The 113,283-nt window shown below is 63.7% G+C and carries 105 protein-coding genes, 1 tRNA gene, 3 pseudogenes and 1 other annotated feature (1 of these 110 only partly in view); of the genes and pseudogenes, 56 read left to right on the forward strand and 53 right to left on the reverse strand.

The window, feature by feature from the left end; all coding sequences use genetic code 11:
* Positions 1 to 85: 85 nt before the first annotated feature.
* A pseudogene (locus NAV27_RS12585) lies at positions 86 to 552 on the reverse strand (transposase); the annotation flags it as partial.
* Positions 146 to 277 (reverse strand) — a sequence feature (AL1L pseudoknot). (Overlaps the previous pseudogene by 132 nt.)
* Positions 553 to 661: 109 nt before the next feature.
* On the reverse strand, positions 662 to 1,018 hold the full coding sequence (queD, locus tag NAV27_RS12590) for a 6-carboxytetrahydropterin synthase QueD (RefSeq protein ID WP_102828657.1): 357 nt from the start codon (positions 1,016 to 1,018) through the stop codon (positions 662 to 664).
* Positions 1,019 to 1,227: 209 nt separating this feature from the next.
* On the opposite strand from queD, the gene NAV27_RS12595 reads away from it, so the two are divergent.
* Both NAV27_RS12595 and NAV27_RS12600 read left to right on the forward strand, forming a co-directional pair.
* Positions 1,228 to 2,544, forward strand: coding sequence for a Na+/H+ antiporter family protein (locus NAV27_RS12595; RefSeq protein WP_102828656.1), 1,317 nt, complete (start codon positions 1,228 to 1,230; stop codon positions 2,542 to 2,544).
* A gap of 127 nt (positions 2,545 to 2,671) precedes the next feature.
* Positions 2,672 to 3,742 (forward strand): AI-2E family transporter, encoded by a 1,071-nt coding sequence (locus NAV27_RS12600; protein ID WP_102828655.1) that lies wholly within the window; start codon positions 2,672 to 2,674, stop codon positions 3,740 to 3,742.
* Positions 3,743 to 3,799: 57 nt separating this feature from the next.
* On the opposite strand, the gene NAV27_RS12605 is transcribed toward NAV27_RS12600, so the two are convergent.
* The 11 genes from NAV27_RS12605 to NAV27_RS12655 all read right to left on the reverse strand — a co-directional run bounded on the left by NAV27_RS12605 (position 3,800) and on the right by NAV27_RS12655 (position 17,319).
* Complete coding sequence (locus tag NAV27_RS12605; protein WP_102828654.1) at positions 3,800 to 5,794, reverse strand: PhoX family protein; 1,995 nt, start codon at positions 5,792 to 5,794, stop codon at positions 3,800 to 3,802.
* Positions 5,795 to 5,968: 174 nt separating this feature from the next.
* Positions 5,969 to 7,564, reverse strand: a complete 1,596-nt coding sequence (locus tag NAV27_RS12610; protein WP_102828653.1) for an isocitrate lyase — start codon at positions 7,562 to 7,564, stop codon at positions 5,969 to 5,971.
* Between the two features lie 484 nt (positions 7,565 to 8,048).
* Positions 8,049 to 8,858, reverse strand: coding sequence for a secretin N-terminal domain-containing protein (locus NAV27_RS12615; protein WP_102828652.1), 810 nt, complete (start codon positions 8,856 to 8,858; stop codon positions 8,049 to 8,051).
* Positions 8,855 to 9,484, reverse strand: a complete 630-nt coding sequence (locus NAV27_RS12620) for a DUF7931 domain-containing protein (protein ID WP_102828651.1) — start codon at positions 9,482 to 9,484, stop codon at positions 8,855 to 8,857. The genes NAV27_RS12615 and NAV27_RS12620 overlap by 4 nt, the downstream gene beginning before the upstream one ends.
* A gap of 8 nt (positions 9,485 to 9,492) precedes the next feature.
* Positions 9,493 to 9,918 (reverse strand): GNAT family N-acetyltransferase, encoded by a 426-nt coding sequence (locus NAV27_RS12625; RefSeq protein ID WP_102828650.1) that lies wholly within the window; start codon positions 9,916 to 9,918, stop codon positions 9,493 to 9,495.
* Positions 9,911 to 11,077, reverse strand: a complete 1,167-nt coding sequence (locus tag NAV27_RS12630; protein WP_102828649.1) for a ribosomal protein uL16 3-hydroxylase — start codon at positions 11,075 to 11,077, stop codon at positions 9,911 to 9,913. The genes NAV27_RS12625 and NAV27_RS12630 overlap by 8 nt, the downstream gene beginning before the upstream one ends.
* A gap of 77 nt (positions 11,078 to 11,154) precedes the next feature.
* Entirely contained in the window at positions 11,155 to 12,525 is a 1,371-nt protein-coding gene (gene purB / locus NAV27_RS12635; protein WP_102828648.1) for an adenylosuccinate lyase, read from the reverse strand.
* Positions 12,526 to 12,688: 163 nt separating this feature from the next.
* Entirely contained in the window at positions 12,689 to 13,324 is a 636-nt protein-coding gene (gene hflD, locus NAV27_RS12640; protein WP_102828647.1) for a high frequency lysogenization protein HflD, read from the reverse strand.
* The gene (mnmA, locus tag NAV27_RS12645; RefSeq protein WP_146029395.1) at positions 13,321 to 14,451 is read right to left on the reverse strand and encodes a tRNA 2-thiouridine(34) synthase MnmA; all 1,131 of its coding nucleotides are present in this window, start codon (positions 14,449 to 14,451) and stop codon (positions 13,321 to 13,323) included. The genes hflD and mnmA overlap by 4 nt, the downstream gene beginning before the upstream one ends.
* A 72-nt stretch (positions 14,452 to 14,523) precedes the next feature.
* Complete coding sequence (locus NAV27_RS12650; RefSeq protein ID WP_102828646.1) at positions 14,524 to 14,964, reverse strand: NUDIX hydrolase; 441 nt, start codon at positions 14,962 to 14,964, stop codon at positions 14,524 to 14,526.
* Between the two features lie 129 nt (positions 14,965 to 15,093).
* On the reverse strand, positions 15,094 to 17,319 hold the full coding sequence (locus NAV27_RS12655) for an NADP-dependent isocitrate dehydrogenase (protein WP_102828645.1): 2,226 nt from the start codon (positions 17,317 to 17,319) through the stop codon (positions 15,094 to 15,096).
* A 360-nt stretch (positions 17,320 to 17,679) separates the two neighbouring features.
* Between NAV27_RS12655 and icd the strand changes: the two genes are divergently transcribed.
* Entirely contained in the window at positions 17,680 to 18,936 is a 1,257-nt protein-coding gene (icd, locus tag NAV27_RS12660) for an NADP-dependent isocitrate dehydrogenase (RefSeq protein ID WP_043299078.1), read from the forward strand.
* Positions 18,937 to 19,062: 126 nt separating this feature from the next.
* Here the strand turns inward: icd and cspD are convergent, their stop codons facing one another.
* Positions 19,063 to 19,323 carry a cold shock domain-containing protein CspD gene (gene cspD / locus NAV27_RS12665; RefSeq protein WP_008570789.1) on the reverse strand — a complete coding sequence of 87 codons (261 nt, stop codon included), beginning with the start codon at positions 19,321 to 19,323 and terminating at the stop codon, positions 19,063 to 19,065.
* 214 nt (positions 19,324 to 19,537) lie between these two features.
* On the opposite strand from cspD, the gene clpS reads away from it, so the two are divergent.
* Positions 19,538 to 19,897 carry an ATP-dependent Clp protease adapter ClpS gene (gene clpS, locus NAV27_RS12670; RefSeq protein WP_102828644.1) on the forward strand — a complete coding sequence of 120 codons (360 nt, stop codon included), beginning with the start codon at positions 19,538 to 19,540 and terminating at the stop codon, positions 19,895 to 19,897.
* Between the two features lie 28 nt (positions 19,898 to 19,925).
* The gene (clpA, locus tag NAV27_RS12675; RefSeq protein ID WP_102828643.1) at positions 19,926 to 22,196 is read left to right on the forward strand and encodes an ATP-dependent Clp protease ATP-binding subunit ClpA; all 2,271 of its coding nucleotides are present in this window, start codon (positions 19,926 to 19,928) and stop codon (positions 22,194 to 22,196) included.
* A gap of 114 nt (positions 22,197 to 22,310) precedes the next feature.
* Here clpA and infA read toward each other — a convergent pair whose 3' ends face one another.
* From infA to trxB, 4 genes are all read right to left on the reverse strand, one after another.
* On the reverse strand, positions 22,311 to 22,529 hold the full coding sequence (gene infA / locus NAV27_RS12680; RefSeq protein WP_002553999.1) for a translation initiation factor IF-1: 219 nt from the start codon (positions 22,527 to 22,529) through the stop codon (positions 22,311 to 22,313).
* Positions 22,530 to 22,628: 99 nt separating this feature from the next.
* Positions 22,629 to 23,336, reverse strand: a complete 708-nt coding sequence (locus NAV27_RS12685) for an arginyltransferase (protein ID WP_102828642.1) — start codon at positions 23,334 to 23,336, stop codon at positions 22,629 to 22,631.
* A 52-nt stretch (positions 23,337 to 23,388) separates the two neighbouring features.
* Complete coding sequence (aat, locus tag NAV27_RS12690; protein WP_102828641.1) at positions 23,389 to 24,069, reverse strand: leucyl/phenylalanyl-tRNA--protein transferase; 681 nt, start codon at positions 24,067 to 24,069, stop codon at positions 23,389 to 23,391.
* Between the two features lie 36 nt (positions 24,070 to 24,105).
* On the reverse strand, positions 24,106 to 25,053 hold the full coding sequence (gene trxB, locus NAV27_RS12695) for a thioredoxin-disulfide reductase (protein ID WP_008570798.1): 948 nt from the start codon (positions 25,051 to 25,053) through the stop codon (positions 24,106 to 24,108).
* A 161-nt stretch (positions 25,054 to 25,214) separates the two neighbouring features.
* On the opposite strand from trxB, the gene ftsK reads away from it, so the two are divergent.
* The 6 genes from ftsK (at position 25,215) to cysG (ending at position 32,956) form a co-directional block, all read left to right on the forward strand.
* Complete coding sequence (gene ftsK, locus NAV27_RS12700) at positions 25,215 to 27,671, forward strand: DNA translocase FtsK (RefSeq protein WP_177313849.1); 2,457 nt, start codon at positions 25,215 to 25,217, stop codon at positions 27,669 to 27,671.
* Between the two features lie 17 nt (positions 27,672 to 27,688).
* Positions 27,689 to 28,315 (forward strand): outer membrane lipoprotein periplasmic chaperone LolA, encoded by a 627-nt coding sequence (lolA, locus tag NAV27_RS12705; protein WP_102828640.1) that lies wholly within the window; start codon positions 27,689 to 27,691, stop codon positions 28,313 to 28,315.
* 59 nt (positions 28,316 to 28,374) lie between these two features.
* Positions 28,375 to 29,700 (forward strand): replication-associated recombination protein A, encoded by a 1,326-nt coding sequence (locus NAV27_RS12710; protein ID WP_102828639.1) that lies wholly within the window; start codon positions 28,375 to 28,377, stop codon positions 29,698 to 29,700.
* The gene (gene crcB / locus NAV27_RS12715) at positions 29,697 to 30,071 is read left to right on the forward strand and encodes a fluoride efflux transporter CrcB (RefSeq protein ID WP_102828638.1); all 375 of its coding nucleotides are present in this window, start codon (positions 29,697 to 29,699) and stop codon (positions 30,069 to 30,071) included. Before NAV27_RS12710 ends, crcB begins: the two co-directional genes overlap by 4 nt.
* A gap of 71 nt (positions 30,072 to 30,142) precedes the next feature.
* A complete protein-coding gene (gene serS / locus NAV27_RS12720; protein WP_008570803.1) occupies positions 30,143 to 31,423 on the forward strand; it encodes a serine--tRNA ligase in 1,281 nt (426 codons plus the stop codon).
* Positions 31,424 to 31,567: 144 nt separating this feature from the next.
* Positions 31,568 to 32,956 carry a siroheme synthase CysG gene (cysG, locus tag NAV27_RS12725; RefSeq protein ID WP_102828637.1) on the forward strand — a complete coding sequence of 463 codons (1,389 nt, stop codon included), beginning with the start codon at positions 31,568 to 31,570 and terminating at the stop codon, positions 32,954 to 32,956.
* Between the two features lie 54 nt (positions 32,957 to 33,010).
* Here cysG and NAV27_RS12730 read toward each other — a convergent pair.
* Positions 33,011 to 33,100, reverse strand: a tRNA-Ser gene (locus NAV27_RS12730).
* 119 nt (positions 33,101 to 33,219) lie between these two features.
* Here NAV27_RS12730 and NAV27_RS12735 point away from each other — a divergent pair.
* The 15 genes from NAV27_RS12735 (at position 33,220) to NAV27_RS12805 (ending at position 45,872) form a co-directional block, all read left to right on the forward strand.
* Positions 33,220 to 33,888 (forward strand): Bax inhibitor-1/YccA family protein, encoded by a 669-nt coding sequence (locus tag NAV27_RS12735; RefSeq protein WP_008570805.1) that lies wholly within the window; start codon positions 33,220 to 33,222, stop codon positions 33,886 to 33,888.
* A 91-nt stretch (positions 33,889 to 33,979) separates the two neighbouring features.
* Complete coding sequence (gene tusD, locus NAV27_RS12740; protein ID WP_102828636.1) at positions 33,980 to 34,372, forward strand: sulfurtransferase complex subunit TusD; 393 nt, start codon at positions 33,980 to 33,982, stop codon at positions 34,370 to 34,372.
* Entirely contained in the window at positions 34,372 to 34,731 is a 360-nt protein-coding gene (gene tusC, locus NAV27_RS12745) for a sulfurtransferase complex subunit TusC (RefSeq protein ID WP_054094845.1), read from the forward strand. Before tusD ends, tusC begins: the two co-directional genes overlap by 1 nt.
* On the forward strand, positions 34,731 to 35,033 hold the full coding sequence (gene tusB, locus NAV27_RS12750) for a sulfurtransferase complex subunit TusB (protein ID WP_003290026.1): 303 nt from the start codon (positions 34,731 to 34,733) through the stop codon (positions 35,031 to 35,033). Before tusC ends, tusB begins: the two co-directional genes overlap by 1 nt.
* Entirely contained in the window at positions 35,030 to 35,365 is a 336-nt protein-coding gene (locus NAV27_RS12755; RefSeq protein WP_102828635.1) for a TusE/DsrC/DsvC family sulfur relay protein, read from the forward strand. Before tusB ends, NAV27_RS12755 begins: the two co-directional genes overlap by 4 nt.
* Complete coding sequence (locus NAV27_RS12760) at positions 35,362 to 36,345, forward strand: glycosyl transferase family protein (RefSeq protein ID WP_102828634.1); 984 nt, start codon at positions 35,362 to 35,364, stop codon at positions 36,343 to 36,345. The genes NAV27_RS12755 and NAV27_RS12760 overlap by 4 nt, the downstream gene beginning before the upstream one ends.
* A gap of 85 nt (positions 36,346 to 36,430) precedes the next feature.
* Entirely contained in the window at positions 36,431 to 37,447 is a 1,017-nt protein-coding gene (locus NAV27_RS12765) for a glutathione S-transferase family protein (RefSeq protein WP_102828633.1), read from the forward strand.
* Positions 37,448 to 37,569: 122 nt separating this feature from the next.
* A complete protein-coding gene (locus NAV27_RS12770) occupies positions 37,570 to 38,007 on the forward strand; it encodes a YqaA family protein (protein WP_008570812.1) in 438 nt (145 codons plus the stop codon).
* 73 nt (positions 38,008 to 38,080) lie between these two features.
* A complete protein-coding gene (locus tag NAV27_RS12775; protein WP_102828632.1) occupies positions 38,081 to 39,136 on the forward strand; it encodes an AraC family transcriptional regulator in 1,056 nt (351 codons plus the stop codon).
* Between the two features lie 159 nt (positions 39,137 to 39,295).
* Positions 39,296 to 40,063: an SDR family NAD(P)-dependent oxidoreductase gene (locus NAV27_RS12780; protein WP_102828631.1), complete on the forward strand. Its 768-nt coding sequence runs from the start codon at positions 39,296 to 39,298 to the stop codon at positions 40,061 to 40,063.
* Positions 40,064 to 40,076: 13 nt separating this feature from the next.
* Positions 40,077 to 41,261, forward strand: a complete 1,185-nt coding sequence (locus NAV27_RS12785) for an acetyl-CoA C-acyltransferase (protein ID WP_102828630.1) — start codon at positions 40,077 to 40,079, stop codon at positions 41,259 to 41,261.
* Between the two features lie 10 nt (positions 41,262 to 41,271).
* Positions 41,272 to 42,405: an acyl-CoA dehydrogenase gene (locus tag NAV27_RS12790; RefSeq protein WP_102828629.1), complete on the forward strand. Its 1,134-nt coding sequence runs from the start codon at positions 41,272 to 41,274 to the stop codon at positions 42,403 to 42,405.
* Positions 42,406 to 42,511: 106 nt separating this feature from the next.
* Positions 42,512 to 44,131 carry a long-chain fatty acid--CoA ligase gene (locus tag NAV27_RS12795; protein WP_102828628.1) on the forward strand — a complete coding sequence of 540 codons (1,620 nt, stop codon included), beginning with the start codon at positions 42,512 to 42,514 and terminating at the stop codon, positions 44,129 to 44,131.
* A gap of 66 nt (positions 44,132 to 44,197) precedes the next feature.
* On the forward strand, positions 44,198 to 45,283 hold the full coding sequence (locus NAV27_RS12800) for a CaiB/BaiF CoA transferase family protein (protein WP_102828627.1): 1,086 nt from the start codon (positions 44,198 to 44,200) through the stop codon (positions 45,281 to 45,283).
* 370 nt (positions 45,284 to 45,653) lie between these two features.
* On the forward strand, positions 45,654 to 45,872 hold the full coding sequence (locus NAV27_RS12805; RefSeq protein WP_008570819.1) for a hypothetical protein: 219 nt from the start codon (positions 45,654 to 45,656) through the stop codon (positions 45,870 to 45,872).
* Positions 45,873 to 46,607: 735 nt separating this feature from the next.
* Here the strand turns inward: NAV27_RS12805 and NAV27_RS12810 are convergent.
* On the reverse strand, positions 46,608 to 48,641 hold the full coding sequence (locus NAV27_RS12810; protein ID WP_102828626.1) for a S9 family peptidase: 2,034 nt from the start codon (positions 48,639 to 48,641) through the stop codon (positions 46,608 to 46,610).
* Positions 48,642 to 49,066: 425 nt separating this feature from the next.
* On the opposite strand from NAV27_RS12810, the gene fadB reads away from it, so the two are divergent.
* From fadB to NAV27_RS12835, 5 genes are all read left to right on the forward strand, one after another.
* Complete coding sequence (gene fadB, locus NAV27_RS12815; protein WP_102828625.1) at positions 49,067 to 51,214, forward strand: fatty acid oxidation complex subunit alpha FadB; 2,148 nt, start codon at positions 49,067 to 49,069, stop codon at positions 51,212 to 51,214.
* Between the two features lie 18 nt (positions 51,215 to 51,232).
* Positions 51,233 to 52,408 carry an acetyl-CoA C-acyltransferase FadA gene (gene fadA / locus NAV27_RS12820; RefSeq protein ID WP_008570822.1) on the forward strand — a complete coding sequence of 392 codons (1,176 nt, stop codon included), beginning with the start codon at positions 51,233 to 51,235 and terminating at the stop codon, positions 52,406 to 52,408.
* A 129-nt stretch (positions 52,409 to 52,537) separates the two neighbouring features.
* Complete coding sequence (locus NAV27_RS12825; protein ID WP_003290002.1) at positions 52,538 to 52,765, forward strand: DUF1653 domain-containing protein; 228 nt, start codon at positions 52,538 to 52,540, stop codon at positions 52,763 to 52,765.
* Positions 52,766 to 53,011: 246 nt separating this feature from the next.
* Positions 53,012 to 55,612 (forward strand): type I DNA topoisomerase, encoded by a 2,601-nt coding sequence (topA, locus tag NAV27_RS12830; RefSeq protein WP_102828624.1) that lies wholly within the window; start codon positions 53,012 to 53,014, stop codon positions 55,610 to 55,612.
* 140 nt (positions 55,613 to 55,752) lie between these two features.
* Positions 55,753 to 56,271 (forward strand): DUF6586 family protein, encoded by a 519-nt coding sequence (locus NAV27_RS12835; RefSeq protein ID WP_102828623.1) that lies wholly within the window; start codon positions 55,753 to 55,755, stop codon positions 56,269 to 56,271.
* Positions 56,272 to 56,285: 14 nt separating this feature from the next.
* On the opposite strand, the gene NAV27_RS12840 is transcribed toward NAV27_RS12835, so the two are convergent.
* On the reverse strand, positions 56,286 to 57,131 hold the full coding sequence (locus NAV27_RS12840; RefSeq protein WP_102828622.1) for a DMT family transporter: 846 nt from the start codon (positions 57,129 to 57,131) through the stop codon (positions 56,286 to 56,288).
* Between the two features lie 171 nt (positions 57,132 to 57,302).
* On the opposite strand from NAV27_RS12840, the gene NAV27_RS12845 reads away from it, so the two are divergent.
* Positions 57,303 to 57,542: a hypothetical protein gene (locus tag NAV27_RS12845; protein ID WP_008570830.1), complete on the forward strand. Its 240-nt coding sequence runs from the start codon at positions 57,303 to 57,305 to the stop codon at positions 57,540 to 57,542.
* Positions 57,543 to 57,599: 57 nt separating this feature from the next.
* Here the strand turns inward: NAV27_RS12845 and sulA are convergent, their stop codons facing one another.
* Together sulA and lexA are read right to left on the reverse strand one after the other, a co-directional pair.
* Entirely contained in the window at positions 57,600 to 58,067 is a 468-nt protein-coding gene (gene sulA, locus NAV27_RS12850; RefSeq protein ID WP_102828621.1) for an SOS-induced cell division inhibitor SulA, read from the reverse strand.
* 10 nt (positions 58,068 to 58,077) lie between these two features.
* A complete protein-coding gene (gene lexA, locus NAV27_RS12855) occupies positions 58,078 to 58,686 on the reverse strand; it encodes a transcriptional repressor LexA (RefSeq protein WP_102828620.1) in 609 nt (202 codons plus the stop codon).
* A gap of 192 nt (positions 58,687 to 58,878) precedes the next feature.
* On the opposite strand from lexA, the gene NAV27_RS12860 reads away from it, so the two are divergent.
* From NAV27_RS12860 to NAV27_RS12895, 8 genes are all read left to right on the forward strand, one after another.
* Positions 58,879 to 59,586 (forward strand): TetR/AcrR family transcriptional regulator, encoded by a 708-nt coding sequence (locus NAV27_RS12860; RefSeq protein ID WP_102828619.1) that lies wholly within the window; start codon positions 58,879 to 58,881, stop codon positions 59,584 to 59,586.
* Positions 59,587 to 59,626: 40 nt separating this feature from the next.
* Positions 59,627 to 60,163: a L,D-transpeptidase gene (locus tag NAV27_RS12865; RefSeq protein WP_102828618.1), complete on the forward strand. Its 537-nt coding sequence runs from the start codon at positions 59,627 to 59,629 to the stop codon at positions 60,161 to 60,163.
* A 3-nt stretch (positions 60,164 to 60,166) separates the two neighbouring features.
* Positions 60,167 to 61,165, forward strand: a complete 999-nt coding sequence (gene nagZ / locus NAV27_RS12870; RefSeq protein ID WP_102828617.1) for a beta-N-acetylhexosaminidase — start codon at positions 60,167 to 60,169, stop codon at positions 61,163 to 61,165.
* A gap of 28 nt (positions 61,166 to 61,193) precedes the next feature.
* Entirely contained in the window at positions 61,194 to 61,928 is a 735-nt protein-coding gene (locus tag NAV27_RS12875) for an S-methyl-5'-thioinosine phosphorylase (protein ID WP_102828616.1), read from the forward strand.
* 136 nt (positions 61,929 to 62,064) lie between these two features.
* Entirely contained in the window at positions 62,065 to 62,562 is a 498-nt protein-coding gene (locus tag NAV27_RS12880; protein WP_008570838.1) for an LEA/WHy family protein, read from the forward strand.
* A 10-nt stretch (positions 62,563 to 62,572) separates the two neighbouring features.
* Positions 62,573 to 62,770 (forward strand): SEC-C metal-binding domain-containing protein, encoded by a 198-nt coding sequence (locus tag NAV27_RS12885; protein ID WP_003289983.1) that lies wholly within the window; start codon positions 62,573 to 62,575, stop codon positions 62,768 to 62,770.
* Positions 62,771 to 62,776: 6 nt separating this feature from the next.
* Positions 62,777 to 63,241 (forward strand): DUF2489 domain-containing protein, encoded by a 465-nt coding sequence (locus NAV27_RS12890; protein ID WP_102828615.1) that lies wholly within the window; start codon positions 62,777 to 62,779, stop codon positions 63,239 to 63,241.
* Positions 63,242 to 63,317: 76 nt separating this feature from the next.
* Positions 63,318 to 65,852, forward strand: a complete 2,535-nt coding sequence (locus NAV27_RS12895) for a penicillin acylase family protein (protein WP_102828614.1) — start codon at positions 63,318 to 63,320, stop codon at positions 65,850 to 65,852.
* A gap of 27 nt (positions 65,853 to 65,879) precedes the next feature.
* Here the strand turns inward: NAV27_RS12895 and tsaA are convergent, their stop codons facing one another.
* The 6 genes from tsaA to NAV27_RS12925 all read right to left on the reverse strand — a co-directional run bounded on the left by tsaA (position 65,880) and on the right by NAV27_RS12925 (position 70,726).
* Positions 65,880 to 66,572, reverse strand: a complete 693-nt coding sequence (tsaA, locus tag NAV27_RS12900; RefSeq protein ID WP_102828613.1) for a tRNA (N6-threonylcarbamoyladenosine(37)-N6)-methyltransferase TrmO — start codon at positions 66,570 to 66,572, stop codon at positions 65,880 to 65,882.
* Between the two features lie 92 nt (positions 66,573 to 66,664).
* Complete coding sequence (gene trpB / locus NAV27_RS12905) at positions 66,665 to 67,873, reverse strand: tryptophan synthase subunit beta (RefSeq protein WP_102828674.1); 1,209 nt, start codon at positions 67,871 to 67,873, stop codon at positions 66,665 to 66,667.
* Positions 67,874 to 68,383: 510 nt separating this feature from the next.
* The gene (locus NAV27_RS12910) at positions 68,384 to 68,683 is read right to left on the reverse strand and encodes a MerR family DNA-binding protein (protein WP_102828612.1); all 300 of its coding nucleotides are present in this window, start codon (positions 68,681 to 68,683) and stop codon (positions 68,384 to 68,386) included.
* Between the two features lie 209 nt (positions 68,684 to 68,892).
* Entirely contained in the window at positions 68,893 to 69,408 is a 516-nt protein-coding gene (locus tag NAV27_RS12915; protein WP_146029394.1) for a hypothetical protein, read from the reverse strand.
* Between the two features lie 406 nt (positions 69,409 to 69,814).
* The gene (locus NAV27_RS12920; RefSeq protein ID WP_369522493.1) at positions 69,815 to 70,159 is read right to left on the reverse strand and encodes a DUF6864 domain-containing function; all 345 of its coding nucleotides are present in this window, start codon (positions 70,157 to 70,159) and stop codon (positions 69,815 to 69,817) included.
* Between the two features lie 306 nt (positions 70,160 to 70,465).
* A complete protein-coding gene (locus tag NAV27_RS12925; RefSeq protein ID WP_146029392.1) occupies positions 70,466 to 70,726 on the reverse strand; it encodes a hypothetical protein in 261 nt (86 codons plus the stop codon).
* Positions 70,727 to 70,874: 148 nt separating this feature from the next.
* Between NAV27_RS12925 and NAV27_RS19240 the strand changes: the two are divergent.
* Positions 70,875 to 71,126, forward strand: a pseudogene (locus tag NAV27_RS19240) (phage integrase N-terminal SAM-like domain-containing protein); the annotation flags it as partial.
* A 51-nt stretch (positions 71,127 to 71,177) separates the two neighbouring features.
* Positions 71,178 to 71,306, forward strand: a pseudogene (locus NAV27_RS19245) (tyrosine-type recombinase/integrase); the annotation flags it as partial.
* 42 nt (positions 71,307 to 71,348) lie between these two features.
* Here the strand turns inward: NAV27_RS19245 and rimO are convergent.
* The 9 genes from rimO to NAV27_RS12975 all read right to left on the reverse strand — a co-directional run bounded on the left by rimO (position 71,349) and on the right by NAV27_RS12975 (position 84,424).
* The gene (rimO, locus tag NAV27_RS12935; RefSeq protein ID WP_102828610.1) at positions 71,349 to 72,674 is read right to left on the reverse strand and encodes a 30S ribosomal protein S12 methylthiotransferase RimO; all 1,326 of its coding nucleotides are present in this window, start codon (positions 72,672 to 72,674) and stop codon (positions 71,349 to 71,351) included.
* Positions 72,675 to 72,818: 144 nt separating this feature from the next.
* Positions 72,819 to 73,934, reverse strand: coding sequence for a glycine cleavage system aminomethyltransferase GcvT (gene gcvT, locus NAV27_RS12940; RefSeq protein WP_008567596.1), 1,116 nt, complete (start codon positions 73,932 to 73,934; stop codon positions 72,819 to 72,821).
* 104 nt (positions 73,935 to 74,038) lie between these two features.
* Positions 74,039 to 75,415, reverse strand: a complete 1,377-nt coding sequence (locus tag NAV27_RS12945; protein WP_102828609.1) for an L-serine ammonia-lyase — start codon at positions 75,413 to 75,415, stop codon at positions 74,039 to 74,041.
* Between the two features lie 58 nt (positions 75,416 to 75,473).
* Positions 75,474 to 76,727: a serine hydroxymethyltransferase gene (gene glyA, locus NAV27_RS12950; RefSeq protein ID WP_102828608.1), complete on the reverse strand. Its 1,254-nt coding sequence runs from the start codon at positions 76,725 to 76,727 to the stop codon at positions 75,474 to 75,476.
* Between the two features lie 65 nt (positions 76,728 to 76,792).
* Positions 76,793 to 78,166: an alanine/glycine:cation symporter family protein gene (locus NAV27_RS12955; protein ID WP_102828607.1), complete on the reverse strand. Its 1,374-nt coding sequence runs from the start codon at positions 78,164 to 78,166 to the stop codon at positions 76,793 to 76,795.
* A gap of 175 nt (positions 78,167 to 78,341) precedes the next feature.
* Positions 78,342 to 81,200 (reverse strand): aminomethyl-transferring glycine dehydrogenase, encoded by a 2,859-nt coding sequence (gene gcvP, locus NAV27_RS12960; RefSeq protein ID WP_102828606.1) that lies wholly within the window; start codon positions 81,198 to 81,200, stop codon positions 78,342 to 78,344.
* A gap of 9 nt (positions 81,201 to 81,209) precedes the next feature.
* Entirely contained in the window at positions 81,210 to 81,593 is a 384-nt protein-coding gene (gene gcvH / locus NAV27_RS12965; RefSeq protein ID WP_102828605.1) for a glycine cleavage system protein GcvH, read from the reverse strand.
* Between the two features lie 328 nt (positions 81,594 to 81,921).
* The gene (gene gcsR, locus NAV27_RS12970; RefSeq protein ID WP_043298998.1) at positions 81,922 to 83,451 is read right to left on the reverse strand and encodes a transcriptional regulator GcsR; all 1,530 of its coding nucleotides are present in this window, start codon (positions 83,449 to 83,451) and stop codon (positions 81,922 to 81,924) included.
* Positions 83,452 to 83,527: 76 nt separating this feature from the next.
* On the reverse strand, positions 83,528 to 84,424 hold the full coding sequence (locus tag NAV27_RS12975) for a helix-turn-helix domain-containing protein (RefSeq protein WP_369805834.1): 897 nt from the start codon (positions 84,422 to 84,424) through the stop codon (positions 83,528 to 83,530).
* Positions 84,425 to 84,733: 309 nt separating this feature from the next.
* On the opposite strand from NAV27_RS12975, the gene NAV27_RS12980 reads away from it, so the two are divergent.
* Genes NAV27_RS12980 through NAV27_RS13045 form a run of 14 tightly spaced genes read left to right on the forward strand, consistent with a single transcriptional unit; the run spans position 84,734 to position 97,417 of the window.
* Positions 84,734 to 84,928, forward strand: coding sequence for a Flp family type IVb pilin (locus tag NAV27_RS12980; RefSeq protein ID WP_102828603.1), 195 nt, complete (start codon positions 84,734 to 84,736; stop codon positions 84,926 to 84,928).
* Positions 84,929 to 84,946: 18 nt separating this feature from the next.
* Positions 84,947 to 85,462 (forward strand): A24 family peptidase, encoded by a 516-nt coding sequence (locus tag NAV27_RS12985; protein WP_102828602.1) that lies wholly within the window; start codon positions 84,947 to 84,949, stop codon positions 85,460 to 85,462.
* A gap of 14 nt (positions 85,463 to 85,476) precedes the next feature.
* Positions 85,477 to 86,796 carry a DUF8689 domain-containing protein gene (locus NAV27_RS12990; protein WP_102828601.1) on the forward strand — a complete coding sequence of 440 codons (1,320 nt, stop codon included), beginning with the start codon at positions 85,477 to 85,479 and terminating at the stop codon, positions 86,794 to 86,796.
* 12 nt (positions 86,797 to 86,808) lie between these two features.
* Positions 86,809 to 87,603: a Flp pilus assembly protein CpaB gene (gene cpaB, locus NAV27_RS12995; RefSeq protein ID WP_102828600.1), complete on the forward strand. Its 795-nt coding sequence runs from the start codon at positions 86,809 to 86,811 to the stop codon at positions 87,601 to 87,603.
* Between the two features lie 55 nt (positions 87,604 to 87,658).
* Entirely contained in the window at positions 87,659 to 89,161 is a 1,503-nt protein-coding gene (locus tag NAV27_RS13000) for a type II and III secretion system protein family protein (RefSeq protein WP_102828599.1), read from the forward strand.
* Positions 89,162 to 89,174: 13 nt separating this feature from the next.
* Positions 89,175 to 89,444 carry a hypothetical protein gene (locus NAV27_RS13005; protein ID WP_043298987.1) on the forward strand — a complete coding sequence of 90 codons (270 nt, stop codon included), beginning with the start codon at positions 89,175 to 89,177 and terminating at the stop codon, positions 89,442 to 89,444.
* Between the two features lie 10 nt (positions 89,445 to 89,454).
* Positions 89,455 to 90,783, forward strand: a complete 1,329-nt coding sequence (locus tag NAV27_RS13010; protein ID WP_102828598.1) for a Tad domain-containing protein — start codon at positions 89,455 to 89,457, stop codon at positions 90,781 to 90,783.
* A gap of 10 nt (positions 90,784 to 90,793) precedes the next feature.
* On the forward strand, positions 90,794 to 91,261 hold the full coding sequence (locus tag NAV27_RS13015) for a TadE/TadG family type IV pilus assembly protein (RefSeq protein WP_102828597.1): 468 nt from the start codon (positions 90,794 to 90,796) through the stop codon (positions 91,259 to 91,261).
* The gene (locus NAV27_RS13020) at positions 91,261 to 91,758 is read left to right on the forward strand and encodes a TadE/TadG family type IV pilus assembly protein (protein WP_054094880.1); all 498 of its coding nucleotides are present in this window, start codon (positions 91,261 to 91,263) and stop codon (positions 91,756 to 91,758) included. The genes NAV27_RS13015 and NAV27_RS13020 overlap by 1 nt, the downstream gene beginning before the upstream one ends.
* The gene (locus NAV27_RS13025) at positions 91,752 to 92,969 is read left to right on the forward strand and encodes an AAA family ATPase (RefSeq protein ID WP_102828596.1); all 1,218 of its coding nucleotides are present in this window, start codon (positions 91,752 to 91,754) and stop codon (positions 92,967 to 92,969) included. Before NAV27_RS13020 ends, NAV27_RS13025 begins: the two co-directional genes overlap by 7 nt.
* Before the next feature lie 2 nt (positions 92,970 to 92,971).
* On the forward strand, positions 92,972 to 94,405 hold the full coding sequence (locus NAV27_RS13030) for a TadA family conjugal transfer-associated ATPase (RefSeq protein WP_102828595.1): 1,434 nt from the start codon (positions 92,972 to 92,974) through the stop codon (positions 94,403 to 94,405).
* The gene (locus NAV27_RS13035; protein ID WP_043298981.1) at positions 94,402 to 95,388 is read left to right on the forward strand and encodes a type II secretion system F family protein; all 987 of its coding nucleotides are present in this window, start codon (positions 94,402 to 94,404) and stop codon (positions 95,386 to 95,388) included. Before NAV27_RS13030 ends, NAV27_RS13035 begins: the two co-directional genes overlap by 4 nt.
* Positions 95,389 to 95,403: 15 nt before the next feature.
* A complete protein-coding gene (locus tag NAV27_RS13040; RefSeq protein ID WP_102828594.1) occupies positions 95,404 to 96,378 on the forward strand; it encodes a type II secretion system F family protein in 975 nt (324 codons plus the stop codon).
* A 1-nt stretch (position 96,379) separates the two neighbouring features.
* Positions 96,380 to 97,417, forward strand: a complete 1,038-nt coding sequence (locus NAV27_RS13045; protein WP_043298979.1) for a tetratricopeptide repeat protein — start codon at positions 96,380 to 96,382, stop codon at positions 97,415 to 97,417.
* Here the strand turns inward: NAV27_RS13045 and NAV27_RS13050 are convergent.
* The 15 genes from NAV27_RS13050 to NAV27_RS13120 all read right to left on the reverse strand — a co-directional run.
* Entirely contained in the window at positions 97,395 to 98,483 is a 1,089-nt protein-coding gene (locus tag NAV27_RS13050; protein WP_102828593.1) for an acyltransferase family protein, read from the reverse strand. The two genes, NAV27_RS13045 and NAV27_RS13050, sit on opposite strands and share 23 nt — an antisense overlap.
* Positions 98,484 to 98,508: 25 nt before the next feature.
* Entirely contained in the window at positions 98,509 to 99,507 is a 999-nt protein-coding gene (locus tag NAV27_RS13055) for a glycosyltransferase (RefSeq protein ID WP_054094886.1), read from the reverse strand.
* A 23-nt stretch (positions 99,508 to 99,530) separates the two neighbouring features.
* A complete protein-coding gene (locus NAV27_RS13060) occupies positions 99,531 to 99,740 on the reverse strand; it encodes a hypothetical protein (RefSeq protein WP_043298976.1) in 210 nt (69 codons plus the stop codon).
* 37 nt (positions 99,741 to 99,777) lie between these two features.
* A complete protein-coding gene (locus tag NAV27_RS13065; RefSeq protein WP_102828592.1) occupies positions 99,778 to 100,071 on the reverse strand; it encodes a hypothetical protein in 294 nt (97 codons plus the stop codon).
* Between the two features lie 33 nt (positions 100,072 to 100,104).
* Positions 100,105 to 101,295, reverse strand: coding sequence for a glycosyltransferase family 4 protein (locus NAV27_RS13070; protein WP_043298974.1), 1,191 nt, complete (start codon positions 101,293 to 101,295; stop codon positions 100,105 to 100,107).
* A gap of 68 nt (positions 101,296 to 101,363) precedes the next feature.
* Entirely contained in the window at positions 101,364 to 102,470 is a 1,107-nt protein-coding gene (locus NAV27_RS13075; protein WP_102828591.1) for a glycosyltransferase family 4 protein, read from the reverse strand.
* 57 nt (positions 102,471 to 102,527) lie between these two features.
* Positions 102,528 to 103,835: a hypothetical protein gene (locus tag NAV27_RS13080; protein WP_102828590.1), complete on the reverse strand. Its 1,308-nt coding sequence runs from the start codon at positions 103,833 to 103,835 to the stop codon at positions 102,528 to 102,530.
* 17 nt (positions 103,836 to 103,852) lie between these two features.
* Positions 103,853 to 105,151, reverse strand: a complete 1,299-nt coding sequence (locus NAV27_RS13085) for a hypothetical protein (protein ID WP_102828589.1) — start codon at positions 105,149 to 105,151, stop codon at positions 103,853 to 103,855.
* Positions 105,090 to 106,355 (reverse strand): glycosyltransferase family 4 protein, encoded by a 1,266-nt coding sequence (locus tag NAV27_RS13090; protein WP_102828588.1) that lies wholly within the window; start codon positions 106,353 to 106,355, stop codon positions 105,090 to 105,092. Before NAV27_RS13090 ends, NAV27_RS13085 begins: the two co-directional genes overlap by 62 nt.
* Before the next feature lie 37 nt (positions 106,356 to 106,392).
* Entirely contained in the window at positions 106,393 to 106,893 is a 501-nt protein-coding gene (gene rfaH, locus NAV27_RS13095; protein WP_102828587.1) for a transcription/translation regulatory transformer protein RfaH, read from the reverse strand.
* A gap of 47 nt (positions 106,894 to 106,940) precedes the next feature.
* The gene (locus NAV27_RS13100; protein ID WP_102828586.1) at positions 106,941 to 107,687 is read right to left on the reverse strand and encodes a WbqC family protein; all 747 of its coding nucleotides are present in this window, start codon (positions 107,685 to 107,687) and stop codon (positions 106,941 to 106,943) included.
* Positions 107,688 to 107,708: 21 nt separating this feature from the next.
* Positions 107,709 to 109,919 (reverse strand): polysaccharide biosynthesis tyrosine autokinase, encoded by a 2,211-nt coding sequence (locus tag NAV27_RS13105; protein WP_102828585.1) that lies wholly within the window; start codon positions 109,917 to 109,919, stop codon positions 107,709 to 107,711.
* A 43-nt stretch (positions 109,920 to 109,962) separates the two neighbouring features.
* Positions 109,963 to 110,895 carry a glycosyltransferase family 2 protein gene (locus NAV27_RS13110; RefSeq protein ID WP_054094897.1) on the reverse strand — a complete coding sequence of 311 codons (933 nt, stop codon included), beginning with the start codon at positions 110,893 to 110,895 and terminating at the stop codon, positions 109,963 to 109,965.
* A 1-nt stretch (position 110,896) separates the two neighbouring features.
* Entirely contained in the window at positions 110,897 to 112,426 is a 1,530-nt protein-coding gene (locus tag NAV27_RS13115) for a lipopolysaccharide biosynthesis protein (RefSeq protein ID WP_102828584.1), read from the reverse strand.
* Positions 112,427 to 112,449: 23 nt separating this feature from the next.
* On the reverse strand, positions 112,450 to 113,283 hold the 3' portion of the coding sequence (locus NAV27_RS13120; RefSeq protein WP_102828583.1) for a DegT/DnrJ/EryC1/StrS family aminotransferase. The gene runs 342 nt beyond the window's last position; only the last 834 of its 1,176 coding nucleotides appear in the window; the start codon falls outside the window, past its right edge; it ends in the stop codon at positions 112,450 to 112,452.

Consider the following 113,283-nt stretch of genomic DNA (forward strand, 5'->3'; position numbering starts at 1 on the left):
TGCGAAAGAAATGCTGCGTGACTATTTCGAGCCGCGCGCCGCGATGCGGGTCAGGTTTACGAGGGCACCAATGTGTCGTCGCGCCGGCACGGCAGGAGCGCAGAGCAGGGTTACGAAGTTGGGCCGCGTGCCTGCGGTAACCGGACGGGGCGGTTTGCAAGACACGGCAGATCGGCTCGCCCCCGAGACGGTCACGATGCTGATCGACAAATGCCCTCAGGACTTGGTGCAGCGCAGGAAAGCCTGCCCGTCGGGCTCCGCCTGGGCAAAATACGCACTGGCCAGGCACAGAATCTCGTTGGCTTTGCGCAGCTCGCGATTTTCGCGTTCCAAGGCTTTGATGCGTTCACGCTCTTCACTGGTCGGCCCAGGACGTTGGCTGGCGTCGGTCTGTTGGCGACGAATCCAGCCATGCAGGGGTTGCGCTGCACAGCCAATCTTCGGGGCAACGGCTCGATGGCCGCCCACTCGGGCGGGAGTCGTTCAGGTGCTCAGAACCATGCGCACGGCACGTTCACGGACTTCAGGGGAGTAGGTCGTAGCCTTTCTCATGGCCTCTCATCTTCTCAAGAGTTGAGGCCTCCACGAAACCCGGGGCGATTCAGTATCTACGAAACTAGGGGCGATTCAATGCTACGAACATAAGGATCCCTGCAAGAGATCACTCACCGCTATATTCGCAGCCACTGGTGCAGGTTTCGTGGATACGTATGCGCGAGAGCTCTGGAAGGAGCGGTTTTAGTTCGTTCCAGATCCATTTAGCGAGATTTTCGCTGGTTGGATTTTCGAGGCCCGCAATGTCGTTGAGATAGTTGTGATCGAGCCGCTCATAGATGGGGCGAAAGATCGCTTTGAGCTCGCTGAAATCCCGAATCCAGCCGGTAAATGGGTCTACTTCGCCAGCAATATAGATGGCCACACGAAAAGAATGTCCATGGAGGCGTCCGCATTTGTGACCGGTGGGCACATTCGGAAGCCGATGAGCAGATTCGAAAGTGAACTCTTTGAAAATTTCCACAAGAAACTCGCTAAATGATGAGCCGACAATCTGATGATTTTACTGCCTTTACTGGGGGCCGTCGCGAATAGCCGACCAGCTTGGTCCAAAGTGCTAAGGAGCTTGACGGGTAGGGCTGGCGCTCAAATGTGCGAGCTGGACACGGATAATGCGTTATTGCAGAGTACGCCCCTTTCTCTCAAGTCTGGCTCGCGTAACGGTGAAGTTTGATGAATGCAGTGGTGGTTGCGGTCGGCGTCATGCTGATCTTGAGTTTGTGCCGAGTGCACGTTGTGGTTGCGTTAATCGCCGGTGCGCTGTGCGGTGGGCTTCTTGGTGGATTGGGCATCGAGTCCACGCTTGCCGCATTCAATAAAGGACTTGGAGGGGGCGCAACGGTTGCGCTGTCGTACGCGCTGTTGGGAGCATTCGCCGTGGCCATCGGCAAGAGCGGTCTCGCTCATGCGTTGGCTGACAAGGCGCTGATGATGGTCGGAAACCGGACGGCCCATACTGGGCAGTCCGTCAAATGGATAGTGATTGCCTTGTTGCTGGTGGTTGCGATCTCTTCCCAGAATATTTTGCCTATTCACATCGCTTTCATCCCGCTGCTGGTTCCGCCCTTATTGTCTGTGATGTCCAGTTTGCGCATCGACCGTCGTTTGATCGCATGTGTGCTGGCTTTTGGGTTGATCACGCCTTACATGTTTTTACCGGTTGGTTTTGGCAACATTTTCCTCAACGAGATACTGCTCGCCAACGTTGCGAAAGGTGGCGTGGACGTATCTGGTGTAAAGGTGACGGAGGCGATGCTGATCCCGGCGCTTGGGATGGTCGCTGGGCTGATCATCGCCTTCTTCAGTTATCGCAAGCCGCGTGATTACGATCTGAGCCGAATAGACGCGGTGGAGCGGGTCAATGCAACCTACAGCCCCGTCACACTGCTCGTAGCGGCAATTGCCATTGGTGCTGCGTTCATTGTGCAGCTGTGGCTGGATTCGATGATTATCGGTGCGCTTGCCGGGTTCGTGATCTTCTCCGCCTCCGGTGTGGTGCGTTGGCGTGAGGCGGACGACCTCTTCACCGAGGGTATGAAGATGATGGCCATGATCGGCTTCATCATGATTGCTGCGGCGGGGTTCGCCGAGGTCATGCGAGAGACCGGTCAGGTGAAATCGCTGGTAGACGCCTCCGCCGCGTGGATTGGCGACAGCAAGGCTGTGGCTGCGCTGCTGATGCTATTGGTTGGCCTTTTAGTAACCATGGGTATCGGTTCGTCGTTCTCGACGGTACCGATTATTGCGGCGATCTTCGTGCCGCTAGGGGTGGAGCTGGGTTTCAGCCCGCTTGCGATCGTGAGCCTGGTGGGCACGGCGGGCGCATTGGGCGACGGTGGCTCTCCCGCGTCGGATTCGACCCTGGGGCCGACCGCTGGCCTCAACGTCGACGGCCAGCACAACCATATCTGGGACACTGTGGTTCCAACGTTTCTCCACTACAACTTGCCGCTGCTCGCCTTTGGCTGGGTGGCGGCAATGATCCTGTGATTCGATAGGATCGAACGAAGAGGGCAGGGTAATTCCTGCCTTTCTTTTTTGCTCGAATAGAAAAGCTGCGCACTCGCCAATCCGTATGTTGACTAACTGGATAGCACAACGAATTTCTGGGTGAGGCATGATCAAATCGACGCTCGAGCAGAAGACATTCCTCGTATTACTGGTGCTGGTTTCCCTGGCATTCGGATGGATCCTCCTGCCGTTCTATGGCGCGGTGTTCTGGGCAGCGGTGCTTGCCATACTCTTCTCGCCATTGCAGCGCCGACTGCAGCAGCGCTTCGTAGGGCGCCCGAATGTCGCCGCATTGCTGACTTTACTGATATGTCTGTTGGTGGCGGTTATTCCGGTAATCGTTATTGCCGGAATGCTAGTGCAAGAAGGTGCTGCGCTATACCAGCGCATCGAGACCGGCGAGCTGGATGTCGGTAGTTACCTGGCACAGCTGAAGTCAATGATGCCGGATGGTCTGCAAGCACAGCTCCAGCGATTCGGCTTCGGCGATCTCGACAGCCTGCGGGAAAAACTTTCCAGCGGTGCGTTGGAAGGCAGTCAGTTTCTAGCGACGAAAGCATTTAGCTTTGGGCAGGGTACGTTTCAGTTTCTGGTGAGCTTCTGCGTGATGCTCTACCTGCTGTTCTTCTTCATTCGCGACGGGCGTGAGCTGGTGTTGCGGATTCGGCAGGCGCTGCCGCTAAGCGATACCCAGAAACGACGCTTATTCAATAAGTTCACCCGAGTGGTGCGTGCCACTGTGAAGGGCAATGTCATTGTCGCGATCACACAGGGCGCGCTCGGCGGAGTGATCTTCGCGGTGCTCGGCATATCCGGTGCCCTGCTCTGGGCAGTATTGATGGCGTTCCTGTCACTGCTTCCCGCCGTAGGTGCCGGGTTGATCTGGACGCCCGTCGCGATCTACTTCCTATTCAGCGGCGCAGTCTGGCAGGGGGTGGTTCTGATCCTGTATGGGGTAATGGTCATCGGCTTGGTGGATAACATCCTTCGTCCGATCCTGGTGGGCAAGGACACCAAGATGCCGGATTACCTTGTCCTGATTTCCACCCTCGGCGGGCTCGCTCTGTTTGGGCTGAATGGCTTCGTGATCGGGCCACTTATCGCAGCGTTGTTCATCTCATCGTGGGGGCTATTTACCAATGGCGATCGGCCTCGAGGTTCAGCCGATACGCGCTAATGAGCGCCGAGCTGTTCAATCAAGGACCGGCGGAGCCGGCCTTGATCTGGGTGCGCCTTACATCAGTCGTTTACCGTCCTTGCGGCTGATGATGACCGTTGCAGAACGCGGCCGCAGGCCCGGGCCATCAGGCCAGCTGCTGCTGTAATTACCCGGTGTAGAACCCTCACCTGGATGCTGGATGTTCACGAACAGCGTGCGGAAATCGGGCGTTGCGGTGATGCCGGTCACCTCCGCGCCTAGCGGCCCGACCAGGAAGCGCTTGGTTTCCCCGGTTCTGGGATCGGATACCAGCATCTGATTGTTACCGAACGGGCCCGATTTCAGCTGGCTGCCGCTCATGTCGGTCTGGATCCAGAGCCGGCCTTCGTCATCGAACCACAGCCCATCCGGACTGGCCAGGATGTTGCTGTCGTCCAGAGTTCGGCCCTTCGGCGTTCTGCTGTCGCCCTGTGGGCCGGCCATCAGGTAGATGTTCCAGCGAAAGCGGGTTCCCGCGTAGTCGCGGCTTTCTTCCGACCAGCGAATGATATGACCGTAAGGATTGGGAGCGCGCGGATTGGCCGCATCGGCCTCGCTACGCGCGCTGTTGTTGGTGAGGGTGAAATAGACATCACCGTTATCCGGATGAACGGCACCCCATTCCGGGCGATCCATTCGCGTGGCGCCGGCGATGTCGGCAGCCAGACGGGTGTTGATCAGTACTTCGCCCTGATCGGCAAAGCTCACGCCGGCCGCTGCGCAGGCCTGCTGAAATGCCGGGTCGTCAATGTCCAACGCCAGCCAGTCGCCGCTGCCATCTGCATTGAAGCGCGCTACGTAGAGCGTTCCCGCATCCAGCAGACGACCATCGCTACGCAGCGGGCGGTAGCGGTCACGGCTGACATACTTGTAAATGTATTCGTTCTGCGAGTCGTCACCGGAGTAGCACACCAGCGGGCGACCCGGTTTGACAGGCGCAAACACCAGCCCTTCGTGCGCAAAGCGGCCGAGCGCGGTGCGTTTTACCGGCATGGCGTCCGGATCGAACGGATCAATCTCCACGATCCAGCCGAAGGTGTTCGGCTCGTTGCGATAGTCGGACTGCGTATCGGTGCCGCGGCGTGTCGCATCGAAACGCTGAAACTCATCGCCAGCGATGGTCTCCCAGGCATAGCGGCTGGTATCACGTACGCCGTAACGGCTGAGTTCACGCGGTAGCTCACTGTCCTGGCTGGCAAAGTAACCGGCCCAGTTCTCTTCGCAGGTCAAATAGGTGCCCCACGGGGTAAAGCCGTTCGCGCAGTTGTTCAGTGTGCCGCGGGTCGAGGTGCCGCTCGGGCTGTAGCGGGTTCGCAGCAAGGCATGCCCCTTGGCGGGGCCTTCAATCCGCATGGGGGTGGCGCCGGTGATGCGGCGATTGCGGGCAGATGGCAGTACGGACCAATCGCCGCGTACGCCGCGACGGATCTCCACTACGGATACCCCGTGCGCATTGATTTCCTTACGGACTTCGTCGACTACGGTGCGCTTGCCGTCGACCACGGTCGGCCCGTTAGGGTGCAGCAGCGGCGCATCGATGTACTCGTGATTCACCACCAGCAATCCGTGATCGCTCTGGTGCCCGCCGTATTTGGCGTTGATTGGGAAGAAATGCATGCCATCGTGATGCATGCCGGTCTGGTGTGCCTGGTCCTCGGCGCTGTTGCTGGCGTCCTCCAGATAGGCCGGATAGCGCCCGCTGATAGGTGTGCCCCATGGGATGAACGTCGTTGCGGTGTATCCCGGCGGGACGCTGATGCCATCGTGGCGAGTAACTGGAACCGCTGAAAATGGAAGCCGATTGCGGCGTTTCAGCGGAAAATCCTTGAGCCGCTCTGCCGATTGGCCGGCGGCCTGGACTGCGCCCGGAAGTGTCGCCCCCAAGAAGGCCAGCGCGCCTAGCGAGGCGCCACCCGCCAGCACTTGGCGGCGGCCGAGGTTGATCACATCCTGAATATGGGTGTTCCCGGAACGGTTGCTGGGTAGCTCATCGCCGTTACCGAAAAGAATATTGTCGTTGTCAGTGCTCACGTCGCGTTCCCTGAGTCGATTGACGGAATCCTGACTCTAGTTTCGTCGTGAGACAGCTATATGACACCGCTCCCGTAGGGCGACGAACAACATGAACGCCCGAAACGCAAAGGCCCCGGCTATATGCCGGGGCCTTTGCTACACCGCAGCCTGTTGCCAGGCTGAAACCGTTCCTTAGTGGAACTGGTTCATGGTGTTGTCTTTACCGCTCGCCTTCAGAGCTGCTTCGCCAGCGAAGTACTCTTTGTGGTTGTCGCCGATGTCCGAACCAGCCATGTTCTGGTGCTTGACGCAGGCGATGCCCTGACGCAGTTCTTCACGCTGAACGCCCTTCACGTAGGCCAGCATACCCTGGTCGGCGAAGTAGCCCTTGGCCAGGTTGTCGGTGGACAGCGCGGCGGTGTGGTAGGTCGGCAGCGTGATCAGGTGGTGGAAGATACCGGCGTTAGCGGAGCCGTCCTTCTGGAAGGTACGGATCTTCTCGTCTGCAATCTTAGCCAGCTCGGTTTCGTCGTACTCGACGCTCATCAGCTTGGCGCGATCATAGGCAGAAACGTCCTTGCCTTCGGCAACGAATGCATCGAACACCTGCTGACGGAAGTTCAGAGTCCAGTTGAACGACGGGCTGTTGTTGTAGACCAGCTTGGCGTTCGGAATCACTTCGCGGATGCGGTCAACCATGCCCTTGATCTGGCCAACGTGCGGCTTCTCGGTTTCGATCCACAGCAGGTCGGCGCCGTTCTGCAGGCTGGTGATGCAGTCCAGGACGCAGCGATCTTCGCCGGTGCCCTTGCGGAACTGGAACAGGTTGGACGGCAGACGCTTCGGACGCAGCAGCTTGCCGCCACGGTTGATGACGACGTCGCCGTTGCCCAGGTCGGAGGCAGCAACTTCTTCGCAGTCCAGGAACGAGTTGTACAGGTCGCCCAGGTCGCCCGGCTCTTTGGTCACGGCGATCTGCTTGGTCAGGCCGGCACCCAGGGAGTCGGTACGAGCAACGATCACGCCGTTGTCGATACCCAGCTCAAGGAAGGCGTAGCGGACGGCAGCGATCTTGGCGAGGAAGTCGGCATGCGGAACGGTCACTTTGCCGTCCTGGTGGCCGCACTGCTTCTCGTCGGAAACCTGGTTCTCGATCTGGATGCAGCAAGCACCGGCTTCGATCATGCGCTTGGCCAGCAGGTAGGTAGCTTCCGGGTTACCGAAGCCAGCGTCGATGTCGGCGATGATCGGGACGATGTGGGTTTCGTAGTTGTCGATCTGGTTCTGGATTTCAGCAGCCTTGGCGCTGTCACCGGCTTCGCGAGCGGCGTCCAGGGCGGTGAACAGCAGGTCCAGTTCGCGGCTATCGGCCTGACGCAGGAAGGTATACAGCTCTTCGATCAGGTTGGAGACTGCGGTCTTCTCGTGCATCGACTGGTCCGGCAGCGGGCCAAACTCGGAGCGCAGAGCGGCAACCATCCAGCCGGACAGGTAGAGGTAGCGCTTGTTGGTGGTCTTCAGGTGCTTCTTGATGGAGATCAGCTTCTGCTGACCGATGAAGCCATGCCAGCAGCCCAGCGACTGGGTGTAGACGGACGAGTCGGCATCGTACTCGGCCATGTCCTTGCGCATGATGTCGGCGGTGTACTGAGCGATTTCCAGACCGGTCTTGAAGCGGTTCTGGGCGCGCATGCGGGCCACGGATTCCGGGTTGATAGCGCTCCAGCTGCTGCCGAACTTCTCTTTCAGGGCGGCAACTGCCTTGATGTCGTCTTGATATGCGGACATGGTCAATCCTTCATAGATGTGAATTTGGTTGAGCACCGACTTTCCCACCAAAAACTGCGTGCTAACGGATCAATGCGAGCAACACGCGGCAGAGCGTCGAACTGCGACCAGGACGAGGATTGAAACCGAGGAGGAGGGCATGGACACGATCACCGGGCTGGCTCTTGGTTGCGAAGCTCCCGGTTGGCGTGGCTGCCGTGGGGCTCGACAACGTCGAGACTACAGTCTGACTGATACGTTAATCGCTTCCCCGTCCCTCAGGACGACTCGTTCCAGTCGCAACCTCGTCAGTCCGCCTTGTGGGCAGTACAGTCACGGAGCGGCTCGGCTGGTTGGCTGGAGCGCGCCCCGGAGACCCTTTCCAGAGCCTCTGGTTAGCGGGAGCGGGGCAATGATGCGCTGCCGGGAAAGTCTCGTCAATCATTTGTAGTGTTTTTTTTGTGGCACTACAAAAGCGGGGCGCGGCCACTTGCGCGCAGCGCTGTTACTCCAGTACGTCGACTTTCAGTCGCAGCGAAAGGTCTTGCTGGCCCTGCGTGCTGTAGCGTCGCAAGGTGCCGTCGTGTTGTGACGAGGCGCTTTCGTCGATGCCGCCCAGGCTGATCCATTCGCCAACGCGACCACTGACGCGGGTATCGGCGAGCTGTGTTTCGATCACATTCGGGTTCATCTGATTGACGCGATCACGGTTGCTGCTGACGGTGATCTGAACGCGATCGCCGATGAGATTGGCCGTCACGTAGAAGCCGCGGGTGACGTCGCGATACTGCGTCTGCTGGTAGATCCGGCCGTAGCCGTCGGTGCCACTGGTGGTCAGCGGTACGCTCTGGCCGACCTGGATCAGCGCCGGATAGCCCTCACTGGTCTGGATCTGCTGGATGCCGCCCTCCTGACTGCTGGTCGAACGCCGGATGATGCGCACCTGGTCGCGACCATGGCGCTCGCCACGGCCCGTCTCGAACTCGACATCCCCGGCACGGATCGAACCATCCACGCTGTAGCCGCTGGCGTTGCCAGCAGCCGAATCCTGGGTGTCGACACTGATAAGCAGGCGCTTGGGTTCGCTGTCGAGCTGCTCGAGTACCTGCCGAAGTTCCGTGATCGCTGCTTGCGGCGCATTGACGATCAACTGATTGCCGTAAGCGTTGACCCGGCCCTGCTCACCGATCACCGATTGAGCTACCGGCAGGACATCCTCAGCCATCCGGTATTGCAGCGGAATGACCTCAGTGGCGGCGTGCAATGGCAGGCAGACGGCCAGCGCGAGTGCGGCAAGATGGCGGCGTACGGTCATAGCAGAAAGCTCCGCAGGTTGGCATCGGACAGGCTGCGTTCCCAGGCCTGGTCGAAGCTCGACTGGCTCAGACGGACCCGCGCCGGGTTGTTGTACAACGCATACCCGTTATGGGGATCGCGATGGGGACGTATCAGCAGGCCGCTTTTGTCCGCGATCAGATAGGTGTCCTCTTCGCGCGGATACTCGGGATTGACCTTGCGAATCTCGGCATTGCTGCTGAGGCGCCTGACCAGCGTCAGCAGGCGGTGACCGCTCTGCGCCGCCCGGGTGGAGTCCTCGATGAGGATGCGCAACCGGTTGCGCGGGTGCGCCAGCAGAAAGCGCGTGCAGGCCTGCTGAATACTGCTGTGGTGAAACAGCCAGGGCTCTAGGTCGGGGCTGTAGAGACACAGGTTGCGCTGCGCCTGCTGGAAGAACGCCAGCGCGTGAGCGCGCACCTTGTCGGGGCTACTGAAATGCTGCACGTCGGCGTCCTCGCCGAGCCGCGCCGACGCGGGCTGCCAGGGCGTCGGCTGCGGCTGGTCCGGCAGCGGATTATGCACGTCGAATCGCCCTGGCGATTGGAAGTCGATGACCAGCGGCTCGCCTGTATCGTCCCGGTCATCCTTGGCGTTGTCGTGCATGACGAACCTCAGTGGCTCTTGCGCAGCATGTCCACGTGGGGGATGCCGGCTTCGAGAAACTCCTCGCTGACGATCTCGAAACCCAGTCGCTCGTAGAAGCGGGTCGCGTGCACCTGAGCGGTGAGTTTCTGTTCACGCAGGCCACGGCGTTCGGCTTCGGCGATTACTGCCTGCATCAGCGCGTCGCCCACATTCATTCCACGCCAGTCGCGCAGAACGGCGACCCGACCGATCTGGCCGTCCGCGAGCAGCCGTGCGGTACCGATGGCGTAACCGTCCTCGAGCGCAAGGAAATGCACGGCCTCGACGTCGTCGGCATCCCATTCCTGCTCCGGAGGGACGGCCTGTTCGGCGATGAACACCGCTTCGCGTATGCGCCGCAGGTCGGCGTTGTCCTTCTGCCAATCGGCGATGCGTACTTGGATGTTATTCATCAGCGAACTCCAGGCTTCCCTGTTTGATCAATTCCTGCAGCAGCTTACGCCCGTCGTCATCGCCAAGCCACGGAGCAAGATTGTCCTCGTGCAGAGCGTCGGCCGAGCAGATCAGCTTGAGCAGATCGCGCAGTTGAGCGGGCAGCAGACGACTCTGGCCGCTGGCGAACAGCAGCAGCCCGAGATCGATCTCACTCCAGGCCATGCGCGCCGCGGGATTGCGTACCAGCACGGCGCCATCGGCGAGCGCCGTGCGCAGGTCCTGCTCGGTCAGTTCGACGCCTTCGATCCGCTCGGGATAGCGTGGCTCGGTCATGAACTGGCCGAACCAGGTCAGCAGCAGACGCTCGTCGCCCATGTGCTCGGCCAGCAGCGCTTTCAGACGCTCCAGCGCGTCGCTCTGAATCTGGTAGGGATCGTCGCTCGGTTGCAGATCGGCGTCACCGTAGCGTTCTTCGTCCGGCAGGAACTGGGCGAGGAAATCGGTAAAGTGGGTCAGTACCTCAGCGGCGCTGGGCGCGCGGAAGCCTACCGAAAAGGTCATGCAGGCATCTTCTGCCGTGCCGAAGTGCGCCAGGCGCGGCGGCAGGTACAGCATGTCGCCGGGCTCCAGAACCCATTCGTCGGTGCCCTGGAAGTCGGCGAGAATACGCAAGTCGCCATGTTCGAGCAGCGCGCTGTCGCTGTCGCACATCTGGCCGATGCGCCAGCGCCGCTGGCCGTGGGCCTGCAGCAGGAACACGTCGTAGTTGTCGAAATGCGGGCCGACGCCGCCACCTGGCGCGGCGTAGCTGATCATCACATCGTCGATGCGCCAGTTCGGGAGAAAGCGGAACTGCTCGAGCAGCTCAGCGACCTCGGGTACCAGCTGATCGACGGCCTGGACCAGCAGCGTCCAGTCACGCTCGGGCAGCTGCTGGTAGGTGTCCTCGGCGAATGGGCCGCGGCGCAGCTCCCACGGGCTGTCACCATGCTCGATGACCAGGCGCGACTCGACTTCCTCCTCGAGGGAAAGACCGGCCAGCTCGTCCGGCGAGATGGGGCTTTGAAAATCCGGGATGGCCTGGCGGATCAGCAGCGGCTTCTTCTGCCAGTAGTCACGGAGAAACTCCCGCGCGCTGAGGCCGCCCAGGATTTGAAGTGGAACATCAGAAGTCATGCGTAACACCTTGCTCTATATGCAGAGCTGCAAATAAAAACGCCCGGCGCAGCCGGGCGTGCGTATAGGGAAATCGCTCAGATGCGCTTGGCCTGATCGCCGGCGTTGCCGATGTAGCTGGCCGGAGTCAGTTTGCGCAGTTCGGCCTTGGCTTCGGCCGGAATCTGCAGCGCGTCGATGAAGGTCAGCAGGGCGTCCGGAGTGATGCCCTTGCCGCGGGTGAGATCCTTGAGTTTTTCGTAGGCGTTTTCCACGGCATAGCGACGCATGACGGTCTGCACCGGCTCGGCCAGCACTTCCCAGCAGTTGTCCAGGTCGTCGGCGATGCGCGCAGCGTTCAGCTCCAGCTTGCCGATGCCCTTGAGGCTGGCTTCGTAGGCGATGACGCTGTGGGCGAAGCCCACGCCCAGATTACGCAGGACCGTGGAGTCGGTCAGGTCGCGCTGCCAGCGGGAGATCGGCAGTTTGCTGGCCAGATGCTGGAAGATGGCGTTGGCGATGCCGAGGTTGCCTTCGGAGTTTTCGAAGTCGATCGGGTTGACCTTGTGCGGCATGGTCGAAGAGCCGATCTCGCCGGCCACGGTCTTCTGCTTGAAGTAACCGAGGGAGATGTAGCCCCAGACATCGCGGTCGAAGTCGATGAGGATGGTGTTGAAACGCGCGATGGCGTCGAACAGCTCGGCGATGTAGTCGTGTGGCTCGATCTGGGTGGTGTAGGGGTTCCAGGTCAGGCCCAGGTCCTGCTCGATGAATTCGCGGGCGTTGGCTTCCCAGTCCACCTGCGGATAAGCGGACAGGTGCGCGTTGTAGTTGCCCACGGCGCCGTTGATCTTGCCCAGCAGGGGTACTTCGCTGACCTGCTTGATCTGTCGCTCCAGGCGGTACACCACGTTGGCCAGCTCTTTGCCGAGCGTGGTCGGCGAGGCGGGCTGACCGTGAGTGCGAGAGAGCATCGGCACGTCGGCGAACTTGACGGCCAGTGCGCGAATCGCCTCGGCAATCTGGCGCATCAGCGGCAGCAGTACCTGGTCGCGGCCTTCGCGCAGCATAAGCGCATGGGACAGGTTGTTGATGTCCTCGCTGGTGCAGGCGAAGTGAATGAATTCGTTGACGGCGGCCAGTTCCGGCAGCTGCTTGGCCTGCTCCTTGAGCAGGTACTCGACGGCTTTCACGTCGTGATTGGTGGTGCGCTCGAACTCTTTGACGCGCTCGGCATGTTCCAGCTGGAAATTCTCCGCCAGCTTATCCAGCAGCGCGTTGGCTTCGGCAGAGAACGGCGCGACTTCCGGGATGCCCGGGTGGGCCGCCAGACGCTGGAGCCAGCGCACTTCGACCTGGACACGGCAACGGATCAGGCCGAATTCGCTGAAGATCGGGCGCAGGGCGCTGGTTTTGCCGGCATAGCGGCCATCGACGGGGGAAACCGCCGTGAGCGAGGAAAGCTGCATAGAGGGCATTCTCGGACAGTCGGGCAACGAAAAGGGCGCAGATTATACACGAAAGCGCCGCCCGCCGGACCGCCCGCGCGGATGAATGCGCGCTCCCGAACGACTTTCGTCTGCCGGCGCTGCCGACAGCGAAACCGCTGTGGTTGGGGCGATCAGCGTGCCGTCAGTGGATATCGGTCTGCGAGCGGACCTTGGGATACAGCGCATCGAGCAGTTTGCGTCGGCTGATAATCATCTGCCAGCGATGCCCGCCAAGTTGCCGCCATAGGCGGGCCGAGCGGATGCCGGACAGCAGCAGCGCGCGAATTTTCGCGGCGTTGTCCGGCTGCTGCAGGTGGCGCATGTCGCCTTGCACCTGAATGCGCTGGCGGAAGGTGCTCAGAGTGTCCTGATACAGGCCGCCGAATGAGGCGATGACATTTTCATGCGTCAGGCCGAAGTGCTCGACCTGTTGCTGGATCTGATCGAGCCGGCTACCGATGACCTGCAGCATGTCGCCACGCTTGTCCAGCTGACGCTCGAGACCGACCATCGCCAGGGCGTAGCGCAGCGGTTCGCGTTGCAGGCTGCTGCTGTCGCGCTCCAGCGCACCGACCAGGGCGCGATAGCCGTCGCGCAGATTGAGGTCGTCGCCGCCGTAGATTTCCAGTGTCGTCTGCGGGTTGCGTGCCAGCAGACTGCCGAGCATGCAGGCAACCTGTGCGGTGGGAGCCTGGCCAGTGCGGGCGATACGATCGACCAGCACGGCAGCCTCGAAGACGGCGCCGAGCGCGATCAGTTGCTCTTCGACGGCGCTCATGGGTGGGCTCCTTCGAACCAGGGTTCGGCGCGCTCAATCACGCCGCCGCCCAGGCAGATTTCGCCATCGTAGAAGACCACGGACTGGCCAGGGGTCACGGCGCGCTGCGGAGCGTCGAAGACCACCCGGTAGCCCTGTGCAGTTTTCTCCAATGTGCAGCCTTGGTCTGCCTGGCGGTAGCGCACCTTGGCGGTCAGTCGGCGCGGGGCGCTGATATCCAGCGGGTTGACCCAATAGATTTCCGAGGCGAGCAGAGCGCGGGAAAACAGCCAGGGGTGATCGTTGCCTTGGCCGACGATCAGCACGTTACGTTGCAGGTCCTTGCTGAGCACATACCAGGGTTCGTCCGAGGCGTCCTTGAGTCCGCCGATGCCGAGGCCCTGGCGTTGACCGATGGTGTGGTACATCAGACCGTGGTGGCGGCCGATGACTTCGCCGTCGATGGTTTCGATGTTTCCCGGCTGAGCGGGAAGATACTGCTTGAGGAAATCGCTGAAACGGCGCTCGCCGATGAAGCAGATGCCGGTGGAATCCTTTTTCTTCGCCGTGGCTAATCCGTATTTCTCGGCGATTGCCCGCACGGCAGGCTTTTCCAGTTCGCCGACGGGGAAGAGTGTCTTGCCCAGTTGGGCGCCGCCGACGGCGTGCAGAAAGTAACTCTGGTCCTTGTTCGGATCCAGGCCCTTGAGCAGCTCGCTGCGTCCGTCCACGTCGCGGCGACGTACATAATGGCCGGTAGCGATCAGGTCGGCGCCGAGCATCAGGGCATAGTCGAGGAACGCCTTGAACTTGATTTCGCGGTTGCAGAGGATGTCCGGGTTGGGCGTGCGTCCGGCCTTGTACTCGGCGAGGAAGTGCTCGAAGACGTTGTCCCAGTATTCGGCGGCGAAATTGGCGGTGTGCAGTTTGATGCCGATCCTGTCGCATACGGCCTGTGCGTCGGCGAGATCTTCCTTGGCGGTGCAGTACTCGGTACCGTCGTCTTCCTCCCAGTTCTTCATGAACAGGCCTTCTACCTGATACCCCTGTTCGAGCAGCAGAAGGGCGGAAACGGAGGAGTCCACGCCGCCGGACATGCCGACAATGACGCGGGTGTTTTCCGGGGCGGTGATGGCTGAAGCAGGCATAGGGATTTCGCTGGCGGGATCTGCAAAAAGGACCGGATTCTAACAGGCTGCCGAACACATGTTGAAATCGTGTCAGTCGCGAACGACGTCCAGTGCGTGTATCGGGCCACGCAGATAGTCGTCGATGCAGCGCAGGACGAGTTCACTGCGCCAGCGCCCGGGTTGCGCGGCCAGCTCATCGCGGCTGAGCCAGGTGGCCGCGACGATGCCGTCATCCAGCTCGCGTTGCGGATCGTGCCGGATCGCCTTGGCGGTGAAGCAGACGCGCTGGTAGGTCACACCATTGCTCGGTGCGGTGTAGAGATAGATGCCGGTCACGCCGGTAAGCTCCACGTCCCAGCCGGTTTCTTCGAGCGTTTCCCGTATCGCGGCCTGACGCAGGGTTTCGTTGGCCTCCAGATGGCCGGCGGGCTGGTTGAGCACCAGGCGTCCGGCCTTCAGTTCCTCGACGAGAAGGAAACGACCTGAATCCTCGATGATCGTGGCCACGGTTACATGGGGGCACCAGTCCATAAAAATTCCTCGTATGAGACTGTGCGAGCGTAACAGTCGCAACAGTCGCTGGCGGGTGTAAAACGGAAAAACCCCGGCGCGAGGGCCGGGGTTTTCCTTGAGCGGGCCGGGGTCGGCCCGCGCCTTCCTTTAACGCAGCGCTGCGAGCGCGTTGTTGAAGGTCTGGCTCGGACGCATGACCTTGCTGGTCAGCTCCGGGTTGGAGCGGTAGTAGCCGCCGATATCGACCGGCTTGCCCTGCGCGGCGTTGAGTTCGGCAACGATGGTCGCTTCGTTCTCGGTCAGCGTTTTGGCCAGCGGAGCAAAGCGTGCCTGCAGCTCGAGATCTTCGGTCTGCGCGGCCAGTTCCTGAGCCCAGTACATTGCCAGATAGAAGTGGCTGCCACGGTTGTCCAGCTCACCCGTCTTGCGCGACGGCGACTTGTTGTTGTCGAGCAGCTTGCCGGTCGCTGCATCCAGCGTCTTGCCCAACAGCTTGGCTTTCGCGTTGTTGGTCTTGATGCCGGTTTCTTCCAGGGATACCGCCAGCGCCAGGAACTCGCCGAGCGAATCCCAGCGCAGGTGGTTCTCTTCGATCAGCTGCTGCACATGCTTGGGGGCCGATCCGCCGGCGCCAGTTTCGTACATGCCGCCGCCGGCCATCAGCGGAACGATGGACAGCATCTTGGCCGAAGTACCCAGTTCCATGATCGGGAACAGGTCGGTCAGGTAGTCACGCAGTACGTTGCCGGTTACCGAGATGGTGTCACGGCCACGGATCATGCGCTCCATGCTGACGCGGATGGCTTCGTTGTAGCCCATGATGCTGATATCCAGGCCGCTGAGGTCGTGCTCTTTCAGATACTTCTCGACCTTCTTCTGCAGTTCGCGGTCGTGGGCGCGCTCCGGGTCGAGCCAGAAGATTGCCGGGGTGTTGGACTGACGGGCGCGGGTAACGGCCAGCTTGACCCAGTCGCGGATCGGCGCGTCCTTGGTCTGGCAGGCGCGCCAGATATCGCCTTTCTCGACTTCGTGCTGCATCAGCACGGTGCCGTCGGCCAGTACGACGCGCATGGTGCCGTCGGCGGTCATCTCGAAGGTCTTGTCGTGCGAGCCGTATTCTTCAGCCTGCTGGGCCATCAGGCCAACGTTCGGCACGCTGCCCATCGTCACCGGATCGAATGCGCCGTTGGTTTTGCAGAAGTTGATCATCTCCTGGTAGATGCGGGCGTAGGTGCTTTCCGGCATTACCGCTTTGGTGTCCTTCTGCTTGCCATCCTTGCCCCACATCTGGCCGGAGTTGCGGATCATGGCCGGCATCGAGGCATCAACGATGACGTCGCTCGGAATGTGCAGGTTGGTAATGCCTTTGACCGAGTCGACCATCGCCATTTCCGGACGGTGGCTGTATACCTCGTGGATGTCGTGCAGGATTTCTTCCTGCTGCGAGGCAGGCAGCGATTTGATCTTGTCGTAGACGCTGCTGATGCCGTTGTTCGGGTTGACGCCCAGTTCGTCGAACAGCTTGCCGTATTTGTCGAACACGTCTTTGTAGTAGACGCTGACGGCGTGGCCGAAGACGATCGGGTGGGAAATCTTCATCATCGTGGCTTTGACGTGCAGGGACCACATCACGCCGGTTTCCTTGCAGTCCTGCAGGGTGTCTTCGAAGAAGTCCCGCAGTTTCTTGCAGCTCATGAACATGCCGTCGAGCACTTCGCCCTCGAGCAGGGAGAGTTGTTTCTTGACCTGAACCTGACCGTCCTTGCCGACGAACTCAAGGCGCACGTCACCAGCCTTCTCCATCGTGATGGATTTCTCGCTGGAGAAGAAGTCGCCACCGCGCATGTAGTCGGCATGCGACTGCGAAGCCTTGCTCCACTTGCCCATGGAGTGCGGGTGCTTGCGCGCATACGCTTTGACGGCCGCAGGGGCACGACGGTCGGAGTTGCCTTCACGCAGCACCGGGTTGACGGCGCTGCCGAGCACCTTGCCGTAGCGTGCGCGAATTTCTTTCTCGGCGTCGGTCTGCGGATCTTCCGGATAGTTCGGTACGTTGTAGCCGAGTGCCTGTAGCTCAGCGATGGCCGCCTTGAGCTGGGGGACCGAGGCGCTGATGTTCGGCAGTTTGACGATGTTTGCATCCGGCTGCATGGTCAGCTCGGCGAGGGCGGCGAGACTGTCCTCGACGCGCTTGTCGGCGTCCAGGTGGTCGGCAAAATTCGCAAGGATGCGCCCTGCAAGAGAGATGTCGCTGGTTTCGACGGCGATGTCTGCGGAGGCGGCGAACGCTTCGACGATAGGCAGAAGCGAGTAGGTGGCGAGAGCAGGGGCTTCGTCGGTGAAGGTGTAGATGATCTTCGAACGGGTGGGCATATCGTGTTGACTCTCTTCTTTGCTGGGCGTGCTCAAATCCTCGAAATGCGCAGGTAGGCGCTATGGCTCTCCGTTTCGTCGAGCCGGAAGTCAAGGGTTCGCCGCGGTGATGTTGGGTGCATCAGTAGAGTGTGGAGCATTTGATCCGTCAGGCCGCGGTAGCAGTGCGACGGCTTCAAGAAGCGGCGTCTCGATACGGACAGGCGCTCCTTATGACTCGTTAGTCACCTACGCAGTATACCATCGTGCCGGTACGTCGAAGAATGTCGTCGCATAAGACGAACGAACATGTGGTCTGGCTGGATTCAAGTGGGTTAACCTCGGGCGCTGACCATTGTCAACCACGAAACGGAGTCCAGCATGGGATACCAAAAGATCCAGGTGCCAGCCAGCGGTGACAAAATCACCGTCAATGCCGATAACACTCTGAATGTTCCCGATAACCCGATCATTCCTTACATCGAGGGCGACGGCATTGGTGTCGATATCAGCCCGGTGATGATCAAGGTCGTCGATGCTGCCGTCGAGAAAGCCTATGGCGGGAAGCGCAAGATCGCCTGGATGGAAGTGTTCGCCGGCGAGAAGGCCACCCAGGTTTATGATCAGGATACCTGGCTGCCGAAAGAGACGCTGGAGGCCGTTCGTGACTATGTCGTATCCATCAAGGGGCCGCTGACCACGCCTGTTGGCGGTGGTATTCGTTCGTTGAACGTGGCTCTGCGTCAGGAGCTCGACCTGTACGTCTGTCAGCGCCCGGTACGCTGGTTCACTGGTGTGCCCAGCCCGGTGAAGAAGCCTGGCGACGTCGATATGGTGATCTTCCGTGAGAACTCGGAAGACATCTATGCGGGCGTCGAGTGGAAGGCGGGTTCGCCTGAGTGCGAAAAGGTGATCAAGTTCCTCACCGAGGAAATGGGGGTCAAGAAGATCCGCTTTACCGAGAACTGTGGCATCGGCATCAAGCCGGTATCGCTCGACGGCACCAAGCGTCTGGTTCGCAAGGCCCTGCAGTATGCCGTGGACAACGACCGCAGCTCGGTGACCATCGTCCATAAAGGCAACATCATGAAGTTCACCGAAGGTGCCTTCAAGGAATGGGGCTACGAAGTGGCGCGGGACGAATTCGGTGCCGAACTGCTCGATGGTGGTCCGTGGATGCAGTTCAAGAACCCGAACACTGGCAAAAACATCGTCGTTAAAGACGCGATTGCCGACGCCATGCTGCAGCAGATTCTGCTGCGTCCGGCTGAGTATGACGTGATCGCTACCCTCAACCTGAATGGCGACTATCTATCCGATGCTCTGGCGGCTGAGGTGGGGGGCATCGGTATCGCGCCGGGGGCCAACCTTTCCGACACGGTCGCCATGTTCGAAGCCACTCACGGTACTGCGCCGAAGTATGCCGGTCAGGACAAGGTTAACCCTGGTTCGCTGATCCTCTCCGCAGAGATGATGTTGCGTCACATGGGCTGGATCGAGGCGGCCGATCTGATCATCAAGGCAACCGAGGGCGCCATTGCTGCGAAAACCGTCACCTACGATTTCGAGCGTCTGATGGAGGGCGCGCAATTGATGTCCTGCTCGCAGTTCGGCGATGCGATGATCAAGCACATGTAATCAGCTGCCCGAAAAGGCACTCACTGAGCCGGGCCGCCTGTGGGCAGGTCCGGTTCAGTGCGAGCCTTTCGGTGGCAAAAACAAAAAGGCCGATCATGGATCGGCCTTTTTGCGTTCGGCTGGTGCTCAGGCGTCTACCGGAGTGGCGGCCTGAATTGTCGGAGCTGCGACATCCGCCGACACCTGCTGAGGTCGGATATCTGTTGCGTGAAGGCCCTTCGGACCCTGCAGGATATTGAACATGACTGCTTGCCCAGCTTTGAGTGTCCGATAGCCTTCCATCTGGATGGCGGAGTAGTGGGCGAACAGGTCCTCATCACCGCCGTCTGCTACGATGAAACCGTAACCTTTGGCGTTGTTGAACCACTTGACCTTACCGCTTAGCATGCTGTTGTCCCTCTGCAAAGGAGTCCACTAGTGGAGTAACATCCATTTCATTCCGCGCTTGCAGCCTTGGGCCTTCATTGCGCGCAACCCATTTGCCCGATATAGGCACTTACTGTTTGTATCATCGTTTTGCCGATAGTCAAGGCGACTCGTCAGCTGGCTGTTAGCCCGTTCATTTACCTGGCCTCGGCGCCACGACCAGAACCGTATCCGCATGCGTGCATTTGCTCAGATTCGACTAACATTCAATCAGGATTCCGACCGAGAAGAGGGCGATGCTTCCGGCTTGGCCGTGCAGGAAGCCAAGCCGGAATTGAAGGCACCACCGATGTATAAGGTGGTCATGTTCAATGACGACTACACGCCAATGGATTTTGTCGTCGAGGTGCTGGAAGGCATCTTCAATCACAATCGGGAAGTGGCGACGCGGATCATGTTGGCTGTGCACACGGAGGGTCGCGCGGTGTGTGGTATGTACACACGAGACGTGGCTGAAACCAAAGCGCTGCAAGTCAATCAATATGCAAGGGAATGCCAGCACCCGCTGCTTTGTGAGATCGAGAAGGACGGTTAACTCCGATTGCTGGGGAAGAGGTGAAGCTATGTTGAACCGTGAGCTCGAAGTCACTCTGAATCTGGCTTTCAAAGAGGCCCGCGCCAAGCGTCATGAATTCATGACGGTCGAACACCTCCTGTTGGCTTTGCTGGACAACGAAGCAGCCGCAACGGTCTTGCGTGCGTGCGGTGCCAGTCTGGACAAGTTGCGGCGTGATCTGCAGGAATTCATCGATTCCACCACGCCCCTGATTCCTCCGCACGATGAGGAGCGGGAGACGCAGCCTACGCTTGGATTCCAGCGTGTTCTGCAGCGTGCAGTTTTTCATGTGCAAAGTTCCGGCAAGCGCGAAGTCACCGGTGCCAATGTGCTGGTGGCCATCTTCAGCGAGCAGGAAAGTCAGGCGGTATTCCTCCTCAAACAACAGAATGTGGCCCGCATCGATGTGGTCAATTACATCGCGCATGGAATCTCCAAGGTTCCTGGCAACGCGGGGAATCCTGAGAACGATGCCGAGATGCAGGATGACGAGGGGGGCGATTCGGCCGCCACGAGCAATCCGCTGGATGCCTATGCCAGCAATCTCAATGAGCTAGCGCGCCAGGGGCGGATAGATCCTTTGGTAGGGCGCGAGCACGAGGTCGAGCGCGTCGCGCAGATTCTCGCGCGTCGTCGCAAGAACAATCCGCTGCTGGTAGGTGAGGCCGGCGTCGGTAAAACCGCCATTGCCGAGGGGCTTGCCAAGCGAATCGTCGACAATCAGGTTCCGGACCTGTTGAGCGACAGCGTCGTGTACTCACTCGATCTCGGTGCGCTGCTGGCGGGCACGAAGTATCGCGGTGATTTCGAGAAGCGCTTCAAGGCATTGCTGCACGAACTGCGCAAGCGGCCGCAGGCCATTCTTTTCATCGACGAAATCCACACCATTATTGGCGCCGGAGCGGCATCGGGCGGTGTGATGGATGCGTCCAATCTGCTCAAGCCGCTGCTTTCCTCCGGCGAGATTCGTTGCATTGGCTCGACGACGTTCCAGGAGTTTCGCGGGATCTTCGAGAAGGATCGCGCGCTGGCCCGACGCTTCCAGAAAGTCGATGTATCGGAGCCCTCGGTGGAAGATACCGTGGGCATCCTGCGCGGCCTGAAGGGGCGTTTCGAGCAGCATCACCACATCGAATACAGCGACGAGGCGCTTCGGGCCGCGGCCGAGCTGGCTTCGCGTTACATCAATGATCGTCATATGCCCGACAAGGCGATCGATGTCGTCGACGAGGCCGGTGCGTTCCAGCGTCTGCAGCCCGAGGAGCGCCGGGTGAAGCTGATCGATGTCCCGCAAATCGAGGACATCGTTGCCAAGATTGCGCGCATTCCTCCGAAGCATGTGAGCAGTTCCGACAAGGAGCTGCTGCGTAACTTGGAGCGTGATTTGAAGCTCACGGTATTCGGGCAGGATGATGCTATCGATTCGCTCGCAACCGCGATCAAGCTTTCACGTGCCGGATTGAAGGCGCCTGACAAGCCGGTTGGTTCGTTCCTTTTCGCCGGCCCGACAGGTGTCGGCAAGACCGAGGCAGCCAGGCAGTTGGCTCGGGCGCTGGGGATCGAGCTGATTCGATTCGATATGTCTGAGTATATGGAGCGGCATACGGTGTCGCGTCTGATTGGTGCGCCTCCGGGGTATGTCGGTTTCGACCAGGGTGGTTTGCTGACCGAGGCCATTACCAAGCAGCCGCACTGCGTGCTGTTGCTCGACGAGATCGAGAAGGCGCATCCCGAGGTCTTCAATCTGCTGCTGCAGGTCATGGACCACGGCACGCTGACCGACAACAACGGGCGCAAGGCTGATTTCCGCAATGTGATCATCATCATGACCACCAATGCGGGAGCGGAAACCGCTGCACGAGCCTCCATTGGCTTCACCCTGCAGGATCATGCTTCGGATGCGATGGAGGTCATCAAGAAGAGCTTCACGCCGGAGTTCCGCAACCGCCTGGATACTATTATCCAGTTCGGTCGGCTGAGCCATGACGTTATCAAGAGCATCGTCGACAAGTTCCTCATCGAGTTGCAGGCGCAACTTGAGGACAAACACGTGACGCTCGAGGTCACCGACGCTGCGCGGGGCTGGTTGGCTGAGCACGGTTACGATGCGCGTATGGGCGCGCGTCCGATGGCTAGGCTGATTCAGGACAAGATCAAGCGCCCGCTGGCGGAGGAGATTCTCTTCGGGGAGTTGGCCGAGCACGGCGGCATCGTGCATGTCGATATGCGTGACGGCGAGCTGTTTTTTGACTTCGAGACGACTGTCGAACTGGCTTGATCGATAACCTTGGCGAGCGCCTGGCTTCGGCCGGGCGTTTTGCTTTTCGGATTACCGATTGATCTGCAGATACAAAAAAGCCCGGAAAGACCGGGCGTTTTTCTCGCGACTCGCTTAGCGAGCGCGGTAGGTGATGCGCCCCTTGCTCAGATCGTAGGGGGTCAGCTCCACGCGAACCTTATCACCGGTAAGAATCCGGATGTAGTTCTTGCGCATCTTTCCGGAGATGTGCGCAGTAACGACGTGCCCATTTTCCAACTCCACGCGAAACATGGTGTTAGGTAGGGTGTCGACGACAGTACCTTCCATTTCGAAGCTGTCTTCTTTCGACATTCAGTAAAGTCCTCGATATATCAAGAAGAGCCCGGTGCAAGCACGCCCAGGCAAAAGCGGCAAGCATTGTGCCCGAAATGGCAGGATGAGCCAAGGGCTTCAGCTGAGCGTCACCCAGCGCTGGTTGACCAGCAGCTCGATGGGGCGGTACTCGGTCTTGTAATTCATCTTGCGGCAGTTCTTGATCCAATAGCCTAAATAGACCGCTTTCAGGCCGAGGCGAGCGGCTTCGCCGATCTGCCAGAGGATGGCATAGCGGCCCAGGCTGCGCCGTTCGTCCGAGGCATCGTAGAAGGTGTACACCGCCGACAGGCCGTTGGGCAGCACGTCGGTGACTGCCAGGGCCTTCAGGAGGCCATCGAGACGAAACTCATAGAATCGGCAGAACGACAGGTCGCGAACGAGAAACGTGTTGAACTGGTCGCGGCTCGGGGGGTACATGTCGCCGTCGGCGTGGCGTTTCTCGATATAGCTGGCGTAAAGCGCGTAATACTCCTCGGTGAACGCCGGCTTGACGGGTCTGACCTGCAGGTCGGCGTTTCGCTTGAGGATGCGCCTCTGCTGACGGCTCAGATTGATGCCTGTGGCCGGAATGCGCGCCGGAATACAGGCCGAACAGCGCTGGCAGTGAGGGCGATACAGGTGATCGCCGCTGCGCCGAAAGCCCATCTCCGAGAGTTCTGCGTAGACCTGCACATCCATGGGCTGGCTGGGGTCGAGAAACAGCGTGGTTGCCTGCTCGTCGGGCAGGTAACTGCAGGGGTGCGGCTGGGTCGCATAGAACTTGAGGCGGGCCAGGGAAGTCATGGTCAACTCTCGCAAATCTTGCGATCAGTGTAGGTCAGCTTGTCATGGCCGACTAGGCGCTCCAGTCGGCTTGGCTGGGCTGATCGATATATGTCGCGAGCGCCTGCGCAAACGTCGCGCGCCGTATTGCTCTGGCGCCGAAACTGGCCAGATGCTGCGTTGGCATCTGGCAATCGATCAGTTCGAAACCCCAGTCGCGCAAATGCTCGACCAGGGTCGCGAAGCCCACTTTCGAGGCGTCTGTGGCGCGGCTGAACATGGATTCACCGAAGAACAGGCGACCAAGGGCCAATCCATAGAGCCCGCCGACCAGTTCGTCGTTGCGCCAGACTTCCACGGAGTGTGCAACGCCCATGTCATGGAGTTCGCAATAGGCGAGTTGCATCTCGCGGGTGATCCAGGTGCCGTCGGCGTAGCTGCGCGGCGCCGCGCAGCTTTCGATCACAGCGCGAAACGCCTGATCGAAGGTGACTCGATAGGTGCCCTGGCGCATGCGCTTGCGCAGACTCCGCGAAACATGCAGTTCGTGCGGATAAAGCACCGTTCGCGGGTCGGGGGACCACCACAGCAGCGGCTGACCCTGTTGATACCAGGGGAAGCAGCCGTGACGATACGCGGCGAGCAGGCGTTGTGGGCTCAGATCGCCGCCGGCCGCCAGCAAGCCGTTGGGTTCACGTAGCGCCTTTTCCAGTGGGGGGAAGGCGACTGAATCGCGTTGCAGCCAAGTCAGCATAGGGGGAGAGGGCGGGGCGACAGCCCCGCCGAAGGATCAATTATCGAGAAACTTTTCGGCGTCCAGCGCGGCCATGCAGCCAGCGCCGGCAGAAGTGATCGCCTGGCGGTAGACATGATCGGCCACGTCGCCCGCGGCGAACACGCCTGGAATGCTGGTGCAGGTGGCATCGCCGTCACCGCCGCCCTTGATCTTCAGGTAGCCATCCTTCATGTCGAGCTGTCCCTGGAACAGATCGGTGTTGGGTTTGTGGCCGATGGCGATGAATACTCCAGTCAGATCGAGCGTCGATTCCTCACTGGTCAACGTGTTCTTCAGGCGTACGCCGGTGACGCCGCTGGCATCGCCCAGAACTTCCTCGAGGGTATGGTTCCAGTGCAGGCGGATATTGCCGTTGGCGGCCTTCTCCATGATCTTGTCCTGCAGGATCTTCTCCGAGCGCAGCTTATCCCGGCGGTGGATCAGGTGGACTTCCTTGGCGATATTCGACAGGTACAACGCCTCTTCGACGGCAGTATTGCCGCCGCCGATCACGGCGACCACCTGATTGCGATAGAAGAAACCGTCGCAGGTCGCGCAAGCGGATACGCCGCGCCCGGAGAAGGCCTCTTCGGAGGGGAGGCCGAGATACTGCGCGGAGGCGCCCGTGGCGATGATCAGCGCATCGCAGGTATAGGTGCCACTGTCACCCTTGAGCGTGAAGGGACGCTGCTGCAACTGTGCGGTATGGATGTGATCGAAGACGATCTCGGTGTCGAAGCGCTCGGCGTGCTTCTGCATGCGAACCATCAGGTCCGGCCCTGTGAGACCCTCGACGTCACCGGGCCAGTTGTCGACTTCGGTGGTGGTCGTCAGCTGGCCGCCGGGCTGGATGCCGGTGATCATCAGCGGCTTCAGGTTGGCGCGCGCGGCGTACACCGCAGCGGTATATCCGGCAGGGCCCGAGCCGAGAATGATCAGACGCGAATGCTTGACTTCACCCATAAAAAGCCCTCATAAGCCTTTGTTGCGAATAGAGAAGCGTGCTCCAGTCGAGCCGCGCTGCGAAAACCGGCGTTTATGCTACACCGAAGCATCGCCAAAAGCCCAAGCCGGCGCGGAACCGGCATGCGATCGAACCGACAAACCCGTACAATGCCGAGATTCTGGCTGACTACGGTTCATCGAGGCGCCGCAGGCGCAGGAAATACAGCGTTTTGAAGAATTCCTCCTCTACTGCGCCAGCAGTCGTCTGGCGCCAGCAGTTGCATTACCGCCTGAAGGAGGGCGCACTGATCGCCCTGGGTGCCCTATGTGCCTACCTCTGGATGGCGTTGCTCACCTACGATCCATCCGATCCGGGCTGGACCCACACCAGCAATGTTCAGCAGGTGCAGAACGCCGCCGGCCGAGCCGGTGCCTGGTTCGCCGATGTGCTGTTCATGGTGCTGGGCTACTTCGCCTATGTGTTCCCGTTGTTGCTGGGAGTCAAAACCTGGCAGGTGTTCCGCGCGCGGCATGAGGCCTGGCGGTGGAATGGCTGGCTGTTTTCCTGGCGGTTGATCGGCCTGGTGATTCTGATCCTTTCCGGCTCGGCGCTGGCCTATATCCATTTCCAGTCAGCCGAAGGGCTGCCGGCCTCATCCGGGGGCGCACTGGGCGAAAGTCTGGGTCAGTTCGCGGTTCTCGCGCTGAACGTGCAGGGCAGCACGCTCGCTCTGCTGGCGTTGTTCCTGTTCGGTCTGACCGTCTTTACCGATCTGTCGTGGTTCAAGGTCATGGACCTGACAGGCAAGATCACGCTGGATCTCATCGAGCTGATCCAGAGCTTCTTCAGCCGCTGGTGGAACGCCCGCGCCGAACGCAAGCAGCTGGTCGCGCAGTTGCGCGAGGTCGACGACGTGGTGAGCGAAGTGGCCGCGCCGATGGTTCGTGACCGTCGCGAGCAGGCCAAGGTCAAGGAACGCATCATCGAGCGTGACGAGGCGCTGGCCCGGCACATGAGCGAGCGCGACAAGCGCGTCGCGCCGGTGATCGCACCGCCACCACCGCCGAAAGCCTCCGAGCCGAGCAAGCGCGTGCTCAAGGAAAAGCAGGCCACGCTGTTCGTCGATCCACTGGTCGAAGGCAGTTTGCCGCCGATCTCGCTGCTCGACGCGGCCGAGAAGCAGCAGAAGCAGTATTCGCCGGAATCCCTCGAAGCGATGTCGCGGCTGCTGGAGATCAAGCTCAAGGAATTCGGCGTCGAGGTGGTCGTCGAGTCCGTGCATCCGGGGCCGGTGATCACTCGCTTCGAAATTCAGCCGGCGGCGGGCGTCAAGGTCAGTCGTATCTCCAACCTGGCCAAGGACCTGGCGCGCTCGCTGGCGGTGATCAGCGTGCGGGTGGTGGAAGTGATTCCCGGCAAGACCACCGTCGGCATCGAGATTCCCAACGAGGACCGCCAGATCGTGCGCTTCTCCGAGGTGCTGTCGTCGGCGCCGTATGACGACGCCAAGTCGCCGGTCACCCTGGCGCTCGGTCACGATATCGGCGGTAAGCCGGTCATCGCCGATCTGGCGAAGATGCCGCACCTGTTGGTGGCCGGTACTACTGGCTCCGGTAAGTCGGTAGGGGTTAACGCGATGATTCTGTCGATCCTGTTCAAGTCCACGCCCGAAGAGGCGCGGCTGATCATGATCGATCCGAAGATGCTCGAGCTGTCGATCTACGAGGGTATCCCGCACTTGCTCTGCCCGGTGGTCACCGACATGAAGGAGGCCGCCAATGCGTTGCGCTGGAGCGTCGCCGAGATGGAGCGGCGCTACAAGCTGATGGCGGCGATGGGCGTGCGTAACCTGGCTGGCTTCAATCGCAAGATCAAGGAAGCCGAGGAAGCGGGCACACCGCTGACCGATCCGCTGTTCCGCCGCGAGAGCATGGACGACCAGCCGCCGCTGCTGAAGGCGCTGCCGACCATCGTCGTGGTCGTCGACGAATTCGCCGATATGATGATGATCGTCGGCAAGAAGGTCGAAGAGCTGATTGCGCGTATCGCCCAGAAGGCACGTGCGGCGGGCATCCACCTGATCCTCGCCACCCAGCGGCCGTCGGTCGACGTGATCACCGGCCTGATCAAGGCGAACATTCCGACCCGCATGGCGTTTCAGGTCTCGAGCAAGATCGACTCGCGCACCATTCTCGACCAGGGCGGCGCCGAACAACTGCTCGGCCACGGCGACATGCTCTACCTGCCGCCGGGCACCGGCCTGCCGATCCGCGTGCATGGCGCCTTCGTCTCCGATGACGAAGTGCACCGTGTGGTCGAAGCCTGGAAGGCCCGTGGCGCACCGGATTACATCGAAGAAATCCTCGTTGGCGTGGAAGAGTCCGGCAGTGGCTTTGACGGCGGCGCAGGCGAGGGCGGTGGCGAAGGTAGCGAGGAGGACCCGCTGTACGACGAGGCCGTGCGCTTCGTTACCGAAAGCCGCCGCGCGTCGATTTCCGCTGTGCAGCGCAAGTTGAAGATCGGTTACAACCGCGCCGCGCGGATGATCGAGGCCATGGAAATGGCTGGCGTGGTGACTTCCATGAACACCAATGGCTCGCGCGAAGTCATCGCGCCGCCACCTATGCGCGATTGACTCGCTTCGAGGGCTTCATGCAATTGATCCGTTTGCTGTGTGCATCCGTCCTGCTGGTCGCGCTGGCCCCGGCGCATGCCGACCAGGCTGCATCGACCAAGCGACTCACCGGGCTGCTCAGCCAGGCCGAGACTCTGACCGGGCGCTTCTCCCAGCTGTCACTCGATGGTAGCGGCACCCAACTGCAGGAAACCTCCGGCGAGCTGGCGCTCAAGCGCCCCGGACAGTTTCGCTGGCATACCGACGCGCCGATGGAGCAGCTGCTGGTCTCCAACGGCGAAAAGGTCTGGCTGTATGACCCGGACCTGGAGCAGGTCACCATCCAGAAGCTCGACCAGCGCCTGACCCATACGCCGGCGCTGCTGCTGTCGGGCGACGTATCGACCATCAGCGAGAACTTCGAGGTCACCCACAAGGAAGCGGGCGATGTGGTCGACTTCACGCTCAAGCCCAAGGCCAAGGACACGTTGTTCGACAACCTGCGCCTGTCGTTCCGCGGCGGCGTGATCAACGACATGCAGCTGATCGACAGCGTCGGACAGCGCACCAACATCCTGTTCATGGGCGTGAAGATGAACCAGCCGCTGAAGGCCGATCTGTTCACCTTCGAGATTCCCGAAGGCGCCGACGTCATTTCCGAGTGACCGGCCGTTTCCCGAGGCCCGAATGTTCCGGGCCTTGCCAGCAGAGGTAGCCGTCCGCGATGGACCTGTTCAGCCGCGAACCTGTTGCCCAGCCGCTCGCCGCGCGGTTGCGCCCGGCCAGCCTCGACGAGTACGTCGGGCAGGAGCATTTGCTCGCGCGTGGTAAGCCGCTGCGTGAGGCGCTGGAGCAGGGCGCCTTGCATTCGATGGTGTTCTGGGGGCCGCCGGGTGTCGGCAAGACCACGCTGGCCCGGCTGCTGGCCAAGGTTTCCGACGCGCATTTCGAGACGGTTTCGGCGGTGCTGGCCGGGGTCAAGGAGATTCGCCAGGCCGTAGAGATCGCCAAGCAGCAGGCAGCGCAGTACGGCCGGCGCACGATCCTGTTCGTCGACGAGGTGCATCGCTTCAACAAATCGCAGCAGGATGCGTTTCTGCCCTACGTGGAAGACGGCACGCTGATTTTCATCGGTGCCACCACGGAAAATCCTTCCTTCGAGCTGAACAACGCACTGCTCTCGCGGGCGCGCGTCTATGTGCTCAGGAGCCTCGACGAAGCTGCGCTGCGTAAGCTGGTCGGGCGGGCGCTGAACGAGCCGAAGGGGCTTGGCGATCTGCATCTCGAACTGCCGGAAGAGAGCTTCCAGATGCTGCTGGCGGCTGCCGATGGCGATGGCCGCCGCCTGCTCAACCTGCTGGAGAATGCCTCGGATCTGGCCGAGGAGGGCGGTTCGATCGGGCCCGACCTGCTGCGGGATCTGCTCGGCGATAGTCGCCGGCGCTTCGACAAGGGCGGCGAGGCGTTCTACGACCAGATCTCGGCGTTGCACAAATCGGTGCGCGGGTCCAACCCGGACGCCGCGCTCTATTGGTTCGCGCGCATGCTCGATGGCGGCTGCGATCCGCTGTACATCGCCCGCCGCGTGGTGCGCATGGCCAGCGAGGAAATCGGTAACGCCGATCCGCGGGCGCTGCCACTGTGCCTGAACGCCTGGGACGTGCAGGAGCGCCTGGGCAGCCCGGAGGGCGAGCTGGCGGTGGCGCAGGCGATCGTCTATCTCGCCTGCGCGCCCAAGAGCAACGCCGTCTACACCGCGTTCAAGGCCGCCATGCGCGATGCTGCCGAGAACGGCTCGCAGGAGGTGCCGCTGCACCTGCGTAACGCCCCGACCCGATTGATGAAGGACCTGGGGTACGGCAACGAGTACCGCTACGCCCACGACGAGCCGGACGCCTATGCCGCGGGCGAGGATTACTTCCCCGAGGCGATGGAGCCGCGCCGCTATTACCAGCCGGTTCCGCGCGGGCTGGAAAGCAAGATTCGCGACAAGCTCGAACATTTGGCGCGGCTCGATCGCGAAAGTCCGCTGCAACGGAGAAAGCCATGATCCGCATGGTTCTGGCCGTCACCTGTGGCGGCGTGATCGGCACGCTGCTGCGCTTTGCCATCTCCACCTGGGTCAGCACCCAGTGGCCGCGGCAGTTCTATCTGGCCACGCTGGCGGTCAATCTCATCGGGTGCCTGCTGATCGGCTATCTCTACGCGACCTTTCTGCTGCGCCCGGAGATCTCGCCGGAGTTGCGGGGAGCACTGATCATCGGCTTTCTCGGCGCGCTGACGACTTTCTCCAGCTTCTCGCTGGATGCCTTGCGGCTGCTGGAGAGCGGGCAGATCGCAATCGCCTTCGGCTATCTCGCTTGCAGCGTACTCGGCGGCCTGCTGGCAGCCTGGGTCGGGCTGGCGCTGGCAAGGTTATGAACCCGCGCGGCTTCAAGTAAACTCCGTTCCCTATTTGCCTTTCATCCAAGCTTTCACAGACGAGACTCACCATGCTTGATTCGAAACTGGTACGCACACAGCTACAGGACGTGGCGGCCCGCCTGGCCACCCGCGGCTACCAGCTGGACGTGGCGCGCATCGAGGCGCTGGAAGCCCAGCGCAAGGTGGTGCAGACCCGCACCGAGCAACTGCAGGCCGAGCGCAATGCGCGCTCCAAATCCATCGGCCAGGCCAAGCAGCGCGGCGAAGACATCGCGCCACTGCTCGCCGACGTGGATCGCATGGGCTCGGAGCTCGAATCCGGCAAGCAGGAGCTGGACCGCATCCAGGGCGAGTTGGATCAGCTGATGCTCAGCATTCCCAACCTGCCGCACGAGTCGGTACCGGTCGGCGAGGATGAAGAGGGGAACGTCGAGGTACGTCGCTGGGGTACGCCGACGGCCTTCGACTTCCCCGTGCAGGATCATGTCGCGCTAGGCGAGCAGCATGGCTGGCTGGACTTCGAGACCGCCGCCAAGCTTTCCGGTGCCCGTTTCGCCCTCATGCGCGGGCCGATCGCTCGCCTGCACCGCGCGCTGGCGCAGTTCATGATTGACCTGCACACCCGTGAACACGGCTACGAAGAGGCCTACACGCCTTATCTCGTGCAGGCTCCGGCGCTGCAAGGCACCGGCCAGTTGCCGAAGTTCGAGGAAGACCTGTTCAAGATCAGCCGCGAAGGCGAGGCCGATTTCTACCTGATCCCGACCGCCGAGGTCTCGCTGACCAATATCGTCGCTGGTGAGATTCTCGATGCCAAAGAGCTGCCGCTGAAGCTCGTCGCGCACACGCCGTGCTTTCGCAGCGAGGCCGGTGCGTCCGGACGCGACACCCGCGGCATGATCCGCCAGCACCAGTTCGACAAGGTCGAGATGGTGCAGATCGTCGAGCCGTCGAAATCCTTCGAGGCGCTGGAGAGCCTGACTGCCAACGCCGAGAAAGTCCTGCAGCTGCTGGGCCTGCCGTACCGCGTGCTGGCGCTGTGCACCGGCGACATGGGCTTCGGTGCGACCAAGACCTACGATCTCGAGGTCTGGGTGCCGAGCCAGGACAAGTACCGCGAGATTTCCTCGTGCTCCAACTGCGGCGACTTCCAGGCGCGGCGCATGCAGGCGCGCTATCGCAACCCGGAGACCGGCAAGCCGGAGCTGGTGCACACCCTCAACGGCTCCGGCCTTGCCGTGGGGCGCACGCTGGTCGCGGTGCTGGAAAACTACCAGCAGGCCGACGGCAGCATCCGCGTGCCGGATGTGCTCAAGCCGTACATGGGCGGTATCGAGCTCATCGGCTAAGCCTCGCGCAGATGGGTGCGGACGCCGCGCGATCCCCGCGTGGCGTTGCGGCAAATGGCCCATCCTTGATTTTCGACAGGGGCAGGCCGATGCCGATCGGCTCAGATGCCCCTATCTACTGAGCTGAAATCGGGATCGAGCCGCATGGATTACCTTCCTCTGTTCCACAATCTCCAGGGCCGTCTGGTTCTGGTCGTCGGCGGTGGCGATATCGCCTTGCGCAAGGCGCGGCTGCTGTCCGAGGCCGGCGCGGTTCTACGGGTGGTTGCGCCACAGCTCGATCCGCAGCTGGTCGCGCTGGTGGAGCAGCAGGGCGGCACGATCGCGCCGCGTGGCTATGCCGACGGCGACCTGGCTGGCTGCGTGCTGGCGATTGCCGCCACTGACGACCAGCCGCTCAATGCGCGTGTCTCGCAGGATGCCCGCGCGCTGGGCGTACCGGTCAACGTGGTGGATTCGCCCGAGTTGTGCAGCGTGATCTTTCCGGCCATCGTCGATCGCTCGCCGCTGGTGATCGCCGTTTCCAGCGGTGGCGATGCTCCGGTGCTGGCCCGATTGATCCGTGCGCGTATCGAAACCTGGATTCCGGCGGCCTATGGTCAGCTCGCCGGGTTGGCCAAGCAGTTTCGTGCCCAGGTCAAGGCGAGGTTTTCCGACGTCCAGCAGCGCCGGGTGTTCTGGGAGGAGGCGTTCCAGGGGCCCATCGCCGAACAGGCGCTGGCCGGTCGCACCGCCGAGGCCGAGCGCCTGCTGGCGGAGAAACTCGCCGGTGCCGCGCCGCGGGCACTGGGCGAGGTCTACCTGGTCGGCGCCGGTCCGGGCGATCCCGATCTGCTGACCTTTCGTGCGCTGCGGCTGATGCAGCAGGCCGACGTAGTGCTTTACGACCGCCTGGTGGCGCCGGCGATCGTCGACCTGTGCCGGCGCGACGCCGACCGCATCTACGTCGGTAAGCAGCGCTCCGAGCATGCGGTGCCGCAGGACCAGATCAACCAAAAGCTCGTCGAGCTGGCCCGGCAGGGCAAGCGCGTGCTGCGTCTGAAGGGCGGTGATCCGTTCATCTTCGGTCGTGGCGGCGAGGAGATCGAAGAACTGGCCGCCAACGGCGTGCCGTTCCAGGTGGTCCCGGGCATCACGGCGGCCAGCGGTTGCGCCGCCTACGCGGGGATTCCGCTGACCCATCGCGACCATGCGCAATCGGTGCGCTTCGTTACTGGCCATCTCAAGGACGGCACCTGCGATCTGCCGTGGACGGAGCTGGCGGCGCCGGCGCAGACGCTGGTGTTCTACATGGGGCTGGTCGGGTTGCCGATGATCTGCCGCGAACTGATCGCGCACGGCCGCGCTGCGCACACGCCCGCCGCACTGGTGCAGCAGGGCACGACGCGCACCCAGCGGGTGTTCACCGGCACGCTGGCCGAACTGCCGGAGCTGATCGCCGCGCAGGAAGTGCAGGCACCGACTCTGCTGATCGTCGGCGAGGTGGTGCAGTTGCGTGAAAAGCTGGCCTGGTTCGAAGGTGCCGAGGCCTGACGCTCGCCAGAAATGAAAAAGCCCCGGATTACCGGGGCTTTTTCATCATGCAGATGGCGGAGGCGGTGAGATTCGAACTCACGGAAGAGTCTCCCCTTCGGCGGTTTTCAAGACCGCTGCCTTCAACCACTCGGCCACACCTCCGCATGAAGCGGGCGCCATAGTACCGGATCGAAACACACTGTCAAACACTGCGCGTCAAACTGCTCCCGGTGCTCTGTTATAGTCGCCGACGAATCGTTTTCATCCTCGGGAGTGTCGCCATGCACGAACACGAATACGCGCTTAGCCACACGCAGGTCGAACAGCGCGAAGTCAGCAAGGTCCTGCGCAACACCTATGGCCTGCTGGCCATGACGCTGGCCTTCAGCGGCCTGATCGCATATCTCGCCATGCAGGCCAACGCCGCGTATCCGAACATCTTCGTGGTGCTGATCGGCTTCTACGGCCTGTTCTTCCTGACCGCCAAACTGCGCAACTCGGCCTGGGGCCTGGTTTCCACCTTCGCCCTGACCGGTTTCATGGGCTATACCCTCGGTCCGGTGCTGAACATGTATCTGGGCCTGAGCAACGGCGGCGAGCTGATCAGCTCGGCACTGTCGATGACAGCGCTGGTGTTCTTCGGCTTGTCGGCCTATGTGCTGATCACCCGTAAGGACATGAGCTTCCTCAGCGGCTTCATCACTGCAGGCTTCTTCGTTCTGCTCGGCGCCATGCTGGCCGGCTTCTTCTTCGAGATCACCGGGCTGCAACTGGCGATCAGTGCCGGCTTCGTGCTGTTCTCCTCGGCCTGCATTCTGTTCCAGACCAGCGCGATCATCCACGGCGGCGAGCGTAACTACATCATGGCCACCATCGGCCTGTACGTTTCGCTGTACAACCTGTTCCTCAGCCTGCTGCAGCTGCTGGGCATCTTCGGCGGCGACGACTGATCGCGCGCCGGATCGATGGAGCCCGCTTCGGCGGGCTTTTTCGTTTTTGCGGCTCGCGTATCATGTCGGCCCAGCAACCCACTGGTGAGCCATGAAATTCGCGATCGCCCTGTTTTCTCCTCCCCATGCGCCGGCCTCGCGCCGCGCCTTGCGCTTTGCCGAAGCGGTGCTGGCCGGCGGACATGACATCGTTCGGCTGTTCTTCTATCAGGACGGGGTACACAGCGCGTCGGCCAACATCGTGACCGCCCAGGACGAGCTGGATGTCGCTGGTGAGTGGAGTCGCTTCATCGCTGCACATCAGCTGGACGGCGTGGTGTGCATCGCCGCCGGCCTGCGCCGTGGTGTGCTGGACGAGCAGGAGGCGCGCCGCTATGCGCGCGCTGCGGCCAACCTGGCCGCGGGCTGGGAGCTTTCCGGTCTGGGTCAGCTGCACGAGGCGGCGCAACAGGCCGACCGTCTGATCTGCTTTGGAGGTGACTGATGGCGCGTTCGATGCTGATCATCAGCCGTCAGTCGCCCTGGTCCGGGCCGGGCTCGCGTGAGGCGCTGGATATCGTGCTGGCCGGTGGCGCGTTCGAGCTGCCGCTGGGCTTGCTGTTCCTCGACGACGGCGTGTTCCAGCTGGTGCCGGGGCAGCAGGCCGCGTGCCTGCAGCAGAAAGACCTCGGTGCCAACCTGCAGGCCTTGTCGCTGTTCGGCGTCGAGGCGCTCTACGTCGCCTCGCGCAGTCTTGCCGAGCGCGGCCTGGAGGGGCAGCCGCTGAGCCTGCCGGTAGAGCCGCTCGACGATGCTGGCCTGCGCGCACTCATCAATCGCTACGACCATGTGATCACTCTCTGATGGCGACCCTGCACGTTCTTTCCGCTTCACCTTTCGCCAGCGACCATTTCGCCGGCTGCCTGCCACTGCTCGGCGCGGGCGATGGCCTGCTGCTTTGCGGCGATGCCGTGTATGCGCTGCGGGCAGCCACGGGCCAGCGTCGCCAGCTCGAACAGCTTGCGGCAGACGTTACGCTGTATGCCCTGGCCGAAGATGTCGAGGCTCGCGCGCTCGGCGAACTGCCTGCGCGGGTGGCGCTGCTCGATTACCCGGGCTTCGTCGAACTCTGCGGCCGCTTCGAGCGGGTCAACAGCTGGTTATGAGCGTGCTGAACGTGAACGACCGGCGCATCGAGCTGGACGACGATGGCTACCTGCGCGATCTCGCCGAATGGAACGAGGACGTGGCCCGGGCGCTCGCCGAGCGCGAAGGACTGGTGCTCGAAGCCGCGCATTGGGAAGTCATCCATCTGCTGCGCGATTTCTATCGCGAGTTCCAGTTGTCGCCGGCCACCCGGCCGCTGATCAAATACGTCGCGCTCAAACTGGGTGCGGAAAAAGGCAACAGCCTGCACCTCAATCGTCTATTCAACGGCACCCCCGCCAAGCTGGCTGCCAAGCTGGCGGGGCTGCCCAAACCGAGCAATTGTCTATGAGTCTGGTCACCCCTGTAGAGCATCCGTTCGCCGTTTTCGTGCGCATTCTTGGCAAGGGCAAGCGGGGCGCGCGCGACCTGACCCGCGAGGAGGCCCGCGAAGCGATGGGCATGCTGCTCGATGGTCAGGTCGAGGAGGCCCAGCTCGGCGCCTTTCTCATGCTGCTGCGGCACAAGGAAGAGAGCGCCGAGGAGCTGGCCGGCTTCACCGATGCGGTGCGCGCGCGGGTGGGCGAGCAGAATATTACGGTCGATCTCGACTGGCCGAGCTACGCCGGCAAGAAGCGCCACCTGCCGTGGTACCTGCTCGCGGCGAAATGCCTCGCTGGTAACGGTGTACGCATCCTGATGCATGGCGGCGGCGCGCATACCGCCGGGCGCCTCTACAGCGAGCAACTGCTCGAAGTGCTCGGCATTGCGCGCTGTGCCAGCTGGCAGGAGGTGGGGGCCGCGCTCGATCGCGACCGCCTGGCCTTCATCCCGCTCGGCGCCTGGATGCCGACGCTGCAGCGCATGATCGACCTGCGCAACGTGCTCGGCCTGCGCTCGCCGGTCCACTCGCTGGCGCGCATCCTCAATCCGCTGAATGCGCGCTGCGGGTTGCAGAGCATCTTTCATCCCGGCTATCAGGACACCCACCGGGAGGCGAGCCGGCTGCTGGGCGACCACGCCATCGTGATCAAGGGGGAGGGCGGGGAGATCGAGATCAACCCGGACAACATTTCCCATCTGTACGGCGCCACCGCCGGCCAGGCCTGGGACGAGGAGTGGCCGGCGCAATCGGCGCAACGCCATGTCAAGCCTACGATGCTCGAGCCGCAGCACCTGCTCGACGTCTGGCATGGCGGCGCCAGCGACGCCTACGGCGAGCTGGCCGTGGTGTCGAGTATGGCGCTGGGCCTGCGCGGGCTCGGGCATCCGCGTGAGGCGGCGTTCGAGCTGGCGCAACGCTACTGGGCGCAGCGCAATTCATCGAACTGACGGATCGGTTAGACCAAGCATTCGGTCCCATCGACCGAACCATCATCTCTAGAGTGCTTCCTAATAGAAACAACTGGAGGCACGAATGGGATTGTTGATCGATGGCCAGTGGCATGACCGCTGGTATGAAAGCCGCGACGGACGTTTCGAGCGCGAGCAGGCCAAGCGCCGTCACTGGATCACCGCGGACGGTAAGCCGGCTGCCGATGGGCAGCCGGGATTCAAGGCCGAGGCCGGGCGCTACCACCTGTATGTTTCGCTTGCCTGTCCCTGGGCACACCGCACGCTGATCTACCGCAAGATCAAGGGGCTCGAAAGCCTGATCGACGTCTCGGTGGTGAGCTGGCTGATGGCCGACCAAGGCTGGACGTTCGACCGCAGCACCGGCTCCAGCGGCGATGCGCTGGACGACGATCGCTACCTGCACCAGCGCTACACCCGAGACGATCCGCGTTACAACGGCCGCGTGACGGTACCGCTGCTGTGGGATCGCAAGCAGCAGCGCATCGTCAACAACGAATCCTCCGAGCTGATCCGCATCTTCAACAGCGCGTTCGACCACCTGACCGGATCGTCGCTCGATCTCTATCCTCAACCGCTGCGCGGCGAGATCGATGCGCTCAACGCGCGTATCTACCCGGCGGTCAACAACGGTGTCTACCGGGCTGGCTTTGCTACCAGCCAGGAAGCTTATGAAGAGGCCTTCGCGCTGGTATTCAGCACGCTGGACTGGCTGGAGCGTCGCCTCGACAAGTTGCGCTATCTGACCGGTGAGTACCTGACCGAGGCCGACTGGCGACTGTTCACCACGCTCATCCGCTTCGACGCGGTGTATCACGGCCACTTCAAGTGCAATCTGCGGCGCATCGAGGACTATCCGAACCTCTCCAACTGGCTGCGCGAGCTGTACCAGTGGCCGGGGATCGCCGACACGGTGGATTACCGCCATATCAAGGGGCATTACTACCAGAGCCATCGGCAGATCAACGGCAACGGCATCGTGCCGCAAGGCCCGGCGCTGCAACTGGAGCGCGCGCATGATCGCGAGCGCCTGCCGGGCCTGGGCATCTTCAATCGGTCGACTGCGGCCGTTTTGGCCTGAGTGAGACGGCTGCGCAAACGGCCAATTCCCTCGTGAGATAGCGTCCATCCGCCGTCGGGGCGGCGCGGCGGCGATGCACCGTGCATACTGCGCGGCCAAGCAAGGGTGGATGGACGCGATCGATGTGGGGGCTTTCCGGCTATCTCGGCCTTTTTCTGGCGGCGTTCGGTGCGGCGACGCTGCTGCCGATGCAGTCCGAGGCGCTGCTGGCGGGCTTGCTGCTGTCGGAGCGCTATGCCGTCTGGGGGGTGCTGGCGGTGGCCAGCGCCGGCAACGTGCTCGGCTCGCTGGTGAACTGGCTGCTGGGGCGCTATGTCGAGCGGTTTCGCCACAAGCGCTGGTTTCCGGTCAACGAACGGCAGCTGACCCGTGCACAGCAGCACTATCACCGCTACGGCCGCTGGACCTTGCTGCTCAGCTGGATGCCGATCATCGGCGACCCGCTGACGCTGGTGGCAGGGATGATGCGCGAGCCGCTGTGGAGCTTCGTGCTGATCGTCGCGTTGGCCAAGACGACGCGTTATCTGATGGTGGTCGGCCTGACTCTGGGCTGGATGTGACGGACGTCGGGTTGGAAACCGCAGCTGACTGAACGATGATCCCGTGCGACGTCCAGCGGATACCTCGGCACGCATGACCCACGCACCGTCCTCGACCACACGCCTTACCGTTACGCAACGTGACAGCATCTCCGTGCGCCTGGTGCGCGAGGCGCTGCTCGCGTTCGAGCGCGCCGATCTGTCGGGCGCGCAGCTGCTGGCCGAGCTGGGCCTCGATCCGGCCTGTCTGCGCGAGCTGGACGGGCGCATCGACGTGCGCGACTACACGCGGCTGTGGCTCGGGCTGGCGCAGCGATTCGATGACGAATTGTTCGGCATGGATCCGCGTCGGCTGCGTTCCGGCAGTTTTGCCTTCATCAGCCGCTGCTGTATCCAGCAACCCACGCTGGAAAAGGCCTTGCAGCAGGCGCTGAGCTTCTTCGGCCTGGAACTGGAGAGCTTTCGCGGCAAGCTGATCCGCAGCCAGAGCCTGGCCGAGATCGTGCTGCGCGAGCGCGCCGCCGAGCCCGCACGGGCGTTCTGCTATTTCACGTTCTGGATGTTGCTGCACGGACTGGCCTGCTGGCTGGTGGGCCGGCGCATCCCCTTGCTGGCGGTGGAATTGCGCTGCGCCGAGCCGGAGTACACCGACGACTACCGGGTCATGTTTTCCGACAACCTGCGCTTCGCGCGTCCCTCGACGCGCATCATCTTCGCCGCCGAAGTGCTCGATCTGCCGGTCCGGCGCAGCGAAGCCGAGCTGCACAGTTTCCTTGCCGAGGCGCCGGCGAACATCCTGGTGCGCTATCGCGATCATTCCAGCCTGGCCAGCCGCATCCGCCAGCAGCTGCGCCATCTGCCGGCGGAGCAGTGGCCCGATGCGGCGACGCTGGCGCAGCGCCTGTGCATGTCTGCCTCGACGTTGCGCCGCCGGCTGGCCGAAGCGGGCCAGCCCTACCAGACCATCAAGGACGGACTGCGTCAGGAGATGGCCACGCAGTGGTTGGCCGATGCCAGCGTCAGCTACGGCGAGATCGCCGAGCGGCTCGGGTTCGCCGATGTCAGCTCGTTCTACAAGGCGTTTCGCAAGTGGACGGGCAGCAATCCTGGCCACTACCGCAACCTCATTCTGGCGCCGACGCAGCATTGAACGTACGCACCGGCAGCACCCGTCGCCGTTGTGATTGCCCTTTGCCATTGGCCAAAACGCTCAGGCAGGTTGAGTAGATCGGCCATTGCCGCTCTCGTGTCGCTGTCTAAAGATGAATCCCGGCTTCGCACCGAATAACAACAAGCACGGGAGAGAGCCATGCAGATTCGCGACAGGGTATTCCTCATCAGCGGTGGCGCTTCGGGGCTTGGTGCCGCCGCGGCGCAGGCGCTGGTCGAGGCGGGTGGCAGCGTGGTGCTGGCCGATCTCGACGAGGCGGCGGCCATTGCCCAGGCCGAAGCGCTCGGCGCCTGCGCGCTCGGCGTGCAGGCCGACATCCGCGACGAACAGGCCGCGCGCCACGCGGTGACGACGGCCCGCCAGCACTTCGGTGCGCTGCACGGGTTGGTCAACTGCGCCGGGGTCGCCGGAGGCGAGAAAATCCTCGGCCGCCACGGCCCGCACGGCCTCGACAGTTTCAGTCGCATCGTCGGCATCAACCTGATCGGCACCTTCAACATGCTGCGCCTGGCCGCCGAAGCGATGGCCGAGAACGCGCCGGATGCCAACGGCGAGCGCGGCGTGATCATCAATACCGCGTCCATCGCGGCCTACGACGGACAGATCGGCCAGGCAGCCTATGCGGCGTCCAAGGGCGGCGTCGTCAGCCTGACCCTGCCGGCCGCCCGCGAGCTGGCGCGCTTCGGTATCCGCGTGATGACCATCGCCCCCGGCGTGTTCGAGACGCCGATGATGGCCGGCATGACCCAGGAAATCCGCGATTCGCTGGCCGCCGGCGTGCCGTTCCCGCCACGTCTGGGCCGCCCCGCCGAATACGCCGCGCTGGTGCGGCACATCTTCGAAAACAGCATGCTCAACGGCGAGGTGATCCGTCTCGACGGCGCCTTGCGCATGGCCGCCAAATAAAAAGGAAATGCACATGAAAGATGATCCGATCGTAATCGTCAGCAGCGCGCGCACGCCGATGGGCGGCTTCCAGGGTGACCTGCTGGGCATGACCGCGCCGCAGCTCGGCGCGGCGGCAATTCGCGCTGCGGTGGAACGCAGCGGCCTGCCGCCGGAGAACGTCCAGGACGTGCTGATGGGCTGTGTGCTGCCGGCCGGGCAGGGCCAGGCGCCGGCGCGGCAGGCGGCGTTGGGCGCCGGGCTGACCCGCGCCACCACCTGCACCACGGTGAACAAGATGTGCGGTTCGGGCATGCAGACGGTGATCCTGGCGAACGACCAGCTGCTCGCCGGCAGCGCCGACATCGTCGTCGCCGGCGGCATGGAGAGCATGTCCAATGCGCCGTATTTGCTCGACCGCGCCCGCGGCGGCTATCGCATGGGGCATGGTCGGGTGCTCGATCACATGTTCCTCGACGGTCTCGAGGACTCCTTCGACAAGGGCCGGCTGATGGGCTCGTTCGCCGAAGAATGCGCCGATACCTTCGGCTTCAGCCGCGAGGCGCAGGACGCCTACGCACTGGAGTCGCTGCGCCGGGCGCAGGCGGCGATCGCCGAAGGCCGTTTCGCCGAGGAAATCGTCACCCTGGAAGTCACCCAGGGCAAACAGCAACGCACGGTTCGCGACGACGAGCAGCCGCCCAAAGCCATGCCGGAGAAGATCCCGAGCCTGAAGCCGGCGTTCCGCGAAGGCGGTACGGTGACCGCTGCGAACTCCAGTTCGATTTCCGACGGCGCCGCCGCGCTGCTGCTGATGCGCCGCTCCGAAGCCGAGCGCTGGGGGCTGCAGCCGCAGGCGGTGATCCACGGCCACGCGGCGCATGCCGATGCGCCAAACCTGTTCACCACCGCGCCGATTGGGGCGATCCGCAAGCTGATGGAGCGCACCGGCTGGCGCCTCGAAGACGTCGATCTGTTCGAGATCAACGAAGCCTTCGCCGTGGTGGCGATGGTGGCGATGCGCGAGCTGGGGCTGGATCACGCCAAGGTCAACGTCAACGGCGGCGCCTGCGCGCTGGGGCATCCGGTGGGCGCGTCCGGTGCGCGCATTCTGGTCACGCTGCTGGCCGCCCTGCGCGCGCGCGGTTTGCGGCGGGGCGTAGCGGCGATCTGCATCGGCGGTGGCGAGGCCACGGCGATGGCTGTCGAGCTGATCTGAGGAGGCGCCCATGCTGCCCAACGAAGACCAGTGCGCCATCGCCGAGATGGCGCGGCAGTTTGCCGAAGAACGGCTAAAACCCTTCGCCGAGCAGTGGAGTCGCGAGCACCGCTTTCCGGCGGAGGCCATTGGCGAGATGGCCGCGCTGGGCTTCTTTGGCATGTTGGTGCCGGAGCAGTGGGGCGGTAGCGATACCGGCTACCTGGCGTACGCCATGGCGCTGGAGGAAATCGCTGCCGGCGACGGTGCCTGCTCGACCATCATGAGCGTGCACAACTCGGTGGGCTGCGTACCGATCCTGCGCTTCGGCACCGACCAGCAGAAGCGCGACTTCCTCATGCCGCTGGCACGCGGTGAGCAGATCGGCGCCTTCGCCCTGACCGAGCCGCAGGCCGGCTCCGATGCCAGCAGCCTGCGTACCCGTGCCCGGCGCGACGGCGATCATTACGTGCTCAACGGCGCCAAGCAGTTCATCACCTCCGGCAAGCATGCCGGCACGGTGATCGTCTTTGCGGTGACGGACCCGGACGCCGGCAAGCGCGGCATCAGTGCCTTTATCGTGCCCACCGACAGCCCCGGCTATCAGGTGGTACGGGTCGAGGACAAGCTCGGCCAGCACGCCTCGGATACCTGCCAGATCGCCTTTGAGGACCTGCGTGTGCCGGTCGCCAACCGGTTGGGCGAGGAGGGTGAGGGCTACCGCATCGCCCTGGCCAACCTGGAAGGCGGCCGCATCGGCATCGCCGCCCAGGCGGTGGGCATGGCCCGCGCCGCCTTCGAAGCGGCGCGCGACTACGCCAGGGAGCGCGAAACCTTCGGCAAGCCGATCATCGAGCACCAGGCGGTGGCCTTCCGCCTGGCCGACATGGCGACCCAGATAGCCGTGGCGCGGCAGATGGTGCATCACGCCGCGGCGCTGCGCGAGGCCGGACGGCCGGCATTGGTGGAGGCCTCGATGGCCAAGCTGTTCGCCTCGGAGATGGCTGAGAAGGCCTGCTCGGCGGCGATCCAGACGCTCGGCGGTTACGGCTACCTGGCCGACTTCCCGGTGGAGCGCATCTACCGCGATGTGCGGGTCTGCCAGATCTACGAGGGCACCAGCGACATCCAGCGCCTGGTCATCGCCCGCAACCTGGGAGAGTGAGCGAAGCGTCATGCGGCGCGGCGAACCGCCGTGCCGGGCACAGCCGGGAACGCCGGCCACCTGAAAATAACAACAAGACGAGGTAGGAAACATGCAAACAGGCTTGATGCAGAACGCGCCCCTGTTGATCAGTGGCATCCTCGCCCACGCCGCACGCGCCCACGCCGATCGCGAGATTGTCTCGCGGCTGGTCGGCGAACCGCTCTGGCGTTATGACTACGCCGGCCTTGCCAGCCGCGCCGCGCAGGCCGCCACGATGCTGCGCGGCCTCGGCATCGAGGCAGGCGACTGTGTGTCGTCGCTGGCGTGGAACACCCATCGTCATTACGAGCTGTTCTTCGCGGTGCCGGGTATCGGCGCGGTGCTGCATACCGCCAATCCACGGCTGTCGGATGAGCAGATCGTCTACACCATCAACCACGCCGGCAGCCAGGTGCTGCTGTTCGACAGCTCCTTCGCCGAATGCGTCGCTAGGTTGCGGCCGCGGCTGGACAACATCCGGCATTTCATCGAGCTGGCAGTCCACCCTGTTTCCGCAATGGCCGACGTGCAGGGCTATGAGCGACTGATCGCCGCCGCCGCGCCGCTGGACTGGCCGCAGTTCGACGAGAACTCCGGCGCCGTGCTCTGTTACACCTCCGGCACCACCGGCGATCCCAAGGGTGTGCTGTACAGCCACCGTTCCGTGGTGCTGCATGCGATGGCAGCGGGGCTGTCCGGTGCCTTCGGCCTGTCCGCTTTCGATTGCATCATGCCGTGCTCGTCGCTCTACCACGGCACCGCCTGGGGCCTGCCGTACGCCGCGGCGATCAATGGCTGCAAGTTCGTCCTGCCGTGCGACAGGATGGACGGCCCGAGTCTGCAGGAGCTTATCCAGAGCGAAGGCGTGACCATTTCCGGTGGCGTGCCGACCATCTGGACCATGTACCTGACCCATCTTGAGCGCAGCGGTGAGGACGCCGGCACGCTCGCGCGGCTGGTGATCGGCGGCTCCGCGGTGCCCCGTGCGATGGCGGAAACCTTCCAGACCCGTTACGGCGTTGCGGTCTGCCAGCTCTGGGGCATGACCGAAACCAGCCCGTTGGGGGTGGTGGCCACGCCGACGCCCAGATTGGCCGGGCGTGGCCCGCAGGCCGTCAACGATACCGTCTGGACGCGCCAGGGGCGTTTGCAGTTCGGCATCGAACTGCGGGTGGTGGACGAACAGGGCCACGAGCTGCCACGCGACGGCGTCAGTGCCGGTCGTCTCAAGGTGCGCGGTCCGTGGACGGTGGAACGTTACTACCGGAGCGAAACCAGTGCGCTGGACGAAGACGGCTGGTTCGATACCGGCGACATCGCCACGCTGGACGCCGATGGCTTCATGCGCATCACCGATCGCAGCAAGGACGTGATCAAGTCCGGCGGCGAGTGGGTCAGCTCCATCGATATCGAGAACGTTGCCGCCGCGTGTCCCGGCGTGAAGGTCGCGGCCGTGGTCGGCGTGTTCCATCCGAAATGGGAGGAGCGCCCGTTGCTGGTGATCGAGCCGCATGCTGACGCCGAGGTCACCGCCGAATCGGTCCTCGCGCACCTGGAGCCGAACATCGTCAAGTGGTGGATGCCCGATGCGGTGGTCTTCGACGCCGTGCCGCTGACCGCCACCGGCAAGATCGACAAGAAAGTGCTGCGCGAGCGCTACCGCGACCATCTGCTGGACAAGCCGCTGAATGCAGCGAACCAGTAGTCGCCGCCGCAGGGTGCTGTCGCGTCGACGTGGAGCGCCTGAGGCAGCCAGAAAGGGGGAGGGACGATGAGCGAGACCGAGCAGGATCGTCAGGGGCCGCTGCGTGGTCTGCGCGTGCTGGAGTTCGCCGGCATCGGTCCCGGACCGCACTGCGCGATGCTGCTGGCGGACATGGGCGCCGAAGTGCTGCGCGTCGAGCGCGAGGGCGGCACGGGATGGGCGAACCCGGTAGTCGACCGCGGCCGCAAGGTGGTGACGCTGGATATCCGCAATGCTGCGGGGCGGGCGCGCTGCCTGGAACTGGCGCAGGGCGCCGACGTGCTGATCGAGGGGTTTCGCCCGGGCGTCATGGAGCGCCTGGGCCTGGGGCCGGACGAGCTGCTGGCGCGCAACCCGCGGCTGATTTACGGACGCATGACGGGGTGGGGCCAGACTGGACCATTGGCCCGGGCCGCGGGGCACGACATCAACTACATCGCGCTGACCGGGGCGCTGGCGGCGATCCGCGGCGAGAGCGGGCCGGCGGTGCCGCCGCTGAATCTGGTCGGCGATTTCGGTGGCGGCTCGCTGTATCTCGCCGTGGGTATCCTCGCTGCACTGTGGGAGCGCGAGCACTCGGGCCAAGGGCAGGTGATCGATGCGGCAATCGTCGATGGCGTGTCGTCGCTGATGACCTTTTTTGCCGGGCTGCTACCCAGCGGGCGCATCGAGATGCAGCGCGAGCGCAATCCGCTGAGCGGCGCGGCGCCGAACTACCGGTGTTACCTCTGCGCCGATGGTCGCGAGATCGCCATCGGCGCGCTGGAGCCGCCGTTCTGGCGTGAGTTGCTTGAACGCATCGACGCTCCGCAAGCGCTCTGGGAGGGCTGCGCGGAACCGACTGCCTGGACCGAGCAGGGCGACGCCCTGGCACGGTTGTTCGCCAGCCGCAGCCAGGCCGAATGGTGCGCCCTGCTGGAGGGCAGCGATGCCTGCTTCGCACCGGTGCTGCCTCTGGAGGAAGCAGCTGGGCATGTTCACATGCGCCAGCGCGGCGTCTATCAGGAGGTCGACGGCCAGTTGCAAGCGGCGCCAACACCGCGCTTCTCACGCACCCCTGGCAAGGCCCGGCGCACGCTGCGCGTAGCGGAAGCGGACGCCTGCTGGGATTGATGCGGGCTGTCGCCGTTGCCTGCCGCGTGCATCTGCCGGCTTGGCGGTTCACGCTCACGAATACCTGATGATTACGCGAAGTTCATTGGTTCGATGATCAGTAATACGCACCGATCACTAAAGCCTCTTGGTCCCGATGCCGCAACGAAGAGGCGGGCGGGGTATCAGAACTTGAATAAGCAGATGAACTTCCAGGTGGTGCGTAGACTGTCGACGGGATGTTGCAGAAGTGCCTGTAAACCAATGTTCATCCGGCTGTAATGCTCTACCTAGACGAGCCGCGCGTCGGTTTGAATTGCATCGGCACGAGAGCTGGCTACCCTCAATGTAGATGCCAATTATTACAACAAAAAGCGGGGAGTCAGACGTCATGAACAATTACAACGAGCCTGTAGTTGCACTTGAGCTATGCCGCTTCTGCGCGCATTGCATTGCTGCCATTGTTGTGGCCGGCATGTTGTTCATTGGTTTGATTGGGTCCTGGAGCGTGGCCCTGAATGTAGGCTTGATACCACTGCTCGCGCTTGCGGCCTCCGATCTGCTGGCCAGGCGTCAGGAACATGCGCTGCAATCGGCGATCCGCGCCTGAGCACGATGCGTCGGCGCAACCCATGGCGCCGACGCCCTTCCGATAGAGTACATGGCAGCTGTCGGTTCACCGTGGCTGCCACCTCCATTTCAGCCGGTTTTCAAGACCTTCGCCTTTTTTGCTTCCGACACACTGGTGCGCGCGCTGAGGCGGCGTGCCGGTGTTACCGCTTCACGAAAATGTAACGATGCTTGGGGCGCATGGTAACGACGATGCCCGTTTTTCGTGCGCACGACGCCCCACAGAAACGCGTAACTCTATGAAAAATAAGGATTTGTGAAAGCTGGCACGCCGAATGCTTTATCTCTGGCACAACAAAAACAAGAAAGCAGAACCCACAACAAAAACAACACGTAGCGACTCCAACACAATAAAAATAAGCACGTGGAGGCGTAGCAAACTGATTCTTTTGGAGAGGAATTGCCCGACAGGTTTCCTGTCGACCGGGCCGAGAACGACAAAACTGCCATGAGGCAGCGCCAGAACCGGTTGAGCCCGCGAGGGCAGTGGCAAATCAGCGACCAAAAAAATCCGTTTGTTCTTAATGTCCCGATCATGGGACTGCGTCGGGCCTTGGCTCGAACCGGGCGCTCAACAAAAACAACAAGCCCGTCAGCAGAAGAAGAACAAAGCAATAACTCTTGAAGGGGAGCCGTCAGGCTCCCCTTTTTATTTGTGCCTTCGCCAGTACGGCTGCTCAGGCCGTAGCTGGCGAAGAGCGGCGCACCTCCCAGCCTATCCCGCCAGGTCGAGTACCTTGAGGATGAAGGCATACTCCAGTGCCACGTCCTTGAGCGCCTGATAACGGCCGCTCATGCCACCGTGCCCTGCGCCGAACTCGGTCTTGAGCAGCAGCAGGCTGTCGTCGGTGCGCGTGGCGCGCAGCTTGGCGACCCACTTGGCGGCTTCCCAGTACTGCACGCGGCTGTCGTTGTAGCCGGCCACGACCAGCAATGGCGGATAGGCCTGCGCGCGGACATTCTCGTACGGCGCGTAGGCCTTGATGCGTTCGTGCACCTCAGGATGGTTCGGGTCGCCCCACTCGTCGTACTCGGTGACGGTCAGCGGCAGGTCGGCGTTGAGCATGGTGTTGAGCACGTCGACGAAGGGGACCTCGGCGATCGCCGCACCGAACAGTTCCGGACGCAGGTTGAGCACCGCGCCGATCAGCAGGCCACCGGCGCTGCCGCCACTGATGGCCAGGCGCCGCGACGTGGTATAGCCATCGGCCAGCAGTTGTTCGGCGCAGGCGATGAAGTCGGTGAAGGTGTTCGGCTTGTGTTCCAGCTTGCCGGCGCGGTACCAGGCTTCGCCCAGATCGCCGCCGCCGCGCACATGGGCGATGGCGAAGATGAAGCCGCGGTCGAGCAGCGACAGTCGCGCATGCGAGAACCAGGGATCCAGGCTATGGCCGTACGCGCCGTAGCCGTAAAGATAAAGCGGCGCCGGCTTGCCGAAGCTGTCGCAGCGGCCGACCAGGCTGATGGGGATCTGCGTGCCGTCCTGGGCGGTGGCCCAGATGCGCCGGCTTTCGTAGGCATCAGCGTCGAACGGGCCTTCCACCGGGGTTTCCTTGAGCACCGTTTGGCTGCCGTCGGCGAGAGTCAGTTGGCGGATCTGCGCGGGGCGGTTCAACGCCTCGTAGCGCACGCGGATCACCGTGCTGGTGAATTCCAGCGAGTTCTGCACGTGCAGGCTGTAGGCCGCATCCGGCAGTTGCAGGCGATAGGGCTGGGCGCCTTGCGGCCGTACCTCGATAACCGGCAGGCCGCTTTCACGCAGGGTCAGGGTGAGTGCCTCGGCGTTCAGGCTGACGTCCTCGAGCATCACCGCGTCGTCATGCGGGACCAGCTCCTGCCAGTGCTCGCGGCCCGGCTCGGTCTCGCTGGCGTGGTAAAGGGCGAAATTGATGCCCGCCTGGTTGCTGCGGATCAGCCAGCGCCACTGGCCTTCGTACAGGCCGTGATCAGGGAAATACTCGTGGTCTTCCTGGCGTGGTGCCAGACAGGTCCAGTTGCCTTCCGGCTGGTCCGCTGACAGTACCCAGGATTCGCTGGTGGTCTTGCTGTGGGAGAGGATGACCAGCTGGCGTTCGGAGCTGGCGCGGTAGCAGTGGACGAAGAAGCGCCCGTCCGGATCGTGGAACACCGCGGCGCTACCGGTCTCGCCCAGTCGATGGCGGTAGATTTTGTGCGGCCGGTGGGTGTCGTCCAGTTCGCCGTAGAACAGGGTCTGGCTGTCGTTGGCCCAGGTCATGCTGCCGTCGCAATCGTCGAAGGGCAGCTCCGACACCGCGCCGCTGGCCAGGTCTTTGACGAACAGCCGGTAGATCTCGTCGCCTTCGCGGTCGAGGCTGTAGGCCAGCTTGCTGTGATCCTGGCTAATGCTGAAGGCGCCCAGCGACAGGAAGCCGCCGCCGGCCAGCTCGTTGGGGTCGAGCAGCAGTTGCTCGGCGCTTTCGTCCACCGTGAGCGAACCATCCAGCGGGCGCGGGCAGCGGTAGTGCCGTGGGTACTCGTCGCCAGCCGTGGTGCGCTGGTAATACAGCCACGGACCCCAGGGCGAGGGCAGGGAAAGATCGGTTTCGCGAATGCGGCCTTTGATTTCCTGGAACAGGGTTTCGCGCAGTTCGGCCTGATCGGCGAGCTGCTCCTCGAGGTACGTATTCTCCGCATTGAGATAGGCCAGCACGTCCTCGGCGTCGCGATTCTCCAGCCAGCGGTAAGGGTCGGTGCCGGTATCGGCGCGGGCGATGGGGGCTTGGGACATGCAGTACTCCGGTCTGGGGCGGCGGCGTTTCGGTCCGCGTATGGCGTGCAATGAAAGGCGGCAGTGTACCCGCTCGGCCCTTTCTAAGATTGACTGACGCGGTGGGCTACGGTTTCCGCGATGGGTGCCGCTCGCCATTGGTGGATAGATGCTGCAAATGGTTGGGGATGCCTGCGGTTGAGAATGACCGATCAGTCGCGAAATGTCCGTATCCGCCTCGATGAGAGAGCCGATTGACAAGGCGGTGCTTTTGCTCGAAGGTGTGCCGACCCAAATCAAACGGGCGTATGAATCGAGCGTTTGTCAGTGCATCGCCGATTGCCCGATGTATCGTGTCGGTGGGTGTCGTCGCCGCTAGGCGCGGTCGCAGTAGGCCGAAGACGTGCGGCACGTAACGTTCAGCTTCCATTCCTGGAGATCAGTTGATGATTTACGAAGGTAAAGCCATCACGGTTAAGGCTCTTGAGAGCGGCATCGTCGAATTGAATTTCGACCTCAAGGGTGAGTCCGTCAATAAATTCAATCGCCTCACTCTCAACGAACTCCGTCAGGCGGTCGACGCCATCAAGGCCGACGCATCGGTCAAGGGCGTGATCGTCACCAGCGGCAAGGACGTATTCATCGTCGGTGCCGATATCACCGAGTTCGTCGACAACTTCAAGCTGCCCGATGAGGAGCTGGTCGCCGGCAACCTCGAAGCCAACAAGATCTTCAGCGATTTCGAAGACCTGGGCGTGCCCTCCGTGGTTGCCATCAACGGCATCGCCCTGGGTGGCGGTTTCGAGATGTGCATGTCCGCCGATTACCGCGTCATGTCCACCGCCGCCAAGGTCGGCCTGCCGGAAGTCAAGCTGGGCATCTACCCGGGCTTCGGCGGTACCGTCCGCTTGCCGCGCCTGATCGGTGTCGATAACGCCGTCGAGTGGATCGCCTCCGGCAAGGAAAACGGTGCCGAGGATGCGCTCAAGGTGCACGCGGTCGATGCCGTCGTTGCTCCGGAAAAGCTGCAGGAAGCTGCACTGGATCTGGTCAAGCGCGCCATCTCCGGCGAGCTGGACTACAAGGCCAAGCGCCAGCCGAAGCTGGACAAGCTCAAGCTCAACGCGATCGAGCAGATGATGGCGTTCGAGACCACCAAGGCCTTCGTGGCTGGCCAGGCCGGCCCGAACTACCCGGCCCCGGTCGAAGCCATCAAGAGCATCCAGAAAGCCGCCAACTTCGGTCGTGACAAGGCGCTGGAAGTCGAGGCCGCCGGCTTCGTCAAACTGGCCAAGACCTCGGTCGCTGAAAGCCTGATCGGTCTGTTCCTCAGCGATCAGGAACTGAAGAAAAAGGCCAAGGCCTACGACAAGCAGGCGCGCGACGTGAAGCTCGCTGCCGTGCTGGGTGCCGGCATCATGGGTGGCGGCATCGCCTACCAGTCGGCCGTCAAAGGCACGCCGATCCTGATGAAGGATATCCGCGAAGAGGGTATCCAGATGGGTCTGGACGAGGCTTCCAAGCTGCTCGGCAAGCGTGTCGAGAAAGGCCGTCTGACCGCTGAAAAGATGGCGCAGGCGCTCAACGCGATCCGTCCGACCATGTCGTATGGCGATTTCGGCAATGTCGACATCGTCGTCGAAGCCGTGGTCGAAAATCCGAAGGTCAAGCACGCCGTGCTGGCCGAGGTGGAAGGCCACGTTCGCGAAGACGCGATCATCGCCTCCAACACCTCCACCATTTCCATCAGCTACCTGGCCCAGGCGCTCAAGCGTCCGGAAAACTTCTGCGGCATGCACTTCTTCAACCCGGTGCACATGATGCCGCTGGTTGAGGTGATCCGCGGCGAGAAGACCAGCGAAACCGCCATCGCCACCACCGTCGCCTACGCCAAGAAAATGGGCAAGAGCCCGGTCGTGGTCAACGACTGCCCGGGCTTCCTCGTCAACCGCGTGCTGTTCCCGTACTTCGGCGGCTTCGCCCGCGCCATCGCGCACGGTGTCGACTTCGTTCGTGCCGACAAGGTGATGGAGAAGTTCGGCTGGCCCATGGGTCCGGCCTACCTGATGGACGTCGTCGGCATGGACACCGGCCACCACGGCCGTGACGTGATGGCCGAAGGCTTCCCGGATCGCATGAAGGACGATACCCGCACCGCCGTCGACGTCATGTACGACGCCAACCGCCTCGGTCAGAAGAACGGCAAGGGCTTCTATGCCTACGAGATGGACAAGAAGGGCAAGCCGAAGAAGGTCGTCGACCCGCAGGCCTACGAGCTGCTCAAGCCGATCGTCGCCGAGACTCGCGAGCTGTCCGACGAGGACATCATCAACTACATGATGATCCCGCTGTGCCTGGAAACCGTGCGCTGCCTGGAAGACGGCATCGTCGAGACCGCTGCCGAAGCCGACATGGGCCTGATCTATGGCATCGGCTTCCCACCCTTCCGTGGTGGTGCGCTGCGCTACATCGATTCGATCGGCGTCGCCGAGTTCGTTGCGATGGCCGACAAGTACGCCGACCTGGGCCCGCTGTACCACCCGACCGCGAAGCTGCGTGAGATGGCTGCCAACGGCCAGCGCTTCTACGGTTAATCGAGGGAGAGAGAATTCATGAGCCTGAATCCAAGAGATGCAGTCATCGTCGACTTCGGTCGCACCCCGATGGGGCGCTCCAAGGGCGGCATGCACCGTAATACCCGCGCCGAGACCATGTCCGCGCAGCTGATCGATGGCGTGCTGGCGCGCAACCCTAAGATCGACCCGGCCGAAGTCGAGGACGTGATCTGGGGCTGCGTGAACCAGACCCTCGAGCAGGGCTGGAACATCGCCCGCATGGCGTCGCTGTTGACCCGCATTCCGCACACCAGCGCCGGCCAGACCGTGAGCCGCCTGTGCGGTTCGTCCATGAGCGCCCTGCACACCGCAGTGCAGGCTATTCAGACCGGCAATGGTGACGTGTTCGTCATCGGCGGTGTGGAGCACATGGGCCACGTCAGCATGATGCACGGCGTCGACCCGAACCCGCAGTTGTCACTGCACGCGGCCAAGGCGTCCGGCATGATGGGTCTGACCGCCGAAATGCTCGGCAAGATGCACGGCATCACCCGCGAGCAGCAGGATGCCTTCGGCGAGCGTTCGCACCGCCTGGCACACAAGGCTACGGTGGAAGGCAAGTTCAAGGACGAGATCATTCCGATGGAAGGTCACGACGAGAACGGCTTCCTCAAGGTCTTCGATTACGATGAAACCATCCGTCCGGATACCACGCTTGAAAGCCTGGCCGCACTGAAGCCGGCATTCAATCCGAAGGGCGGCACCGTGACTGCGGGTACGTCCTCGCAGATCACCGACGGTGCGTCCTGCATGATCGTCATGTCCGCCCAGCGCGCCAAGGATCTCGGTATCCAGCCGATGGCCGTGGTTCGTGCCATGGCGGTGGCGGGTGTCGACCCGGCAATCATGGGCTACGGCCCGGTACCGTCTACCCAGAAGGTGCTCAAGCGCGCCGGTTTGACCATTAATGACATCAGCCACGTCGAGCTGAACGAAGCCTTCGCCGCGCAGGCGCTGCCGGTGCTCAAGGACCTCAAGCTGCTCGACCAGATGGAACAGAAGGTCAACCTGCATGGCGGCGCCATCGCGCTCGGCCACCCGTTCGGCTGCTCCGGTGCGCGTATCTCCGGGACTCTGCTGAACGTGATGAAGCAGAACAACGGTACGCTGGGTGTCGCCACCATGTGTATCGGTCTGGGGCAGGGGATCAGTACGGTCTTCGAACGCGTCTGACAGATGCAGATGACTGCGCTAGGCTGACAGCCGCGCCCGCAGGTTTGCGGGGCGGATTGTCAGACGGTGCATGGAAGCCGGGGCCAAGTGCCCCGGTTTTTCTTTTTGTGACGGCAGGGGAAGCAGATGATGCAGGTGGAGCCGGGGCGATATCGCCATTACAAGGGGCCCGAATACCGAGTGTTCGCCGTGGCGCGACATTCGGAGACGGAAGAGCCGATGGTGTTCTATCAGGCACTGTACGGTGAGTACGGACTGTGGGTTCGCCCATTGTCCATGTTCGTCGAGACCGTCGATGTCGATGGCGAAACTGTGCCGCGGTTCGCTCTGATCGAGGCCGAGCCAAGCCGTTACTGATGCGTGCGAACGCTTGCTTGCCAGGCTCGGCGCTTGACCTCGTCGCGCTCGCCACTATATATAGCGGTGCCTTTCGGACAGAGTGGCCGTCTTTGCACTCGTTCATGCGTTCTCGGGCATGCTCGGAAAGCTCATTGAGGCGCGTCGACGCCGCTGCCAGCAGTCCGACCTCCGGTCGCCGATTTGCGCGCACCTTGCCGCAGATACTCGCTCCGTTCACCTCTCGATTCAGGAACTCTGCTCTCCATGGGTAAATCGCTGGTCATCGTGGAATCACCGGCCAAGGCCAAGACAATCAACAAGTATTTGGGCAACCAGTACGTGGTGAAGTCGAGTATCGGCCACATCCGCGACCTTCCCACCAGTGGTTCCGCCAGCAAGGAGCCGGTAAAGCGCGGCAAGGCCGCCGCTGGCGAGACGCCTGCGCTGTCGCCCAAGGAGAAGGCCAAACGTCAGCTGTTCGCGCGCATGGGCGTCGACCCGGAGCATGACTGGAAGGCCAAGTACGAGATCCTGCCGGGCAAGGAAAAGGTGATCGAGGAGCTGCGTCGCCTGGCCAAGGAAGCCGACACCATCTATCTCGCGACCGACTTGGATAGAGAAGGGGAGGCGATCGCCTGGCACCTGCGCGAATCCATCGGCGGCGATGACAGTCGCTACAAGCGCGTGGTGTTCAATGAAATCACCAAGAAGGCGATCCAGGAGGCGTTCTCGCAGCCCGGCGAACTCGACATCAATCGCGTCAACGCCCAGCAGGCCCGGCGTTTCCTCGACCGCGTAGTCGGTTACATGGTGTCCCCGCTGCTGTGGGCGAAGATTGCCCGCGGCCTGTCCGCTGGCCGGGTGCAGTCGGTGGCGGTGAAGCTGGTAGTGGAGCGCGAGCGTGAAATCCGCGCCTTCGTGCCGGAAGAATACTGGGAAGTGCATGCCGACCTGGCGACCGCACAGCAGGCCAAGGTGCGCTTCGAGGTAGCCCGCCAGAACGGTGAGGCGTTCAAGCCGCTGAACGAAGCGCAGGCCACTGCTGCGCTGGAGAAACTCAAGAGCTCGAACTACCGCGTCAGCAAGCGCGAGGACAAGCCGACCTCCAGCAAGCCGTCGGCGCCGTTCATCACCTCGACCCTGCAGCAGGCGGCGAGCAACCGTCTCGGCTTCGGCGTGAAGAAGACCATGATGATGGCGCAGCGGCTCTACGAAGCCGGCTACATCACCTACATGCGTACCGACTCGACCAACCTCTCGGCCGACGCCATCGCCATGGTGCGTGGCTTTATCGAGAGCGAATTCGGTGGCAAGTACCTGCCCGAGAAGGCCAATGTCTATTCGAGCAAGGAGGGCGCGCAGGAGGCGCACGAGGCGATCCGCCCGTCTGACGTCAATCTGCGTCCCAACCAGCTTTCGGGAATGGAACGTGACGCCGAACGCCTTTACGAGCTGATCTGGCGCCAGTTCGTGGCTTGCCAGATGCCACCGGCCCAGTACCTGTCCACCAGCGTGACGGCGACGGCCGGCGAGTTCGAGCTGCGTGCCAAGGGTCGCATTCTCAAGTTCGACGGCTACACCAAGGTCATGCCGCAGCAGAGCAAATCCGGCGAGGACGACGTGCTCCCGGATATGCAGCAGGGCGAAGCGCTGGCGCTGCTCAAGCTCGATCCGAGCCAGCACTTCACCAAGCCGCCCGCGCGCTACTCGGAAGCCAGCCTGGTCAAGGAGATGGAGAAGCGCGGTATCGGTCGTCCGTCCACTTACGCGGCGATCATTTCCACGATTCAGGATCGCGGCTACGTCTCGCTGCACAACCGCCGCTTCTATTCGGAAAAGATGGGCGACATCGTCACCGAGCGTCTTTCCGAAAGCTTCGAGAACCTGATGGACTACGGCTTCACCGCCGGCATGGAAGAGCATCTGGACGACGTTGCGCAGGGTGAGCGGGAATGGAAGCACGTGCTCGATGAGTTCTACGGCGACTTCAAGCGCAAGCTCGAACAGGCCGAGGGCAGCGAGAACGGCATGCGCGCCAACCAGCCCACCCTGACCGACATTCCCTGCAAGGTCTGCGGCCGGCCGATGATGATCCGCACCGCATCCACCGGCGTATTCCTCGGCTGCTCGGGCTACAGCCTGCCGCCCAAGGAACGCTGCAAGTCGACGATCAACCTCGTGCCGGGCGACGAAATCGCGGCAGATGACGAGGGCGAATCCGAGTCGCTGGTGCTGCTGGGCAAGCATCGCTGCCCGATTTGCAGCACCGCAATGGATGCCTACCTGCTCGATGAGAAGCGCAAGCTGCATATCTGCGGCAACAACCCCGATTGCTCGGGCTACGAGATCGAGGAAGGCCAGTACCGCATCAAGGGCTATGAAGGCCCAAGCCTGGAATGTGACAAGTGCGGCAGTGAGATGCAGCTCAAGACCGGTCGCTTCGGCAAGTTCTTCGGCTGCACCAACGCCGAATGCAAGAACACCCGCAAGCTGCTGAAGAACGGCGAACCGGCGCCGCCGAAGATGGACGCGGTGAAGATGCCGGAACTGCGTTGCGAGAAGGTCGACGACACCTACGTACTGCGTGACGGCGCATCGGGGCTGTTCCTGGCTGCCAGCCAGTTTCCGAAGAACCGCGAGACACGTGCTCCGCTGGTGAGGGAGCTGATTCCGCACCGTGACGAGATCGATCCGAAATACCACTTCCTGCTGGATGCGCCGCAGCAGGACGCGGAAGGGCGCCCGACGGTGATCCGCTTCAGCCGCAAGACCAAGGAGCAGTACGTGCAGTCGGAAGTCGAAGGCAAGCCGACCGGCTGGAAGGCCTTCTTCGTCGGCGGCAAGTGGAAGGTCGAGGAAAAGTAACGCACGCCGCTGCGGCGATGCGCTCGCAGATGCCGTCTGGCTAGACGGTGTCTGCGGTTGTTCTGCTCTGCCTGTAGCGCTGGCGTTGACGGGCGTCGAAGTTCATTCTTGCAGTTTCCCGTCATTCGGAGAGCGCCCTCATGGCTCACGAGCTCTACACCCGGACCAATCAGAAGATCTATTTCGCCGGTCTGTCGCTGGATAGCTGGCGCAAGGCTGAAGCGTCGGGCTCGCTGAATGCGCAGGGGCTGATCCAGGCCGAGCGTGAGGCGAGCCTGTTCCATCTCTACGGCGCCTTGCTGGGGCTGTGTCATGAAATCGCCGGCTACTACCGCTCGCCTGGCGCCGGTGCGTCGCGGGTCGAGCTGATTCTCTCGCGTTCAGTTCTCGACGCAGCGCCGAGCCCGGAGCTGGCCGAGCTGGTGGAGCTGGCCGAGCAGGGAGAAACCTGGCTGGCCAGCCTGTTGCAAGCCTATGCGGCGCTATTCGAGCCGCCGCGTGCGCCGGCAAAGGTTAAAACTGACCCACGCCAGCCATTGATCGAGGCCGTCAGCCTCGACGAGCCAGAGCCCGCCCTGACGCGTGACGAGCTGGAGCTCTGGCGACAGAACCTGAAGAGCCTGGCCTTGCGCTTTCGCGAGTCGCTGACCGAGTGGTGAGCGGCGCTTCCACATCATGACGGTTCTGGCTTGCGAGTCAGCATGACCAGGGCAATGCCGCAGAGAATCGCCGTACCGGCGATCAGCAGGCGGTCCGTCAGTGCTTCGCCAAGCAGCAACGCTCCGGCAACGGCGGTCAGCAACGGCACGCTCAGTTGCACGCTGGCGGCCTGAATCGCCGTCAGACCGGGTAGCGCCGAATACCAGATGGCGTAGCCGACGCCGGAGGCGAGGGCGCCCGAGAGCAACGCGTAAACCAGGCCCGGGATATCCCACTGCAACTGATTCCAGACCGACAGGCTCAGCAGGATGCCCAGCGGCACCGCTCGCACGAAGTTGCCGGCCGTGGCATTCAGCGGGTTGGCGGTCCTGCGTCCCCGCAGCGAATAGATTCCCCAGGCGACTCCGGAAGCCAGCATCAGCAGCGCAGCGCGCCATGACGGTGTGCTGCTGCCCGGCAGCAGCAGAAATACCAGGCCGCCCATTGCCAGGATGAGGCCGAGTACCTGCCAGTGGCCGAATCGCTCGCCACGTATCAGACCCCAGACGATCATGCTCAGCTGCACGGCGCCGAACAGCAGCAACGCGCCGGTGCCGGCGTCGAGATGCAGATAGGCAAACGAGAACGCCGCGGCGTACACGAACAGGGCCGCCGCACCGTACCAGTCACCGTCCGGTATCGCGCGGCGTTCCCGCCGCAGCATCAGAAGCCAGAGTGTCAGCGCACCGCCAAGCAGGCGCACGCCGGTGAAGCTGGCGGGGTCTATGGCGGTGTCTCGCAAGGCGATCCGGCACAGCAGCGAATTGCCGGCGAAGGCAAGCATGGCCAAGGTGGTAAGCAGCAGAATGCGGGGTGTCATGGAGACTCGGCCTGTTCTTGGTGTGTTGTGCCGGGCAGTGTCGGTTCGAGCAATGCTACGTCGTGGATGGCCACCGTGAAACCCGGATCGTAGCGGCTTGCCTGATGCCGGAAGGCTGCTGCGTCGATAGTCGGCTGGTACAATGCGCGCCTTTCTCGGAGAGCTGATCGAATGCCTACCTCGTTTCTGGAAATTGTCGAACTACCTGACGGCCGCATCGTACTGCGCCGTGCCGAAGACGAAGAGGTGCTGGTGACGCTGGATTTCTCCGATGACGCAAAACTTTTTCTGCAGGGCCAGCATGTGGAAATTGCCAAGGCCATGTTCAACGTGGGCGTGCAGATGGCTGGACGGATGTCGGAAGGTGATGGCGAGATCGAGTACGAGGATGAGCCGCGAGTACTGCACTGAGCGAGGTAGGTGTAGCGGGGAATTTGGCACGATCCATGTGCCGGCGGGACTATCTAGCTAGCGGCCCAGACGAATGTTGAGACTCTGAGCGTTGCCCAGGCTGGCGGCGCTGTGCAACGTGCTGCGCGTGCGGGCATCCATGTGAGCAAACCAGCTGACGACGGTGTGGCTACAGCCGGAAGTCAGCGCCTTGCAGGTCAGCTCCAGTGCGCCCTGAATACCGCGCGGCTGCAGCAGAATGATGCGTTCGCGATTCAGCCCGGTTTCGCGCAGCCAGTGCGATGACAGAAATGCCGGAGGGGCGACCAGCGTCAGCCAGCGGCTGTCGGGGGCATCGCTGAGTTCGCGCAGCATGGGGGCGAGTAGCAGCCGACAGTGCTCGCTGTTGCCGCTCAGGCTCAACTCACTCAGGCGCTCGTGTTGCGGCGGCGGTGGCTCGGCGAGAAAGGGCGGCATGCCATGAGCGATCAGCCCCTCGAAGAGAGACAGCTGCGGCTTGGCGTTTGTCGTGGGGAAGTACTGCATCGAACGTCTCCTAGCGGCGTATCACGCCGACACTCAAGCCCTCGATCACGAAGTCTTCATGTTCGAGATCTACTTCGATCGGTGCGAACTCGGCGTTTTCCGCCAGTAACCACACTTTGTCACCTTCGCGCTTGAGGCGCTTGACGGTAACCTCCTCGCCCACCCGTGCGACGACGACCTGACCGTTGCGCGCGTCGCGGGTGCTGTGGACCGCCAGCAAGTCGCCATCGATGATGCCGATGTCCTTCATGCTCATGCCACGTACCCGCAGCAGGTAGTCGGCGCGCGGGTGGAAAAAGTCTGGGTTGATCTGGCAGGACTCCTCGACATGCTGTTGCGCCAGGATCGGTGCGCCTGCCGCCACCCGGCCGATAATCGGCAGACTGCCTTCCTGGGCAGCGGGCTCGAAGTCGGGAATGCGTATCCCGCGCGAGGCGCCGGGCGTCATCTCTATTGCACCTTTGCGCGCGAGCGCCTTGAGGTGTTCTTCGGCGGCGTTGGGCGACTTGAAGCCGAGCTCCTGCGCGATCTCGGCGCGCGTCGGCGGGTAGCCGTGGTCCTCCAGGCAACGCTTGATGAAGGCGAGGATTTCCGACTGGCGGGGCGTCAGCTTGATCATGGCGGTCTCTGTTCTTTTATACAGTGACTGGGATTATATACAGTGATCGGGTGTTGGCAATCGAGTTCTGCGAGCATTCGGTCGCGACGGCGCTGAATGCGAAGATGAGCTAGGCGCCACGCCGCTTTCATGGTTGACTTGGCTATTGGCTGAAACGTAAGTTTCAAACAGATGTTTGTCATTGGAGGGGGCATGGCGCAGTCCGAGACAGTCGAGCGCATTCTGGACGCAGCGGAGCAGCTGTTCGCTGAAAAAGGCTTCGCTGAGACTTCGCTTCGCCTGATCACCAGCAAGGCAGGCGTAAACCTGGCGGCGGTGAACTATCACTTCGGTTCGAAAAAGGCGCTGATTCAGGCAGTCTTCTCGCGCTTTCTTGGCCCCTTCTGCGCCAGCCTGGAACGCGAGCTGGATCGTCGCGAGTCGATTTCCGATAAGCCGGATACGCTCGAAGAACTGCTGGAAATACTGGTTGAGCAGGCCTTGGCGGTTAAACCACGCAGCGGCGACGACCTGTCGATTTTTATGCGCCTGCTGGGGCTTTCCTTCAGCCAGAGCCAGGGCCATCTGCGCCGCTATCTGGAAGACATGTACGGCAAGGTATTCCGCCGCTACATGCTGCGTGTGCATGAGGCAGCGCCGAACATTCCGCCGATCGAGCTGTTCTGGCGCGTGCATTTCATGCTCGGTGCGGCGGCTTTCAGCATGTCCGGGATCAAGGCACTGCGCGCGATTGCCGAGAACGACTTCGGTGCCCGGACTTCGATCGAGCAAATCATGCGGATGATGGTGCCGTTCCTGGCGGCTGGCATGCGGGCCGAGAGCGGCGTGGCAGATGCTGCGCTGGCCGAGGCCCAGCCCAAGGGCAGGCGCAACGCCGTAGCCATGCCGGCTAAGGGCTGAGGGTGCTAGGCGTCAGGTCCTTCGTCTAAGCTAGCCGCCCATGACCCATCTCGATTGTTTGTACATCTCCCTTGCCGACCAGCAGCTCTACGGCTTTGCCGACGGCAAGTTGCGTTGCCGCTTGCCGGTATCCACCGCCCTCAATGGCGCCGGCGAGCGCAACGGCTCCGGTTGCACGCCACGTGGTCGGCATCAGGTACGTGCGCGTATCGGTGGCGATCTGCCGCTCGGCGCGGTGCTGCGTGGCCGGCGCTGGACCGGAGAAGTCTGGTCAGCCGAACTGCACGAGCGCTTTCCCGGGCGCGACTGGATTCTGAGCCGCATTCTCTGGCTGAGCGGCTGCGAAATCGGCCGCAATCGACTCGGCGATGTCGATACCTTTCGCCGCTACATCTACCTGCACGGCACGCCTGATTGCGAACCCATGGGCGTTCCGCTGTCTCACGGTTGCATCCGTATGCGCAATGCCGATCTGGCGCGACTGTTCGAGCAGGTGCCGCTGCATTGCCCCGTCCACATAGAAGAACATGCCCGCCCGGAATGGGCCGGCGCCGAACTCGCTCAAGGATTTATCTGACCCATGCACGGTTCACTGATGCTGGATATCGGCGGTACCTGGCTGACGCCCGAGGATCGCCACCTGTTGCGCCAGCCGGAAGTCGGCGGGTTGATTCTGTTCGCTCGCAATATCGAGCATCCCCGCCAGGTGCAGGAGCTGTGCCGTGCGATTCGCGCGCTGCGGCCCGATCTGTTGCTGGCGGTGGATCAGGAAGGCGGGCGCGTGCAGCGGCTGCGCCAGGATTTCGTGCGGCTACCAGCAATGCGCGAGTTTTCCCGGCATGCCGACGGCGCGCGCCTGGCCGAGGTCTGCGGCTGGGTGATGGCTACCGAGGTGCTAGCGGTGGGCCTGGATATCAGTTTCGCCCCGGTGCTCGACCTCGATCACCAGCGCAGTGGCGTCGTCGGTACGCGTGCCTTCGAGGCGGACCCACAGCGCGCGGTTGAGCTGATCGGCGCGTTCATCCGTGGTATGCGCGCGGCCGGTATGGCCACGACCGGCAAGCACTTCCCCGGTCATGGCTGGGCTGAGGCGGATTCGCACGTGGCGATTCCGGTTGACGGGCGCAGCCTCGACGAGCTGCGCAATCACGACCTGCTGCCGTTCCGCGCACTGGCGCCTGTGCTCGATGCGGTGATGCCGGCGCACGTGATTTTTCCTGAAGTCGATGCACAGCCGGCAGGCTTTTCGCGCCGCTGGCTGCAGGACATCCTGCGTGGCGAGCTGGGCTTTCGTGGGGTGATCTTCAGTGATGATCTGTCGATGGCAGGGGCGCATGTAGCAGGTGATGCAGCGGCCCGTATCGAGGCCGCGCTGGTGGCCGGTTGCGATATGGGGCTGGTATGCAACGACCGCGCAGCCGCAGAGCTGGCGCTGTCCGCGTTGCAGCGCCTGGGTGTGCTGCCCGCGCCGGCTCTCGCGCGCATGCGCGCCGCCGGCACCGCATCGCTCGACTACAAGCAGCAGCCGCGCTGGCTCGAATCGATTGCGACGCTGCGCAGCGTCGGGCTCATCGACTGATCACGCCGATACTCCAAGGAAAGATTCCATGACTGTCCACGCCATTATCGGCGGCACTGGCCTGACCGAACTCAGCGGGCTCATGCTGCGCGAGATCAGATCGATCGAGACGCCCTACGGCCTGCCTTCTGCCGACATCGTGTGCGGCGAGTTCGCCGGGCGCGAGGTCCTGTTTCTCGCCCGTCACGGACACCCGCATCGCATCGCGCCGCATCAGGTCAACTACCGGGCGAACCTGTGGGCGCTGCGTCATGCAGGCGCGCAGGCTGTCATCGCGGTAAATGCCGTCGGCGGCATCCATGCCGCTATGGGGACCGGGCATTTTTGCGTACCGCATCAGATCATCGACTACAGCTACGGTCGCGAACATACCTTCTTCGCTGGCGACCTCGACCACGTCACCCACATCGATTTCAGTCATCCCTACGATGCGCAACTGCGTGAACGGCTGATCGTCGCGTTGCAGGCTCAGGGTTGCGCCTTCAGCGACCACGGCGTCTATGGCTGCACGCAAGGGCCGCGCCTGGAGACGGCGGCCGAGATCGCCCGAATGGAGCGCGATGGCTGCGACATCGTCGGGATGACCGGCATGCCCGAGGCTGCGCTGGCGCGTGAACTGCAGTTGCCTTACGCGTGCCTGGCGCTGGTGGTCAATCCGGCGGCGGGCAAGGCGAACGAGGTGATCACCATGGGCGCGATCGAGGCGGCGTTGGTCGAGGGTATCGGTCTGGCCCGTGCCGTGTTGGCCCGAGTTTTGGCCTGAGCGTCGACATACAAACGAGGTCGCGGACGGAAACCGGCCTGTCATCCAAATGTAGGAAACTGCCTTCTTTTATGGTCGCTCCCCGTTGCGGCCCAAGCGCCGCTTGTTACACTGAGCCGTCCTTTGGAGTACCGGTATGCTTTGCCCGCCACGAATAACAAGAACGCTAAACACCGTGGTTCTGCTGGGTCTTTTCAGCCTGCTGAGCGGTTGCTCCACCTGGTTCGGCGCCGAGTTTCGCGATCCGCGCGTCGAGCTGACGAAGGTCGAGATCATCAAGGCGCGGCTGCTGGAACAGCAGTTTCTGCTGCGCTTTCGCATCGACAACCCCAACGACCGCAGCCTGCCGGTACGCGGGCTCGTCTACACGGTGCACCTGAACGATGTCGAACTGGCCAGCGGCGAATCCAGCGGCTGGCTGACGGTGCCGGCCAACGGCTTCGACTATTACGAAGTACCGGTGCATACCAACCTGTGGCGACACATGAAATACATCGTGCGCCTGCTGGAAAAGCCTGATCGGCCGATCCGCTACCGCTTCGACGGCGAGATCAAGACCGGCCTGATGTTCGGCCGCAAGGTGCATGTCGCGAGCAATGGCGAGATAATCCCCGGCAACTTCATCCCTGAGTAGTAGACGCAACATGAACCACGAAACCCACGTCCACGGCCCCGACTGCAATCACGATCACGACCATGCGCACGATCACCATCATGTGCACGGGCCGCACTGCAATCACGGCCATCATGAGCCGGTGCGCAATCCGCTGAAGGACGTCGGTCGCAACGACCCGTGTCCGTGCGGCAGCCAGAAGAAATACAAGAAGTGCCACGGCGCCTGACCGACCATGACTCCGCTCGTTGTCACGCTGCTGGTCGTCGCTACGCTGCTGGTCGGCGCGCTGGCTGGCTACGCGTTGTACCTGTGGCGCCGGGTGTGGCGTAACGAGCGACTGCTGGCTGAGGCGCAGACCAAGCGTCACGCTGCGCTGGCTGAAGACCTGCGGATTCTCGCCAGCTGTCTGTTGGACGAGCAGCTGCCGTTGATCGAAGGTGCCATCCGCATCAAGGTGCTGCTCGACAACTACGACTCTGCACTGGGGCAGGACCCGCGCTGCGAGGTGTTCCAGAAACTGTTCGAGGCGACTGAGCAGGTCCCCACGCACGCTGCGTGGAAGGCACTGGACAGCAAGGAGCGACGCCGTCACGAGGCGAACTTCAGCGCCCTGGAACTGCAGCACAAGGCGGCCGCGCGACGCTCGGCGCGCTGGTTGCTCGACGAGGCGCTGCCCAACCCCGGCCGCGCGGCCTGAGGGTCAACCCCGGCACTTCCTGCGGCTCATACACTCACTACCATTACTACCGGCTTTGCGCTCTCAGGAGTCGTCGATGACGCTGCGTCTGCCTTTTCCCTTGGTTCGCCTGACCGTTGGCATGGCGTTCGGCCTGGTCAGCCTTGCCGGTTGCCAGTCCTATCTGGACAACCGCTACAGCGCCGGCCTGCCGCCGGCGCAAGGTATCCAGCCGTTGTCCGGCCTGGCCGGCAGCGCGAGCATTCGGCGCAACTCCCTGGGGATGCCCTTGATCGAAACCTCGTCGTTTCACGATGCGCTGTTCGCGCTGGGCTACGTTCACGCCACGGACCGCCTGAGCCAGATGGTCAGTCTGCGCCTGACCGCTCAGGGCCGGTTGGCGGAGATGGCCGGACCGGGCGTGCTGGAGATCGACCGCTTCATGCGCACGGTGAATTTGCTCCAGAGTGCCGAGCTGCTCTATCGCGAAAGCTCGCCACGGATGAAGAAGTTCTTCGAGGTCTACGCCCGCGGCGTCAACGCCTATCTGTTCCGTCACCGCGACCGCTTGCCGATGGATCTCGCCGAGTCCGGCTACCGCCCCGAATACTGGAAGCCCGAGGACTCGGTGCTGGTGTTCTGCCTGCTCAATTTCGGCCTGTCGGTAAACCTGCAGGAGGAGATCGCCGCGCTGGTCATGGCGCAGAAGGTCGGCAGCGACAAGCTGGCCTGGCTGCTGCCTACCTACCCGGACGAGCCGCTGCCGGTGGAGGAGGCGGCCAAGCTGCAGGGGCTGAACCTGGGCGGGCAGATTCCGGGGCTTGCCGCGCTGGAGCGCGCCGCCGGTCAGGTCGCGGCGCTGAACATGCTCGGCGTCGCCGCATCGAACAACTGGGCGATTGCCGGCAGCCATACGCGCGGTGGCAAGCCGATCCTGGCCAACGACACCCATCTGCCGCTGTCGATGCCCTCGTACTGGAATTTCGTGCAGATCCGCGCACCGAAATTCCAGGCCGCAGGTGTCTCCATTGCCGGTGTGCCGGCGGTGGTTGCCGGTTTCAACGGCAAGCTGGGCTGGGGCATGACGATGGTCATGGGTGACAACCAGGACCTGTTCCTCGAGCGCATTCGTCGCGAAGGCTCGCGCCTGATGTATCAGGCCGACGGCAAGTGGCTCGCCGCGCGCGAGCGGCATGAGACGTTCTTCATCAAGGGGCAGCGGCCGGTTCGCGAAATCATCTACGAAACCCGCCACGGCCCGTTGCTCAACAGTGCACTGGGCGAGCGCAAGCACCCGATTCAGCCGTTGCAGCTCGGCAGCGGCTATGGCCTGGCGCTCAAGACCACGCAGCTGGAAGCGGACAAATCGCTGGATGCGTTTTTCGACCTGTCGCGCGCGCAGTCCGTCGATGAAGCCTTCGCCGCCACCGGCAGGATCGGCACGAGCGCGTTGAACATGGTCTTCGCCGACCGTCAGAGCATTGGCTGGCAGGTGACCGGACGTTTTCCCAACCGTCGCGAAGGGCTCGGGCTGATGCCGTCGCCCGGCTGGGACGGGCGCTACGACTGGGACGGGTTTGCCGATCCGATGCTGCATCCCTACGACCAGGACCCCGCGCAGGGCTGGCTGGGCACCGCCAACCACCGCATAGCCCCGCGCGGCTATGGCATGCAGCTTTCCAGCACCTGGTATGCGCCGGAGCGCTTCGAGCGTCTCGCCGAGCGGGCCGGGCGCGGCAAGCACGACACCCGCAGCACCATCGCCATGCAGTACGACCAGACCACGACATTCGCCGCCAAGCTCAAGGCGATGTTCGAGGCGCCCGGGATGGCCGAGCCGCTGCGTGCCGCCATCGCGGCGCTGCCAGCCGGCGAGCGTGCCAAGGCCGAGGAAGCCTTCCGGCGGCTGCTGGCGTTCGACGGCCGTCTCGCCGCCAGCTCGGCGGATGCCGCGCTGTATGGCGCGTTCCTGCACGAAAGTGCGCGCCATACCTTCCTCGATGAACTGGGGCCGGACGACAGCCAAGCCTGGAAAGCCCTGCTGCAGGTGTCTGGCCTGTCCTATTCGGCGCAGGCCGATCATCTGCTCGGCCGCGACGACAGTCCGTTCTGGGACGACATCGGTACGCCGCAGGTCGAGGACAAACCGGCGATCCTGGCGCGCGGCCTGGCCGCAGCGGTGAATCTGCTGGAGGCGCAGCTGGGGCACGACCGCAGCGGCTGGCAGTGGGGCAAGCTGCATCGTTACGAGTGGCTTACCGGCAGTACCCAGCTGGCGCCGCACCTGCCGGCTGGGCAGGCGCGCTCGATCAAGGCGCTGCACGGCTATCTGGATCGCGGACCCTATCCGGCGGGTGGCGACCACAGCACGCTGAACGTCTCGGCGTACCACTGGGGCGAGGGGTTCGATACCTGGCTGATTCCGGCGATGCGCATCATCGTCGACTTCAATCAGGCAGAGCCGATGCTCGGCGTGAACAGCTCGGGTCAGTCAGGCAATCCGGCCAGCCCGCATTACGCGGACGGTATCGAGGCCTGGATGAAGGCGCAGTACCTGAGTTTCCCGTTCCAGCCAGCCAACCTGGACAAGGTCTATGGCACCCGGCGCCTGTTGCTGACGCCGAAGAAGTAGCCGCTTCGCGTGATCGAGGTGGCAGCGCTAGGCGCGAACCACCTCGATCACGCGGATTGTGTCCGGCGCGGGGTAGTGCCAGCGGACTTGCACGTCCCAGAACTGCGTGCCATAGCGCCGTTCGGGATCGGGCTTCTGGTACGCCGGGCGTGGGTCCTGCGCCAGGCACTGTTCGATCAGTTCCACCAGCGGCTCGCCTAGGCGCAGCGCCTCGCCACGGGCCTGAGCCAGCCCTGACTCGCTCCACTGCACCTCGAGCAACCGGGGCGGTGCCGCCGCCATCGCATTCGTGGCGTTTGGCAGAGCATCGGCGTAGGGCACGTAGGGTTTGATATCGATCACCGGCGTGCCGTCGAGCAGATCGATGCCGGAAAGCCACAGCCGATTCGCCTCCACCTTCTCGAGTTTCACCACCGATTGGCCGATGCCGTTGGGACGATGCGTCGCGCGGGTGGCGAACACGCCGGTCATGCGATTGCCGCCCAGGCGTGGCGGGCGCACCCTGAGACGCGGCTTGTCCTCCAGCGCCTGATGGAACAGGAACAGCAGCCAAACATGGCTGACCTGCTCCAACCCGGCCACCGCCTCGCCGGTGTCGAACGGCGGCAGCAGTTCCAGCACGCCGCGTGCGGCGGGGGCCAACTGCGGTTGGCGCGGGATGGCGAACTTCTCTTTAAAGCAGGAGTGCAGGATGCCGACAGGGCGGACGTTATGCAGCATGGAAGGCGCCCGGGAAAGGAACGAGGCTGCGGATGATACGCGCCGCACGCGGCGAGAACACCCCGCGCCGCGAGCGCGGGGCGCAGGTTCGACTACAGGCCCAGCAGGCGCGCGACGTAGTCAGCGTCCTTGTCACCACGGCCGGACAGGTTGACCAGAATGTGCGCGTCCTGCGGCAGTGTCGGCGCCACGCGGATCGCCCAGGCTACTGCATGGGCGCTTTCCAGCGCCGGGATGATGCCTTCCACGCGCGACAGGGTCATGAACGCGTCGAGGCATTCCTGATCGGTCGCGGTCTGATAGTTCACCCGGCCGAGATCCTTCAGATAGCTGTGCTGCGGGCCGACACCGGGGTAGTCCAGCCCGGACGCGATGGAGTGCACGGCTGACGGATTGCCCTCGGCATCTTCCAACACGTAGCAGGCCATGCCATGCAGTTCTCCGGGCTTACCCTTGGACAGCGTGGCCGAGTGGCGACCGGGCTTGTCCAGGCTTTCACCCGCCGGTTCGATACCGACCAGCTCGACCGCAGCATCCTCCAGGAAGGCGGTGAACATGCCCATGGCATTGGAGCCGCCACCCACGCAGGCGACAACCTGATCGGGCAGACGGCCATGTTTGGCCAGGAACTGCGCACGCGCCTCGGTACCGATGATCGACTGGAAGTCGCGGACCATCTTCGGGAACGGATGCGGGCCGACCACCGAACCGATGGCGTAGATGTAGTTGTGCGGGTCCTTCAGGTATTCCTCGAAGGCACTGTCCACCGCTTCCTTGAGCGTCGCCGCACCGCGGGTCACCGGCACCAGCTTGCAGCCGAGGATCTTCATCTTGGTGACGTTGGGGTGTTCCTTCTCGATATCCACCTGGCCCATGTGGATCTCACAGGGGATGCCCACCAGCGCGCAGGCGGTGGCCAGGGCCACGCCGTGCTGGCCGGCGCCGGTCTCGGCGATCACCTTGGTCTTGCCCATGAATTTGGCCAGTAGCGCCTCGCCCAGGCAGTGATTGATCTTGTGCGCGCCGGTGTGGTTCAGGTCCTCGCGCTTGAGATGAATCTGCGCGCCACCGAGCTGCTCGGACAGGCGTCGGGCATGGAAGATCGGGCTCGGCCGGCCGACGTAGTCAGCGAAAAGGGCCGCCAGTTCCTGCTGAAAGTCCTCGCGCTGGCGGATTTCCTCGTACGCCAGGTTGATGTCGTCCATGGCCTGCTTGAGGTGCGGCGGCACCAGCTGGCCGCCATAGGGGCCGAAGTAACCGTTGGCATCGGGCATGGCGGCGAAGCGCGAGTCTTGGGTCATGGTCGTGCGAGTCCTGATAGGGGTCGTGAAAATCTGCAGTTTATCGGAGGCAATTCGTTCGGGGCTGCGGCAGATCAGCATGCGGGCCGGCCTCGTGCATCCACAGCGATCAGTGTGGCGCGTGGTTGCCCACCGAGGCAGCGCTGGACGAGCTGCCAGATCCCGCAGGAGCGGTGATAGCGGGTATTCACGCGGCGACCCGGGCCGAGGCGTGGGCGGATTCTATGCCGCCTCACCACAATCGCGGAATCCGGCCAGAGGTCAGCAGTACCTGGCTGAGGACCAAGGCCGTTCGTTCAGCAATAGCTGGTTTGGGCGGAGCCTGGCTGGTGGGGAGGCGGGCGGCAGATTGCTCCTCAGCCGCAGCGTTGAACTAGCCGGCCTGGGTGCAGGCTCGGTTGAGTCTGGCATTAGCCATCACCCTCGGTAGCTGGTCGCCTTGAGAATTGGTGGATCGAGGTAATTTCACCCGGTGCTATTCCGAGCGATTCCAGAAAATCCTGATGCGCATCAGGCGACATCTTCTCGAATTCCGCATGCCATTTTTGCATTCTTTCTTCGTTCAATCCGGTGAAGGCGAGTAGCGCAATCCACTGCTCCTTGGTCATTGAACGACTCTTTCGCAGCCTGCGCGTCGCCGAGCAATTGGGCGATGACGTGTTGTTGTTGTCGGAGTCTGGTGATTTCCTCGTTGACCTTCTGCAAGTGACGTTCCAGCACCACAGGAGCAGATGCGCCATCGGCCTGTAATAGCGCTCCGATGACATCCAGCGAGAGCCCCGCATCGCGATAGGTCATTATCCCTTCCATGCGCTGCACATCATCTTAGGAATAAAGGCGATAGCCAGACTGGTGAGGAGAAATATAAAGATCTCGATGGTCTCGATGCTTATTTGAGATGTAGTTTGATATTTTCTAAAGTGTAAGCTCACCATGCTTTTCAAGAATTTTTAGTATTTTAGTTGCATGCCCTTTCATGGCGATTGGCCGGCTTCTAACGTTTGGTTAAGGGGCGGGCTTTAGCCCGTCCCAGTGAGCGCAGCGAACGGTTTGAACCATTTGTTAGCGGTGATACCACGTGGCATTTTTGGCTTTGCCTGCCGGCGTATATTTTTAAGAATCTCAGCCATTTCTGCTAAATTCTCGTATCCTTCAAAACGTAGATTGCTGAAAGATTTGGTGGTTAGCAGCAGAGATTTAACATTGCCTTTTATGCTCTGAATTCTAAGGCTTTCTATATCCGATAACGGCATGCTCACAACCGCGCCCTTGTGAGATATATCAATTTTGTTTTCAGATTCAATTATGGCTACGGTTGGATAGGATGAGTCGTGATTTTTTATATTTTTATATGCGCCGGGCAAATGCTTTATGAGCAACAAGGCAGTAACCGCAGATAGTATTTTGTGATACATGCTCTCACTGGCAATGAACATCCAGGCAGCGCCTGAAATTATGCCAACCACCAGTAGTGCGGCGAGCATTGTTTTTCGCTTGTCGCTACGTTTGTATTTTTCTGATACGTGGAAATTCATATATACCGCTAACGTTTGGTTAGGGGGCGGGCTTTAGCCCGTCCCAGTGAGCGAAGCGAGCGATTTGAACCAGTTGTTATAACCTTCACTCACCTTTACCGAATGCATAGCCAAGTGCCAGTGTAATAATTGGAACAAAAACACTCCAAATTTGGACTATTGATTGCAATAGTGCATCGCCCTCGGATGCTACAAAAATAGATCGCACAAAAAGCAGAGCGCTTAGCCCGGATGCAATGATGAAGCTCCAGGTTATTGTCATCCAAATAAATGAGTCTTTTGCATTTCTGCCGGTACCAATATGGTCGGCAATTTTACCAGCAGTTTCTTTATTTGTAAGTGAGCCGGCTTTCCCTTCAATAGTACTTTCTTTAGCATCTGGAAGCTTAATAGAAGCCTTGCATATTCAAGCTCCCATTAGCATGAATGTGTAGCAGAACTGACGAATATCTCCCGAACCGAGAGGTGTATTTACAAACCATGTGGCAAATAGCCTCTTTCCTCCAAGAGTGCCAATTTCAACAGGTTCTATTTTTCCTTGGCCTAGAGAGTTACTGATGTTGTAAAGACTAATAACCAATTCATTGTCAACCACTTCTGCGCTAAATCGAGAGCCTTCTGAGTCACTTTTGAATTCATACTTAATAACGAGATTGGCTAGTGAAAACTTCACCTCTGGCATACTCAAATGCACAACTCCGGATGCGATGACCTCATATCCCGAGGTGGTAATTTTTAGTGAGGTATTCAGAGTGCTGTAACAATGTGATACTCCCCGATGTTTAAGTTTTGGTTATAACGTTTGGTTAAGAGGCGGGCTTTAGCTCGTCCCAGTGAGCGAAGCGAACGACTTGAACCACTAGTTAGATTAAACATTGCCGCCGTCGTGAATTTTAAGCGCTTTTGCGATAGCTTCTCTGAGCGCTGTTATTTCCTTAATGTGTTGTTTTGGTGATACTGGGTTTTGGTTAAATTTTGCTAGCTTTAAGTGCTCGCCCCTAGGACCGCTTAGGTGCAAAGACCTACTTGCGTAACTTTCGACCTGTGTATGAATTCTTTAAAAAATTGAAAGATCAATATCCGGCTGACGCCGAAATGAGTATGCTTTTCGGTAGACATATCTTAAGGTCTTTCGTCGTGCGTCTACCAAGGCTGCTACTGGCCTCGCCAACATAAAAATGTTAAAGATCAATAACACAGCGACTGCAATTGCGACTCCGGCCAATTTCAATGCAACTATAAATAAAGCTGCTGAATAAAAAGCTTGCAATAGCCCCTGCCGGGAGTTTACAGGGAGCTCGATGATTTCTTCAGTCATGTGAATGATCTAACTAATAAGTAGGCGACACAAATCGCGTAAAAAACTACGCCACATGTGTCGCATAAATTCCTTGTCGCCCTGCAGGTCCTGTCTAGCCTGAAAAACGCATCAACAGATGCGACATGAATCAGGGAGCAACAGCGACATGGATAACAAGCCTAGGCTGCTCGACCAGGTGCGAGGGCAGATTCGATTGCGACACTATTCGATTCGTACCGAAGCTGTCTATTTGGAGTGGATCAGGCGCTTCATTCGTTCTCATAAGTACCGACATCCAATGGGCGCGTCTGAAGTGGAGGCCTTTCTCAGTGATCTGGCGGTGCGCCGTGATGTTTCGGCGTCCACGCAGAACCAAGCGCTGTCGGCGATTCTGTTTCTGTACAAGCAGGTGTTGCAGATAGAGTTGCCTTGGCTGGAGGGTGTGATCAGGGCGAAGCACGCATTTGCTGAGAGCGGCCAGGACATTCGCACGGTGCAGGAGCTGCTCGGCCATGCCGATGTGAAAACCACGCAGATCTACACCCATGTCCTCAATCGCGGTGGCCTAGCGGTGCTCAGTCCGCTCGACCGCCCATGAAAAAGCCCCGCATGAGCGGGGCTTCTTTGGCAGGCGCGGTGATCAGATCACTTCGGCCCAGAGGTCGTACTCGTCGGCGTCGGTGACGCGTACACGGACTTTGTCGCCCGGCTGCAGCGGCTGTTCGCTGTCGACGTAGACCATGCCGTCGATTTCCGGTGCGTCGGCCCAGGAGCGGCCGATGGCGCCGTCTTCGTCCACTTCGTCGATCAGCACGTCCATTTCGCGGCCGACCTTCAGCTGCAGGCGCGCGGCGCTGATGGCTTGCTGGTGGGCCATGAAGCGGTCCCAGCGGTCCTGCTTGATCTCGTCCGGCACCGGCTCCAGGCCCATCGCCTCGGCCGGTGCACCATCGACCGGCGAGTACTGGAAGCAGCCGACGCGGTCGAGCTGGGCTTCAGTCAGCCAGTCGAGCAGGTACTGGAAGTCCTCTTCGGTCTCGCCGGGGAAGCCGACGATGAAGGTGGAGCGGATGGTCAGCTCGGGGCAGATCTCGCGCCACTTCTGGATGCGCGCCAGGGTCTTGTCCTCGAAGGCCGGGCGCTTCATGGCCTTGAGCACCTTCGGGCTGGCGTGCTGGAAGGGGATGTCCAGGTACGGCAGGATCTTGCCGGCGGCCATCAGCGGGATCACGTCGTCGACGTTCGGGTACGGATAGACGTAGTGCAGGCGCACCCATACGCCCATCTTGCCCAGCGCTTCGCACAGTTCGAGCATGCGCGTCTTGACCGGCTGGCCGTCCCAGAAGTCGAGCTTGTACTTGAGGTCCACGCCGTAGGCGCTGGTGTCCTGGCTGATCACCAGAATCTCCTTCACGCCAGCCTTGACCAGCCGCTCGGCCTCGGACAGCACGTCACCGACCGGGCGGCTGACCAGCTTGCCGCGCATCGACGGGATGATGCAGAAGCTGCAGCTGTGGTTGCAGCCTTCGGAAATCTTCAGGTAGGCGTAGTGGCGCGGGGTGAGCTTGATGCCCTGCGGCGGCACGAGGTCGATGAAGGGATCGTGCTCGATGCTCGGCGGCACCACTTCATGCACCGCGTTGACCACCTGCTCGTATTGCTGCGGGCCGGTGACGGCCAGCACGCTGGGGTGCACGCCGCGGATGTTGTTCTCGTCCACGCCCATGCAGCCGGTGACGATCACTTTGCCGTTCTCAGCGATCGCCTCGCCGATGGCGTCCAGTGATTCGGCCTTGGCGCTGTCGATGAAACCGCAGGTGTTGACCACCACCACATCGGCATCCTCGTAGGACGGCACGATCTGGTAACCCTCCATGCGCAGCTGGGTGAGGATGCGCTCGGAGTCAACGGTTGCTTTCGGGCAGCCGAGGGACACGAACCCTACGCTTGGAACTTTATTCGACATGACAGGCCGGGCCTCGGTGATGCGGCAGGGGAAAAATGGCGCGAGATTATACAGCGATCCGCGCCTTTTCGATGCCCGTCGCGATGCCGAATATCAGCTCGTACCATGGCCCGCCTGCAACGGATCGCCGTGGTGGCACGGCGATCAGCCGCGGTAGTAGCGTTGCGGCACGAACGGCGTCTTGGACACTTTCATCGGCACGCGCTTGCCACGCACCACGGCCCAGACCTCGCTGTCGAGCGCAGCATGGCTGCTGGCGACATAACCCATCGCCAATGGCGCGCCCAGGCTGGGACCGAAGCCGCCACTGGTGACCTGGCCGATCGGGCTGCCATCGGCATCGACGATCTCGGCACCTTCGCGTACCGGCATGCGGTCCTGCGGCAATAGGCCGACGCGCTTGCTCGGCACGCCGTCGCGCTGCTGGGCGAAGATGCGTTCGGCACCCGGGAAGCCGCCGGCCCGCGCGCCATCGGCGCGGCGTACCTTGGAGATGGCCCACAGCAGGCTGGCATCGATGGGGGTGGTGGCGCTGCTCATGTCGTGGCCATACAGGCACAGGCCGGCTTCCAGGCGCAGCGAGTCGCGCGCGCCGAGGCCAATCGGCTGGACTTCCGGCTCGGCCAGCAGGGCGCGGGCGAGCTGTTCGGCGGCGACCGCCGGTACGGAAATCTCGAAACCGTCCTCGCCGGTGTAGCCGGAGCGGCTGACATAGCAGTCGATGCCGGCCACGGCGACCCGCGCGAAGTTCATGAAGGTCATCTTCGTCACGTCCGGCGCCAGGCGCGCCAGCACGTCGACGGCGCGCGGTCCCTGCAGGGCGAGCAGCGCGCGCGACTCGAACAGCGATTCGATCTCGCAGCGGTCGCCGATGTGTTTGCGCAGATGGGTAAGGTCCTGCTCCTTGCAGGCGGCGTTGACCACCAGGAACAGCCGGTCGTTGCCCAGGTTGGCGACCATCAGATCGTCGAGGATGCCGCCGTTCTCGTCGGTGAACAGCGCGTAGCGCTGCATGCCCACCGGCAGGTCGATGATGTCCACCGGCACCAGGCTTTCCAGCGCGGCCGCGGCCTGCGGGCCGTGCAGCAGGATCTGGCCCATGTGCGAGACGTCGAACAGACCGGCCTGCTCGCGGCAGTGCAGGTGTTCCTTGAGCACGCCCAGCGGGTATTGCACCGGCATGTCGTAGCCGGCGAACGGAACCATCTTGGCGCCCAGTTCCAGATGTAGGGCGTGCAGCGGAGTTTTTTCCAGGGACATTGCTCGTTCCTCAATTTGAAGGAGCCGCAAACTGCAACCGCGCGCCGCAGGTGAACATGACGCTTCACGTGCCGTGTGCCGATGTCAGCTTGCCGCTGCTTTTTTCAACATTCGATGATGTTCACGGCCAGCCCGCCGCGGGCGGTTTCCTTGTACTTGCTCTTCATGTCCGCACCGGTCTGGCGCATGGTGCGGATGACCTTGTCCAGCGAGATGAAGTGATGGCCATCGCCACGCAGCGCCAGACGCGCGGCGTTGATCGCCTTCACCGAGCCCATCGCGTTGCGCTCGATGCACGGCACCTGCACCAGTCCGCCGACCGGATCGCAGGTCAGTCCGAGGTTGTGTTCCATGCCGATCTCGGCGGCGTTCTCGACCTGCTGTGGGGAGCCGCCGAGCACTTCGCACAGTGCGCCGGCGGCCATCGAGCAGGCCACGCCGACCTCGCCCTGGCAGCCGACCTCGGCGCCGGAAATCGAGGCGTTCTCCTTGTAGAGGATGCCGATGGCCGCGGCCGTGAGCAGGAAGCGCTCGACGCCCTCGATGTTGGCGCCCGGGATGAAGCGCATGTAGTAGTGCAGCACCGCCGGCACGATGCCGGCCGCGCCGTTGGTGGGCGCGGTAACCACGCGTCCGCCGCTGGCGTTCTCCTCGTTCACTGCCAGCGCGTAGAGGTTCACCCAGTCCACGACCGACAGCGGGTCGCGCAGCGCGGCCTCGGGGTTGCCGCTCAGCTGGCGGTACATCGCCGCCGCGCGACGCTTGACCTTGAGGCCGCCGGGCATGATGCCCTCGTTGTGACAGCCGGCTTCGACGCAGTCCTGCATGACCTGCCAGATGCGTTGCAGGCCGTTGCGGGTTTCCTCGTCCGGGCGCCAGGCGCGCTCGTTCTCGCGCATCAGCGCGCTGATCGACAGCCCGTGCTCGGCGCACAGCGCCAGCAGTTCGGCGCCGCTGCGGAACGGGTAGGGCAGCGGGGTGCTGTCCTCGACGATGCGATCGGCACCGGCGGCGCTGTCGTCGACCACGAAGCCGCCGCCCACCGAGTAGTACTCCCGCGAGCGCAGCTGCAGGCCAGCGGCGTCGAAGGCACGAAAGATCATGCCGTTGGGGTGGTACGGCAGCGGTTTGCGAATCAGTGCCAGGTGTTCCTTCTCGACGAAGCGGATCGACCGTTCACCGCCCAGCTTCAGCTCGCCGCTGGCGCGGATCGTCTCCAGGCGCTGCGGGATCAGGGCAGTGTCGACCCGCTCCGGCAGTTCGCCTTCCAGGCCGAGCAGCACCGCCTTGTCGCTGCCGTGGCCTTTGCCGGTGGCACCGAGCGAGCCGTACAGCTCCACCCGCACGTTCGCCGTGGCGGCCAGCAGATCGTCGCGACGCAGGCCGTCGACGAAGCGCACCGCCGCGCGCATCGGGCCGACGGTGTGCGAACTGGATGGCCCGATGCCGATCTTGAACAGGTCGAAAACGCTCAGGGACATGGCGTGTACTCCAATTGCGGGAGCCGTACCAGCGGCCCGCGCAACATCGATGGCCTGGTTATTCAACATAGACGGGGAACGTCGCGCAGAGGTCGGTGACCTGGGCTTTGACGCGCTCGATCACCGCCGGATTGTCGATGTCATCGAGGATGTCGCAGATCCAGCCGGCCAGTTCGCGGCACTCGCCCTCGCCGAAACCGCGCGTGGTCACCGCCGGCGTACCGATGCGGATGCCCGAGGTCACGAACGGCGACTGCGGGTCGTTGGGCACGGCGTTCTTGTTCACGGTGATATGCGCGCTGCCCAGCGCCGCATCGGCGGCCTTGCCGGTCAGGCCCTGGCGAATCAGGCTGACCAGCATCAGGTGATTGTCGGTACCGCCGGACACCACGTCATAACCGCGGCCGACGAAGACTTCGGCCATCGCGCGGGCGTTCTGTACCACCTGCGCCTGGTAGTCGCGAAAGCCCGGCTCCAGCGCCTCCTTGAAACACACCGCCTTGGCGGCGATCACGTGCATCAGCGGGCCGCCCTGGGCGCCCGGGAACACGGCGGAGTTGAGCTTCTTCTCGATCTCCTCGTTCTTCTTCGCCAGGATCAGACCACCACGCGGGCCGCGCAGGGTCTTGTGGGTGGTGGTGGTGACCACGTCGGCGAACGGCACCGGGTTGGGATACAGCCCGGCCGCGACCAGCCCGGCGACGTGGGCCATGTCGACGAACAGGTAGGCGCCGACCTTGTCGGCAATCGCGCGGAAACGGGCGAAATCCAGGACGCGGGAATAGGCGGAGAAGCCGGCGACGATCATCTTCGGCTTGTGCTCGACGGCCAGGCGCTCGACCTCGTCATAGTCGATCAGGCCCTGCTCATCGATACCGTATTGCACGGCGTTGTACAGCTTGCCCGAGGAGGAAACCTTGGCGCCGTGGGTCAGGTGGCCGCCGTGGGCCAGGCTCATGCCGAGCAGGGTGTCGCCGGCGTTGAGCAATGCCAGGTACACCGCGCTGTTGGCCGAGGAGCCCGAATGCGGCTGGACGTTGGCGTAGTCGGCGCCGAACAGCTCCTTGGCGCGGTCGATGGCCAGCTGCTCGACCACGTCGACGTACTCGCAACCGCCGTAGTAGCGCTTGCCCGGGTAGCCTTCGGCGTACTTGTTGGTCAGGCCGCTGCCCTGAGCCTGCATGACTTGCGGGCTGGTGTAGTTTTCCGAGGCGATCAGCTCGATGTGGTCTTCCTGGCGGCGGTCTTCGGCCGCGATGGCCTGGGCCAGCGCCGGGTCGTACTGGGTCAGCGTCAGGTTTTTGTGGAACATGTTCTTCACCTCTTGTAGGGAGCGGGCGCGACGAGGGTCGCGCCTCGAATCAGCGGTTCGCGCCTTCAGCGCTCGAAGGACACGGCCGCCTGTATACGGCGGCGGGCGAAATATTCACGGGTGAGCTTGACCACCACCGGGCTGAGCAGCACCAAGGAGATCAGGTTGGGGATGGCCATCAGGCCATTGAGGGTGTCGGCGACCAGCCAGGCGAAGTCGAGCTGGGCGACGGCGCCGAAGGGAATCGCCACGACCCAGAGCACGCGGAACGGCAGGATCGATTTGGTGCCGACCAGGTATTCCCAGCAGCGTTCGCCGTAGTAGCTCCAGCCGAGGATGGTGGTGTAGCTGAACACCACCAGCGACAGCGCCAATACGTACTGGCCGACGCCCGGCAAGGCGGTCTCGAAGGCCGCGCTGGACAGTGCCGCACCGCTGGCGCCGCTGGTCCAGACGCCGGTGGTGAGGATCACCAGTGCGGTCATCGAGCAGACGATGATGGTGTCGATGAAGGTGCCCAGCATGCCGATCAGCCCCGAGCGCACCGAGCAACGGGTGGTGCCGGCAGCCTGCGCGATACCGGCAGTGCCCAGGCCCGCTTCGTTGGAGAAAATGCCGCGCGCCACACCGAAGCGGATCGCCGCCATCACCGCTGCGCCGGCGAAGCCGCCGGTAGCCGCTGCCGGGCTGAAGGCGTGGTCGAAGATCAGGGCGAAGGCGCCCGGGATGGCCTGATAGTTGAGTGCCAGCACGGTCAGCGAAGCGACGACGTAGCCGACGCACATGAACGGCACCAGCATCTCGGCGACCTTGCCGATGCGCCGGACGCCGCCGAGGATCACCATTCCGGTGACGACCATGGTCGCCACGCCGGTGGCCCAGTCCGGAATGCCGAACGAGCCCTGCAGCGCGTCGGCCATGCTGTTGACCTGCACCATGTTGCCGATGCCGAAACCTGCCAGGCCGCCGAACAGCGCGAAGGCGCCGCCCATCCAGGCCCACCGGCTGCCCAGGCCGTTTTTGATGGCGTACATCGGCCCGCCGACATGCTCGCCGCGCTCGTCCTTCTCGCGGTAATGCACGGCCAGAACCACTTCGCAGTATTTGGTGGCCATGCCCACCAGCGCCGTACACCACATCCAGAACACCGCGCCGGGGCCGCCGAGGAAGATCGCCGTGGCCACGCCCGCGATGTTGCCAGTGCCGACGGTAGCGGCCAGACAGGTCATCAGCGCCTGGAACGGGCTGATCTCGCCGGATTCGTCATCGTCCTTGTGGCGCCCTTTCCAGAGCAGGGCGAAGCCGGCCGGGATGTTCAGCCAGGGCATGAATTTCAGATAGATCATCAGGAACAGACCGGTGCCCAGGATCAGCACCAGCATGGGTACGCCCCAGACAAGGGCATTGATGTCGTTTACCAACGTATTGAGGGTTTCCATAACTACTCCAATCTTGTTTTTATTTGGTAGCCGGTTATTGGCGTGGCCCGGAGGCGGTGGGTGCTTGTGGCTCCCGTGTTGTTATGGGTACGGATTGGTAGTGAGGACACTGGCCGGCGTGCGGCGGGGGATCGCCCCGCCCGCAGGCCGGCTTCCGGTCGAGGCCGGGGGCGCGTCAGTCCTGATAGGCCTCCATCGGTGGGCACGAGCAGACCAGGTTGCGGTCGCCGTAGACGTTGTCGACACGGGCCACGGGCGGCCAATACTTGCTGTCCACCGCGGTCTTGCCGGGGTACACCGCCTGCTCGCGGCTGTAGGGGTGCGACCACTGGCCGGCCAGTTCCGCCGCGGTATGCGGCGCGTTGGTCAGCGGATTGTCGGTGCTGTCCAGCTCGCCGTTTTCCACCGCGCGGATTTCCTCGCGGATGGCGATCATGGCGTCGATGAAGCGATCCAGCTCCTCCTTCGACTCGCTCTCGGTCGGCTCGATCATCAGCGTGCCGGCCACCGGGAAGGACATGGTCGGCGCGTGGAAGCCGAAGTCGATCAGGCGCTTGGCCACGTCGTCCACCGAAATCCCGCTGCTGTCCTTCAGCGGGCGCAGGTCGAGGATGCACTCGTGCGCCACCAGGCCGTTGCCGCCGGTGTAGAGCACCGGGTAGTGCTCCTCCAGGCGCCGGGCGATGTAGTTGGCGTTGAGGATCGCCATCAGCGAGGCCTGCCGCAGGCCTTCACCGCCCATCATGCTGATGTACATCCAGGTGATCGGCAGGATGCTGGCGCTGCCGAACGGCGCGGCGCAAACGGCACCGTCCTTGCGCTCCATCCGATCATGCCCCGGCAGGAACGGCGCCAGATGCGCCTTCACACCGATCGGGCCGACGCCCGGGCCGCCGCCGCCGTGCGGAATGCAGAAGGTCTTGTGCAGGTTCAGGTGCGAAACGTCGCCGCCGAACTGGCCCGGGGCACACAGGCCGACCATCGCGTTCATGTTGGCGCCGTCGATGTACACCTGGCCGCCGTGCTGGTGAACGATGGCGCAGATCTCGCGGATGCCTTCCTCGAATACACCGTGGGTCGAGGGGTACGTGATCATCAGCGCGGCGAGCTGAGCCGCGTGCTGCTCGGCCTTGGCGCGCAGGTCGGCGATGTCGACGTTGCCGCGGCTGTCACAGGCCACCACCACCACACGCATGCCGGCCATGTTGGCGGTCGCCGGGTTGGTGCCGTGGGCCGAGGAGGGGATCAGGCAGACGTCGCGCTGGTCATCGCCGCGGCTCTGGTGATAGGCGCGGATCGCCAGCAGGCCGGCGTACTCGCCCTGCGAGCCGGCGTTGGGCTGCAGCGAGACGGCGTCGTAGCCGGTGGCGGCGCAGAGCATGCGCTCCAGGTCGTCGGTCAGCTGGCGGTAGCCCTGGCTCTGCTCGGCCGGCGCGAACGGGTGCAGGTTGCCGAATTCCGGCCAGGTGACGGGGATCATCTCGCTGGCAGCGTTGAGCTTCATGGTGCACGAGCCCAGCGGGATCATCGCGCGGTCCAGCGCCAGGTCCTTGTCCGACAGTTTGCGCAGGTAGCGCATCAGCTCGGTTTCGGAGTGGTAGCGGTTGAATACCGGGTGCTGCAGGATCGCCGACTGACGCAGCAGGCCTTGCGGCAGTCTGGTCGCGCTGCTGGCCAGTGCATCGAAGTTCGGCAGGCTCTGCCCCGGTTGGGCGAAGACTTCCCACAGACGCTCGACCGCAACGCGATCGGTGGTTTCGTCCAGCGACAGGCCGATGCGCCCGGCATCCACTTCGCGCAGGTTGATGCGCATGTCGCGGGCCTGACGGTGCAGCTGCGCGGTGCGCTCGCCCGTGGCGAGGGTAAGGGTGTCGAAGAAGTTCTGCTGCTCGACGGTAACGTCCAGCGCACGCAGACCCTCGGCGAGGATCACGGTCAGCTGGTGCACCCGCCGGGCGATCTGCGTGAGGCCGCGCGGGCCGTGGTAGACGGCGTACATGCTGGCGATGTTGGCCAGCAGTACTTGCGCGGTGCAGATGTTGCTGGTGGCCTTCTCGCGGCGGATGTGCTGCTCGCGGGTCTGCATGGCCAGGCGCAGTGCCGGCTTGCCGTGACGATCCACCGAGAGGCCGACCAGCCGGCCCGGCATGTCGCGCTTGAACGTGTCGCGGGTGGCGAAGTAGGCGGCATGCGGACCGCCGAAGCCCAGCGGCACACCGAAGCGTTGCGCACTGCCGAGCGCGACGTCGGCGCCGAATTCGCCGGGTGGGGTGAGCAGGCACAGCGCCAGCAGGTCGGCAGCAACTGCCACCAGCGCCTTGGCGTCATGGAAGCGCTCGACCAGTGCGCGGTAGTCGAAGATGTCGCCGTTGCTCGCCGGATACTGCAGCAGGGCGCCGAAGTACAGGCTGACATCCGTGAGCTCACGCTCGTCGCCGACCACCACCTCGATGCCCAGCGGCTCGGCGCGGGTGCGCAGCACGTCGAGGGTCTGCGGGTGGCAGTGCTGCGAAGCGAAGAAGGCCTTGGCGGCCTTGTTCTTCGACAGGCGCTGGCAGAAGGTCATGGCCTCGGCGGCCGCGGTGGCCTCGTCGAGCAGCGACGCGTTGGCGATCTCCATGCCGGTGAGGTCGCTGATCAGCGTCTGGAAATTCAGCAGCGCCTCCAGGCGACCCTGGGAGATTTCCGGCTGATAAGGCGTGTAGGCGGTGTACCAGGCCGGGTTTTCCAGCAGGTTGCGCAGGATCGGCGCCGGCGTGTGGGTGCCGTAGTAACCCTGGCCGATATGGCTGGCGAACTGCTGGTTCTGCGCAGCGATGGCCTTGAGCCGGGCCAGTGCCTGGGCTTCGCCGAGGCCGGCGGTCAGCTCGAGTACGCTGGTGTCCTTGATGCTGTCGGGGATCACGCTGGCGCCGAGCGTCTCCAGCGAGTCATAGCCCAGCTGCTGCAGCATGGCGGCGGTATCGGCCGCACGCGGGCCGATGTGACGGCCAACGAATTCGTTGGCGGTGTCGAGGGGGAAAGGCTTGTTCATCGGGCCTCCTCAGACATCGTCGCTGGCGTTAAGCAGACGGTCGTAGGCGGCCTGGTCGAGCAGATCGGCCACGGCGCTGGCGTCTTGCGGGCGGAAGCGGAAGAACCAGCCATCCTGCAGCGGCGAGCTGTTGACCAGCTCCGGGCTGGCTTCCAGCGCGGGGTTGACCTCGACGATCTCGCCTTGCAGCGGCATGGCGATATTGCTGGCGGCCTTCACCGACTCCAGTACCGCGACCTCGTCACCGGCAGCGTATTCCTGCAGCTCCGGCAGCTGCACGAAAACCACATCCCCCAGCGCTTCCTGGGCGAACGGTGTGATACCCACGGTGACCAGGCCGTCGCTATCCAGACACAGCCATTCGTGATCGGCCGTAAAACGCAATTCGCTCATGGGTGAACTCCTGACTCTTGTTAGGGGCCCGCGACAATCCGCAGCGGGTGGAAAGGCTCGTGCGTTGCAGCGAGCGATTACCCTGATCAGAGCAAGGACAATGCCTGATTTGAAATATCCTTATAAATCAGTAGCTTGTCCAATTCGTGAGCAAGCCGTCGTGATCGATCTGGAGCGATTTCGATACAGCTGAGGCGACAGAGCGCACGCCAGCGTGCGCAGTCGGCCGCTTTGATGCTCTGTAACGATTTCATTCCGTTTGTAGCGAAATCGAAACGGCTCTGGAGCCAATGCGACATGGGCGCTGAGCGGGGCGTTTGGCGACCGCTTACCGGGAGGGAATGCCGTACTTGCGCAGGCGCATGGCGATGGCCGTGTGCGAGGTGCGCAGACGCGTAGCCAGCAGGCGGCTGGAGGGGTAGCTGGCGTAGAGCGTTTCCAGCAGTTCGCGCTCGAACTGGCTGACCGCTTCGCTGAGGCTGCCGACTTCCTCGGTAGGCACGGCGGTGGTGGTGCAGGCGATGTCCAGATCGCTGATTTCCACTGCGCTGCCTTCGCAGATTGCCGCGGCGCGGAAGATCACGTTCTGCAATTGCCGCACGTTGCCCGGCCATTGGTTGGCCAGCAGCGCCGGATAGGTGGCCGGCACCAGGCGGCAGGGTGTGCGGCGAATCTGCGCGCAGGCCTGTTCGAGGAAATGCCGGGCCAGCTGCAGGATGTCCTCGCCACGCTCGCGCAGCGGTGGCACCGCGAGGGTGAGCACGTTGAGGCGGTAGAACAGGTCTTCGCGGAAATGGCCTTCATCGACCATGCGCTGCAGGTCGCGGTGCGTGGCGCTGAGAATGCGCACGTCCACGCGGATCTCGCGCTCGCCGCCGACGCGACGGAAGCTGCCGTCGCTGAGAAAGCGCAGCAGCTTGGCCTGCAGATAGGGCGACATCTCGCCGATCTCGTCGAGAAATACCGTGCCCTGGTGCGCCAGTTCCAGCAGGCCCGGCTTGCCACCGCGTTGGGCGCCGGTGAAAGCGCCGGGCGCATAGCCGAACAGCTCGCTTTCGGCGAGGTTTTCCGGCAGCGCCGCGCAGTTCAGCGCGAGGAAAGGCGCGTTACGCCGCGCGCTCAGCGTGTGGCAGGCACGCGCCACCAGCTCCTTGCCGGTGCCGGTTTCGCCCTGAATCAACAATGGCGCATCCAGGCTGGCGACACGCAGCACGCGCGCCTTGAGGGTGCGCAGCGGCGGCGAATCGCCGAGCAGCGCATCCAGGCCTTCGGCGTGGTCATGATGCAGCGCTGCCAGGCGGCCGCCGATACGGTTCGGTGTGTAAAGCGTCAGCAGCGCGCCGGCCAGCTGATGCGCACCCGACAGGTCGGGATCGCTGATGGGCATGGCGTCGAGCAGCAGCGACTGGCCTTCGAGCGTGACCTCGTGCATCGGCAGGCGAAAGCCATGCGCCACCAGATTGCTGTGCAACTGCGCATCGCCGAACAGCGCGCTCAACGGCTGGCCCTGCGGATCGTGGCCGGCCAGCTCGATCAGCGCGGGGTTGGCCAGCAACACCTGGCCGCTGGCATTCACCGCCAGCACCGGATCGGGCATGGCGGCGAGCAGCGCATAGAGCTGCAGGTTGCGTTGCTGGCCCGGCAGGAGGTCGACCACCTCGACCGCGCGTACACCCCGCACGTTGAACAGCGCCTCGCGCAGTTCTTCGAGTACCTCGGCACTGAGCGCGGGCGCGTCGATATAGACATGCGGTGGAATCATCTCCACCGCATCGAGGTTGAGGTTGCGTCCGCCGAGCAGCGCAAGAACTTCCTGGGTGATGCCGACGCGATCGATGAAGGTGACGTGGATGCGCATGGGTGAGCCGGAGCGATTGCGGGAGAGAGCAAGTATGCCGCTATTCGCCGCGCCTCACACGCGGGCGAACGGAGCGCTATTTCGACAGGAAGGTCGGCTCGGTCAGGGGCAGCGACTCGGCCTCCAGGCCCAGGCGCTGCGCGTCGGACAGGTCGCGAACCGCCTCGCGGGCGGCCACGCCGGCGTTGGCGCGATATTCACTCGGGGTGCAGCCGACGAGCTGTTTGAACGCCCGGGCGAAGTAGGACGGATCGCGAAAGCCCGCCTCGTAACCGATGGTGGTGATGGACATCCGGCTGTTGTCGAGCCGGTCCTTGGCCAGTTCCAGGCGCTTGCCCAGCACGTACTCCTGGTAGCAGACGCCGTGCACGTCCTTGAACAGGCGGCTGAAGCGCGAGGGCGTCATGCCGCACAGCTGCGCCAGGTCTCGCTGGTCGATGTTCTCGCACAGGTGCTGGTCGATGTAATGCAGCGCGCGGGCGAGCGACTGGTGTTTCTGGTGATCGGCAGTCAGCCGGATGCTGGCCGGCAGGTCAGGGAAGTGCTCGCTGGGCATCTTGCGCTTGCCGCCTTCTGGCTGCTGGCGCAGCTCGCACAGCGCTTGCAGCGCCTGACGATAGCGCTGCAGCTCGGCGGTGGGCAGCGGCAGCGTGAGGTATTCCCAGACGCCCGAGCGCATCGCCCACACCGCCAGCTCCTCGGAGTGCTGCACGGTGAACATGGTGATCGGGATCGACGGCGCGGCGCGCTTGACCTGCTGCAGCTGGTTCAGGCCGAGCACGTCGGGGCGATCGTAGTGCATGCAGATCATGTCGATCCGGCGGTTGTGCGGGCTCGCGACGAGGCTGTGGCTCTGTAGCAGACGGCATTCGGCGAACGGGGTGAACTGTTGCATCAGCGTCGCGGTACTGCGGTCATGGGACAGGTCGAGCCAGAGCAACAAAGGAAGGGTGGGCGAGTTTGACTTCTGCACAGACTCAGCTCTTGGTTGTACTTGTTCGCAGAGAGTATTGGCGATGCGCCATCAGTCGCTAGGAATGGATTCTGCTAAGCGCTGCGCTAGATGGCTATTTGCCGTTATGAGTGTGCGAACGCTTCCCATCCTCCCCGTCAACGTCGCCAGAGGGTGCCAACCAGAGCGTTTGCGGCCTCTGGAAATTGAGTCCTAGCGACCCGCAACGGAGTCCTAACTGCGTAGTGGCACTCTGACTATCTTTCACATCGAGCGGCGCACGAAGCGTCGCCAGCTGTTGAACCGACATTCCTCAGTGAGGTGAGCGAAATGACCATTCAAACGATCAAGCACGCGGTGCTGAAGTTCGCGAAGGACGAAGACGGGCTGACCATCGTGGAGTATGCGGTGGCGGGGGGGTTGATAACGGTGGCGGTGGTGGCGGCGTTCGGACTGTTGGGTGGCCAGGTGGATACCACAATCAGAGCGCTGTGTGCGGCTGTCAAAGGTAGTGCGTGCAGTTAACTCCTGGGCGCCGCCACGATGTCCATGGTCGAGATATTCCCAATGATCGCCCTGTCTGGGCTACTCGGGATCGCAGTCATCAGCGACCTGCGCCACCACCGCATCCCCAACCTGTTGATCCTGAGCGGTTTGGCGCTGGGGCTGGCCGGGCAGCTGTTCAGCGGGGGGCTGGACGGGCTGGGGCAGGGGCTGCTGGGGGGATTGATCGGCTTCGGGCTGTTTCTGCTGCTGTACGCCGTGGGCGGTATGGCGGCCGGTGATGTGAAGCTGATGGGGATGGTTGGGGTGTTCCTGACGCCCGCACAGGCGCTGAGTGCGACCGCCGCCAGCCTGATGGCCGGCGGTCTGTGCGGGCTGGCCCTGGTGGTCTGGCGCGGGCAGTTGCGCCAGACGCTGGGGCGCTACGGGCTGATGCTGCGCACCCAGACCTATCTGGCAGCCGTGCCGGGCGAGGTCGCCGGGCAACCGTTTCCCTACGCCATCGCGATTCTGCTGGGCACGCTCGCCAGCGGCCTGTGGTTCCACTTCAACTAGCGCGGGAGGCCGCCATGTACGCCGTCAGCGATAGCGATGCCTACCCGAGCGAGCGTGAAACGGTGCAGCGCCTGGCGCCGCAGCCGCGCACCATCGCCGAGACCGGGCTGAGCGACCAGCTGCTCGTCGATCTGCTGTGCAAGCACCTGCACGAAGGCGGCGCGCTGGACATGGCGCGGCTGGTCGACCGGCTGGCATTGCCCGGCACCGTGCTGGAGGAAGTGCTGGGCCTGCTGCGCAAGGATGGCCGCATCGAGGTGCTCGGCCAGCACAACGGTCAGGCGCTGCGCTACAGCCTGACCGAACGCGGCCGTAACGCCGCGCGCGACGCGCTGGATCGCGGCGGCTACATCGGTGCCGCGCCGTTTCCGGTGAGTACCTATCGCTCGCTGGTCAAGCTGCAGACCGTCCACCACGCACGAATCGACGCCGAGAAGATGCGCGCGGCCTACAGCGGCGTGGTGCTCGCCGGCGAACTGCTCGACCAGCTCGGCGTGGCGGTGAATTCCGGCCGTGCGATCATGATCTACGGCCCGGCCGGTACCGGTAAAACGTACATCAGCGGCCGCCTGATACGGCTGTTCAGCGAAGCGATCTGGGTGCCGCACGCCATCGCCGTCAACGATGCGGTGGTGGAAATCTACGACCCGCAGATTCACCAGCGTCTGGATGAACCCGGACAGAACAACCTGCTGCTCAACGAAGGCATCGACCGGCGCCTGCTGTGCTGCATGCGCCCGCTGGTGGCCTGCGGTGGCGAGTTGAGCATGGAACAGCTGGACGTGCGCTACGACCCGCTGAGCCGGCGCTTCCTGGCGCCGCTGCAGCTCAAGGCGAGTAACGGCCTGTTCATCATCGACGACCTCGGGCGCCAGCGCATGCCGCCGGCCGAGCTGTTCAACCGCTGGATCGTGCCAATGGAGGAAAAGCGCGACTTCCTCAACCTCGGCGGCGGCCGCCAGTGCGTGTTGCCGTTCGACCTGATCCTGGTGTTCTCCACCAACCTCAATCCGCTGGAACTGGCCGACGAGGCCTTCCTGCGGCGCATCGGCTACAAGCTGCGCTTCAGCTACCTCAAGCACTCGGAGTACCAGGGCATCTGGCGCCAGGAGAGCGAGCGCCTGGGCATCGGCTTCGACCCGCAGCTGCTGCGCTACGTCCTGCGCGAACTCTACGAGGCCGAAGGCATGCCGCTGGTGCCCTGTCACCCGCGCGACCTGCTGGGCATGGCGCTCGATCGCCAGCGCTACGTCGGCGCCAGCGGCCCGCTGACCCCGACCGACCTGCACTGGGCCTGGCAAAACTACTTCGTTCAGCTCGACTACCTCGAATAAGGAGATGCAGACATGGGCTCACGTACCCTCACGCTGATCGCGCTGTCGCTGCTGCTCGGTCTGGGCGCGGTCTGGATGGCCAACAACTGGCTGAGCGCCCGGCTCGACGCCGGCACCACCGACAACACCCAGAACGTGGTGGTGGCCACCACCGAGATTCCCTTCGGGCAGATGGTCGAGGCGCAGCACGTGACCCTGGTGCGCATGCCCAAGGGCACCGTGCCGGACGACTCCTTCGCGACCACCGAAGAGGTGATCGGCAAGATCGCCACCTTCGGCATGCTGCGCGGCGACGTGCTGCGCGGCGCGCGGCTGGCCGAGCACCTGGGCGGCAGCACGCTGGCCTCGCTGATCGCCACCGACAAGCGCGCGGTATCGGTGCGCGTCGACGATGTGGTGGGGGTGGGCGGCTTCCTCCTGCCGGGCAACCGGGTCGATGTGCTGGCCACCAAGCGCAAGGGCAGCGGCGACGAAGCCGAGGCCAAGACCATTCTCGAAGACCTGCGCGTGCTGGCCGTCGACCAGACCGCCAGCACCGACAAGACCCAGCCGGTGGTGGTGCGCGCGGTGACGCTGGAAATGACCTCCGAGGAGGCCGAACAGCTGGTCAAGGCCATGACCGAAGGGCGCCTGCAACTGGCGCTGCGCAACCCGCTGGATAACCAGAAGAAACCCGTCGCCGCCGCGCCGGCCCCGGCTCCCGTGGCCGTGGCGCCGAAACCGGTGGTGCGCCGGCGCGCGCCGGCGGATAGCGGCGTGACGATCATTCGCGGCACCGAGGTGAACATGACGAAGGTGGGCCTGTAGGCCACCACCGCCAGCGACGCGCGGCCGCGACGGCCTGACATGCAAGGAGAGGGCTATGAAGAACATGCGCAGAGTGGGGGCTCTGGCCCTGATGCTGGGGAGCCTGGCGATGCTGTCCGGGCTGGCGGGCGCCGAAACCGTGCCGGCAGTACGCGCCACGCCGGCGGCCAATATCAGCGACGTGCAGGTGCCGATCTACAAATCGCGGGTGCTGACCACGCGCACGGCGGTCAAGCGTATCTCGGTGGGCAACCCGGCGATTGCCGACATTCTCATCACCAGCCCGACGCAGCTGTACCTGCTCGGACGCTCGCTCGGCAGCACCAACGTGCTGCTGTGGGACGGCAACAACCGGCTGATCGACAGCCTCGATCTGGAAGTGGTGCACGACCTGAGCGGGCTGAAAGGCAAGCTGCATCAGGTGCTGCCCAACGAGCCCATCGAGGTGTTCAGCGCCCAGGGTGCGCTCGTGCTGCGCGGCCAGGTCAGCAATGCGGCAGCGATGGACAGCGCGTTGAAGCTGGCCGAGAGCTACGCCCAGCAGGCCACCAAGGACGACAAGCAGGGCGCGCAGGCCGGTGCTGCGGCCGAGCAGCCGATGCCGCTGATCAACCTGATGAGCGTCGGCGGCAGCCAGCAGGTGATGCTGGAGGTGAAGGTCGCCGAGATGCAGCGCAACCTGTTCAAGAACCTCAACGTGCGCTTCAACGCACTGGACTTCGGCTCGTCCGGACGCTGGTCGGGCGGCGGTTTCAACAATGGTGACGGCTTGGGCTTCGATAAAGACGGCCTGGTCAACCCGACCACGCTGTTCGGCGACGGCACCGGCATCTTCGGCCAGTTCCTCTCCGACAACTTCCTCTTCAACGTGGTGCTCGAAGCGGCCAAGGACAACGGCTCGGCCAAGGTGCTCGCCGAACCGACGCTGACCACCCTGACCGGGCAGCAGGCGGAGTTCATCTCCGGCGGTGAATTCCCGGTGCCGATCACCGAGGACGACGGCATCACCATCGAGTTCAAGGAATTCGGCGTCGGCGTGAAGTTCCTCCCGGTGGTACTCGATTCCGGGCGGATCAATCTCAACCTCAACGTATCGGTCAGCGAACTCTCCAACGCCAACTCGCTGGTGCTCGACACCGGCCTGGAAAGCATCCTCGGCAACGGCGTCAACCAGGTCATCCCGTCGCTGACCAAGCGCAGCGCGCAGTCCACCGTCGAGCTGGGCAACGGCCAGACCATCGCCATCGCCGGCCTGATCAGCGAGAACACCCGCGACTTCGTCAGCCGCTTCCCCGGCCTGGGCGATGTGCCGGTGCTGGGCCAGCTGTTCCGCAGCCAGCAGTTCATCCACGGCGAGACCGAGCTGGTGATCCTGGTCACGCCGCACCTGGCCAAGCCGGTGGATGCGCGCACGGTGCGCCTGCCGACCGAGCATTTCGTCGAACCCAGCGACGCCGAGTTCTACCTGCTCGGCAAGACCAAGGGCAGCACGCCGGGCCGCGCGGTGCCGGTGAGCCTGGGCATCAGCGAAGGCCGCTTCGGCCACGACCTCAAATAACGGAGCCGCCACCATGAAAACCATCGTTCCGCTGTGCCTGTTCGCCCTGCTGGCCGGTTGCATTCCCTATCAGGAAGGCCGCGTCGGCCCGCTCGGCAGCTCGGTCAACGCCACGCTCTACCAGCAGATCGCCGACCAGCAGACCGCCGCCAACCCGGGTACGGGGCTGCCGGCGACCGGCTTCGACGGCCCGCTGACCGAGCAGGTGCTCGACGGTTACCGCGACGTCACCGGCGATGCCCGGCAGGTTGCGCAGCCGATCCAGATCAACCTGGAAAACTGAGGCCGGCGCCATGCACGCCTCACGCGCAACGCACTCGCTACCCCGGCACCAGCGTGGCTCGGTCATGGTGCTGGTCGTCCTGGCGCTGGCCGCGATCCTGCTGATGGCGGCGCTGGCGCTCGATGGCAGCCACATGCTGGTCAACAAGACACGCCTGCAGAACGCCGTGGACGCCGCCGCGCTGAGCGGCGCCAAGACGCTGCAGCAGGTCATGGGTTCGGGCAATGCCGGCACGCTGAGCCGCGATGCCGCGCTCGACACCTTCCGGCGCAACGCCGAGGCGGCCGGCAACCGCGAGCTGGGCGAGGCGGTGGGCAGCGACCTGAGCGACTTCGTGCGCGTCGAGCTGGCGGCCAGCGTCTATGGGCCGTTCGCCTTCCCGGGGCCGACCGATGCCCGCTACGTGCGCGTGACCGTGGCCGAGTTTCCGCTGGCCCGTTTCTTCTGGGGAATGCTGTCGATGTTCGGCAGCGACGCGGACAAGCGCGTGGCCGCGGTCGCCACCGCCGGCCCCAGCCCGACCAGCCCCTGCAACATCGCCCCGCTGATGGTGTGCGGCAATCCCAGCCAGTACGACCCCGACGCCGGTCTCTTCTGGGGCTATCGCTTCGGCGGCCTGCAGGTGCTCAAGGGCGCGGCCGGCAATGACCCGGTTATCGGCCCTGGCAACTTCCAGCTGATCCGCCTGGGCGACAGCAGCGGCGGCGCGGATGTGCGCGAGGCGCTGGCAGGCGGCATCGAGCAGTGCAACAGCGTCGGCGAGTCGGTGGAAACCGAGCCCGGCAACACGGTCGGCCCGGTGTCGCAGGGCTTCAACACGCGCTTCGGCGAGTACAGCGGCGCGCTGTCCAACAGCGCCGGCCAGTACCCGCCCGATCTGGTCACCGATTACAGCTCGCCGCGCATGACCTACAACGACAGCACCGGCAAGGTCGAGCACCAGGGCCAGGAAGTCAGCTCCCGTGACGGCGACCTGAGCACGCCGAGCGCGGCGCTGCTGGATTACAACGACTGGCATCGGCGCGTGGCCGACTGCCCCAACGGCTGCCGCAGCGACGGCGTGTTCGAGCGGCGTGTGCTGAAGATCGTGGTCGGCAACTGCACCGGCAGCTCAGGCGGGCAGACCTCGGTGCCGGTGCTGGGGTTCGGCTGCTTCTTCCTGGTCCAGCCGCTGCCGACCGGCGCCGGCAACCAGGCGCAGATCTTCGGCCAGTTCATCCGCGAATGCGAAGGCGACAACGTGCCGGATATCGATCCGGTGGACGACGGCGGCCCGCAGATCATCCAGCTGTACAAGACCTACATCGACAACAGCCGCACGCCGAGCAGCGATTCGTGAGGAGGCGAGCATGCACAGCCTGACGAACACCCGGACCCGCCAGCGCGGACTGGCGATGGTGGAATTCGCCATCGCGCTGCCGCTGCTGCTGCTCCTGCTGCTGGCCATCGGCGAAATGGGCCGCCTGCTTTACCAGTACAACAGCCTGCTGCAAGCCAGCCGCGACGCCAGCCGCTTCGTCGCCGGCCAGGCCTGGAACCGCACGCTCGGACGATTGGAACTGACCGACGAGTTGCGCGCCCAGGCCCGTGCGCTGGCCGTCTACGGCGTGCCGGTGGCGAGCGCCGGCAGCCAGCCGCTGGTCAGCGGACTGACCACCGCCCAGGTGACAGTGGGTGCGCAGGGGACCGATCACGTGCAGGTCAGCATCAGCTATGCGTTCCGCCCGATCATCGGCAGCGGTCTGCCGGACGTCGGCTACGGCGCGCGCGTGCTGAGTTTTCCGCTGGTGGCCACCAGCGTGATGAGGGCGCTGTGATGAACGCCCGGCGCATGCGCGGGGTGTACGTGGTGGAGTTCGCCATCGTCGGGCTGCTGCTGTTCGTGCTGCTGTTCGGCGTGCTGGAAATGGGCCGGCTGTTCTTCACCGTCAACGCACTCAACGAAACGGTACGCCGCGGTGCGCGGCTGGCGGCGGTGTGCAACATCGACGATCCGCGCATCCTGCGCCGGGCGATCTTCAACGCGGCCGACGAAACCGGTGCCAGCAGCCTGATCGCCAACCTCGATACCAGCGACCTGCGGCTGGTGTACCTGGACGCCAACGGCGCCGAGATCGCCCCGGCAGCCGCCGGCGGCTCGGGCTTCAGCAACATCCGCTACGTGCAGCTGCGCGTGGAGAACTTCACCTTCAACCTGCTGATTCCCGGCCTGGGCGGCGTGTTCACGCTGCCGCCGTTCTTTTCCACCCTGCCTCGCGAAAGCCTCGGCCGCCACGCCGAACCTGATGTCATCCCGGAGATCACGCCATGCTGAATACACTCGAAATGCCCAGCGTCGCCGTGACCGGTCGGCAAACCTTGCGCATGTTGATCAGCAGCCGCGACGCTGCCGCGCTGACCCGCCTCAAGGCGCTGGTCCAGGAGCTGCCTGGCCTGGAGGTCAGTACCCGGCTGGTGAGCAACGGCCATACCGATCCGCTGTACGGGCTGGAGCAGATGCCCGATGTGCTGCTGCTGCATGCCAGCCCCCTATGGCGCGAGGAACTGGGCGCGCTGCAGCAGCACCCGGCGCAGTTGCGGCCGCCGCTGCTGGTGTGTGGCCCGCAGGACGATCGCGACTGCATGCGCCTGGCGATGCAGGCGGGCGCGCGGGATTTCTTCCCGGAGCCGGTGCTGGCGCACGAGCTGCTCGCCGCCATCGGCCGTATCTCGCTGGAGCTGCGTGACGGCCAGGCGTGCGGCGGCAAGGTGATCGCCATCATGAACGCCAAGGGCGGCTCCGGCGCCACCATGCTGGCCTGCAACCTGGCCCATGCGCTCAGCGCCCGCGGCCGGCGCACCTTGCTGCTGGACCTGGACCTGCAGTTCGGCAGCGTCGCGCATTGCCTGGACGTGCATCCGACGCACAGCCATATCGAGGTGCTGCAGCGCGTCAATGAACTGGACGGCATCGCGCTGCATGGCTTCTGCAGCCACTTCAGCCCGACGCTGGATGTGCTCGGCGGACGCGCTGGCGAGCTGTGCCTGACTCAGGACGTGCAGCTGGAACAGCTGGAAAGCCTGCTCAGCCTGGCGCGCGGCAGCTATGACTGGGTGGTGGTGGACCTGCCGCGGCAGATCGACCACCTCACCGGCATCGCCCTGGAGCAGGCCGATCACGTTTATGTGGTGATGCAGCAGTCGCTCAGCCACCTCAAGGATGCCGCGCGGCTGGTGCGCATCCTTCGCGAAGACCTCGGCGTTGCCGGCGAGCGCCTGCAGGTGGTGGTCAATCGCTACGACAAGGCGGCACCGGTCAGCCTCAAGGACATTGCCGAGGCGCTGCGCTGCGGCGAACCGCAGAAGCTGCCGAACGATTACGCGGTAACCAGTGAAAGCCAGAACACCGGCGTGCCGCTGGAGCTGCACGCACCGCGCGCGGCGCTGACTCAGAGCATCGCGCAGATGAGCCGGGAACTGCTCGGTGGCGAGGCTGTGGCGCCGGGGCTGCTCAAACGCACCTTTGGCCGATTCTTCGGGGGTTGATCATGCTCAGCGAACTGCGCAACCGCCTGCAGGCAGGCAAGCGAACCCCGCCCAGCGCACCGACGCCGCAAGCCGCGGCCGCAGCGGCGGAAAACGTCATGGCCTGGGAGAGTGCGACGGTCGAGTCGCTGTACGAGACCCGCAGCCAGCTCAACCCGATCGATGCCGAGTGGCGCGAGAAAATCTACCAGCAGCTGCTCAAGGTGATGGACCTGTCGCTGCTCGATTCCCTGGAGCCGGCGGATGCGACGTGGCAGATCCGCGAAATCTGCCAGCGCCTGCTCGACGAACATGCCGCACCGGTGAGCGCCGCCGGGCGCCAGCAGATCATCAAGCAGATCACCGACGAGGTGCTCGGCCTCGGCCCGCTGGAACCGCTGCTGGCCGACGCCACGGTGTCGGACATCCTGGTCAACGGCCATGCCTCGGTCTACGTTGAGCGCCACGGCAAGCTGCAGCGCACCGACGTGCGTTTTCGCGACGACCAGCACCTGCTGAACATCATCGATCGCATCGTCTCCAGTCTCGGCCGGCGCATCGACGAATCCTCACCGCTGGTGGATGCGCGGTTGAAGGACGGCTCGCGGGTCAACGCGATCATCCCGCCGCTGGCCATCGACGGGCCGAGCATGTCGATCCGCCGCTTCGCCGTGGACCTGCTGAATGCCGAGAGCCTGGTGCAGATGGGCACGCTGACGCCGGCCATCGCCCTGGTGCTCAAGGCCATCGTGCGCGGGCGGATGAACGTGCTGGTGTCCGGCGGCACCGGCACCGGCAAGACCACCATGCTCAACGTGCTGTCGAGTTTTATCCCGCACAACGAGCGCATCGTCACCATCGAAGACTCGGCCGAACTGCAGCTGCAGCAGCCGCACGTGGTGCGCCTGGAAACCCGGCCGCCGAACATTGAGGGGCGTGGCGAGGTGAACCAGCGCGAGCTGGTGCGCAACAGCCTGCGCATGCGCCCGGACCGCATCGTCATCGGCGAGGTGCGTGGCGCCGAGGCGCTGGACATGCTGGCGGCGATGAACACCGGCCACGACGGCTCGATCACCACCATCCACGCCAACACCCCGCGAGACGCCCTGAGCCGCATCGAGAACATGGTGTCGATGAGCGGCGCGACCTTCCCGATCAAGGCCCTGCGCCAGCAGATCGCTTCGGCCATCGACGTGGTCATTCAGCTCGAACGTCAGGAAGACGGCAAGCGGCGGCTGGTCAGCGTGCAGGAGATCAACGGCATGGAAGGCGAGATCATCACCATGACCGAGATCTTCACCTTCGAGCGCCGCGGTATTGGCGAGCACGGCGAGGTGCTCGGCGATTACCGGCCGACCGGCATGGTCCCGGCGTTCCGCGACGTGCTGGCCAAGCGCGGCATCGAGCTGCCGCTGGAGCTGTTCCGCCCGGACTGGATGGAGGCCTTGCAGCCATGAGCCAGCTTCCCGCTGAATTCTTCCTGGCGTTCTTCGGCATGATCTTCGTCGCGGTGTTCTTGCTCAGCCAGGGCCTGACGGTGCCGGTATTCGGCGAGGCGGGGCGGGTACGCAAGCGCATCCGCGAGCGTCTGCAGCTGCTCGAACAGGCCAGCGATCTGCCGAACATGCAGGTGCTGCTGCGCCAGAAGTACCTCAAGCGCCTGTCGCCGCTGGATGCCGCGCTGGAGCAGCTGCCGCTGATGGAGCGGCTGGCGCAGACGATCGAGCAGAGCGGACACCACTACCGCGCCTATCGCGTGGTGCTGCTGGGGCTGGTGCTGGGCGTCGCGGTGGCACTGCTCGGTTGGTTGCTGTTGCGGCTGTGGTGGCTGGCGGCGCTGCTGGGTTTTGCGGCGTTCTGGCTGCCGCTGCTGAAGATCGGACGTGACCGTGCCAATCGCTTCGCCGAGTTCGAGGAGGGCCTGGCCGATGCGCTGGATGCCATGTGCCGCGCGCTGCGCGCCGGCCATCCGTTCAACGAAACGCTGCGGCTGGTAGCTGACGAGCACCAGGGCGCGGTCGCCCACGAGTTCGGCCTGACCTTCGCCGACATCAACTACGGCAACGACGTGCGCCGCGCCATGCTCGGCCTGCTGGAGCGGATGCCGAGCATGACGGTGATGATGCTGGTGACCAGCATCCTCATCCACCGCGAAACCGGCGGCAACCTGACCGAGGTGCTGGAGCGCCTCAGCCGGTTGATTCGCGAGCGTTTCCGCTTCCAGCGCAAGGTCCGCACGCTGTCGGCCGAAGGGCGGATGTCGGCCTGGGTGCTGGTGTCGGTGCCGTTCGTGCTGGCGGCGGTGATCATGCTGACCACGCCGGAGTATCTGCCGTTGCTGGTCAACGAACCCATCGGGCAGAAACTCAGCATGGCGGCCTTCGGCGCGATGCTGCTGGGCATCTTCTGGATACGCCGGATCATCCGTATCCAGGTTTGAGCGGGGGGCGCGGTGATGGACTATCTCTACGGGCTGGTGCAGAGCGTGGTGGGCGATGAACAGCAGGTACGGCTGATCTTCCTGCTGGCCGTGGCGCTGAGCGCGATGCTGGCGGTGGGCACCCTGTCGGTCCTGGTGATGGGCCTGCAGGACCCGGTTCGCCGGCGTCTGGCGGTGATCAAGCGCGGCGGCCTGCGTGGCGCCGAACATGCCGCGCAGGTGCCACGCGGCAATCTGCACGTGCTGCTGGAGCAGGTCGGTCAGCGCTTCGTCAGCGCCGAAGACGGCCAGCGCTCGGCGACCGCCGCGCTGCTGCAGCATGCCGGCTACCGCTCTGCCGCGGCGGTGCAGATGTACTGGGCGATCCGCCTGCTGCTGCCGCTCACGCTCTTGGTGGCGACTTTGCTGGTGCTGCCGATGGTGACCACCCCCAGCCTGACCACCGGCCTGCTGGTGGCGGGGCTGGCGGTCGGCCTCGGTTGGCTGGCGCCGGCAGTGATCGTCGAGAAGCGCCGCGACCGCCGGCAGGCCCGGCTGCGCGGTGCGTTTCCCGATGCGCTGGACCTGATGGTGGTCTGCGTGGAGTCGGGGCTGGCCCTGCCGCAGGCCATCGAGCGGGTCGCCGAGGAAATGGCGGTGAGCCAGGCCGAACTGGCCGAGGAGCTGGCGACGGTCAATGCCGAGATTCGCGCCGGTATTTCCAGCGCGGCGGCACTGGCGCATCTGGCCGAGCGCACCGGCCTGGAGGATGTGCGCGGGCTGGTCAGCCTGCTGGCGCAGAGCATCCGTTTCGGCACCAGCGTTGCCGACACGTTGCGCATCTACGCCGAGGAGTTTCGCGACCGGCGTACCCAGGCGGCGGAGGAGCAGGCCGCCAAGATCGGTACCAAGCTGGTGTTCCCGCTGATTTTCTGCCTGTGGCCGAGCTTTTTCCTGGTCGCCATCGGCCCCGCCATGATCGGCGTTCTCAACGCGTTCGGGAGATTGTGAGATGAGAAGAATCAGTCTGCTGCTGGCCCTGTCGGCCGTGCTCGCCGGGTGTCAGTCGATGGGGCCGGAGCCGGGCGAGGGACGTTCCATCTACGCCGGCAACCATTCGGTGCTGTATCGCGCGCGGCAACAAGCCGGTTCGCTGGAGCAGGCGCTGCAGCTGGCCGACATGGCCTATCAGGCGGGGGATCTGGATCAGGCGCTGTTCCAGTATCTGCGCGTGCTGGAGCTGGAGCCCAAGCGTTATTCGGCGCTGGTCTGGGTGGGGCGGATTCACCGCGAGCGCGGCAACATCCAGCTCGCCGAACTGGCCTTCGAGGAGGTGCTGAGCAAGGCGCCGAACGATCTCGACGCGCTGGCGGAGATGGGCATGCTGCAACTGGCCAAGCGCGATCAGGATGTGGCGCGCGAGCTGCTGTCGCGCGCACTGCTGCTGGATCAGCAACGCCTGGCGAACACGTCGCAGAACGTCATGCCCGCGGTGGATGCGCTGAAGGTGGACCGGCAGTCGCCGCTGCGCCTGTACAACGCGCTCGGCGTGCTGGCCGACCTGACCAACGAGTTTCCGCTGGCCGAGCGTTACTACCGACTGGCGTTGCAGATCGAACCGCGTTCGGCGCTGGTGCAGAACAGCCTCGGCTACTCGTACTACATGGCCGGACACTGGGTGGAGGCCGAGCAGGTCTACCGCCGCGCGCTCGACCGTAACGGCAGCTACGCGCCGCTGTGGCGCAACTACGGCCTGTTGCTGGCGCGTACGCAGCGCTACGAGGCGGCGCTGTCGGCGTTCGAGCAGATCGGTTCGCGCGCCCAGGCCAGCAACGACGTGGGTTACGTCTGTCTGGTGGAGGGCCGGCTGGACGAGGCCGAGCAGTTCTTCCGCAGCGCGATGGAGCAGTCGCCGTCGCACTACGCCACCGCCTGGGACAACCTCGAACGCGTGCGTCAGCTGCGCAAGGTGCGCCAGCTCGGCCAGGAACCGATCCAGACAGAGGCGGTCGCCGCGGCGGCCGACGTCAAGGTGTTCGCCGTACCGTAGCGGCGCCGGCCAGCGAGGGACTGCTGCGCGTCGCGCGACGCGGGCCGCGCGGCAGGTGGCGCTTGAGCGCCAGCGCCGGTGCCTCGACCAGATGCCACGAGAGCACGGCCGCCAGCAGGCTGGCGCTGAAGCCAAGCACCATGAACGGCAGCAACGGCAGGTTGCCGGCGCTCCAGTGCATCAGCAGTTGCTGGAGCGGGAAACTGAAGATGTACAGGCCGTAGGAAAAATCCCCGGCCTTGCCGAAGCCGGCGAGCCGTGGGATGCGCAGGTGCGCCAGGTAGATCACCAGATAGGGCAGGGTCAGCGAATGTACCAGCGGCCAGATGCCGTGGCCGGCGCTGAGCAGGCTGGCCGCCAGCAGCGGCACGGCGATCTTCCAGCTCCAGCGGATGCGATGGCGGTACAGGTACAGCACCGCGCCGAAATAGAAGAACACCCCCAGCCGGTTGAACTTGCGCAGCAGGTCGCTCTGCAGATCGAACGCTGCAATCAGGTAGAACTGCGTGGCGAACAGCAACGCCAGCCCGAGCAGCGCGATGCGTCGGTTGAACAGCCCGAGCATGCCCAGCAGCACCACCGAGGCATACATCAGCACCTCGTAGGGCAGGGTCCAGAGCGAGCCGTTGACCGTGTTGGGGAAGGGGTTGTCGACGAACACGCCGGGTAGCTGGAACTGCGTCAGCAGCGCGATGTTGCCCAGGTAGCCCAGCGTCTGCGGCCCGCTCCAGTAGTCGGCCAGCGGCAGCTGCGTGGCCAGCGGCCCGATCACCAGCACGCCGAGCAGCACCGAAATGGCCAGCGCCGGGAAGATGCGCAGCGCCCGCTTGCCGACGAAATCGATCACGTTGCGGCTGTTGAGCCAGGACGCGGCGATCAGATAACCGCTCATCACGAAAAACAGGTGAACGGCAATGTCGGCGCTGTCGTAACGGCCAGTGAACAGGCGTACCGGCTCGCTGGTGCCACGGCCGGACAGCCAGAAGCTGTGGCCGAACACCACCGCCGAGGCGGCGAAGAAGCGCAGGAAGTCGAAGTTGTTGTCGCGCGAATCGGTGGCATTCATTGCCGGTAATCTCCTGGATCAGCGCTCAGCGCAGCGGGAACGCCTCGCTCATGCCCAGTGCACAGCGTTCACCGTCGTGGATGGCTCGTTCCAGCAGGCGCAGGCGTTGCGGGGCGTTGCGCCGATGGGCGACGAGCCGTAGCAGGGCGAGGAAGATCGTGCGGTTCAGGCGCAGCAGCCAGCGCGAGCCGACCCAGACGTGGGTATCGAACCAGGCCTGGTTGCGCGCGCTGTAGTAGGCGCGAAAGTCCGAGTCGCCGAGCAGGAAGGCCTCGTAGATGTTGCGAGTGCGCGCCTTGATGTTCCACGACAGCTCCAGCTCGTCGATCAGCGCATCGGTGAGCAGGTACAGCCTGCCGCCGTCTTCGGTGATGCGGCGGGTGTATTCGGTATCGTCGGCGTACAGCACCAGATCGCGCAGCGGCACGCCGATGCGCTGGTACAGGCTGCGGTGCGCGAGCATGCCGCCATAAGGCGCGAACGGCAGGCTGATGCGCCGTGGCGGCGTGCCGCGCGGCGAGCCCCAGGGCAGGCGTCGCCAGAGCTTGTAGGGTAGTTGGGCGACGTGAAAGCCGAAGTAGCTCGAACGCGGCTGGATGGCGAAGCAGGCCGGCACGCCCTGGGCGATATCGGCCTGCTGGGTGGGGCGAAAACCCAGAACCGCGACACGCGCCAGGCCGTGCTCATTGCCCAGTTCGGCCAGCTCGCGATGCAGGATTTCCACGGCGGCGGCGCTCGGTGCGTTGTCGTCGTCCATCATCCAGATGTATTCGGCGCCGCGCTGCAGCGCGGCTTCGATGCCGACCGCGTAGCCGTTGGCCGAGCCGCTGTTGTGTGGCAGCTCGAGCAGCTCGACCTGCTCCGGCCAGCGTTCGCGCAGCGTGTCGAGCGCGGCGGTGGCGGCGTTGCTCACCACCAGCACGCGCTCGATGGCCGCGAAGGCCAGCGCGCGTTCGATCAGCTGTTGCAGGTAGCCCAGGCGGTCGCCGTAGGTCACGGTCACAATCGTGGTGGTGCGTTTCATGGTCGTCTCGCGGCGGGGCGGTTTCAGGCTTCGTCGGCGGTGGACAGCAGGCTGCCGTGGGGGCAGGCCGCCGCGGGCTGATCGTCATCGTTGGGGTGGAACAGCGCATGGAAGATGACCACGTACTCCGGCCCCGGCCCAGCCCCGGCGGGCTGCGATACCGGGACGATTTCGGTGTAGGAATAGCCGTCGGCGAGGACCATTGGACGTCGGGTATTACCTGGGCGATGCATGTTGGTTCTCCTGCGCATCGGTCGATGCGCCTGTCGATCAGAACGAGTAACGGCGGGTATCCGGGGTACTGGGCAGGTAGGGCTGAACGGCCGGTTCGGCGATCAGGCGCACGGCCGGCGGCGCCGGTATGGCGATGGCGCGCAGCGGTTGCGACCGCAAACAGGCGGCGCGCGGCGGCGTCTTGACGGCGCTCTCGTAAACGGCCACGCCTATGCAGCGCGTTGCGGCCGGGCTGGTTACCTGGCGTGGCTCGGCATGCGCGGTCTGTACGGTCAGCAAGACCAGACCGAGGGTGCGGCCAGCTTTCATCCACTGCTTTGCGGTGTTCATCCTTGAATCTCCGTGAGGTGGGTTGCGTACCGGTCAGGCGTGCTTGGCCGAAAGCAGCGGCTGGATGGCCGCACGTCCCTGCAGCGCCAGTTGTCCGTCGAGCAGCGACACTTCCCGTATTCGCGCCTCGACGAATGCCTTGATTTCCTGCTTGAAGCGCTCGCCACCGAAGCGCTCCGCGTTGCTGCGGCAGTTGCTCGCGCTGATGCGCTGGCAATGCGTCTCGAAGGTCCGCACGGCGGCGACGATCGAGTCGACGCTCTGCTCGGGATAGAACACGCCGGTGGGCTTTTCGTGCTCCAGACCGCGGATGGTTTCCAGCACGCCGCCGCGAGCGAAGGCAATGACCGGCGTGCCGCAGGCCTGGGCTTCGATCGGCGCAATGCCGAAGTCCTCCTCGGCGGCGAAGACGAATGCGCGGGCACGCTGCATGTACTGGCGCAGCACCTCGTCGCTCTGGTAGCCCATGAGGGTGACGTTGGCGCTGGCGACTTCGCGCACGCGCTCCATTTCCGGGCCGGTGCCGATGACCACCAGACGTTTGTCCGGCATCGCCGCGAAGGCTTCGACGATCAGCGGAATCTTCTTGTACGGAACCATGCGTGAGGCGGTGAGGTAGAAGTCTTCCTTGGCCTCGTGCAGGGTGAAGCGGCTGGTGTCCACCGGCGGGTAGATGACCGTCGACTGGCGCCGGTAGCTCTTGTTGATGCGCTTGGCGATGAAGTGCGAGTTGGCGATGAACTCGTCGACGCCGCTGGCGGTGCGCTGGTCCCACATGCGCATGTAATGCAGCAGCATGCGCGCCAGCTTGGCCTTCACGCCGCGATCCAGGCTGGCCTCGTGCAGGTACTGGTGCTGCAGGTCCCAGGCGTAGCGGATGGGCGAGTGCACGTAACTGATGTGCAGCTGGTTGGGGCCGGTCAGCACGCCCTTGGCGACCGCGTGGCTGCTGGAGATCACCAGGTCGTATGCCGACATGTCGAGCTGCTCGATGGCCAGCGGCATCAGCGGCAGGTACTTCTGGTAGGCGCTGCGCGCCTTGGGCAGCTGCTGGATGAACGTGGTGGTGGCGCGCTTGCCGCCCAGCCGCGCGCGGTCCTCGTCGCAGAGGAAGTCGATGACGGCGAACAGGTCGGCTTCCGGCCAGGTCTCGCACAGCGCGGCGAGTACCCGTTCAGCTCCCGCATAGGTCACCAGCCAGTCGTGAACGATGGCGATTTTCATGGGTTCACCTCGATGGTGGAGGTGCGGCAGCGCGGGGCGCCGGCGCACGAATGGGCGATGCGGCGTTGTTAGCGCTGGCCGGGGTTCCAGCGGGCGATTGCCGGGTGGTTGTGCTTGCCGGCCAGGGTGCGGTCGATCAGGCGCGAGACCGTCCGGGCCGAGGCCTCCCAGGAGTAGCGCGCCACGTTGGCACGGCCGAGTACGCGCAGGTCGTTGCGCAGGCTGGCGTCCTGCAGCACACGGCTCATGGCCAGGGCCATCGAGCGAATGTCCAGCGGGTCGAAGTACAGCGCGCTTTCGCCGAGCACCTCGGGAATCGACGCGGCGCGCGCAGCGATGACCGGGCAGCCGCAGGCCTGCGCTTCCAGCGGCGGGATGCCGAAACCTTCGTACAGCGAGGGAAACACGAACGCCCGCGCGCCCTGGTACTCCTCCACCAGCTCCTCGTCGCTGAGGCGCCCGAGCATGCGGATGCGCTGGTTGCCGTTGACCAGGCAGTTGCCGGCGGAAAACACCGAATGCGAATCACCGACGATGCGCAGCTCGGTATCGTCGAAACCCTCCAGGCTGAGAAAGGCTGCGACCATCCGCTCGAAATTCTTGTGCGCGTTGGGCGAGGAGACGGCCAGCAGGTACGGCTTTGCTGCGCCCCGGCAATCGCTCGCGCTGAACGGTCTGAAGCGCGGCGCCACCGCGTTCGGCACCACGCAGATGTGGTCTGCGGGGTAGCCATAGTGCTGGGCGATTTCCCGGCGGGAAAACTCGCTGACGGTGATCAGCGCGCGGATGCGCCGCAGCAGCAGCGGCGTCATGGTCTGGTAGAAGCGGCGGAACAACGGCGAATAGCTCTCCGGGTGGCGCACGTAGGTGATGTCGTGATGGGTGGCGATCTGGTTGGCGTAGGCCAGCGGGGCCGTGTTGCACAGCGAGACCAGCGGCGGCCGGCCGTTGCGCGCGAGCCACAGCGGCAGATCCAGCTGCTCCCACAGATGGCCGCGGTTGCGGCCGATGCGGCGCACGTTGAGCTGGGTGGCGCTGTCGCGCAGATGCACGTCATGCGGTGCCACGAACAGCAGATCGCTGCGCAGCTTGCCCAGTTCGAGGGAGAGCTGCTCGGCAAAGCGCTGCACCCCGCGAATCTCCTGGGTCAGGAAACGAGCGTTGATCACGATCATGGGACTACTCCTTCAGGGGCCTGCGCCAGCGATCCGGCGCCGGCAAGACAGAGTGTTTCAGTGCGTCGGCGACGCGCGGGTACTGATGATCTTGGGGAACTCGTTCAGCTCGATGCGCGCCGTGCAGGCCTGACCGGCAGCGGCGCAGTTCCAGCGCACGTCGCTGGCGAAGCGTCCGCGCTGCGGCGTGGCGGTATCGAGCATCTGCACGTTGCCGGCCCGCCCGCGGGCGCTTTCGATGGCCAGCGTGCGCGGGCGTCCGCCGGTCCAGGCGACCAGCAGTTCGTCGTCGTCGCGGGCGAAGCGCAACAGCACCACCTCGCCACGGGCGCGGCGCTCGTGGCCGAGCAGTTCGTATTCGCCGACGATCTCGCTGATCGCCTGCAGCACCGCATACGCCGGTTTGGCCGAGTAGTCGTGGCGCAGCAGGCCGAAGTTGTGCTCGCGCTCGCGGCGATCGGTGCCGTCGTTTCTGAAGTCGTACCACCACATGCCCTTGACGTTCGGCAGCGTGCGGGCGAGGAAGTAGCTGCGCGCCAGATAGGCCGCCTGCAGTTTCTCGCTGACGCCGCAGGCGCCGTCATGCGCGGGCCAGGCCATCTCGGTCAGGTACAGCGGCACCGGCCGGCCGGCAGCCACGCTCAGCTGCTGGTCGACCTCGGCGAGCCAGTCGATCCAGGCTTCGGGCGTGTCGCGCCGCCAGCCGCGGCAGTGCACGTACGGATGCAGCGACAGGCCGTCGACCGCTTGCAGCACGCCATGCTCGATCAGCCGCCGGGCGAAACCGGATTCGATGCCCTGGGTCGTCACCGCGCCGGCCAGCACCCTGGCGGCCGGATCCTGCTCGCGGATGATGCCGGCGGCGTCGGCGACCAGACGCGCATAGTCCTCGCTGAAGGTGGGGCTGTGCGGGTCTTCCACGTCCCACTCGTTCCACACTTCGTAGTGCGCGACCTGGCCTTTCAGCGCGCCGGCCAGGTGGCTTACGTAGCGGTTGAACGCCGCGCGCACCGGCTCGCTGCGAGGTTTTTCGCCCTCGCCGTGAAAGCGGTTGCCGTAGCCGAGGATGAACAGCGTATCCAGGCCGTGCCGGCGGTTGTCGGCAAGGTAGCGTTGCCAGGAGGGCTCGATCAGCAGGCGGTTGCGTTCGCGTTCCACGTAGGCCCAGTGCGCATCGGTGCGGACCGAGGTGATGCCGGCGGCGCTGGCGAGCGCGCCGGGCTGTTTGCCGGCTACACCTTTGTGCAGCTCGTGCGAGCAGACGCCAACGGTAAACAGCGGCTCGGCGGTCTGTGCCGCCGTGGTCAGGGTGAAGCCGAGCAGGCTGCCGAACAGCGCCAGCGGCAACAGGGCGAAGCAATTCATCATCGGTCTCGTCGTGGTTACGCCAGGTGGCGGGGATCGGTGATGCGCGGCGTCATCAGGCTGGCCGCCGGTCGGTCGAGCGGGGTGAGCACGTGGGCAATCGCCAGGCCGAGGAACAGGCTGGCAATGGGCACTTCCAGCACGTCGGTGGCCCAGGCCACCAGGCAGATGCAGAACACTGCGCCCAGCAGGCCGCTGCGCACGCGCGGGCCGCGCTCGTGCAGGCGCAGCAGCAGCGGCAGGGCCAGCAGGTACAGCGCGACGCCGCTCAGGCCGAGCATTCCCCATAGGTACAGCGCGGTGTTGTCGGCGATGGCCAGCAACTCCAGGCCCGGAATGGGAAACGCCGTGCCGCTGCTGCCCACCGCACCGAAGCCCGCGCCCCACCAGATCGAGGCCTGGCTCGTCACGTTGTCGATGAAGTTCGGCCAGCTGTTGACCAGGCGATCGGCGAACGAGGCCAGCAGGCTGTTGCTGACCGCGGCAATGGGGTCGACGCGCAACAGCAGGCTGGCGATCGGCAGCGCCGCGCCACCCAGCACCGCGAGGAAAAACGCCGTGGCGCTGGCGAAGCGGTACGCGGCGAAGGTCAGCATGAGCAGGGTGACCACATACGCCGCCACGCTCGACTTGTTGGTGGTCAGCACGATGCCGGCCAGCGACACGCCGTAGAGCAGCACGCGCAGCAGCCGCGAGCGGATGAAGGCAGCGAGAACCAGGCTGTACACGGCAATCATCACCGACAGGCTGGTGGACATCCGCGCGAAGCCGCCGATGCGGTCGATATCGTCCATTGCCCAGGAGCGATTGCCGCTCAGTTCCACGTCGCCGAGCATGTAGCTGTAGCCCTTCCACGGCACGCTGATGAGCATGTCCAGCGCGATGCCGACGAACGAGGCGAGCAGGCAGAAGCCGATCACCCGGATCAGCAGCGCCAGCTTGCCTTCCAGATACCGGCCGCAGATCACGCCGAACAGCAGCGGGATGTAGATGAACAGCGCGAAGCCGATGTTGGCCAGCTCCGCGCCGTTGAGCAGCGCCAGCCAGGCCGACGTCACCAGCGCCAGCAGCACCAGCCAGAACAGCGGCTGCCCGCGGTAGCCGAGCAGCTCCAGACCGAGCGCGGCCAGGCACGCCATCTTCGGCAGGTAGAGCAGCCAGGACACTCCGGCCAGCGCGCTGTAGTAGCGCAGCGCGCCGGAAAACGTCTCGGTCAGCAGCAGTGCGGCGGCGATCAGCGTCAGCAGCGTCGGCTTATCGATCTCGAGCGGATGCGACGCTGGGCGTCGGGCAGTGATCAGCAGGCTCTGGTTCATGGCGAATGCTCTTTCCCTGAAGCGTTTTACGCAGGATGGACTGGTACTCATCCAACATGCGTTCCCTATCCAGCAGCGGTTCGACGCTGGCGCGCGCCTGCCGGCCCAGGCGCTCGCGCAGGTCGGCGTCGAGGTACAGCCAGAGCATGGCGATGGCCAGCGAATGCGGTTCGTGCGGCGAGCAGAGCAGGCCGTTGAGGTTGTCCTGGATGATTTCCGGCAGGCCGCCGCGCTGGGTGGCGATCACCGGCACGTGGTTGGCGCAGGCCTCCACGGCGACCAGCCCGAAGGGCTCATCCCACAGCGATGGCACCACCAGCACATCGATCTCGCGCATGAAGTCGTCGGCCTTGCGATAGCCGTGGAAGGTGACCTTGCCCGGGTCGGCCAGGGCCTTGAGCCGTGCTTCGTAATCCAGCTTGCCGCGCCCGGCGATCTCCAGCCGCGCATCGATGGCCAGCGCCTGAAATTGCTCGATCAGCCAGGCAACGCCCTTGTTCTCCGACAATGTGCCGATGTAGCCGAAACGCAGCGGCTGGTTCACCGGCCGCGCCGCCGGCGCGCGCTGCTCGGCATTGGCTTCGCTGCGGTTGTGCACCACATAGCGGCTGGCGTGGGGGAAGTAACCGTGGCTGGCGACCCGTTCCAGCACGAAGCGGCTGACCCCGATCACCGCCGCCACCTGCGCCGAGGCGCCGGCGTGGCGGATGCGCATGAACCGGCATTGGCCGCATTGCTGCGTGCAGACCTTGCCGTGGTTGAACATGGTGTCCTTGGGGCACAGCAGATAGAGGTCATGCAGCACCTGAACGATCGGCACGCCGGCAGCGCTGATCTCGTCCCAAGCGGAAATCGACCAGCCGGTGAGATTGTTGCTGACCACGATGTCCGGCCGCTCCAGCGCCAGCACGGCGCGTACGTAGCGGCGCATGCGCTGGTTGTAGCGGTCGAGCAGGTGCCAGCCCATGCGCGCGAGGCGGCCGGGGCGCTGCTGGGTGTAGTGCCAGTAGAGGTTGTGCAGACCCGCACGGTAGACCCGCACGTTCTGCTGCACCTGCTGCTGCAGGCCGGCATCCGGTCCGGTTGCCAGCACGGCCACGTCGCAACCGCGCCGTTGCAGACCTTCGGCCAGCTGGCGCAGCACCACTTCGGCGCCGCCGCCGATGTGTGGCGGATAGAAGGCGTTGAGAAAAAGGATCTTCATCGGTTCGAGACTCGCTGATGCCGGACAATCCGGCCGTTCATGCAAAGCACTGCAGGTAGTGGTTCGGCACCGTGATCTTTTGCTGCCGGTGCAGCAGGTTGAGCAGGATGATCGAGCGCTGCTCGCCGTCGCTGGCGACGAAGATCGCCTCCAGCTCGCGCAGCCCCCCGCCGCTGATCTGCACCCGCTCGCCAGGGCTGAACGGCGCCGCGACCATCGCCGGCACGGCAAGGCGCTGGCGCAACTGCTCGATCAGCTCGTCCTGAACCGGAATCGGGTGGCCGCCGAAGCTGACGACCCGGCTGACGCCGCGTGTGGAGCGGATCGGGTACCAGTTGTCCTTGGCGGGGTCGAGGCGAATGAACAGGTAGCCGGGGAACAGCGGCTCGGCGTGGCGCGCCTGCTGCCTGCCGCCGGTGGTGTTGCGCAACGGGCGGTAGCACTCATAGTGCTGGCGCTGCAGGTGCTCTTCGGCCCGTGATTCCTGGCGTGGCTTGGTCTGGATGAGGTACCAGCGCGGTGTGTGGAGCGGTGTCATGTGAGGTCCTTCCCAGTTTGGATCGGCCAGCCTGGCCGGAATGAGGGTCATGCCAGGTGCAGCGTTGGCCTTGTCTCGCGCCCTTCGATCACGCCGAAGCGGTTGAGCATGTCCTTGAGCGTTTTGCGGTCGTTGAACATCAGTACGTCGATGATCGACAGCGCTGGCACGAACGGGTGGTTCAGTTGCGGGTAGTTCAGGTCGTCGTCCATACGCAGGAAGCGCAGCAGCAGGCCTTCGGCGCGGAATCGGGCAGGGCAGTACAGGTCGATGCCGCCGATGGGGTTGAGGTACAGCTCGCCGTCCATGCGCCGGGCGATCTGGATGACGCGGTCCTGTTTGTCCATCACCGGCGGCAGGCACAAGTCCGAGCCGCGGAAAATCGGCGTGGTGATGCCCATGTACTGGCACAGGCGGCGCAGCGAGTGCTCGGTGAACAGCGCCAGGTTGCGCTCCGGGTATTCGAGAATCTCGCGCAGCAGCGGCATCACCTGATCGCGCTGCGGTGCCTTGGCGTAGGCATGCTCGATCTTGCGCAGCAGGGTCTGGGCCTGCTGGTCGAAGTCGTCACTCAGCCAGCGCTCGTTGATGCGGTCGTACTGGTGGCCCTTCTTCAGGGGAAAGGTGATCAGCTTCGGCTGGCCGTCACCCAGAATCCGGTTGCGATTCATCCATGAGCCCTTTTCGTACTGCAGGTCGTCGCCCAGTACGAACACGTCACTGACGTTGATCAGTTGAAAGTAGCCCAGGTACGGAAACAGGTACGGTTGCATCATGGCGATGGTGCGGAGCACGGCGCTTCTCCTTGTGCGTTGTCAGGCTTTCTGGGGATAGCTGTAGTAACCGTAGGCGCCGGTGTCGTACGCCGAGTTGGAGGCACGGCGGCGTATGCCGTTGAGGATCGCGCCCTTGAGCAGCACGCCGTTGTGCATCAGGCGGCGCTTGGCGGCCTCGATCTGTGCGCCGCTGCTGACGCCGAAACGCGTCACCAGCAGGCTGGTGCCGGCCTGCTGGGCGACCAGCACGGCATCGGTCACGGCCAGCACCGGCGGGGTGTCGACGATGACGAAGTCGTAGTGCTGCTCGGCTTCCTTGAGCAGGCGGGCGAAATTGTCGTGCATCAGCAGTTCGGACGGGTTTGGCGCGTTGCAACCGCTGGCGATGAAATCCAGATTCTTCTGCGCGGTGCGCCGGGTCACCTCGTTCAGCGGCAGTCCGCCGGCGAGTGCGTCGGACAGACCGTGGCGCGGTGTGAGGCCCAGCACGCGATGCAGGTAACCGCGGCGCATGTCGGCGTCGATCAGCAGCACGCGCTGGCCGCTCTGGGCGATGACCGCCGCCAGGTTGCTGGAGACGAACGACTTGCCGACGCCCGGCGTCGGGCTGGTGATCATCAGCACCCGGTTGCGCGCCTCGAGGGTGGCGAACTTGAGGCTGGTACGCAGGCTACGCATGGACTCGACTGCCAGATCGGCCGGGTCGGTGAGGCTGAGCAGCCGGGCCAGACCGTCGTTCGCCTTGTGTGCTTTTTGCAGTTGCTCCTGACGGCTGGAGAACGGCGTGGCGGCATACACCGGAATGCCGAGCTTCTCGATCACGTCGGGGCTTTCCACGCCGCGATAGAAGGCCTGACGCAGCAGGATGACCAGCGCCGAGGCCAGCAGTCCGAGAAAGATGGCGATGCCGACGATCAGCGGACGGATTGGCTTGGCCGGTTTCTCGGTGGTGGTGTAGGCATCGTCGATGATGCGCACGTTGCCGATGGTGCCGGCGCGCAGGACGTCCTGCTCCTGGGCCTGGTTCATCAGCAGCGTGTAGGTTTCGGTGGTGACTTCCATGTCACGCTTCAACCGCAGCAGCTCCTGCTGGGTTTCCGGCAACGCATCGACCTTCTTCAGCAGCTGCTCCTTCTGCGTCTGCAACTGGCCGATCTGTTTCATCAGCGTCTGGTAGATCGGGTGTTCGCGGGTGTACAGCCGGTTGTACTCGACGCGTTTGAGGTTGTGCTCGGAGAGCAGTTTTTCCAGCTCGACGATCTGCTCGAGCACCGATTCGGTCTCGATGCTGATGTCCACCGACTTGGCGCTGGTCTGGTAGGCATTGAGCGCAGCCTCCGCCTTTTCCAGCTCCTTGCGCACCAGCGGCAGCTGCGAACGCAGAAACTCCAGACGCTGCGCGGCCTCGGCCGAGCTGCGTTCGACGTTCTGGCGTACATAGAGGCGGCCGATTTCGTCGAGCACGGCGGTGGCCTGTTGCGCGTCGGCGTCTTCCAGCGACAGGTAGATGATCCCGGAGTCCTTGCCGGCTTCGCCGACCTTGAGTCGGTCCTGGTAATCCAGTGCGGTGGTCTGCGCGCGGCTGCGCACCAGCTCGAACTCGGTGCCGGGACGCGCCAGCAGTTCGCTGATCTGGACCTTGAAGCCACGGCTGACTACGGCCTGGCCCACTTCGCCGCGCAGCAGCAGGGTTTGTTCTTCATCCAGCAGCCGATAGCCACCGTCGTTCTCGGCGACGAGGGTGAGCTTTTCGCCCAGGTAGGCCGGCGGTACGTCGAGCTGGAACACCTCGATCTTCTCGCCGCCCCAGGCAAGGCTGGCGAGGCCGAACAGCGGGGCGGCCAGCGGACCGTCGACGGCCGGGTCGTGCTGCCGCGCGAGGTAGCCGCCCAGCAGCGGCAGCCGCTTGGGCTTGGCGGTGATGTAGAGCTTGAGGTTTTCCACCGTCTTGCCCAGCACGGCGCGCGACTTGAGCAGGGAGATCTCGGTGACGGCCTGGGATACCGAATCCGGCCGGGGCACGACCTCCGGCACGCCGGTGATACCGGTCTTCTTCGGCTCGATCTGGATCATGGCGGTGGCTTCGTAGATCGGCGTGGCGACTACGGCGTAGGCGATGCCCAGGGCGGCGAACAGCCCGGTAATGCTGGCGATCAGTCCCTTGTGGTCGTAGGCGGTACGCAGAATACCGGCCAGATCGATACGGCTGTCCGTGTCGTATTCCAGCGAGGAGCGGGTCAGTGCAGTCATTGGGGATCCATCCTGATGGTGCAGTGAAACAGGGTTTTGTAACTCAGCCTTTGGCCGGTCGCGGGGCCAGGCGCCGCAACAGGTTGAGTGCGAGGTTCTGGGCAACACCACAAAGCGCCTGCAGCTTGCTCAGCGGCGAGAGAAGCGCGAGGCACTCGCTGGCAACCTGGCCGAGGAAGTACTCGTACAGCTCGCGTTTGCCGATGCGCTGGTAGTAACGGGCCAGGCAGTAATGGGCGTGCAGGGTCATCTGGATGCGCTGTCGGCTGGGGCGCATGGAGAAAATGCCGCCTTCGTGAACGCGGTAGGCCGCCGGCTTGATCTCATCGATGAACTTGCCTTTGCCGTGGGCACCGAGCAGCGACCACCAGCAGATGTCCAGCACTTCCACGCCGAGCAGTTCGGGTGGCAGCTCCTGCAGCAGGTTGCGAAAGCACACAGTCAGCGTGGAGAACGGCCGGCCCTGCATCAGCTCGCGTGCGCTGGCGTCCTGGCGCAACTTGCCGGTGAACTGCGGGCTGCGGATGACGCCCTGGCTGTTGAACATGAAGGCGTCGTGGTAGGTCAGCACGTAGTCGTGGTGGCGTTCGAGAAAATCCACCTGGATCTGCAGCTTGCGCGGATCGGTCCAGTAGTCGTCGCCCTCGCAGTAGGCGATGTAGCGACCCGCCGCACGGGCGAACAGCCGCGTGCTGAACGGTACGCCGAGGCTGAACTGGTTCTGCTGCTGGTAGATCGGCTTGACGATGCCCGGGTAGCGCGCGGCGTACTCGGCGATGATCGCGGCGGTCGCATCGGTGGAGGCGTCGTCATGCACGATCACTTCAAAAGGGAAATCCGTTTCTTGCTGGAGAAAACTCTCCAGGGTCTTCCTGATAAAGGGAGCGTGGTTGTAGGTCAGGCAGATGATGCTCAGCGTCGGCTCGGTGCGGCCTTGCCAGCGCGACCTGATGGCGTATTCGCTCTTCAATTCCATGTCACAGGCTCGGTTTGGTGATCAACACGTAGAGTTTGAGAACCAGCGGCCGGGAGCTGGCGGCGACCAGGACCAGGCAGATCAGGCCGCTGCTGGCCAGCCCCAGCAGGATGTCGATGCGCTCGTCGCTGGCGATGGCGTCGAACAGCGGCTCGCCGACCAGCAGGCCGAGAACGGTCATGGCGGTGATACGAACCAGGTCTTTCAGCCAGATGCCGTGCAGACCCGGAACGAAGCGCCGGTGTACCAGCGGCGGCCAGATGACGAAGGTGATCAACCGCAGGCCGAACCACGCCAGTGCCGCACCGAGCGCGCCATGCTGCAGAACGGCCCAGACCACCAGCGGAATGCTGATCACCGTGGAGATGACGCTGAACCAGATGTGCAGGCGCAGCTCGCCGAAGGCGTACTGCAGGTAGAACTGGAAGGCACCTACCGCGAGGATCGCGCTGCCCAGCACGTACCAGGCGAGGATCGGCTCGCTCCATGCCGCGGCCTGCGCATCGCCGGTCCAGGCGAAAATCAGTTCCCGCGAGTGGAAGGCAATCACCGCCGCCATCGGGAACAGCACACTGCAGACGAAGCGGCTGGCGTTGAGGTACAGCGCGCGCATGTCGGCGATCCGCCCTTCGGCGGTGAGCATGGTCATGCGCGGCAGCAGTGTCTGCACCAGCGGGTTGGTCAGGGTGAGCAGCCCGGTAGCGATCAGCGCGACCAGCGAGTAATAGCCGTATTCCTTGAGCAGCAGCACCTTGGAGAGCAGCACCTTGTCCAGCTGCGTGAGGACGATCCACAGCACCGAGGTGAGCGTCATCCCCGCGGCGAAGGGCAGTACCGGCCTGACCACCGACCAGTCGAAACCGGTGAACAGATGCGGGTTGGGCATCAGCGCATAGGCGCGCGAGGCCATCAGCAGGGTTTCGATCAGCGCGACCGCAACCTGGAAGACGAAGAAGTCGCGCGGATCCTGCGTCACGAAGGCGACCAGAAACAGCCCGCCGAAGTAGCGCAGGGTGGCGATCAGCATGTTCGCGCCGTTCAGCCAGCCATGCAGCTCCAGCCCTTGCAGGCCGCTCTTGTACAGCGTCGCGTATAGCCGCAGGCCGACCAGCACGCCCATCAGGCTGATGCACTGGGCGAGTGTGGCGCCGCTGAGTTCGTGGGCTTGCAGCCAGTGTTCGGCAATCCAGCCGCTGGCGGCGTGGATGCTGGCCCACGTCAGCAGAGCGATGGGGACGAAGATGATCTCGAACGAGCGCAGCAGGCGGCCCGGCTCGGTCAGCTCGGCAAAATCCTCCGCCTGCCCGCGGTAATGGGCGATCTGCCGGACCAGCGAGGGCGACAATCCGGCATCGAGCAGTTGCAGCCAGGCCTGCAGCACCGCGAAGAAGCCGATCAGTCCATACGCCTCGGCGCCCAGATGGCTGAGGTAGAACGGCAGGATGACGATACCCACCAGCAAGGCGTAAGCCTGGCCAAGGTAGTTCAGGCCGGTGTTGCGCAGTACCGAAAGCCGTTTCGGATCAGGCATGGTGTTAGGTGCGTCCATTCGAATCAGGAAATACGTTTGCAGGTGGCGACGGTGAGCTGCGGCTGCGCCAGGTCAAAGGCCCGGACCAGCGGGTTGAACAGCGCGCGGCTGGCCTGTTCGCTGTGAATCGATTCATGAATCAGGGTTTGGATGACGCGGCTCTGCACCTTGGGCGGTAAGCCCGGGTAGATCGGCAGGCACAGCACGCGACGACTGAGCGCGCGCGAGCGCGGCTGCGGAGCCTGCGGCTGCAGGTACTCCAGCGTGTCCAGCGAGGGGTAGAAATAGCGCCGCGGATTGATGCCGTTGTCGTTCAGCTGCTCACGGCTGCGCAGCAGCTGCAGTTCGTTCGCCAGCGCAACGGGAAAATAGCTGTAGTTGCGCTGGCTGCCCGGTTGCGGCGCCTGCAGGTCGAAATAGCCACCCAGTTCGCGCTCGTAGCGTTGGCCAATCTCGGCACGTTGGTCGAGGATGTCCTCGATGTCGTCGAGGATGCACAGCCCCATCGCCGCGGAGAATTCGTTGAGCTTGGCGTTGATGCCGATGCCCTGAATGATGTCGGTATCGACGATGCCGAAGTTGCACAGCAGGCGAATCCGCGCGGCCAGCGCGTCATCGTTGGTGACGATCGCGCCACCCTCGATGGTGTGAAACAGCTTGGTGGCATGAAAACTCAGGGTGCTGATGTCGCCCCAGTTGAACACCGACTGGCCGCCGTGACGCACGCCGAACGCATGGGCACCGTCGTACACGACCTTGAGGTTGTGCCGGTTCGCGATGCGCTGGATGTGTTCGACCGCGCAAGGATTGCCGAACACGTGGGTGGCGACGATGGCGCTGGTATCGGGGGCGATGCA

This window comes from Stutzerimonas degradans (assembly GCF_024448505.1).
Classification (GTDB): Bacteria; Pseudomonadota; Gammaproteobacteria; order Pseudomonadales; family Pseudomonadaceae; genus Stutzerimonas; species Stutzerimonas degradans.

Bases quoted from the DNA above. Each gene is read 5' to 3' on its own strand.
- NAV27_RS12595 (WP_102828656.1), top strand. From the start codon at position 1,228: ATGAATGCAGTGGTGGTTGCGGTCGGCGTCATGCTGATCTTGAGTTTG.
- NAV27_RS12600 (WP_102828655.1), top strand. From the start codon at position 2,672: ATGATCAAATCGACGCTCGAGCAGAAGACATTCCTCGTATTACTGGTG.
- NAV27_RS12610 (WP_102828653.1), bottom strand. From the start codon at position 7,564: ATGTCCGCATATCAAGACGACATCAAGGCAGTTGCCGCCCTGAAAGAG.
- NAV27_RS12615 (WP_102828652.1), bottom strand. From the start codon at position 8,858: ATGACCGTACGCCGCCATCTTGCCGCACTCGCGCTGGCCGTCTGCCTG.
- NAV27_RS12620 (WP_102828651.1), bottom strand. From the start codon at position 9,484: ATGCACGACAACGCCAAGGATGACCGGGACGATACAGGCGAGCCGCTG.
- NAV27_RS12625 (WP_102828650.1), bottom strand. From the start codon at position 9,918: ATGAATAACATCCAAGTACGCATCGCCGATTGGCAGAAGGACAACGCC.
- NAV27_RS12630 (WP_102828649.1), bottom strand. From the start codon at position 11,077: ATGACTTCTGATGTTCCACTTCAAATCCTGGGCGGCCTCAGCGCGCGG.
- purB (WP_102828648.1), bottom strand. From the start codon at position 12,525: ATGCAGCTTTCCTCGCTCACGGCGGTTTCCCCCGTCGATGGCCGCTAT.
- hflD (WP_102828647.1), bottom strand. From the start codon at position 13,324: ATGAGCGCCGTCGAAGAGCAACTGATCGCGCTCGGCGCCGTCTTCGAG.
- mnmA (WP_146029395.1), bottom strand. From the start codon at position 14,451: ATGCCTGCTTCAGCCATCACCGCCCCGGAAAACACCCGCGTCATTGTC.
- NAV27_RS12650 (WP_102828646.1), bottom strand. From the start codon at position 14,964: ATGGACTGGTGCCCCCATGTAACCGTGGCCACGATCATCGAGGATTCA.
- NAV27_RS12655 (WP_102828645.1), bottom strand. From the start codon at position 17,319: ATGCCCACCCGTTCGAAGATCATCTACACCTTCACCGACGAAGCCCCT.
- icd (WP_043299078.1), top strand. From the start codon at position 17,680: ATGGGATACCAAAAGATCCAGGTGCCAGCCAGCGGTGACAAAATCACC.
- cspD (WP_008570789.1), bottom strand. From the start codon at position 19,323: ATGCTAAGCGGTAAGGTCAAGTGGTTCAACAACGCCAAAGGTTACGGT.
- clpS (WP_102828644.1), top strand. From the start codon at position 19,538: ATGCGTGCATTTGCTCAGATTCGACTAACATTCAATCAGGATTCCGAC.
- clpA (WP_102828643.1), top strand. From the start codon at position 19,926: ATGTTGAACCGTGAGCTCGAAGTCACTCTGAATCTGGCTTTCAAAGAG.
- infA (WP_002553999.1), bottom strand. From the start codon at position 22,529: ATGTCGAAAGAAGACAGCTTCGAAATGGAAGGTACTGTCGTCGACACC.
- NAV27_RS12685 (WP_102828642.1), bottom strand. From the start codon at position 23,336: ATGACTTCCCTGGCCCGCCTCAAGTTCTATGCGACCCAGCCGCACCCC.
- aat (WP_102828641.1), bottom strand. From the start codon at position 24,069: ATGCTGACTTGGCTGCAACGCGATTCAGTCGCCTTCCCCCCACTGGAA.
- trxB (WP_008570798.1), bottom strand. From the start codon at position 25,053: ATGGGTGAAGTCAAGCATTCGCGTCTGATCATTCTCGGCTCGGGCCCT.
- lolA (WP_102828640.1), top strand. From the start codon at position 27,689: ATGCAATTGATCCGTTTGCTGTGTGCATCCGTCCTGCTGGTCGCGCTG.
- NAV27_RS12710 (WP_102828639.1), top strand. From the start codon at position 28,375: ATGGACCTGTTCAGCCGCGAACCTGTTGCCCAGCCGCTCGCCGCGCGG.
- crcB (WP_102828638.1), top strand. From the start codon at position 29,697: ATGATCCGCATGGTTCTGGCCGTCACCTGTGGCGGCGTGATCGGCACG.
- serS (WP_008570803.1), top strand. From the start codon at position 30,143: ATGCTTGATTCGAAACTGGTACGCACACAGCTACAGGACGTGGCGGCC.
- cysG (WP_102828637.1), top strand. From the start codon at position 31,568: ATGGATTACCTTCCTCTGTTCCACAATCTCCAGGGCCGTCTGGTTCTG.
- NAV27_RS12735 (WP_008570805.1), top strand. From the start codon at position 33,220: ATGCACGAACACGAATACGCGCTTAGCCACACGCAGGTCGAACAGCGC.
- tusD (WP_102828636.1), top strand. From the start codon at position 33,980: ATGAAATTCGCGATCGCCCTGTTTTCTCCTCCCCATGCGCCGGCCTCG.
- tusC (WP_054094845.1), top strand. From the start codon at position 34,372: ATGGCGCGTTCGATGCTGATCATCAGCCGTCAGTCGCCCTGGTCCGGG.
- tusB (WP_003290026.1), top strand. From the start codon at position 34,731: ATGGCGACCCTGCACGTTCTTTCCGCTTCACCTTTCGCCAGCGACCAT.
- NAV27_RS12755 (WP_102828635.1), top strand. From the start codon at position 35,030: ATGAGCGTGCTGAACGTGAACGACCGGCGCATCGAGCTGGACGACGAT.
- NAV27_RS12760 (WP_102828634.1), top strand. From the start codon at position 35,362: ATGAGTCTGGTCACCCCTGTAGAGCATCCGTTCGCCGTTTTCGTGCGC.
- NAV27_RS12765 (WP_102828633.1), top strand. From the start codon at position 36,431: ATGGGATTGTTGATCGATGGCCAGTGGCATGACCGCTGGTATGAAAGC.
- NAV27_RS12770 (WP_008570812.1), top strand. From the start codon at position 37,570: ATGTGGGGGCTTTCCGGCTATCTCGGCCTTTTTCTGGCGGCGTTCGGT.
- NAV27_RS12775 (WP_102828632.1), top strand. From the start codon at position 38,081: ATGACCCACGCACCGTCCTCGACCACACGCCTTACCGTTACGCAACGT.
- NAV27_RS12780 (WP_102828631.1), top strand. From the start codon at position 39,296: ATGCAGATTCGCGACAGGGTATTCCTCATCAGCGGTGGCGCTTCGGGG.
- NAV27_RS12785 (WP_102828630.1), top strand. From the start codon at position 40,077: ATGAAAGATGATCCGATCGTAATCGTCAGCAGCGCGCGCACGCCGATG.
- NAV27_RS12790 (WP_102828629.1), top strand. From the start codon at position 41,272: ATGCTGCCCAACGAAGACCAGTGCGCCATCGCCGAGATGGCGCGGCAG.
- NAV27_RS12795 (WP_102828628.1), top strand. From the start codon at position 42,512: ATGCAGAACGCGCCCCTGTTGATCAGTGGCATCCTCGCCCACGCCGCA.
- NAV27_RS12800 (WP_102828627.1), top strand. From the start codon at position 44,198: ATGAGCGAGACCGAGCAGGATCGTCAGGGGCCGCTGCGTGGTCTGCGC.
- NAV27_RS12805 (WP_008570819.1), top strand. From the start codon at position 45,654: ATGAACAATTACAACGAGCCTGTAGTTGCACTTGAGCTATGCCGCTTC.
- NAV27_RS12810 (WP_102828626.1), bottom strand. From the start codon at position 48,641: ATGTCCCAAGCCCCCATCGCCCGCGCCGATACCGGCACCGACCCTTAC.
- fadB (WP_102828625.1), top strand. From the start codon at position 49,067: ATGATTTACGAAGGTAAAGCCATCACGGTTAAGGCTCTTGAGAGCGGC.
- fadA (WP_008570822.1), top strand. From the start codon at position 51,233: ATGAGCCTGAATCCAAGAGATGCAGTCATCGTCGACTTCGGTCGCACC.
- NAV27_RS12825 (WP_003290002.1), top strand. From the start codon at position 52,538: ATGCAGGTGGAGCCGGGGCGATATCGCCATTACAAGGGGCCCGAATAC.
- topA (WP_102828624.1), top strand. From the start codon at position 53,012: ATGGGTAAATCGCTGGTCATCGTGGAATCACCGGCCAAGGCCAAGACA.
- NAV27_RS12835 (WP_102828623.1), top strand. From the start codon at position 55,753: ATGGCTCACGAGCTCTACACCCGGACCAATCAGAAGATCTATTTCGCC.
- NAV27_RS12840 (WP_102828622.1), bottom strand. From the start codon at position 57,131: ATGACACCCCGCATTCTGCTGCTTACCACCTTGGCCATGCTTGCCTTC.
- NAV27_RS12845 (WP_008570830.1), top strand. From the start codon at position 57,303: ATGCCTACCTCGTTTCTGGAAATTGTCGAACTACCTGACGGCCGCATC.
- sulA (WP_102828621.1), bottom strand. From the start codon at position 58,067: ATGCAGTACTTCCCCACGACAAACGCCAAGCCGCAGCTGTCTCTCTTC.
- lexA (WP_102828620.1), bottom strand. From the start codon at position 58,686: ATGATCAAGCTGACGCCCCGCCAGTCGGAAATCCTCGCCTTCATCAAG.
- NAV27_RS12860 (WP_102828619.1), top strand. From the start codon at position 58,879: ATGGCGCAGTCCGAGACAGTCGAGCGCATTCTGGACGCAGCGGAGCAG.
- NAV27_RS12865 (WP_102828618.1), top strand. From the start codon at position 59,627: ATGACCCATCTCGATTGTTTGTACATCTCCCTTGCCGACCAGCAGCTC.
- nagZ (WP_102828617.1), top strand. From the start codon at position 60,167: ATGCACGGTTCACTGATGCTGGATATCGGCGGTACCTGGCTGACGCCC.
- NAV27_RS12875 (WP_102828616.1), top strand. From the start codon at position 61,194: ATGACTGTCCACGCCATTATCGGCGGCACTGGCCTGACCGAACTCAGC.
- NAV27_RS12880 (WP_008570838.1), top strand. From the start codon at position 62,065: ATGCTTTGCCCGCCACGAATAACAAGAACGCTAAACACCGTGGTTCTG.
- NAV27_RS12885 (WP_003289983.1), top strand. From the start codon at position 62,573: ATGAACCACGAAACCCACGTCCACGGCCCCGACTGCAATCACGATCAC.
- NAV27_RS12890 (WP_102828615.1), top strand. From the start codon at position 62,777: ATGACTCCGCTCGTTGTCACGCTGCTGGTCGTCGCTACGCTGCTGGTC.
- NAV27_RS12895 (WP_102828614.1), top strand. From the start codon at position 63,318: ATGACGCTGCGTCTGCCTTTTCCCTTGGTTCGCCTGACCGTTGGCATG.
- tsaA (WP_102828613.1), bottom strand. From the start codon at position 66,572: ATGCTGCATAACGTCCGCCCTGTCGGCATCCTGCACTCCTGCTTTAAA.
- trpB (WP_102828674.1), bottom strand. From the start codon at position 67,873: ATGACCCAAGACTCGCGCTTCGCCGCCATGCCCGATGCCAACGGTTAC.
- NAV27_RS12910 (WP_102828612.1), bottom strand. From the start codon at position 68,683: ATGGAAGGGATAATGACCTATCGCGATGCGGGGCTCTCGCTGGATGTC.
- NAV27_RS12915 (WP_146029394.1), bottom strand. From the start codon at position 69,408: ATGAATTTCCACGTATCAGAAAAATACAAACGTAGCGACAAGCGAAAA.
- NAV27_RS12925 (WP_146029392.1), bottom strand. From the start codon at position 70,726: ATGACTGAAGAAATCATCGAGCTCCCTGTAAACTCCCGGCAGGGGCTA.
- rimO (WP_102828610.1), bottom strand. From the start codon at position 72,674: ATGTCGAATAAAGTTCCAAGCGTAGGGTTCGTGTCCCTCGGCTGCCCG.
- gcvT (WP_008567596.1), bottom strand. From the start codon at position 73,934: ATGTCCCTGGAAAAAACTCCGCTGCACGCCCTACATCTGGAACTGGGC.
- NAV27_RS12945 (WP_102828609.1), bottom strand. From the start codon at position 75,415: ATGTCCCTGAGCGTTTTCGACCTGTTCAAGATCGGCATCGGGCCATCC.
- glyA (WP_102828608.1), bottom strand. From the start codon at position 76,727: ATGTTCCACAAAAACCTGACGCTGACCCAGTACGACCCGGCGCTGGCC.
- NAV27_RS12955 (WP_102828607.1), bottom strand. From the start codon at position 78,166: ATGGAAACCCTCAATACGTTGGTAAACGACATCAATGCCCTTGTCTGG.
- gcvP (WP_102828606.1), bottom strand. From the start codon at position 81,200: ATGAACAAGCCTTTCCCCCTCGACACCGCCAACGAATTCGTTGGCCGT.
- gcvH (WP_102828605.1), bottom strand. From the start codon at position 81,593: ATGAGCGAATTGCGTTTTACGGCCGATCACGAATGGCTGTGTCTGGAT.
- gcsR (WP_043298998.1), bottom strand. From the start codon at position 83,451: ATGCGCATCCACGTCACCTTCATCGATCGCGTCGGCATCACCCAGGAA.
- NAV27_RS12980 (WP_102828603.1), top strand. From the start codon at position 84,734: ATGACCATTCAAACGATCAAGCACGCGGTGCTGAAGTTCGCGAAGGAC.
- NAV27_RS12985 (WP_102828602.1), top strand. From the start codon at position 84,947: ATGTCCATGGTCGAGATATTCCCAATGATCGCCCTGTCTGGGCTACTC.
- NAV27_RS12990 (WP_102828601.1), top strand. From the start codon at position 85,477: ATGTACGCCGTCAGCGATAGCGATGCCTACCCGAGCGAGCGTGAAACG.
- cpaB (WP_102828600.1), top strand. From the start codon at position 86,809: ATGGGCTCACGTACCCTCACGCTGATCGCGCTGTCGCTGCTGCTCGGT.
- NAV27_RS13000 (WP_102828599.1), top strand. From the start codon at position 87,659: ATGAAGAACATGCGCAGAGTGGGGGCTCTGGCCCTGATGCTGGGGAGC.
- NAV27_RS13005 (WP_043298987.1), top strand. From the start codon at position 89,175: ATGAAAACCATCGTTCCGCTGTGCCTGTTCGCCCTGCTGGCCGGTTGC.
- NAV27_RS13010 (WP_102828598.1), top strand. From the start codon at position 89,455: ATGCACGCCTCACGCGCAACGCACTCGCTACCCCGGCACCAGCGTGGC.
- NAV27_RS13015 (WP_102828597.1), top strand. From the start codon at position 90,794: ATGCACAGCCTGACGAACACCCGGACCCGCCAGCGCGGACTGGCGATG.
- NAV27_RS13020 (WP_054094880.1), top strand. From the start codon at position 91,261: ATGAACGCCCGGCGCATGCGCGGGGTGTACGTGGTGGAGTTCGCCATC.
- NAV27_RS13025 (WP_102828596.1), top strand. From the start codon at position 91,752: ATGCTGAATACACTCGAAATGCCCAGCGTCGCCGTGACCGGTCGGCAA.
- NAV27_RS13030 (WP_102828595.1), top strand. From the start codon at position 92,972: ATGCTCAGCGAACTGCGCAACCGCCTGCAGGCAGGCAAGCGAACCCCG.
- NAV27_RS13035 (WP_043298981.1), top strand. From the start codon at position 94,402: ATGAGCCAGCTTCCCGCTGAATTCTTCCTGGCGTTCTTCGGCATGATC.
- NAV27_RS13040 (WP_102828594.1), top strand. From the start codon at position 95,404: ATGGACTATCTCTACGGGCTGGTGCAGAGCGTGGTGGGCGATGAACAG.
- NAV27_RS13045 (WP_043298979.1), top strand. From the start codon at position 96,380: ATGAGAAGAATCAGTCTGCTGCTGGCCCTGTCGGCCGTGCTCGCCGGG.
- NAV27_RS13050 (WP_102828593.1), bottom strand. From the start codon at position 98,483: ATGAATGCCACCGATTCGCGCGACAACAACTTCGACTTCCTGCGCTTC.
- NAV27_RS13055 (WP_054094886.1), bottom strand. From the start codon at position 99,507: ATGAAACGCACCACCACGATTGTGACCGTGACCTACGGCGACCGCCTG.
- NAV27_RS13060 (WP_043298976.1), bottom strand. From the start codon at position 99,740: ATGCATCGCCCAGGTAATACCCGACGTCCAATGGTCCTCGCCGACGGC.
- NAV27_RS13065 (WP_102828592.1), bottom strand. From the start codon at position 100,071: ATGAACACCGCAAAGCAGTGGATGAAAGCTGGCCGCACCCTCGGTCTG.
- NAV27_RS13070 (WP_043298974.1), bottom strand. From the start codon at position 101,295: ATGAAAATCGCCATCGTTCACGACTGGCTGGTGACCTATGCGGGAGCT.
- NAV27_RS13075 (WP_102828591.1), bottom strand. From the start codon at position 102,470: ATGATCGTGATCAACGCTCGTTTCCTGACCCAGGAGATTCGCGGGGTG.
- NAV27_RS13080 (WP_102828590.1), bottom strand. From the start codon at position 103,835: ATGAATTGCTTCGCCCTGTTGCCGCTGGCGCTGTTCGGCAGCCTGCTC.
- NAV27_RS13085 (WP_102828589.1), bottom strand. From the start codon at position 105,151: ATGAACCAGAGCCTGCTGATCACTGCCCGACGCCCAGCGTCGCATCCG.
- NAV27_RS13090 (WP_102828588.1), bottom strand. From the start codon at position 106,355: ATGAAGATCCTTTTTCTCAACGCCTTCTATCCGCCACACATCGGCGGC.
- rfaH (WP_102828587.1), bottom strand. From the start codon at position 106,893: ATGACACCGCTCCACACACCGCGCTGGTACCTCATCCAGACCAAGCCA.
- NAV27_RS13105 (WP_102828585.1), bottom strand. From the start codon at position 109,919: ATGACTGCACTGACCCGCTCCTCGCTGGAATACGACACGGACAGCCGT.
- NAV27_RS13110 (WP_054094897.1), bottom strand. From the start codon at position 110,895: ATGGAATTGAAGAGCGAATACGCCATCAGGTCGCGCTGGCAAGGCCGC.
- NAV27_RS13115 (WP_102828584.1), bottom strand. From the start codon at position 112,426: ATGCCTGATCCGAAACGGCTTTCGGTACTGCGCAACACCGGCCTGAAC.